This window comes from Paenibacillus sp. FSL H8-0079 (genome assembly GCF_037991315.1).
In the GTDB taxonomy this organism is placed as follows: Bacteria; Bacillota; Bacilli; order Paenibacillales; family Paenibacillaceae; genus Paenibacillus.
On sequence record NZ_CP150300.1, the window covers coordinates 3978086 to 4093428 of the forward strand.

100 protein-coding genes, 2 pseudogenes and 1 other annotated feature (1 of these 103 cut by a window edge) are annotated in these 115343 nt (G+C 46.2%); of the genes and pseudogenes, 30 read left to right on the forward strand and 72 right to left on the reverse strand.

Going from position 1 to position 115343, the window contains the following annotated elements; genetic code table 11:
- Positions 1-269: 269 nt before the first annotated feature.
- Positions 270-1250 carry a serine hydrolase gene (locus MHI06_RS17665; RefSeq protein WP_340398620.1) on the forward strand — a complete coding sequence of 327 codons (981 nt, stop codon included), beginning with the start codon at positions 270-272 and terminating at the stop codon, positions 1248-1250.
- A gap of 84 nt (positions 1251-1334) precedes the next feature.
- On the opposite strand, the pseudogene MHI06_RS17670 reads toward MHI06_RS17665, so the two are convergent.
- The 3 genes and pseudogenes from MHI06_RS17670 to MHI06_RS17680 form a co-directional block, all read right to left on the reverse strand.
- Positions 1335-2355: pseudogene (locus MHI06_RS17670) on the reverse strand (serine hydrolase).
- A 239-nt stretch (positions 2356-2594) separates the two neighbouring features.
- Entirely contained in the window at positions 2595-3323 is a 729-nt protein-coding gene (locus MHI06_RS17675) for a DUF1361 domain-containing protein (protein WP_340398621.1), read from the reverse strand.
- A 29-nt stretch (positions 3324-3352) separates the two neighbouring features.
- Positions 3353-3889, reverse strand: coding sequence for a hypothetical protein (locus tag MHI06_RS17680; protein ID WP_340398622.1), 537 nt, complete (start codon positions 3887-3889; stop codon positions 3353-3355).
- A gap of 176 nt (positions 3890-4065) precedes the next feature.
- Between MHI06_RS17680 and MHI06_RS17685 the strand changes: the two genes are divergently transcribed.
- Positions 4066-4677: a spore coat protein gene (locus tag MHI06_RS17685; RefSeq protein ID WP_340402143.1), complete on the forward strand. Its 612-nt coding sequence runs from the start codon at positions 4066-4068 to the stop codon at positions 4675-4677.
- A 241-nt stretch (positions 4678-4918) separates the two neighbouring features.
- Complete coding sequence (locus MHI06_RS17690; protein WP_340398623.1) at positions 4919-5872, forward strand: hypothetical protein; 954 nt, start codon at positions 4919-4921, stop codon at positions 5870-5872.
- A gap of 98 nt (positions 5873-5970) precedes the next feature.
- Here the strand turns inward: MHI06_RS17690 and MHI06_RS17695 are convergent, their stop codons facing one another.
- Positions 5971-6906, reverse strand: a complete 936-nt coding sequence (locus MHI06_RS17695; protein ID WP_340398624.1) for a sigma-70 family RNA polymerase sigma factor — start codon at positions 6904-6906, stop codon at positions 5971-5973.
- A 34-nt stretch (positions 6907-6940) separates the two neighbouring features.
- Positions 6941-7387, reverse strand: a complete 447-nt coding sequence (locus MHI06_RS17700) for a carboxymuconolactone decarboxylase family protein (RefSeq protein WP_340398625.1) — start codon at positions 7385-7387, stop codon at positions 6941-6943.
- A gap of 407 nt (positions 7388-7794) precedes the next feature.
- On the opposite strand from MHI06_RS17700, the gene MHI06_RS17705 reads away from it, so the two are divergent.
- A complete protein-coding gene (locus tag MHI06_RS17705; protein WP_169481129.1) occupies positions 7795-8841 on the forward strand; it encodes an aromatic ring-hydroxylating dioxygenase subunit alpha in 1047 nt (348 codons plus the stop codon).
- Between the two features lie 98 nt (positions 8842-8939).
- On the opposite strand, the gene MHI06_RS17710 is transcribed toward MHI06_RS17705, so the two are convergent.
- The 3 genes from MHI06_RS17710 to MHI06_RS17720 all read right to left on the reverse strand — a co-directional run bounded on the left by MHI06_RS17710 (position 8940) and on the right by MHI06_RS17720 (position 11188).
- Complete coding sequence (locus MHI06_RS17710; protein ID WP_340398626.1) at positions 8940-9737, reverse strand: cupin domain-containing protein; 798 nt, start codon at positions 9735-9737, stop codon at positions 8940-8942.
- Positions 9738-9888: 151 nt separating this feature from the next.
- A complete protein-coding gene (locus MHI06_RS17715; protein WP_340398627.1) occupies positions 9889-10938 on the reverse strand; it encodes a leucine-rich repeat domain-containing protein in 1050 nt (349 codons plus the stop codon).
- A gap of 55 nt (positions 10939-10993) precedes the next feature.
- A complete protein-coding gene (locus MHI06_RS17720; protein ID WP_340398628.1) occupies positions 10994-11188 on the reverse strand; it encodes a hypothetical protein in 195 nt (64 codons plus the stop codon).
- Positions 11189-11242: 54 nt separating this feature from the next.
- Between MHI06_RS17720 and MHI06_RS17725 the strand changes: the two genes are divergently transcribed.
- The gene (locus MHI06_RS17725) at positions 11243-11392 is read left to right on the forward strand and encodes a hypothetical protein (protein ID WP_340398629.1); all 150 of its coding nucleotides are present in this window, start codon (positions 11243-11245) and stop codon (positions 11390-11392) included.
- Between the two features lie 98 nt (positions 11393-11490).
- Here the strand turns inward: MHI06_RS17725 and MHI06_RS17730 are convergent, their stop codons facing one another.
- The 5 genes from MHI06_RS17730 to MHI06_RS17750 are packed head-to-tail and all read right to left on the reverse strand — an operon-like array spanning position 11491 to position 15025.
- The gene (locus MHI06_RS17730; protein WP_340402207.1) at positions 11491-11742 is read right to left on the reverse strand and encodes a hypothetical protein; all 252 of its coding nucleotides are present in this window, start codon (positions 11740-11742) and stop codon (positions 11491-11493) included.
- Positions 11712-13013, reverse strand: a complete 1302-nt coding sequence (locus MHI06_RS17735) for a hypothetical protein (protein WP_340398630.1) — start codon at positions 13011-13013, stop codon at positions 11712-11714. Before MHI06_RS17735 ends, MHI06_RS17730 begins: the two co-directional genes overlap by 31 nt.
- A gap of 21 nt (positions 13014-13034) precedes the next feature.
- Positions 13035-13769 carry an SMI1/KNR4 family protein gene (locus MHI06_RS17740; protein WP_340398631.1) on the reverse strand — a complete coding sequence of 245 codons (735 nt, stop codon included), beginning with the start codon at positions 13767-13769 and terminating at the stop codon, positions 13035-13037.
- Positions 13770-13814: 45 nt separating this feature from the next.
- A complete protein-coding gene (locus MHI06_RS17745; protein WP_340398632.1) occupies positions 13815-14375 on the reverse strand; it encodes a hypothetical protein in 561 nt (186 codons plus the stop codon).
- Positions 14372-15025, reverse strand: coding sequence for a hypothetical protein (locus MHI06_RS17750; protein WP_340398633.1), 654 nt, complete (start codon positions 15023-15025; stop codon positions 14372-14374). The genes MHI06_RS17745 and MHI06_RS17750 overlap by 4 nt, the downstream gene beginning before the upstream one ends.
- A gap of 514 nt (positions 15026-15539) precedes the next feature.
- On the opposite strand from MHI06_RS17750, the gene MHI06_RS17755 reads away from it, so the two are divergent.
- The 3 genes from MHI06_RS17755 (at position 15540) to MHI06_RS17765 (ending at position 17888) form a co-directional block, all read left to right on the forward strand.
- Positions 15540-16529, forward strand: a complete 990-nt coding sequence (locus MHI06_RS17755) for a multicopper oxidase domain-containing protein (RefSeq protein ID WP_340398634.1) — start codon at positions 15540-15542, stop codon at positions 16527-16529.
- 56 nt (positions 16530-16585) lie between these two features.
- Positions 16586-17272, forward strand: a complete 687-nt coding sequence (locus tag MHI06_RS17760) for a Crp/Fnr family transcriptional regulator (RefSeq protein WP_340398635.1) — start codon at positions 16586-16588, stop codon at positions 17270-17272.
- Positions 17273-17462: 190 nt separating this feature from the next.
- The gene (locus MHI06_RS17765; protein WP_340398636.1) at positions 17463-17888 is read left to right on the forward strand and encodes a YlbF family regulator; all 426 of its coding nucleotides are present in this window, start codon (positions 17463-17465) and stop codon (positions 17886-17888) included.
- 187 nt (positions 17889-18075) lie between these two features.
- Here the strand turns inward: MHI06_RS17765 and MHI06_RS17770 are convergent.
- Both MHI06_RS17770 and MHI06_RS17775 read right to left on the reverse strand, forming a co-directional pair.
- Positions 18076-18797 (reverse strand): annotated as a pseudogene (locus tag MHI06_RS17770) (ZIP family metal transporter).
- 138 nt (positions 18798-18935) lie between these two features.
- Entirely contained in the window at positions 18936-19664 is a 729-nt protein-coding gene (locus MHI06_RS17775; protein WP_340398637.1) for a YwiC-like family protein, read from the reverse strand.
- Between the two features lie 70 nt (positions 19665-19734).
- Between MHI06_RS17775 and MHI06_RS17780 the strand changes: the two genes are divergently transcribed.
- A complete protein-coding gene (locus MHI06_RS17780) occupies positions 19735-20436 on the forward strand; it encodes a Crp/Fnr family transcriptional regulator (protein ID WP_076331468.1) in 702 nt (233 codons plus the stop codon).
- 126 nt (positions 20437-20562) lie between these two features.
- Here the strand turns inward: MHI06_RS17780 and MHI06_RS17785 are convergent, their stop codons facing one another.
- From MHI06_RS17785 to moaA, 6 genes are read right to left on the reverse strand one after another with little or no spacing between them, the layout of a single operon-like run.
- Positions 20563-22074, reverse strand: a complete 1512-nt coding sequence (locus MHI06_RS17785) for an MFS transporter (RefSeq protein ID WP_340398638.1) — start codon at positions 22072-22074, stop codon at positions 20563-20565.
- Positions 22075-22800 (reverse strand): respiratory nitrate reductase subunit gamma, encoded by a 726-nt coding sequence (gene narI, locus MHI06_RS17790; RefSeq protein WP_340398639.1) that lies wholly within the window; start codon positions 22798-22800, stop codon positions 22075-22077.
- Entirely contained in the window at positions 22797-23489 is a 693-nt protein-coding gene (gene narJ, locus MHI06_RS17795; RefSeq protein WP_340398640.1) for a nitrate reductase molybdenum cofactor assembly chaperone, read from the reverse strand. Before narJ ends, narI begins: the two co-directional genes overlap by 4 nt.
- Positions 23474-24943, reverse strand: coding sequence for a nitrate reductase subunit beta (narH, locus tag MHI06_RS17800; RefSeq protein WP_124116288.1), 1470 nt, complete (start codon positions 24941-24943; stop codon positions 23474-23476). The genes narJ and narH overlap by 16 nt, the downstream gene beginning before the upstream one ends.
- On the reverse strand, positions 24933-28685 hold the full coding sequence (locus tag MHI06_RS17805; protein WP_340398641.1) for a nitrate reductase subunit alpha: 3753 nt from the start codon (positions 28683-28685) through the stop codon (positions 24933-24935). The genes narH and MHI06_RS17805 overlap by 11 nt, the downstream gene beginning before the upstream one ends.
- 57 nt (positions 28686-28742) lie before the next feature.
- Positions 28743-29744: a GTP 3',8-cyclase MoaA gene (gene moaA / locus MHI06_RS17810; protein ID WP_340398642.1), complete on the reverse strand. Its 1002-nt coding sequence runs from the start codon at positions 29742-29744 to the stop codon at positions 28743-28745.
- 319 nt (positions 29745-30063) lie between these two features.
- Here moaA and MHI06_RS17815 point away from each other — a divergent pair, with 319 nt between their 5' ends.
- Genes MHI06_RS17815 through MHI06_RS17835 form a run of 5 tightly spaced genes read left to right on the forward strand, consistent with a single transcriptional unit; the run spans position 30064 to position 32858 of the window.
- Complete coding sequence (locus MHI06_RS17815; protein ID WP_036613358.1) at positions 30064-30297, forward strand: DUF2249 domain-containing protein; 234 nt, start codon at positions 30064-30066, stop codon at positions 30295-30297.
- A gap of 17 nt (positions 30298-30314) precedes the next feature.
- Entirely contained in the window at positions 30315-30689 is a 375-nt protein-coding gene (locus MHI06_RS17820; protein WP_340398643.1) for a hypothetical protein, read from the forward strand.
- Positions 30676-31281, forward strand: coding sequence for a DUF2249 domain-containing protein (locus MHI06_RS17825; RefSeq protein WP_340398644.1), 606 nt, complete (start codon positions 30676-30678; stop codon positions 31279-31281). The genes MHI06_RS17820 and MHI06_RS17825 overlap by 14 nt, the downstream gene beginning before the upstream one ends.
- A gap of 13 nt (positions 31282-31294) precedes the next feature.
- Complete coding sequence (locus tag MHI06_RS17830) at positions 31295-32527, forward strand: hypothetical protein (protein WP_340398645.1); 1233 nt, start codon at positions 31295-31297, stop codon at positions 32525-32527.
- 28 nt (positions 32528-32555) lie between these two features.
- The gene (locus MHI06_RS17835) at positions 32556-32858 is read left to right on the forward strand and encodes a metal-sulfur cluster assembly factor (RefSeq protein WP_200904543.1); all 303 of its coding nucleotides are present in this window, start codon (positions 32556-32558) and stop codon (positions 32856-32858) included.
- A gap of 231 nt (positions 32859-33089) precedes the next feature.
- On the opposite strand, the gene MHI06_RS17840 is transcribed toward MHI06_RS17835, so the two are convergent.
- The 5 genes from MHI06_RS17840 to MHI06_RS17860 form a co-directional block, all read right to left on the reverse strand.
- A complete protein-coding gene (locus MHI06_RS17840) occupies positions 33090-33431 on the reverse strand; it encodes a cupin domain-containing protein (RefSeq protein ID WP_340398646.1) in 342 nt (113 codons plus the stop codon).
- Between the two features lie 185 nt (positions 33432-33616).
- Entirely contained in the window at positions 33617-34591 is a 975-nt protein-coding gene (locus MHI06_RS17845; protein WP_340402144.1) for a sugar kinase, read from the reverse strand.
- A 71-nt stretch (positions 34592-34662) separates the two neighbouring features.
- On the reverse strand, positions 34663-35706 hold the full coding sequence (locus MHI06_RS17850; RefSeq protein ID WP_062835104.1) for an SPFH domain-containing protein: 1044 nt from the start codon (positions 35704-35706) through the stop codon (positions 34663-34665).
- 199 nt (positions 35707-35905) lie between these two features.
- Positions 35906-40270: a glycosyl hydrolase 53 family protein gene (locus MHI06_RS17855; RefSeq protein ID WP_340398647.1), complete on the reverse strand. Its 4365-nt coding sequence runs from the start codon at positions 40268-40270 to the stop codon at positions 35906-35908.
- Positions 40271-40528: 258 nt separating this feature from the next.
- Positions 40529-41245 (reverse strand): YceI family protein, encoded by a 717-nt coding sequence (locus tag MHI06_RS17860; protein ID WP_340398648.1) that lies wholly within the window; start codon positions 41243-41245, stop codon positions 40529-40531.
- A 192-nt stretch (positions 41246-41437) separates the two neighbouring features.
- On the opposite strand from MHI06_RS17860, the gene MHI06_RS17865 reads away from it, so the two are divergent.
- Together MHI06_RS17865 and MHI06_RS17870 are read left to right on the forward strand one after the other, a co-directional pair.
- A complete protein-coding gene (locus MHI06_RS17865) occupies positions 41438-42124 on the forward strand; it encodes a response regulator transcription factor (RefSeq protein ID WP_062835107.1) in 687 nt (228 codons plus the stop codon).
- The gene (locus MHI06_RS17870) at positions 42109-43575 is read left to right on the forward strand and encodes a HAMP domain-containing sensor histidine kinase (RefSeq protein ID WP_340398649.1); all 1467 of its coding nucleotides are present in this window, start codon (positions 42109-42111) and stop codon (positions 43573-43575) included. The genes MHI06_RS17865 and MHI06_RS17870 overlap by 16 nt, the downstream gene beginning before the upstream one ends.
- A 96-nt stretch (positions 43576-43671) precedes the next feature.
- Here the strand turns inward: MHI06_RS17870 and MHI06_RS17875 are convergent, their stop codons facing one another.
- Entirely contained in the window at positions 43672-44484 is an 813-nt protein-coding gene (locus tag MHI06_RS17875; protein WP_340398650.1) for an ATP-binding protein, read from the reverse strand.
- A gap of 526 nt (positions 44485-45010) precedes the next feature.
- Between MHI06_RS17875 and MHI06_RS17880 the strand changes: the two genes are divergently transcribed.
- Together MHI06_RS17880 and MHI06_RS17885 are read left to right on the forward strand one after the other, a co-directional pair.
- Entirely contained in the window at positions 45011-45166 is a 156-nt protein-coding gene (locus MHI06_RS17880) for a DUF1540 domain-containing protein (protein ID WP_105408991.1), read from the forward strand.
- Between the two features lie 199 nt (positions 45167-45365).
- Complete coding sequence (locus MHI06_RS17885) at positions 45366-46823, forward strand: 4-hydroxyphenylacetate 3-hydroxylase N-terminal domain-containing protein (protein ID WP_340398651.1); 1458 nt, start codon at positions 45366-45368, stop codon at positions 46821-46823.
- Positions 46824-46842: 19 nt separating this feature from the next.
- On the opposite strand, the gene MHI06_RS17890 is transcribed toward MHI06_RS17885, so the two are convergent.
- From MHI06_RS17890 to MHI06_RS17900, 3 genes are read right to left on the reverse strand one after another with little or no spacing between them, the layout of a single operon-like run.
- Positions 46843-47409 (reverse strand): nitroreductase family protein, encoded by a 567-nt coding sequence (locus MHI06_RS17890; protein WP_169482559.1) that lies wholly within the window; start codon positions 47407-47409, stop codon positions 46843-46845.
- A gap of 46 nt (positions 47410-47455) precedes the next feature.
- Positions 47456-48262: a hypothetical protein gene (locus MHI06_RS17895; protein WP_169482557.1), complete on the reverse strand. Its 807-nt coding sequence runs from the start codon at positions 48260-48262 to the stop codon at positions 47456-47458.
- A gap of 5 nt (positions 48263-48267) precedes the next feature.
- Positions 48268-48720, reverse strand: coding sequence for a flavodoxin (locus MHI06_RS17900; RefSeq protein ID WP_169482555.1), 453 nt, complete (start codon positions 48718-48720; stop codon positions 48268-48270).
- Positions 48721-49011: 291 nt separating this feature from the next.
- Here MHI06_RS17900 and MHI06_RS17905 point away from each other — a divergent pair, with 291 nt between their 5' ends.
- The 3 genes from MHI06_RS17905 (at position 49012) to MHI06_RS17915 (ending at position 51145) form a co-directional block, all read left to right on the forward strand.
- Positions 49012-49875: a class I SAM-dependent methyltransferase gene (locus MHI06_RS17905; protein WP_340398652.1), complete on the forward strand. Its 864-nt coding sequence runs from the start codon at positions 49012-49014 to the stop codon at positions 49873-49875.
- A gap of 2 nt (positions 49876-49877) precedes the next feature.
- Positions 49878-50600 carry an RNA pseudouridine synthase gene (locus MHI06_RS17910; RefSeq protein WP_340398653.1) on the forward strand — a complete coding sequence of 241 codons (723 nt, stop codon included), beginning with the start codon at positions 49878-49880 and terminating at the stop codon, positions 50598-50600.
- A gap of 200 nt (positions 50601-50800) precedes the next feature.
- Positions 50801-51145, forward strand: a complete 345-nt coding sequence (locus tag MHI06_RS17915) for an MGMT family protein (protein WP_340402145.1) — start codon at positions 50801-50803, stop codon at positions 51143-51145.
- A gap of 103 nt (positions 51146-51248) precedes the next feature.
- On the opposite strand, the gene MHI06_RS17920 is transcribed toward MHI06_RS17915, so the two are convergent.
- The 23 genes from MHI06_RS17920 to MHI06_RS18030 form a co-directional block, all read right to left on the reverse strand.
- Complete coding sequence (locus MHI06_RS17920) at positions 51249-52760, reverse strand: DHA2 family efflux MFS transporter permease subunit (RefSeq protein ID WP_169482550.1); 1512 nt, start codon at positions 52758-52760, stop codon at positions 51249-51251.
- On the reverse strand, positions 52757-53203 hold the full coding sequence (locus MHI06_RS17925) for a MarR family transcriptional regulator (protein WP_062835118.1): 447 nt from the start codon (positions 53201-53203) through the stop codon (positions 52757-52759). Before MHI06_RS17925 ends, MHI06_RS17920 begins: the two co-directional genes overlap by 4 nt.
- Before the next feature lie 275 nt (positions 53204-53478).
- Positions 53479-53919, reverse strand: a complete 441-nt coding sequence (locus tag MHI06_RS17930; RefSeq protein ID WP_340398654.1) for a MarR family winged helix-turn-helix transcriptional regulator — start codon at positions 53917-53919, stop codon at positions 53479-53481.
- A 227-nt stretch (positions 53920-54146) separates the two neighbouring features.
- A complete protein-coding gene (gyrA, locus tag MHI06_RS17935; RefSeq protein WP_340398655.1) occupies positions 54147-56609 on the reverse strand; it encodes a DNA gyrase subunit A in 2463 nt (820 codons plus the stop codon).
- 12 nt (positions 56610-56621) lie between these two features.
- Positions 56622-58601: a DNA topoisomerase IV subunit B gene (gene parE / locus MHI06_RS17940; protein ID WP_169482543.1), complete on the reverse strand. Its 1980-nt coding sequence runs from the start codon at positions 58599-58601 to the stop codon at positions 56622-56624.
- A gap of 76 nt (positions 58602-58677) precedes the next feature.
- Complete coding sequence (locus MHI06_RS17945) at positions 58678-59667, reverse strand: ABC transporter permease (protein WP_062835122.1); 990 nt, start codon at positions 59665-59667, stop codon at positions 58678-58680.
- Positions 59660-60625, reverse strand: a complete 966-nt coding sequence (locus MHI06_RS17950) for an ABC transporter ATP-binding protein (RefSeq protein ID WP_100527270.1) — start codon at positions 60623-60625, stop codon at positions 59660-59662. Before MHI06_RS17950 ends, MHI06_RS17945 begins: the two co-directional genes overlap by 8 nt.
- Positions 60626-61492: a GDSL-type esterase/lipase family protein gene (locus MHI06_RS17955; RefSeq protein WP_340398656.1), complete on the reverse strand. Its 867-nt coding sequence runs from the start codon at positions 61490-61492 to the stop codon at positions 60626-60628. It lies immediately after the preceding gene.
- A gap of 474 nt (positions 61493-61966) precedes the next feature.
- On the reverse strand, positions 61967-62773 hold the full coding sequence (locus MHI06_RS17960) for a CAP domain-containing protein (RefSeq protein ID WP_340398657.1): 807 nt from the start codon (positions 62771-62773) through the stop codon (positions 61967-61969).
- Between the two features lie 314 nt (positions 62774-63087).
- A complete protein-coding gene (locus tag MHI06_RS17965) occupies positions 63088-63546 on the reverse strand; it encodes a GNAT family N-acetyltransferase (protein ID WP_062835126.1) in 459 nt (152 codons plus the stop codon).
- Positions 63536-64723, reverse strand: coding sequence for a formate-dependent phosphoribosylglycinamide formyltransferase (gene purT / locus MHI06_RS17970; protein ID WP_340398658.1), 1188 nt, complete (start codon positions 64721-64723; stop codon positions 63536-63538). The genes MHI06_RS17965 and purT overlap by 11 nt, the downstream gene beginning before the upstream one ends.
- Positions 64724-64975: 252 nt before the next feature.
- Positions 64976-65998: an NAD(P)/FAD-dependent oxidoreductase gene (locus MHI06_RS17975; protein ID WP_340398659.1), complete on the reverse strand. Its 1023-nt coding sequence runs from the start codon at positions 65996-65998 to the stop codon at positions 64976-64978.
- 61 nt (positions 65999-66059) lie between these two features.
- On the reverse strand, positions 66060-67049 hold the full coding sequence (locus MHI06_RS17980) for an ABC transporter substrate-binding protein (protein ID WP_340398660.1): 990 nt from the start codon (positions 67047-67049) through the stop codon (positions 66060-66062).
- 129 nt (positions 67050-67178) lie between these two features.
- The gene (locus MHI06_RS17985; protein WP_340398661.1) at positions 67179-68819 is read right to left on the reverse strand and encodes an AraC family transcriptional regulator; all 1641 of its coding nucleotides are present in this window, start codon (positions 68817-68819) and stop codon (positions 67179-67181) included.
- A 211-nt stretch (positions 68820-69030) separates the two neighbouring features.
- Positions 69031-70881 carry an ABC transporter ATP-binding protein gene (locus tag MHI06_RS17990; RefSeq protein ID WP_169482531.1) on the reverse strand — a complete coding sequence of 617 codons (1851 nt, stop codon included), beginning with the start codon at positions 70879-70881 and terminating at the stop codon, positions 69031-69033.
- Positions 70878-72650 carry an ABC transporter ATP-binding protein gene (locus MHI06_RS17995; RefSeq protein WP_169482529.1) on the reverse strand — a complete coding sequence of 591 codons (1773 nt, stop codon included), beginning with the start codon at positions 72648-72650 and terminating at the stop codon, positions 70878-70880. The genes MHI06_RS17990 and MHI06_RS17995 overlap by 4 nt, the downstream gene beginning before the upstream one ends.
- 324 nt (positions 72651-72974) lie before the next feature.
- Positions 72975-76661 (reverse strand): dynamin family protein, encoded by a 3687-nt coding sequence (locus MHI06_RS18000; RefSeq protein WP_340398663.1) that lies wholly within the window; start codon positions 76659-76661, stop codon positions 72975-72977.
- Between the two features lie 311 nt (positions 76662-76972).
- On the reverse strand, positions 76973-77245 hold the full coding sequence (locus MHI06_RS18005) for a hypothetical protein (protein WP_017687779.1): 273 nt from the start codon (positions 77243-77245) through the stop codon (positions 76973-76975).
- A 23-nt stretch (positions 77246-77268) separates the two neighbouring features.
- Positions 77269-77964, reverse strand: coding sequence for an endonuclease III (gene nth / locus MHI06_RS18010; protein ID WP_169482525.1), 696 nt, complete (start codon positions 77962-77964; stop codon positions 77269-77271).
- 163 nt (positions 77965-78127) lie between these two features.
- The gene (locus MHI06_RS18015) at positions 78128-80866 is read right to left on the reverse strand and encodes an S-layer homology domain-containing protein (RefSeq protein ID WP_340398664.1); all 2739 of its coding nucleotides are present in this window, start codon (positions 80864-80866) and stop codon (positions 78128-78130) included.
- Between the two features lie 72 nt (positions 80867-80938).
- On the reverse strand, positions 80939-81610 hold the full coding sequence (locus MHI06_RS18020; protein ID WP_169482521.1) for a GerMN domain-containing protein: 672 nt from the start codon (positions 81608-81610) through the stop codon (positions 80939-80941).
- A gap of 35 nt (positions 81611-81645) precedes the next feature.
- The gene (locus tag MHI06_RS18025) at positions 81646-83055 is read right to left on the reverse strand and encodes an N-acetylmuramoyl-L-alanine amidase family protein (RefSeq protein WP_169482519.1); all 1410 of its coding nucleotides are present in this window, start codon (positions 83053-83055) and stop codon (positions 81646-81648) included.
- A gap of 258 nt (positions 83056-83313) precedes the next feature.
- On the reverse strand, positions 83314-84720 hold the full coding sequence (locus MHI06_RS18030; protein ID WP_340398665.1) for an N-acetylmuramoyl-L-alanine amidase family protein: 1407 nt from the start codon (positions 84718-84720) through the stop codon (positions 83314-83316).
- A gap of 350 nt (positions 84721-85070) precedes the next feature.
- Between MHI06_RS18030 and MHI06_RS18035 the strand changes: the two genes are divergently transcribed.
- On the forward strand, positions 85071-85640 hold the full coding sequence (locus MHI06_RS18035; RefSeq protein ID WP_340398666.1) for a hypothetical protein: 570 nt from the start codon (positions 85071-85073) through the stop codon (positions 85638-85640).
- Between the two features lie 113 nt (positions 85641-85753).
- Here MHI06_RS18035 and leuD read toward each other — a convergent pair whose 3' ends face one another.
- Together leuD and leuC are read right to left on the reverse strand one after the other, a co-directional pair.
- Positions 85754-86356 (reverse strand): 3-isopropylmalate dehydratase small subunit, encoded by a 603-nt coding sequence (gene leuD / locus MHI06_RS18040; RefSeq protein ID WP_340398667.1) that lies wholly within the window; start codon positions 86354-86356, stop codon positions 85754-85756.
- A 31-nt stretch (positions 86357-86387) separates the two neighbouring features.
- Positions 86388-87809, reverse strand: coding sequence for a 3-isopropylmalate dehydratase large subunit (gene leuC, locus MHI06_RS18045; protein ID WP_169482513.1), 1422 nt, complete (start codon positions 87807-87809; stop codon positions 86388-86390).
- A 380-nt stretch (positions 87810-88189) separates the two neighbouring features.
- On the opposite strand from leuC, the gene MHI06_RS18050 reads away from it, so the two are divergent.
- Positions 88190-89110 carry a LysR family transcriptional regulator gene (locus MHI06_RS18050; RefSeq protein ID WP_036607891.1) on the forward strand — a complete coding sequence of 307 codons (921 nt, stop codon included), beginning with the start codon at positions 88190-88192 and terminating at the stop codon, positions 89108-89110.
- Between the two features lie 233 nt (positions 89111-89343).
- On the opposite strand, the gene MHI06_RS18055 is transcribed toward MHI06_RS18050, so the two are convergent.
- The 4 genes from MHI06_RS18055 to MHI06_RS18070 all read right to left on the reverse strand — a co-directional run bounded on the left by MHI06_RS18055 (position 89344) and on the right by MHI06_RS18070 (position 93335).
- Positions 89344-89529, reverse strand: coding sequence for a hypothetical protein (locus tag MHI06_RS18055; RefSeq protein WP_340398668.1), 186 nt, complete (start codon positions 89527-89529; stop codon positions 89344-89346).
- A gap of 90 nt (positions 89530-89619) precedes the next feature.
- The gene (locus tag MHI06_RS18060) at positions 89620-90441 is read right to left on the reverse strand and encodes a carbon-nitrogen family hydrolase (RefSeq protein ID WP_340013543.1); all 822 of its coding nucleotides are present in this window, start codon (positions 90439-90441) and stop codon (positions 89620-89622) included.
- Between the two features lie 73 nt (positions 90442-90514).
- Positions 90515-92137 (reverse strand): AraC family transcriptional regulator, encoded by a 1623-nt coding sequence (locus MHI06_RS18065; RefSeq protein WP_340398669.1) that lies wholly within the window; start codon positions 92135-92137, stop codon positions 90515-90517.
- 202 nt (positions 92138-92339) lie between these two features.
- Positions 92340-93335: an ABC transporter substrate-binding protein gene (locus MHI06_RS18070; RefSeq protein ID WP_169482505.1), complete on the reverse strand. Its 996-nt coding sequence runs from the start codon at positions 93333-93335 to the stop codon at positions 92340-92342.
- 260 nt (positions 93336-93595) lie between these two features.
- Here MHI06_RS18070 and MHI06_RS18075 point away from each other — a divergent pair, with 260 nt between their 5' ends.
- The 7 genes from MHI06_RS18075 (at position 93596) to MHI06_RS18105 (ending at position 101246) form a co-directional block, all read left to right on the forward strand.
- Positions 93596-94804: a pyridoxal phosphate-dependent aminotransferase gene (locus tag MHI06_RS18075; RefSeq protein WP_340398670.1), complete on the forward strand. Its 1209-nt coding sequence runs from the start codon at positions 93596-93598 to the stop codon at positions 94802-94804.
- Positions 94805-94868: 64 nt separating this feature from the next.
- Positions 94869-95083, forward strand: a binding site (T-box leader).
- An 82-nt stretch (positions 95084-95165) separates the two neighbouring features.
- Positions 95166-96269, forward strand: coding sequence for a glutamate 5-kinase (proB, locus tag MHI06_RS18080; protein WP_340398671.1), 1104 nt, complete (start codon positions 95166-95168; stop codon positions 96267-96269).
- Between the two features lie 281 nt (positions 96270-96550).
- The gene (locus MHI06_RS18085) at positions 96551-97798 is read left to right on the forward strand and encodes a glutamate-5-semialdehyde dehydrogenase (protein WP_340398672.1); all 1248 of its coding nucleotides are present in this window, start codon (positions 96551-96553) and stop codon (positions 97796-97798) included.
- A gap of 36 nt (positions 97799-97834) precedes the next feature.
- Positions 97835-98695 (forward strand): pyrroline-5-carboxylate reductase, encoded by an 861-nt coding sequence (gene proC / locus MHI06_RS18090; RefSeq protein WP_169482499.1) that lies wholly within the window; start codon positions 97835-97837, stop codon positions 98693-98695.
- A complete protein-coding gene (locus MHI06_RS18095) occupies positions 98692-99915 on the forward strand; it encodes a 2,3-diketo-5-methylthiopentyl-1-phosphate enolase (RefSeq protein WP_340398673.1) in 1224 nt (407 codons plus the stop codon). Before proC ends, MHI06_RS18095 begins: the two co-directional genes overlap by 4 nt.
- On the forward strand, positions 99912-100589 hold the full coding sequence (locus MHI06_RS18100; RefSeq protein WP_237174732.1) for a 2-hydroxy-3-keto-5-methylthiopentenyl-1-phosphate phosphatase: 678 nt from the start codon (positions 99912-99914) through the stop codon (positions 100587-100589). The genes MHI06_RS18095 and MHI06_RS18100 overlap by 4 nt, the downstream gene beginning before the upstream one ends.
- A gap of 3 nt (positions 100590-100592) precedes the next feature.
- Positions 100593-101246 (forward strand): methylthioribulose 1-phosphate dehydratase, encoded by a 654-nt coding sequence (locus tag MHI06_RS18105; RefSeq protein WP_133385324.1) that lies wholly within the window; start codon positions 100593-100595, stop codon positions 101244-101246.
- A gap of 151 nt (positions 101247-101397) precedes the next feature.
- On the opposite strand, the gene MHI06_RS18110 is transcribed toward MHI06_RS18105, so the two are convergent.
- From MHI06_RS18110 to dinG, 13 genes are all read right to left on the reverse strand, one after another.
- Positions 101398-102687, reverse strand: a complete 1290-nt coding sequence (locus tag MHI06_RS18110; protein ID WP_340398674.1) for a multi-tm2 domain protein — start codon at positions 102685-102687, stop codon at positions 101398-101400.
- Between the two features lie 36 nt (positions 102688-102723).
- Positions 102724-103176 carry a hypothetical protein gene (locus tag MHI06_RS18115; protein WP_340398675.1) on the reverse strand — a complete coding sequence of 151 codons (453 nt, stop codon included), beginning with the start codon at positions 103174-103176 and terminating at the stop codon, positions 102724-102726.
- Positions 103169-103669 carry an RNA polymerase sigma factor gene (locus tag MHI06_RS18120; protein ID WP_340398676.1) on the reverse strand — a complete coding sequence of 167 codons (501 nt, stop codon included), beginning with the start codon at positions 103667-103669 and terminating at the stop codon, positions 103169-103171. Before MHI06_RS18120 ends, MHI06_RS18115 begins: the two co-directional genes overlap by 8 nt.
- A 244-nt stretch (positions 103670-103913) precedes the next feature.
- Positions 103914-104618 carry a DnaD domain-containing protein gene (locus tag MHI06_RS18125; protein ID WP_340398677.1) on the reverse strand — a complete coding sequence of 235 codons (705 nt, stop codon included), beginning with the start codon at positions 104616-104618 and terminating at the stop codon, positions 103914-103916.
- 20 nt (positions 104619-104638) lie between these two features.
- Positions 104639-105934: an asparagine--tRNA ligase gene (gene asnS, locus MHI06_RS18130; RefSeq protein ID WP_017687752.1), complete on the reverse strand. Its 1296-nt coding sequence runs from the start codon at positions 105932-105934 to the stop codon at positions 104639-104641.
- Between the two features lie 101 nt (positions 105935-106035).
- Positions 106036-107241: an acetate kinase gene (locus MHI06_RS18135; protein WP_169482491.1), complete on the reverse strand. Its 1206-nt coding sequence runs from the start codon at positions 107239-107241 to the stop codon at positions 106036-106038.
- On the reverse strand, positions 107238-108110 hold the full coding sequence (locus tag MHI06_RS18140; RefSeq protein ID WP_145322417.1) for a 3-hydroxyacyl-CoA dehydrogenase NAD-binding domain-containing protein: 873 nt from the start codon (positions 108108-108110) through the stop codon (positions 107238-107240). The genes MHI06_RS18135 and MHI06_RS18140 overlap by 4 nt, the downstream gene beginning before the upstream one ends.
- 133 nt (positions 108111-108243) lie before the next feature.
- Positions 108244-109746, reverse strand: a complete 1503-nt coding sequence (locus MHI06_RS18145) for an AAA family ATPase (protein ID WP_076331410.1) — start codon at positions 109744-109746, stop codon at positions 108244-108246.
- On the reverse strand, positions 109739-110266 hold the full coding sequence (locus MHI06_RS18150) for a hypothetical protein (RefSeq protein ID WP_062835160.1): 528 nt from the start codon (positions 110264-110266) through the stop codon (positions 109739-109741). Before MHI06_RS18150 ends, MHI06_RS18145 begins: the two co-directional genes overlap by 8 nt.
- Before the next feature lie 395 nt (positions 110267-110661).
- Positions 110662-111192: a DUF5590 domain-containing protein gene (locus MHI06_RS18155; RefSeq protein WP_340398678.1), complete on the reverse strand. Its 531-nt coding sequence runs from the start codon at positions 111190-111192 to the stop codon at positions 110662-110664.
- Between the two features lie 39 nt (positions 111193-111231).
- Positions 111232-112536, reverse strand: a complete 1305-nt coding sequence (locus tag MHI06_RS18160; RefSeq protein ID WP_340398679.1) for an amidohydrolase — start codon at positions 112534-112536, stop codon at positions 111232-111234.
- Positions 112523-113176, reverse strand: coding sequence for a redox-sensing transcriptional repressor Rex (locus tag MHI06_RS18165; RefSeq protein WP_062835163.1), 654 nt, complete (start codon positions 113174-113176; stop codon positions 112523-112525). The genes MHI06_RS18160 and MHI06_RS18165 overlap by 14 nt, the downstream gene beginning before the upstream one ends.
- Before the next feature lie 218 nt (positions 113177-113394).
- Positions 113395-115343 carry the 3' portion of an ATP-dependent DNA helicase DinG gene (dinG, locus tag MHI06_RS18170; protein ID WP_340398680.1) on the reverse strand. Its footprint extends 913 nt past the window's final position, so 1949 of the gene's 2862 nt are visible here — the last part of the coding sequence; its start codon lies off the right edge, out of view; the stop codon is at positions 113395-113397.

Genomic DNA, 115343 nt, shown 5'->3' on the forward strand with positions numbered 1-115343 from the left:
GTGGTAAAAGAATAAACGAAAATTAACGTGAATAATCTAGGGAGTGTCTTGTGCTCTTCTGATGACAATTATATAAGATTGACAGAAAAAGATGGGGGTTTATGCACTATTCGCATTTGATTTTTATCGCTTTCATAGAGAATCGCATTTAACATGCTTACTTTGACATAATAATGTATGCTTGTTGAGCCCCACCTTGGGAGTATGCTAAGATAATGGACACCTATTTCCACAAAATCAATACAAATCAAACGCATAGAAAGGACACTATGAATCCTTCATCACTGTCATCCAAGTTACAACAGATCGTTCCACAACTGGATCTGCGAAGCTGCCTTGTCAGCGTACGCGGTGAGATTATGTACGAACACTACCGCAACCAAGAGGCTGCGACTGATATTGCAAAAATCAATTCTTGTACCAAGAGTGTGCTATCCGCACTCATTTGTATAGCGATGGATAAGGGGATTTTGCCTGAGGCATCTACCCCAATATCCACCTTTTTCCCGCAGTTGACATCTGATCCTGATCCGCGCAAACCAGCGATCACACTGGAACAACTGCTTACCATGACAGCCGGATTCAACTGGGACGAGTTCGGCGGGCAGAATTCATTCCCTCGCATGACCCGCACCGATCATTGGGTGGATTTTGCATTGGAACAACGCTTAAGTCATGAACCGGGTACATACATGGAATACAACTCCGGAGTATCACAGATCCTATCCGCCATCCTGATGCAAAATGCAGGTATGAACGTAGCCGAGTTCGCAGAACGTTATCTTTTTGGCCCGCTGGGAATTAAGGATTATGAATGGGAAAGTGACCCTCAAGGTGTACATACTGGCGGATTCGGTCTTAAAATGTTGCCCGCGGATCTACTGAAATTCGGTCAGCTGTTTCTACAGCAAGGTATGTGGGAGGGTGAATCTCTCATTTCAAGTGATCTGGTATCGCGTTCGACGCAGCCTTTCATTACAGTCACTCCACCGAATCACGTAAGTTATGCTTGGCATTGGTGGGTGGATGTCTATCCGAATGAAAGGTCTGTTGCCGAAGATATTACTGCTGAAGACGACAAACCCAATCTCCATTATTATTACGCGCGAGGGTTCGGTGGGCAGTATGTATACATTGTCCCAGAGCTGGAACTCGTTACGGTTTTAACTAATGACAAACGAAAGAAAGAGAAGCCTCCGCTGGATGTTTTCCCTCGATTAATCGCCCCTGAGCTATGGAAAATCTTATAACCGGAGGCAGTCCTATCTATCCTGTTCGACCAATGAACCCCCAATCTTGTGGCCATAACCTGACCATAGGTTGGGGGTTATTCGTCATGCCAAAGCTTCTTCGATAGCAATTGTTATTGGATACGGACCAGACTCTTGATTAGAGACCACAACCAGTTGTAGATCATAGTCCGGATACACGGAAGACATGAACGACACCCCTGGATCAAACCCCATGACATGAAATTTGAAAATGTCTTCCTCCTTGCGGTCAATCCAGATACCCTGCCCATAGTACTCTTCATCCTCTTGATGAGCATGTGGTGTTAATAACTGCTGTGTCGTCTCTTCATTCAACAATTGGGGACCCAGCAAAGCATCCCAAAATCGAATCATATCCGGTGCCGTAACATAGGCCCCACCGTCCGATCCACCTTTGACAGGAATGGAGAACATATTGGTATTCCAAGAGCCATCTTCATGATCGATATACCCTAAAGCTGTGTTACGCGGGAGCTGATCTGTTAAGAAATAACCGGAGTCTTTCATGCCACACCTTTTGAAAATGTGCTCTTCCACATAATCTGTAAACGCCAGTCCTGAATGTTGCTCCACGATAAGCCCCAGCACAATGAAACCCGCATTGTTGTAGTGAAAACGTTCACCCGGAGCAGACTTCATTGGCAAATGCTGAAACATGGGCAGAAAGTCACTTAATCGCCGCATCGTGTAGACGGGTCTGTCTTTCCATAATTCTGAAAAGTCATCCATCACTTCTTCATCGAAATAATCCGGAATGCCTGACGTGTGTGTTAACAACTGCTGGATGGTGATTCTTTTGTCCCATAGTGGAAACTCCACATCCAACACATCCGTAAGCTTGGAATCCGCAGACAACTTGCCTGCTTCAAATAGTTGCTACACTCACTGCCGTGAAGATCTTACATCCTGATGCAATACCGAACCGTGTATGCACCTGATTAGCCAGTTCTTCGCTGCGATTCGCATAGCCACGTTTCATATTCAAAAGGGTTTTCCCGCCTTGCTGGAGTAATACAACACCCGAAAAATTCACGCGTTCCATGACTTCTTCTACTTTTGTTGTTAGCTCTAATACATTCAACATTTTGTTTTCCACCTACTTGTCTATGTATTCTTTATACTCTCATTTTCAATTCTTCGTCATATCCTGCATACCTGCCAAACTCCCATAAAAAGAAGGATTACTCCCTTATAAAAGGAAATAACCCTTCTTCAAACAACGTAAGTTTAAGTTGGACAAAGCATGCTCAACTGCCGTTCAATCATTTGTTCCACTCGTTTTACGGAGATTTTATCTGGCTGCATGTCTCGAGTCAACATGAATTAGCGCAACGCTTGTATGTCTGCTTCAGGATTTACTGCACTCTTCTTCGTTTCACGGGGAGACCTCGTATTGATCAGATAGTACAATGTGGCATAGATTGTAGTGATAAACGTACCAAAAAACAAACAAAACGCAAGAGAAGGGCGGCTTACACTTTCGTGCATCAGCTCAATCAGCGTCTCGCGATTCGTCAGTGCATCCCAGCTATTCAGTCGATATACACGTCCAAGCAATACCCCATAACTTCCCAAAGCACACCCAGCCAATACAAAGATCCAAGATGCCCATCGTCCAACACGGCGATAGATCACTTCCTGAAGCTGATACATCGATAGGAATCCAAGTAGGAGTCCAGTCCAGACAAACATTAATACAACGCTCAAGTCGTACCAATAGGTGTAGTCCACTCCGTTCCCACCATAATAACGGGAACTTCTCGCTGTCAGATGAACCAAATCCGTAACAATGTAAGAAGAGTTCGGGAAAAATAACAACCACAGCAGACCACTTGCGACTGCAAGCCACGTGGCACCTTTCCATTTCACATCACTTAGAAGATAGGCTGCATAAGAGAACACAAAAGGAATCCAGCCCAAGAACAGATTCCAGATCAGGAAGCGGAAATAACGCTGATCCAGCCAATCTGCGGCTACGTAGTACAAGCCAAGCGTTACTATAGTAACCACACTAAGGAAAATAAATATGCGAATATAATTCAGTTTTCTCAATGATTCTGACCTCACTTGATAAAATTCAATTAATTGCGAAAATATCGGATGATTTCTTCCTTATTCTTTTCCACACGTAAATTCAATCCTCGCTTATCCTTTAATCCATATTGCTGCAATTCATGCCCCGGATCAAGCACCAACGGTTTAGTCGCCACATCGACCAGCAAATCCATCGTCAGTTGATAGGTTTCCCGTAACTTGTCCATCGGCAGAGAAGATTCATACCGTTTAATCAGCTCAATCAGACGTTCAGCATACACGAGACGAACCATACTGTCCGCACTCTTCAATTGTCTTGAAGCAAATGCTGTAATTGCCTTAATTATACTGGGTTCTGTCCGATGTTTGGCAATCAACGCAAGTTCATCCACCGCATCCCAATTCATGATAGACAGCTCAGAACTTAATTGTTGAATTCGCTCCTCTATCCATTGTTCCTCTAACTCTTGGGGTACGTCCCATCGCTTATAGTCCGCATATACGCCTTCTCGATGCATTTGTATTGCGCTTCCGTAATGTTTGACGAACAAATCCTTTGCTACACCCCAATCGGTCTCTTCCATCTTAACCACCACCATGCCTTTTCCTATTTGTGCTTACGCTTTTACCCCACTCACATGTCATATTACATAAATTTACTACTCTCCAAGCATACTAGGATCATACCATTTACCAAAGGAGAATCAAATTTACAATGAATCCGAATTCGATGCACCCTCAAAATCTAGTACAACCCACTATGAATGCAAATCCAAATGTCACTCCTAACATGAATCATGGCGGCCATGAGATGTTCGATGTGCATGAGATTCTGTCCTCCACTATTAACGTGCTGGATCAATATATGATCTTTCGTACATTTGTGCAGAGCCAGGAACTGATTGGCATTCTGGACCGGCAGTACAATTTCATTTTATCCCAGTACAATCTGACAGCAGAGTGTTTTGCATCCGGACAGAAGCCTCATCAAGAGACGGCAACCTATATGATTCCCAACATCGTTCCGCCGGTATATGGTCTTAAGCCCTCGGCACCGAAGAAACCGAACCAGAGCTTGGCTGATGTAAAGGATGCCGGAATTAGCGGTCATATGCTGGGACTGATCAAGTCACATGCAAGTCTGCTCGGCATGTCGTGCAGCGAGATCACGAATGGCACGGTTCGCCGAGTCATCGCTTCTCAGATCCAACATTTTATCGAGATGGCCTATGAAATTTTCATGTTCCAGAATCAAAACGCCTACTATCAAGTACCTCAACTCACTATAAGTGATACACAACAGATGCTTCAGGCATACATTCCAGCAACCGGAGCACCTCAGATGCCTACCAGCAATAAACCACTTCATTAATTAGAAAATAAAGTCCGATTCCCCAGAACAGTCTCTTCAACCCATTCGGGTTTTAGGGACTTTTTTTTGACTATTTGCAATCATTTTCCTACTGAAGACTCTTGATTCGGTTACCAGAAACTGGTTTAATCAAAGACAAACACGTACATAGTCAACTTATGGATCATACATATACAATTCGGTGAAATGCGGTTATACGAGAATTCAAATGGCTTTTTCTTCATTATGGGAGGTTATACGAATGAGATGGAAGCAACCTGCTAAACTTGGTTTACTGGCTATGGCTCTCGGCTGTACTGCCATTGGCTCAACACTTACGACCTCAACAACACTGGCTGCACCTATCCCTGCTTCCAAAACCGTGTATCATCAATTCCAAACCTATCGAACAGCAGCAGTGAAGTCCACAGAAAGTCTGGTTAAAGCGCGTAAATACCTGATGAATCATATCGATAAAGTCGGCCCTTGGCAGGCCACATTAATGACGCTGCAATTAGAGAACATGCAGAACGTGAAGCTGGCTGATGTGGATTACCAAATGTATACGGAACAGTTTCAACAAGCCATATCTCAAGCCCATGAACAACTTGGTTACGAACAGAAGCTTACATATAGTCGTCTCCTCAAAGAAATTAAAGATCCGACAGCGAAGAAGCTTCTGCAGGAAGCATCTGAACTCGGGTTCAAACTGGAAACCAGTGAAGGCTTGTATTACCCCATCATCAATTATGAGATATACCAAAAGTTCAAACCCTTTGTCCAGGCAGACATTGGCGCGTACATTGAAATTATGGCTACCGAGTCCAATCAAATGACGACTTCAGATGGTGGCATTATCATCTCCTGGGACGAATTAATTCAGCGTACATTGAAGAAAGAAGCCTTTTTGAATAACTTCCCGAATTCCAATCGTACAACCAAAATAAAACAGTGGTTATTTGTGGATTATCTGTTTTACGGAAGTGACAATACGCCTGCTTACGACTGGTACACTGACGAAGAAATCCGCACCATGGACCCTGAAGTGAAAAAAGCTTACGAGAAAGCGTTGGCTACGCGGGAGCCCGAAACGAAGAGTATTCTTCTCGATACCATGGAAAAGATTTTGCTGGTTCTCAATCAGAACAATGATGAGCTTACACCTGAAGTCCGAGCAATCATTGAACCTGTTCAACAACAATTTGCCCGTGAATAATCGGATAGTGAATAGCAGAATGTGAATGCAAAAAAGCGGCAATCCTCATGACAGAGGTTGTCGCTTTTAAGTTTATATATCATGTCCTTAAACTTTAATCAAAGAGTTGAAGTGTCTATCGATGTAAGTTTGTTCGGATTGACGACGAGATAAGCTCCCTCAATCCGCTCACCGGAAGGGTCCAACTCTATACAGAGTACCTCGGACAACTGCCCTTCTTTCATCAACGCGAGTTGAAGCTCGCCATTGATCCACATGGGCACCCATTCTCTATCACGCAATCGAGTAAGGACTCGTCGTGAGGTCAGGAGGGCAAGCACGCCTTTGTGAACGTTCATCGTTCTCATAACGGTATGCACAACGCCACCGCCATCTGCTGTAAATACAGGATGATCCGCCAGTAACTCGAGCATGGTAGAGACGTCATAACGAAGGAAAGCCGTTGTAAAACGGCTCAGCAATTCACCTTTGGCTATCAAATCCGCATCACTCTGCTCGATCGGCGGAAGTCTTTCGGGCAGATTTCGTCTGGCGCGGCTAAAGATTTGGCGGCAGTTACTCTCCGTTTTGCCCAGCCAATCCGCTATTTCGGAATAATCATATCGGAACGCTTCACGAAGGACAAACACTGCCCGTTCCATGGGCGATAGACGCTCCAACATGATCAGATAGGCGTAGGAGATCAGTTCTTTTTTCTCCATCGTTTCCTCTGGCATGTTCTCCTCTTCACTGTCACCCATCGGCTCTGGCAGCCACTCACCAACATAACTTTCCCGCTGGTTGCGGGCGGAATTTAGCAGATTCAAGCTTCGGTTCACAACCAGTCTGGCGATGTAGGACTTGGGATTACGAATATCCTGAGCAGACGTACTCTGAATCCCAGCAAAGCAATCCTGCACAATATCTTCAGCTTCTACCACACTGCCCAGCATGCGGTAAGCTATTGAAAATGCATATTTTTTATAACGAATATACAGCTCACCAACATCCAGAGAAGACAATTCTGGCTCATTAGCGTGGATATTAGAATTCATGAGAACGGCCTCCTCTGGCATGGTGCGTGTAGTTTTAGTTAAAGCAACCCGGATACATTCCAGTTGTAATCGCAATCCGGTTCCAGTTATTAATCGTGTTAATGGCCAAGATCAGATCCACCAGTTCGGATTCACTGAAGTGCTCACGAACCTTATCGTACAATGCAAGTGGTACGCCCTGCTCCAAGATTTTAGTCACCGCTTCAGCCAGTTCCAGCATAACACGTTCTTGATCCGTGAAGAAAGCCACCTCACGCCACACACTTAACAAGAGAATATGATCCGCATAATCTCCCAGTTTCATCAGATCTTTGGCATGCATATCGAGACAAAAGGCACAGCCATTGATCTGGGACACGCGGATTTTCAACAACTCGTATAACACTTTATTCTCAAATTGCCCGGATATATATTGCTCCATCGCCATCATCGCTTTAAAAGCACCTGGACTCACTGCTCTGTAGTTCGTTCTTAAATTCATTTCTCATTCGCCTCCGTCATTTGGTCTACATACTGAAGACAAACGACCGTAGGGATCTGTGACATTCTTTGCGAAAATCTTTTTATGTCCATAAGAATGGTTGCTCAACTAACGAATATTCACATTGCAATTCTAAACAGTAAACCTCCATAAAGCCATCAATGAGTAAAAGAAATAACATACTGAATGTCTGTCCTCTTTCTATAAAATTAACATATGACGTAAGAAAAATCCGGATTTTTCCGTATCCATGTACGGTTTTTACTGAGCTGTTTGTGATTTCAACCAAAAGTAGGTTGGGAATATTGATACATTGACCAAAAGAGTAGTAACATACGGCTAATCAAGTTAACTTTTCTAACATTAAAAAGAGAATCGTTTATTCATATCAGCAAGGAGTGTTTCATATGATAACTTCCAACGCAAACCGTAATGTGACATCCGAATTACCTAGGGGCTGTACATTCACCGCTGAAGACTGGCATGTATTATCCCAATATTGGTACCCGGTAGCCCAAGCAACCGAAGTAACAGACAAACCCCTGGCTGCTCAATTACTCGATGTGAAGCTGGTTCTTTATCGCAGTAATGATCAGGTTGTGGTAGCCAAAGATCTTTGTTTTCACCGCGGGGCTCCACTTAGCAAAGGTTGGGTAGAAAATGGTGAGATTGTCTGCCCGTATCACGGTTTCCGTTATAATTGTGAAGGAAAATGTACCGCCGTGCCTGCGCACCCAAGCTCCAAAATCTCACCTAAGCTCAAACTCATCGTGTATCCGGCAGTCGAACGTTATGGCTTAATATGGACCACACTGGCGGGAACGGAAGAACAAATTCCAACCTTTCCTGGATGGGATGATCCGGATTATATCAATATTTTAATACCCAACTTTGATATTGCTGGTTCGTCTGGACGACAAATGGAAGGATTCCTGGATGTATCCCATTTTGCCTATGTGCATACGGAAACATTTGGTGACCGAAACAACACAGAAGTCCCCCAGTACAAAGTGAAACGCGAGGGAAATGAGTTGCTGGCCGAGTATTGGAGTACAGTCAGCAATTATGGCAAAGGGCAAGATCTTGTTGCACCTGAAGGTTTCCAATGGTTGCGAGAGTTTCGGGTGTTCCCACCCTTTGCGGCTTCTCTGACGGTACATTTCCCAGGAGACGACAAGCTGAATATTCTGAATTGTGCTTCGCCAATGTCTGCTCGGTACACACGTCTATTCTGTCCAATTACACGCAACTTTGACAAAGATGCTCCCATTGAAGATACGATCAAGTTCAACTTGCAGGTATTCGAAGAAGATCGCGAGATGGTCGAGTCACAGAAACCGGAGGATCTGCCCCTTGATCTGCATGCCGAGGCCCATATTCCCGCGGACCGTACTTCAATTGCCTATCGTCAATTATTAACGGAAATTGGTTTGGGACGAAATTACACATCGTAAAAAATAAAAAAGAAGCGTTCCGTTGCGGACGCTTCTTTTTCTATACCTAATTTAATTGAAGTACCTATGTGTATTAGATAAACCTCGCCTCATAAACGTCATCTTTCCTCTTGATTAGTCGTATTCAAAGGAAGTTCTCTATAATATGGGCAACCTGGTTCGTGGATAATACGCGGGTCAACCCAAGTGCCCCAGTACGGAAGGCGGTTTACATAAGGTTGGATGTTAGGCTGTGTATTTGGCTGCATGTTTGGTTGTACATTGGGTTGTGTGTTTGGTTGCATGTTTGGCTGTACATTAGGCATTACGTAAGGCTGATGATTGACATTCGGAGCACTGTTAGAGGCAGGAGCAGTTGAAGGCTGGCAATCTATCGGCGGGCCAATAATCACTGTTTTTTGGATGGGAGCCAGTGCTTCTTGAACTTTTTTCTCGTCCAGACAGTACGTATAAGCCAGAAGTTTTGCAGGTGTAAGACGCAAAATATCTGAGCCAAATATCGCTTCAGGCACAGGAGCATCAAAGATTGCAAGTAAGTGCGTATGATCGACAGTAGCCACTTCATAGTGCCACCAGCCTTGAGGTACATTAGCTACTTGCCCTGGTGTAATCGGGAAATGAAGCAACTCGTTCGTGAACGGATTAATGAGTGACACGACTGCCGCACCGCTGATGCAGTATACCAGTTCGGTTGCATTCTGATGAATATGAGGTTCAACCACATTGCCTGTGCTGAGGAAAATATCCAGTAAAGAAGTATTGCCGAGTGTGTTTAACTGGTTGATGGAAAGAGAATTAATGTAGTTGTCCTCATCCTTCTTGAATAACGGGTTATTGCTTAAATCATAAGTAAATTGGGTGGTTGGTAAAGTGTAATCCATGGTTGAGGTTGCCAAAATAAAACGCCTGCCCTTCGCTCTCGGTTTAGGTCATAACCTATATGCCAGCTTATGCCCAGTGCCCAGATGCGTGAGCCCATTTCCGCTATGTTTGCGGAGCATGACAAATATCCCTGACTCGGACATCCCGAGCAGGGCTCATTTGATATTAAGATTCTTCCTCGCCCAAGATGTGCTCCCAACTAATTCCTAATGGAGTACTGTTCAGATTCACATCCAGAAGCCAGGTCATTCGATTCACCATGTCCGGCATTTCCTCAATTAAACCATTAGTTACACTCAAATAACGTAGCTTCTTCAGTTGCTCCAGTTCAGGCGGAAGCTCACGAATGCCCGAGTATCCTATATCCAGAGTCACCAGTTCGCTCAATTCACCAATCTCGGCTGGAATATGTTTCAGACCAAGATCCGACTTTTCCTTTGGCTTCCATCCGGTAGGAACATGATAAGAACTACCGCAATAAATTCTAAGCTCTCGAAGTTGTTTCAATTTTCCAATGTCTTGGTGAATACCTTCTAAATCCGCCGTCATAATCTCCAATTCTTCCAACGTTGTCAGTTCAAAAAGAGCTGGAGGAAGCGTATAAACATCCTGCTCAAAAATCGTCAAGCGGCTCAAGTGCTGTAGTTCCCGAATCCGTTCGGGAATCTCTTTCAAGTAATGTGAACTAATATTCAGCACATCCGTCTGATGCCTGATTGCATCGTCCAGTAAGCGATGAATGTCCTGATGTCGATCTAATCTAAAGAACAACCCAGTGATTCGCTCCATTAGCTCAATTGCTTCTTCTTGTGTAATGTGCATGCCATACATATTCTCATGAGCAACAGTATAGAAGTGATCACTCCCGTCCTCTTTTAGAAAACAAAGATCATCCGGCATTGACGGATATAACCAGTCACGAAAGCGAGAAGCTTCCTCCTTAAGAACCTGCCCTGATTCCGGCGTGCAACGGTATATGTAATAGATTCCCTCTGAGTACATGGCGCCACTTTTCATCATCATTTCTTCCATCGTACTGTTTTCAATCAGATACGGCTCAAGTCTCTGTAACACTTTGGCAACTTTTTCAGGTGTAGCTTCTTCAGCATACTTTCTGTCAACTAGCATAAAACGATCCGTCTTTTCGATCAATTCGTCAATCAACAGTTCATAGGCAGTTCCTCTTGGATCGGTGTGAAAAGCTACGGCTACCATAGGTTCCCCCTCATTACTCTATATTCTTTAATCTTCAATCTGCTGTATCATCTGATTAAACTGTGGCATAGGCTGATATCATCAATCCAGTTATTGGAGGCTTGTTACATGGCATACGGCCCTGGTTCAGTGTCATCCCCGCAACCTGCGGGTTATCCTTACCCTTATTACCCACCACCTCCGCCACCCCCACCGTATCCTTACCCTTATCCTTATCCATACCCGCCCATTGTTCCTTTCCCACTGCCATTTCCGATCGGCGGTCCTTGGTGGCATGGTGGTTATCCCGGAGGTGGTTACCCAGGTGGGCACCATGGTCCTTTCCCAGGAGGTGGCTATCCCGGCGGACCTCACGGAGGTGGACACGGAGGACCTCCAGGCGGAGGATTTCACGGACATCGTTTCTTTCAGTGGTAATCGAGACTTATTCAAAGTACTGGTTCAGATCAGATAAAGGAGCTGCTTCGGCAGCTTCTTTGTTATTGAAGGAATTGTATTATTGTTTGGTCTCTCGGAGCTCTTGATCCTGTATTCTCTCATCTAACAAGTGATTCAGCCATGTGAGTAATTCCCCATAGACATGCTATGACTTCCCGATCCAGTGAAGGCCGTGCAAGTTCTGGTACGTCCACGAAAAGGCCACAGACTGCCAATAAAATCATTCTCCATCTTGGGATGACTCAGATCATCATAGAAGAAGGAGTGACATTTTAATAAAATTACAGCCTCTTCACGTTCCATTCCTTCACCCCTTTGCAGGTTGTAATACGAACTCACCATCGCAGAGGTTCTTCTCCACGCCACAACACATACCGCTCCAACTCACGAAGAGTGCCTGTCCCGATCCCGTACTCGTCCATTTCTTTGGAACGAAGATCGAGCCCATGCAGCATGCCACCATAGGTACCGACTGCCAGCTTGGACTGCTCTGGCGATACGGCGAGAGAATAGATCGTACTGCCCACAAAATGACGCCATACTTCTTTACCCTCGCCATTCACGCAGTACAAATAACCATATGCATCCCCAAGCACCATGCCCGCTTCTAATTCCACTGCTGCATACACTCGTGCATTCTCATCCATGACCGGCCAATCTTCCTTCGTTTCGTTGCCTGCGATTGATTCCAGCGGAACCTGTATCGTTACCCCGTTATAGAAATGACATGCGTTAAACCAGACGTTCTGGTTATCACTTGTGAATGCCGCATAATGAGGATAGCTCGATTCCGGATATAGGGAGTATGTCTTGCTCAGCTGACGGTCCATCACCATATGATTGCTCCCTTGGCTGCCATAGGCAATCCATCGACCATCACGTGATACAGCTGCATGTCCCATATCTATCTGTGTATCCTCTAGCTCATACTCTTCGATCTCTGCCAGATCGGGATGAAGCAAGGTCACTTGATCTTGCGTTACCAGATATATCCCGTATCGTGAATGTATAAGTAGTGCACTGCCTTCATCCATAGGTATAAGTCCCTCAAGTGTCCGTTCGGGATGCTCACAGTCCGCAAGTGATTCAATCCGAGGTAATGCCGACTGTATCCGGGCTTGAATATCTTCCCATCGATATGTCGCTATCTCCTGTCCTTCCAACTTGCGATCTGGCTGACGAATGACACGAATCCCATCCGGTCCTGCAAGCGCAAAGTCAAGTCCATCCGATGAGCAACCTGCAAAAGTATATGGAGAGATCAACTGCCATCCGTGCTGATCCATCGTATATATATGACTATTCTCCGTGAAAATCCCCGTATTACATACAATCGTTTCCTCGTTCAGATAACCTACAACTTTGACCGCTTGCATGGAACCCTGAAACGCCTCGTTCAATGGCCACGTCGCTGCGGGCAGCTCACGTCGAAGCACCTCCACGTCACCATGGAGATTGGCCTGTCTCACCATCTGGAATACTTCAGTACTCAAGCCGCTTCTGGAGTCTCCCTCCAGCTCGGATTCATCCGGTTGCTCTCCCTCCATACTTCTCCGTACAAATGCATTGACATCCCTTGCATAACGCTTGCCTTCATTGCGCCATTGTTCCGCGATGTCTTCTTTTAACCAACTCATAAGTTTCCCTCCACTCCAGCCCTATTCATATGCCGTACAATGATGTGCTTGCAAAAACAGACTGATTTCGTTATCCGTCGCCTCCTCCGCACCATTCTTTTCTTCATAGAACAGGGCAACTTCTCTTCCAGTCGCATAGTTAAACCGTAAGTATCCGCCCATCGATACCATAAACAGCTTGCACATGTACTCATTCTCCAACACAGAATCCCACTTAAATTCTGTTTTGCACTTGTTGGCCAGTTCCTTCATGGAGATTCCCTGTTCCGTCCCTGTAAAATGGTAAAACGTATGCTTCCGCAGCTCATTCCACGGTTCATAGTATAGTGGCGATATCGGTTTATCCTGACGGTAGTACCCGCAATAGATCCGGTCCAGTGTTTCGCCAAATTCAGCCTCCAGGCAAGTCCACAAGGTAATATGCTCATCATGACGCGGTAGCCACAACAGCCCCTCTACTTCTGGATGAACAGCAAGGAAATCTCCATCCACAGAACTGCCGATCGTAATGCATTGTTCAAGTTGATGCTGACTTATTGGCGAATCGTCCGTATGTATCCAAAAATCATATTCAACAAAAGGCTTCAGCACTTCCGGGTCCGGTCTCTGCACATTCATCCAACCCGTGTATGTTCCTTCTCCGTAATGTTCAATCCAGGTAAGGTATGACGAAGGTAGCGAGATGGCATATTGCTGTTCAAATTGATTCAGTTCCTCTGCTGGAACCGGTTTAAGTGCACGGGATACCATATACATTTGTCGACATCTCCCATCTCAGTTTGGTTCATTCGTTTTCAGAATCTAAGCAAGTTCTTCCTGTACAATTTCAGTCCATACCCCTTTACGATTCAGAATGCGAATGGCAAAGGCATCATATCCATCACGTTTGACCTGATCAAAATGCATGCGTTCTCCCGTAATCAGTTCATATGCACCATTTCCATCTACATCTTCGCCAAACTCTTCATCCCAAGGCACATTGTAGTAAGCCGTCAACTCTACTTCAAATATGTCCTCTCCTTCAACATCCAGGTAAGGACGAAGGGGTCTGTCATGTAACGCTTCTTCCAAATAGGTCTCACATAACATGGCATCATATCCGTGCTTTGCGGTATCAATGAGCAGATAGCGCTCACCCGTGACCGTATGCTCCGCATATACAAGAAGCGGTGTCGAATCATGCCAGGTAATCAGATCATCTTCCATCAAGTCACCATAATAATAAATATGGAATTTATCATGACCATCACTCATTTGAAGTTTGCCTTTCCACTCTACTCCATCTGACTCTATGTCCTCTATCTTACTTGTTAATCCTTCCAGATAAACGGGTCCGTGTTGCACACCATGCTCATTCATCATCTCGCCTCCGATTTGTTCATTCGAATAGTAACTACTTTGTGTTCCTCATCCACCGTCAGCTTCACATCGATGTTTAGCTTGTCGCGAAATAACGCCGTTATATTGATATAAGGATCGCGAACAGCCTCACCGCCACCACCATTAGTAGAACGGCTCATTCCCTGATGAATAATGGATTCTACCAGCTGTTTATCTCCCTTGCCGGTGTTATTGTAGGTGTAGATCACCTGCCCATTCTGATCATACAGATTCAAAACCATTGTGAAATCAGTGGCGTTCTCATACTGTCTCTCGGTCTGCACATAGTTGTGATCTGTGCGTTGATAGTTTACCGTACCAGCCAGATACGGATTGTCTCCGCCAGGCTTCACATCATACTCCTGGTAGGCCAGATTAAACAGGTATTGGATATGATTCATATCAATCCGGTAATAGAGCTGACGGTTATCTTCCTCTTTGTCCATCGCTGCAAAACTGTTAATAAGCGGCCAGGCTTCATAGGACTTCCCATTAACATCAACAGCGAGAGCATAGTCAGATAATACTGTCTCTTTTTGAAATACACCGAATGCCTGTAAAATAAAATAAGACGGAATCATCAACACACCAAGAATGACTGCAAAAATAGTCAGTTTTACACGTAGTTTCATATCTTCTCTCCTTGCGGCTTTAACTCTTCATCTTCACAGGGTCTTTTCCAGCACGAATTTTGGAAAAACACATTCGGTAGTCGGCTTGGCATGTAATTCAACCTGATTAATGGAACTACAATGCGGACATTCCACATGCGTAGACGGTGAGACGTCTTCTTCTCGTCTGTGACCTCCACGTTAAACCAACGTTCACCTATTGCACAATAACATTCGAAACACTTCCATCCCAGTTGACCAATCCGTTGTTCAATCGAAGCGTGCCCACACACAGCATGAAAATACTCAACATTTACCAATCGATCTCTCTAAAATTATATGAAACTCCGTTCCTCAACACAAGAATTGAAGGCAGTTTGTTGGAAATGCTTCTAATACGACATACCCAAGTGTGTGCCTCATCACACCCGTACTTGCCTCAATAACGTAATCTATAACTAAATAACTACTGGAATGAAAGAATACCTGCTTTTTAGATTGTGAAAAACATCACTTGAGTAAAGGTTGTGTACCTATGTTTTCCTTAATGAATGTATATAAATGGTCACTCGTATTCGCCATATTTACAGCAACTCTCTCTCACTGTAGTACAACCGATACGGTTAAACCTGTTCACCACGATGAAGTCTCCTCCACTGCGGTAAGTCAACCCCCGGTGGACCCTATCATTCGCAGAGAAGGTACTACGGTATATATTGAAATGACGGCCCAAGTTACAGATGTCGAAATCTCCGAAGGTGTGATGTATAACGCTTGGACGTTTAATGGCACCGTTCCCGGACCCGTCCTACGAGTGACAGAGGGAGATACCCTGGTGTTCACATTAAAAAATAAAGATTCCAGCTTGCCTCACTCTATGGATTTTCACGCTGTACATGCTGCTCCAAGCAGCAAATTTATTGATGTTATGCCAGGTGAGGAAGGTACGTTCACCTATCCAACCTCCTCACCCGGCGTATTCATGTATCACTGTGGAACCAAACCAGTCCTTGCCCATATCGCGAACGGTATGTACGGCATGATTATTGTTGAACCCAAGGCAGGATACCCTTCCGATCACTTGGTTGATCGTGAGTATACCCTTGTTCAGAGTGAATGGTATAAAGAGCATGATTACGAAGCTTTTTTGAACGGTGAACCGGATTATGTCGTATTTAACGGTAATGATTATGGATTAGTAAAACATCCCCTGTTAGCCAAAGTAGGAGATACGGTACGGATCTATGTCAGTAATGCCGGACCCAATGAAGTCTCATCCTTCCACGTTGTGGGTACCATTATGGACCGTGTGTATACCGATGGGAATCCACGCAACATCCAGTATGGAATACAGACGGTTATGCTTCCCGCAAGTGGTGGAGCTGTCGTAGAGTTCACGGTGACCGAAGAAGGCGATTATGCGATTGTAACCCATCAGTTCAACCATGTAGCCAAAGGCGCTGCCGCTGTTCTGCGTGTGACCAAGGATGGTACTGATCATGGCGGACCCGCGATGTCTCACTGAGACATGACAATAGATAATGGCTATACCTATCCTGAACAATTCGAGGTGATTGAACGATGATCTGTACACACGAAGCGAAGGATGCCTGTTTCTCCAAAGTATCTCTGTTCCAGCATCTTGATCCATCCGAGGCTGCCTTGCTGACCTCCCTTTTGCATACCCGCAAATATAACAAAGGCGAAGTTGTCGTCCAGGAGGGAGAACGCTCAGATACGCTTTATGTGGTTCATCAGGGATGTTTGAAGTTATCCAAATACAATGAAAATGGCAAGGAACATATTATCCGGTTTCTGTTTCCCGGAGATTTCTTCGGACAAGATTCCCTGTTACACCAAAAACCACATGCTGCGAACGCCGAAGTTCTGGAGCCTTCGGCCATCTGCTCTATCAGCAAGCATGACTTTGACCAGTTACTGGAACATGATCCGAAGCTTGCTTATCATTTCCTGCTTGCCATTTCTAATCTGCTCCGTGAAACAGATGAATGGAATAGCTCGCTCAGTGCGATGACAACGGAACAGAAGATTGCCAAGTTGCTATTGTATTTTCATACCCGAAATCATGCAAAGCATGAGATTCGCTTGCCTGTTTTCAAAAAAGATATGGCTCTGCTGCTCGGGATCACACCCGAAACACTTAGTCGCAAACTTGCCATGATGCAAACCCAGGGACTGCTTCAGGTTACAGGGAACTGTATCCTTATTCTGCAATTGGAGCAGCTTAGGGAAATGGTTCCGTTCTGAACTAAAGATTATTTGCACTAACACCGCGAGGGCAGAATAACCTTCCCATCACTGTTAACGTGTGAATGATCAGTTCAGCTTATATAGCTTTGGGACAAGTATTATATTTCACATTGGATGTGAGTATCATCACAGTGCCGCCTAGCGTTACAGTATACAGTTAAGAAAAGATCTTCAGGAGGTTTATGCGATGAATACGGTTGTTAAATTGGACAAACAGATCATTATGCACAAAATGCAGGAGCTCTGTTCACTGCTGCTACAGGATGAAGGCTACAAAGAGATGCGGGACATGATTAATCAGTTTGCTGCAGATGAGCAGGCTACGACTCAGTATGAGAAATTTATGGAGAAACATCAGGCACTGGAAGAAAAGGAACGGCAGAATATTGAGTTGCTTGCTTCTGAAATTCAGGTATATGAAGAGGAAGAACGCGCACTCTATGATCATCCCCTCATTCGCCGGTTCATCTATGCACAACGGGAATTCAGCCAGCTACATCAGCAGATCAGTCACTATTTCACGAAATCCGTGGAATTGAATCGCCTGCCCGAGGCGAATGAACTAGGTAAGGAAGCTTGCGGGTGCGGAGGAAGCTGTTCCGGCAACCATTAATATCATCCTTTTGGTTAAATAATCAAAAAGAGTATCCGATCAGAAATCACACTGTTCGGATACTCTTTTTATATAAATTCAACTAATATTTACACAAAAACGGAGAGGACAAAAATAAGCTGAAGAAGCGAAGTGTGCGCCTTAAAGCTTTCTGAAAGAAAGCTGCATCGGAAGCTTATTCTGTCATCTACAGATCCAACAACAGCGATACGAGCAATCCCATGGATGCAATCAAACCCACAATTGGACCACCCTCTTCAAAGGCTTCCGGCATCATCGTCGAGCAGATCATGGCAATGATTCCACCACCTGCAAATGCACCAATCGCCGCACCCATCTCCTCTGGAAGTTGTTCCAGAAACAGATATCCACCCAACGCGGCAAGCGCGGAGATCAACAGTACACTCAGCCACATTAATATGATTTTGCCACGACTGTACTTGCCCTGTAGTCCAACCGTACTGGACAGACCTTCAGGAATGTTGCTGACAAAGATCGATACCACCAGCACCACACTCACGCCGTTGCCGGCCAGCAAGCTGGCTCCAAGCATGATGGATTCCGGAATAGCATCCATTACCGTACCTGCAAAGATCCCGAGCCCGCTTTGATTCGAGTCTCCTGACTTTGCCGAACGTTTACGCCCTGCCCCTCCCTTTGCAGAAACAAGCAGGTCAAACAGCGTATACACGACGGCACCCGCCGTAAATCCAATGGCTGTAGGTATTATCCCTCCATCATTCAGCGCATCTCCGAGAAGTTCAAAGGTCGCTGCACCGATTAATGTTCCTGTCCCAAAAGCCATAATCCAGCCAATGACTCGTTTGGGAATCTTCAGAAACAAGGCTGCAAGTGCGCCTATGACAACCGCTGAGGAGAGATGCCGCCCCACATGAATGCAGTCCACATCTGGGCCGACCCCTCTCTTGTTCGATCATGTTCTATCATTCCATTAACCTTGGCAGAGCAATCAAAAACAATCCTGTGACGTTGTGATCTATATCACCTGTTGTGTTCAAAAATCACGCTATGATGAAATGATGCGGATTACAACAGAATAGACCAGAGCAGGAACTGCACGGCTCCAATAATTTCAATAATCCCGACCTTCATAGGGCGCAGTGTTCTGCCTGCATATATGAAGCTACGCACAGCGGAGTAGACATACGCCAAAGACATCCAAGGATATCCGATCACGATCGGTATGAGAATTAGAAGGATATGTACCAGACGAGTTAGCATCAGCCAACGCTTATTCGTCCGCTCTCGAAAGACCGATTTCACAAAGAACGTACTTCCTGTAAAATGTAAGAAAGAAAACAAAACTACGATTGCCATTCTATAGTCCCAGTGGCCACTTCCAATGAGATAAGCAGCCGCTCCCCCTAGAGAGAACATCAGCATGGCACACAGATCATTGGTAAGCGAGCGTTCTACTTTGTGTCTTACATGCCAGATGTTCACGAGCAACAGTCCGCCCAGAACCGGACCAAAGAATAGTAGTGAGGTCTGACCCAGAACGGGTGGGATTAGACAGATTAGAGCCACTGTACCGTAGATTGCAGCCCACTTGTATAAGCGATGTCGATTAGCATTTCTTTTCAAAGACTGCAGTAACGGATACGCGGTTAGATATAGTCCAAGCCAGGCTACAAATAATGGCACATGCAGCCAGTGCGGCCCACTTGCAATCATACCTACCAGAAAAGGTACACTAACCATGGCCCAGCCGCCATGTTCATGAGGGATAACGATTGTATGCGTATTGGTTTTCACTTCACAGTTAACCTCCTAGGATTGAATAATATCGTTTTTAGAAATATGAACACAGAGAGGAAAGATTCTCATGAGCAGGGTCAACAAAGATACAGCAGCGGAGTTTCTACAACAGTTCCCCATCTTCCAGGACCTTAGCCCCGAGGAATTAAAGCAGGTCGAAGATATCGCCATTTCCAGAAGTATTCACAAGAAAACGGTCATTTTTAGCGAAGGTAGCGAAAAAGAAGCTGTTTTTTTCATTCGTACCGGCATTGTAAAAGCTTATAAAACGGATGAAAATGGACATGAACAGATTGTCTCTTTCCTCAAAACAGGAGATATGTTCCCACACACCGGCTTTTTTAACGCACACCCCTACCCGGCTACCGCTGAAGCGATTACGCCTACCGAACTACTGGCCATACCTGTCAGATTGTTCGAACGATTAATGCTGAGTACTCCATCGATTGCAATCAAAATTATGCGTGTACTCGGAGACAAAATACGTGAACTACAGGACAAATTGCAGGTGCTCTCTGGTCAGGATGTACGCAACCGTGTGCTCTCCTTCCTTCTCATGCTCGCAGAGCAGCACGGGCAGACGCATGGAGATCAAATTGTCATCAACCTGCCCATGACACATCAGGAGTTCGCCAATTCCATCGGAACTACAAGGGAAACAGCGAACCGGCTTCTAAACCAGCTTACGAAAGAGCATTTGCTCGAAGTGGATCGTAGCCGGATTATCATTCTTGATTTACAAGCATTGAAGCAACAAAGGGATGCTTAACCACCCAGCTCCACTGCTGGTTTCCCCCCACGCCCCTTAAACCAATCTCTGTGTGCAAAAAGAGACCTTAACGCCTGCAATCGATGTTAAGGTCTCTTGCTGTATGCACAATTACCGACACATGTATCAGGCTATTGTGAGCTCCGGCCTGCCCATGTCACTGAACATGCCCGCATAATATTTGACTTCGCCGGCTTCATTACGGATCGCTGTAATACTCAGCCATTCCTGATAGACTTCTCCGTTTTTCTTCCGATTCCAGATCTCGCCCTGCCAATATCCTTTCTCACGTAATTCCAACCATAATTGGTCATAGAAACGTTTATCTTGCTTGCCGGATTTCAGCAGACTTGGCTTCTGTCCAACCGCCTCTTCAGCGCTATAACCAGTGACTGCAGTGAAGGCCGGGTTCACGGAAGTAATAACACTGTTCGTATCCGTGATCAGAATCGCTTCAATAGTATTCTCCAGAATGCTGGCAGATAACTGAAGCTTCTCTTGGTAGAACATCCAGATCACAAGTACCAGGCTGACCAGCGCGATCTGTGACAAAGCCATGAAACCAATGGCGTAATGTCCCGTCATGCTGTACAACAAAGTCAACATCAACGGAGGGAAGAATCCGCCCAGACCACCCATAGCCGAGATCATCCCATTCGCTACACCTGGTTGTTTGACGAAATACATTGGCACTAATTTGAAAATAGTTCCGTTACCTGTTCCTGCGCATAAGGCCACAGTCAGGCACCCAATGGTGTAGATATAGAATGACGGCGCGAATGATAATACAATTGCAGCAATCGTTAATCCGCCGAAGACAAACATTAATATTTTGAAGGGATTAAATCGATCTCCAAGCCAGCCTCCAATAGGTCGCATGATGGTAGCAACGAGAATGAATCCCGCTGTACGAATACCTGCATCGACTTTGTCCATCTGGAAGTGACTGACTAAGAAATTTGGCAAATATACCGTAAATGCCACGAAAGAACCAAATGTCAGAAAATAGAACAAGCAGAGCAACCATAGTTTATTGTTGCTTGATATGGCCTTCAGTTGCTGCATAAGCGGAACATTAACACGTGTTTCCTTTTTGTCCCCCAGAACAAAATTCAGCGCTGCCATTCCTAGTAGCAGAATACTGTAGAGCAGAACCGTCGTAGACCATCCCATACGATCAGCAATCAGCGGGGCTCCGAATGCAGACAGTGCTGTCCCCAGGTTACCAATTCCGTAGATCCCGTTAACAAACCCATGTCGCTCTTTCGGATAATATTTGGGCAATGAAGTTACACCGACGGAGAAGACAGCCCCCCCAATACCGAGGAACAGTCCACCAATCACCAGATCACTGAACGATGTCGCACGGCTAATCCACCATACAGGAGCCAGCAACAGGACAAAGCTAATCATAAAAATATTACGTGCTCCATATCGATTCGTCCAATAACCAATTGGAATACGGGCAATCGATCCAATCAATACGGGAATTGCTGTCGCCCATGCGAGCTGGGAAGATGTAAGCGCAATATCCTCTTTAATAAATGGCATCAGAGATGACAGAATAACCCATACCATGAAACCAAGAACCAGACTTGCGGTTTGCAAGGGCAGTTGAACCTTTCCTTTATGTTGCATTTACATCGCCCTTTCCTTTTTTTGTTCCTGATTCGGATACACAGCTCCATCTCTTCTGCGATACAACACATAACTGCGTTTCAGATAACCCAGTGGCATACTTAGCATGTGAACCAGACGAGTAAATGGAAATACGCAGTACAGTACAAAGGTAAGCAGAATGTGTACTTTGAAGTTCAGCGGTACCGTCTGCATCAGAACCGGATCAGGCTGGAATACGATCAGACCGCGCAACCAAGGATTAATTGTTGTTCGATAGTCGAAACCTGTGTGATTCACCGCATTGGCCGAGGTCGCCAGTATGCCGGTGACAATGACAATGGTCAACATGGCAAGGGCCAACCAATCCCCGATGCTGCTCGTTGCCCGGACCCTGCGAGAAACATAACGGCGAACCAGCAGAATGACTGCACCTGCAAATGCAATGATCCCCGCAGGCAATCCTCCTGCGATAGCCATCAAGTGATATCCTTCATCACTCAGGCCGATCCAGCGATAGAACTCCACCGGAACAAGCAAACCGGCAATATGTCCGCAGATTACGGCGAATATTCCAATATGAAAGAGTAAACTGCCCCATTTCAACATGCGTTTCTCCAACATCTCACTGGACTTGGACGTCCAACTGAAGGGATTCGTCACATATCTCCAGATCGTTGCTGTAATACAGAAAACAATGACCATATAGGGAAGAGCGCCCCATAACAACAGTTCCAGTGTACTCACCGATTCCCCCTCCTCATCTGAGCCGCGATCTGCATGAGATCTTCAGGTTGTTGGTTAGCTGCTTCTTCTTGTTTGGGTACATCAGGAGCTGGGGGCTCAGGAATTACTTGTAACATCAGAACGAGCAATGGTCCATATGGGCTGTTCTGTCCGGTAATGCTTTCGGTCATTGTGACCAGAGCCTTATGGCAACTGGAGAGCACCCCCAGGGCATCTTCCTCGGGAGCCTCAGCTACAAATTCAAGCACCATAGGCAGATAATCCGGCAACTCACTTACTTCCATATAAAATCCCGCAGCTTCATATCTGCGTTTCAATTCAATCAGAGCCGGGCCCCGATCCCGTTCATCTCCATGAAGAGCATACGTGAGATAGAGGTTACACTTTTTATCAAAATCGAATGTTCGAACATAGGAATCCTGCCACTCAATCGAGCTAACAGCCTGTGCCTCATCTACAAATGTCAGCAAGATCTGGTTCACCGTCTCATCGGAAATGGACTGTATAGCTTCTTTCACTCCCTGCAGCCCTTCTCTCCACGCTGTATCGGGATATTGCAACAGATAGGAGATCAGTTTACAGACCATTCTTCTCGTATTCGTATCGTAAACCAGAGCCTGACCTGTTCCTTCATTGGGTTCGATCGTCATCGTTGTCGTTGTCTCCTCTCCCATCAGAATACTCCGCAAGAACCTGGACCACCTGCAAAATCAAGTCCGCAGCTGCCCTGTTCACTGAAGAGATCTTCCACTTCCTCACGGTGAGCTGGCGGGATGACAAAACGGTCATTGTATTTTGCAATAGCGAGCAGTCGGTACATGTCCTCCACTTCCTGAGCATCCATGCCTACTCTTTCCAGTAATTCCGATTCACTGGTCTTACCCGTCTGCTGGTTACGCATGTGAATGCGCATAACTGCCATTTTCCGTAGTACTTCACGGATTCGATCTGTATCTCCTGCCGTAAGCAGATTGGCCAAATATTCCACTGGAATACGCATGTTATCAATCGCCGGGAAAATATCATTGGCCTCCAGCGAACTTCCCTGTCCCTCTACCCGATTGGTAATCGGGCTAAGCGGTGGAATATACCATACCATTGGCATGGTGCGGTATTCTGGGTGAAGCGGGAGCGCAATTTTCCAGTCGATAACCATTTTATAAATAGGGGACTGCTGCGCTGCAATAATCCAATCCTCTGGAATTCCGGCCTCGCGCGCTTCGCGAATCACCTCAGGGTCATTCGGATCAAGGAAAATATCCATCTGGGATTCATAGAGATCCTGATCATTTTCAACGGAAGCAGCGGCTTCAACACGGTCTGCATCATACAGCATCAGGCCGATATAACGGATACGTCCCACACAAGTTTCGGAACAGATCGTTGGCAGACCTGCTTCAATCCGAGGGAAACAAAGGGTACATTTCTCCGCCTTGTTCGTCTGCCAGTTGAAATAGACTTTTTTGTAAGGGCAGCTCGATACACAGAATCTCCATGCGCGGCATGCATTTTGGTCAACCAGGACAATCCCGTCTTCTTCCCGTTTGTACATTGCTCCGGAAGGGCAGGAGGACACACAGGCCGGATTGAGACAGTGTTCACAGATTCGTGGCAAGTACATCATAAATACCTGTTCAAAATCCATTTTGATCGAGTCCTCGACACCCTTCATATTGGGATCTTCCATCCCGGTTACATGGGCACCTGCCAGATCATCTTCCCAGTTCGGCCCCCACTCCAGATTCATATACTCACCGGTAATCTGGGATTTCGGTCTTGCTACAGGCTGATGTTTTTTCTCTGGACTGTTCGTCAGTTTCTCATACTCGTATGTCCATGGCTCGTAATAATCGTCAATGGTAGGCTGATCCGGGTTATGGAAAATGTTAAGCAAGCGTCTTGCCCGTGTGCCGGACTTCAATTCCAGTTTGCCATTCTTCATCTCCCAGCCACCGCGATAACGCTCCTGGTCCTCCCATTGTTTTGGATAACCGACCCCTGGCTTGGTCTCCACATTGTTCCAGTACATATATTCTGCACCTGGACGATTAGTCCAGGTGTTTTTGCACGTTACACTACATGTATGGCACCCTATGCATTTGTCCAGATTCATGACCATACTGACTTGTGCTTTAATCTTCAAGCCAATCCACCTCCTGCAGTTTTCTTATGATGACGTTGAGGTCACGCTGGTTGCCTGTCGGGCCGTAGTAGTTGAAGCCATAACTTAACTGGGCATAACCACCGATCATATGTGTTGGCTTCACATGAATACGTGTCGGACTGTTATGCGTACCCCCACGTGTCTGTGATATTTTGGTACCCGGGACGTTAATGTGACGGTCCTGAGCATGATACATGAATGCCATGCCGCGAGGAATACGGTGTGTTACTACGGCTCTGGCAACGACTACCCCGTTACGGTTGAAACATTCGATCCAGTCGTTGTCGACCAGTCCGGCTTCTTCTGCATCTTCGTAGTTCATCCAGATTGTCGGGCCACCTCGGAACAACGTCAGCATCGGCAGCGCATCATAGTACATACTGTGGATCGACCACTTGTTATGCGGTGTCAGGTAATTCAGGACAATTTCTTTGCCACCTTCGATCGGACGTTTGCTGTTCGGATGGAACGGCGTATGCTTCAGCACAGGTTTAAATGTCGCTAATGTCTCTCCGAATTCGCGGAGCATCGCATGATCAATATAGAACTGCTGTCTGCCCGTCAATGTACGCCATGGAATCAGGCGCTCCACATTGGTGGTGAATGGCGAGTATCGACGTCCGCCTTTTTCCGATCCGCTGAATGCAGGTGAAGTTATAACCGTTTTCGGTTTGGAAGTGATCTCGTCAAATGTAAAACATTCCTCAGACCGTTCCTCAGCCAAATCTTTCAGATGCAGTGCCGTTTTCTGTTCCAGCGCTTCCCACGCACGTACAGCCATCTTGCCGTTCGTTGTACTAGACAAGGTCAGAATTGCCTCCGCAACATTGCGGTCGGTGCTCAGATCCGGACATCCTTGTCCAACGCCATCTTTACGATTCACGCCCAGAATACCCTTGAGTTTTTCATACTCTTCACTGGCAGACCAGGATATGCCTTTGGTACCGATTGGTTTATCCTTCACCACAGGTCCTAGACTGATCATTTTGTTATATACGGCACCATAATCACGTTCCACGACCTGAATATGCGGCATCGTTTTCCCCGGGATCGCTTCACATTCTCCCGCGCTCCAGTCTTTGATCTCTCCGTACGGTTGAGCAAGCTCATCCGGTGAATCATGCAAGAGCGGTGTAGCAATAATCTCCTTCTGCGGCCCATCGAATTGCTGCGCAGCCATCTCGGAGAATACACGTGCAATTTCCTTGAAGGTATCCCAGTCGGAACGGGATTCCCACTGCGCGGCTACCGCCGGATTGAATGGATGAACGAACGGATGCATATCCGTACTGCTCAGATCGCTTTTCTCATACCAGGTCGCTGCTGGCAGCACAATATCGGAATACATCGCTGTTCCTGCCATGCGGAAATCCATGTTGATCATCAGGTCAAGCTTGCCTTCCGGTGCTTCATCCACCCACTCCACATGCTCTGGGCGCAGTCCATGATCGTCATCGTTCAGCAATCCGTTCGTTGCACCGAGCAAATGTTTCAGGAAATACTCATGCCCTTTGCCGGAACTTGAGATCAGATTCGCTCTCCAGACAAATAGTACACGCGGGAAGTTCGCCGGATCATCCGGTTGCTCGATCGAGAACTTCAGATTTTTGTTCTGTAGCTCGGAAGCAACATAAGCGCCAATCTCTTCCTTCGTCGTTGCTCCGGCCTGTAATGCATCCTGATGCAGATCAATCGAGTTACGATTGAATTGTGGATAGGATGGAAGCCAGCCCATACGCGCAGCCATCACATTATAATCAGCCACATGCTGGAACCGCGGTTCACCTTCAAGCGCCGAAGTCAACTCTCCGACTTGGGTCTCCTCGTATCTCCATTGATCTGTTGCAAAGTAGAAGAAGGAGGTTCCGTTCTGCAGACGTGCAGGTCCGGTCCAGTCACGAGCAAAGGCAATCGTCTGCCAGCCTTCAGCCGGACGCAATTTTTCTTGACCGACATAATGGGCCCAGCCTCCACCATTCACACCCTGACAACCTGTCATCAGAATTAAGTTAATAATGGCGCGATAGATGACGTCGGAGTTGTACCAGTGATTAATACCGGCTCCCATGATGATCATGGAACGACCTTTGGTATCGATCGCATTCTGTGCGAACTCACGTGCAATCTGTAGGACAGTCTCTTGGTCCACACCAGTGATTTTCTCTTGCCACTCTGGAGTGAATGGTTTTACCTGTGGTGCATGCAAGATGTCATCTCCATGGTTAACACGTACACTCAACTGTTCCACACCAGTGACTACTTCTGCTGAATCCGCTGAACGCGTCATTTCACGTTCAATTCCGTATTTGGCAAGTACCAGATCGTATACGGCTGTTACTGTAATCCATTTGTCTCCTAACCATATCTGTCGTACAGGAATCTGCCGCTCCATGACATGTTTTCCCTCATCATCAAAGTACGGAAGTTGAATCGTTACAAGATCATGATGGACGCCGAGCATGGATAGTCTTGGATCAATCGGCTCACCGTTCTCCACCTGTTCCATTTTGAGATTCCATGTGCCTTCTTCACCCCAACGGAAGCCCAAACTTCCTTTTGGCATCGCATAGGTTCCACTGTTTTCATCGTAAACGAGCGTTTTCCAAGCCATGTTATTGCCTGTGATGCCCAGATCTTCCCCAACGAGAAATCTGCCTGCTGTGTGTACGCCATCCTTTTCTTCCACGATCAGCAGATTTGGAAAGTCCGTATACTGTTTGGCATATTGCATGAAATAGTCCGTAGGTTTTTCAATATAAAACTCTTTTAGAATGACATGGCCCATAGCCATCGCCAGAGCGCCGTCCGTTCCTTGTTTTACTGACATCCACGTATCTGCGAATTTCACATACTCCGCATAATCCGGGCTGATCGACACCACTTTCGTTCCCCGATAACGTGCCTCAGCCAAGAAGTGGGCATCCGGTGTCCGCGTCATTGGCAGATTGGAGCCCCATACCAGAATATATCCCGAATTGTACCAGTCGCTGCTCTCCGGCACATCCGTTTGATCGCCCCAGATCTGAGGTGAAGCCGGTGGGAGATCGGCATACCAGTCGTAAAAACTAAGCAATGGTGATCCCATCAGAGATAAGAAGCGTGATCCTGCTGCATAACTGACCATCGACATGGCAGGAATCGGAGAGAAACCAATAATCCGGTCCGGCCCGTATTCTTTGATCGTATGAATCAGCGAAGCGGCGATAATCTGTGTCACTTCACCCCATGACGCGCGAATTAATCCCCCTTTACCACGGACCGATTTGTATCTTTTCACTTTGGCCGGATCATCCGCAATGCTGGACCATGCTTGAATTGGGTCACCATGCGTCTGAAGCGCATCACGCCACATGTCCAGCAATGCACCACGTACGTAAGGATGTTTGACACGCAGCGGGCTGTACAGATACCATGAAAAACTCGCTCCGCGTGGACATCCACGGGGTTCAAATTCCGGCATATCCGGTCCGGTTGAAGGATAGTCGGTAGCCTGCGTTTCCCAAGTGACAATGCCGTCTTTCACATAGATCTGCCAGCTGCATGATCCTGTACAATTGACGCCGTGTGTGGAACGCACCACTTTGTCATGCTGCCAGCGGCGGCGGTAGACATCTTCCCAATCCCGGTTGACCGGGGACATTTCACTCCAGCCCTCCGCACTTTTTTCACGTTTAGCAAAATACTTGAGTTTGCCCATCCAGGGCATGCTTTTGTTACTCATTGTTGTCCTCCCACATATACGACCTGTTGATGCAAATTGAATCCTGAACTACTGTTGCTAACCTCCGATTTGCGACATATGTCGCAGCGTTGGCGTGCCGTTGATCTGTTGCCCGTTTAAGGCTTTTAACATGTCATGTGTTTCGGGTTTGGCTCCGAGCGCCTTGTAAAATAAATCCTGCACCGCCTTGTCATCACCTACGAGTGGACGAACATTGAACTCATCCGACCAGTAGAGACAAGGTTTGATATTACCGTCTGCCGTCAGCCTAAGCCGATTGCAATTCCCGCAGAAATGGCTGCTCACCGGGTGAATCAGACCAAAGGTTCCGGCAGCTCCCACAATGCGATAACTGTCTGCAGGACCATTCCCGTAAATCTCTCCACAGCTTTCGTAATCCCATCGGGCTCCACATGTTTCCAGCACATGTTCGAGAGGCATATACCCTGATCTCCAGCCATTTCCACTTTCTCCAATAGGCATGTACTCAATAAAACGAATATGAATGGGTTCATCCCGGGTCATCCGCAGAAAATCTTCCACCTCATCGTCGTTCACACCTTTCATAAGCACCACGTTCAGCTTGATCGGATGAAATCCGGCCTTTTGGCTGGCTTTAATACCTTCCAGCACACGCTGTACCTTGCCGCCTCGAGTAATGCTTGCGAATCGTTCGGGCTTCAAAGAATCCAGGCTTATGTTCACCCTGGTTAGTCCCGCAGCCTTCAGCAAATCCGCATAAGCTGCCAAATAGATGCCATTGGTTGTCAATGCGATGTCCTCAATTCCCGGAATAGCGGATAACATCGCGATCAGTTGATCCAGCCCCTTGCGAACAAGAGGCTCCCCTCCGGTCAAACGCAATTTCCGAATGCCCAGTGGAGCAAGCGCCTTAACGATGGACGTGATTTCTTCATAGGACAGGATGCGTTCTGTCGGTTCAAACTGCATTCCTTCCTCCGGCATGCAATACACACAGCGGAGATTACAACGATCCGTAACCGAGATTCTCAAATAATCATGTACTCTTCCAAACGGGTCCATTAATTTTGATTCCATACACGTACCTCCCTTCTCTAGGGTGCTGTCTTAACATCGGCTGAAGGAGGGAACTTTCTTCCTCTCATCGCTTGTCATCTTGACGCTAAATATAAGGATCTCTCGCTCTGCGAACTGTGCAAAATATCACAAGAAGTGAAACATAGCGCACAGTTGCACATTTATATATGCTCCACAACGCCTTTCCAAACAGGATTCTAGTCTAAATAAGGCAAAATTATGGCAAAAGAAAATGTGTGAGCAGGCTCACACAGCCCCCTCTTCACGTTTTCTATAATCAAATTGCAACACACACTATCCCTATTTGGAGGAATGACACATGAACACATACGCAGCAACCATTAATGCCACGGAGTACCCACCGCATTTGAAACATAAAGTTATTTTCGAAACGTTTGATCAGTTGCAACCACAGGAATCCATGCTGCTCATTAACGATCACGATCCAAAGCCACTTCGATTCCAGTTCCAGTCCACACATCCTGATGGCTTCAACTGGGAGTATATTGAGCAGGGCCCTACAACCTTCCAAGTCAAAATCAGTAAATTATAGATTGGAGCTGAACCGCTATGGCGCACGTTGAAATCATTGACGATACTACACTTCGCATCACGCTGCGGCTGGAAGACGCCACAACCATGGTTCAATTGGCACAGCGTGAGCAAGCGGAATATGCGCAAGAGATTACCACCATTTACGAAAAAATGCCTGTGTTCGAATATACTCATTTCTGTTTTTACGCCTTTGACAGTGCAAGACTTTTTGAGCGTGTGCTCGGCATGGACCCCAAAGCCTATCTGTCCTTCTCCCTCGATGCGCCGGAGTCATTCTTCTATGCGCTGTACGGTGGGATGGCCGCCCTGTATGAATCATCTCTACAGTTGGTACAGCAGGCGGATGCAGCTAGTGCAGGATCGGATGTGAACGCACATGTCTCCATCTGATATCCATATTGTTGAATTGGATGTGCGTCCTCATCTGAGTAAAAAGTTGGAGCCGTTTCAACTAATCATGGACACGGTCAAAGGCCTTCAACATGAAGATGTCTTTGTACTCCATGCTCCATTCAAACCAACGCCTCTGCTCGGTATTCTCAAGATGAAAGGGTACTCCAGCACTTCGGAACGAAAGGGTTCAGATCACTGGGTTACCACGTTTGTGCACAAAAAAAATAAAACCGGTGCAAAAGTATTATCTGCAATGGTTTTATCTGAATCGGAAGCTGATTCTGAGCCCGGTTCAGACGAAGAATCAGCTTCATGCAAAGGCCATCCGGAGGAGCAAGCTGTTGCGATTGAAAACTTTGAATCTCTACAGGCGCCCAACGTTATACTGGACAATCGCGGATTGGAACCGCCACAACCCATGATGCGAACACTTGCCGCACTTGAGCGTTGCAAACCTGGGGAAGTCGTACTGATTCACAATGACCGTGTACCAGTCTTCTTGATTGAAGAGTTAAATAATCTCGGTTGCCCCTTCACGGTTGAGGATCAAGCTGATGGTACGGCGAAAGTGAGAATTGAAAAAGGGTAAGGAGGCGAAAGCCATGTCCAGGTTGCCGTTTCTTTTTATCATCACGGGCATCTTTGGATTTGTAATGTATCACGCATTCTCCCTGCTCTCGCTGACAGGCTGGCTTGGTGATGAACTAAGAGGACCCGAAGGCTGGTTTCATGCCCATCTGTTTGTACTCGGGTGGGCAACCATGCTGGCTATGGGTGCCGTTTATCAGTTGATACATGTTATTCTGCAATCCAATATCTACAGTCTGTTTCTCGGTTATTGTCATTATTTCTTGTTCAGTATCGGAATCGTGGGCATGTTATACGGCTTCATTCGTGCAGATGTCATCTGGATTGCCGGTTCTGCTACACTCGCTCTCTCGGGCATTCTGTTGTTCGGGTGGAATATGGGCGTTACCCTCTTCCGTGCCTCACAGTGGAATCCGGTAACGATCAGTGCAGCTTGTTCCTGTCTTTATCTGGTTCTTACCGGGATTTCCGGTATGCTGATGGGTCTGAATTTTGCCTTTGGTGATTGGAATGGTCTGCATGAACGATTATTCGGCGCACATATCTGGATGGGAACACTCGGCTGGTTTGGCATGTTAATTACCGGCTTCAGTTACAAAATGCTGCCCATGTTCTACCTGTCCCATAATTATTCCATCCGATTGCAGAAAGTGGTCTTGGTTCTGTGGAATACAGCTGTAGTTACAGGTGTTGTCGCATTTCTGACAGGTATTAAGGGAGGCCTGCTCTGGCTCGCACTCCTACTTCTAACCTCAGCCCTGCTCTTCTATGTGTATCACTTGGAGCAAATTCAGGAGAAACGGCACAAAAGTAACCCAGGTCCGGGTATCCGCTGGTCTGTATATGTAAGCCGTGCGTTTGCTGTATATGCTCTTGCCCTACTGATCTATTCCTCCCAAGGGACTGAGCTGCTGCTCCATCCACGTGTTGTTCTACTGTCTGGATGGGTATATCTCGGGGGTTGGGTGTCTCTCACCATACTTGGCTATGCCTCCAAAATCGTGCCTTTTCTGTGGTGGACCCACAAATATGGCAAGCAGGCAGGCAGACCCGGAACACCGCTAATGGCAGGTATGCTGAGTGAACGGTATGTCAATTGGGGTATGCTCGCCATGGTCGCTGGAAGTGTTCTACTTGTCAGTGGAATTCTAATTAATCTGGCAGAGGTCATGATGGTTGGAGGGACGATTTTGTCTCTTGTATCCATCGTTTATATAACAAATATTGCTTTAGTATTCAGACGTTAACATAACTAAGGTGGACTGGAGAGTGAACATGATGGAACAAACCACGCATTTGCTGGAATGTCTCAAGGAAGTATATGACCCTGAATTAGGTGTCAATATCGTTGACCTGGGTCTGGTGTATGAAGTAAGGGAAGAGTCTGAACGGGTTCATGTACGAATGACGCTGACTACACCAGGTTGCCCGCTGCACGATACAATTGTCGGAGCGGTGAAATGGGTTTTGCAGGAAAATACAAATAAGACCGATATTGATGTTCAAGTCGTGTGGGAGCCACAATGGTCTCCACAGCTGATGTCGAATGAAGCCAAGGAAATGCTGGGATACTTCTAGGCAGAATGACTATAGACCGGATGATTGGACAAGTTGCGGGCGAAATACGAAAAAGCATACTTAAGATCTGATGTTCTCAGACCCAGGTATGCTTTTTGTTTTGCGATGGGAACACACACTTGATCAAGGCATTCTTGAATAAAAAATAAATAAGGAAACTCCAGAAAAGAGTTTCCCTTACGTTTAAGTGCCGTTAAGTGAATCATTCTATCGATTCCTTGATATTAGATGTTAGATGTCCTTTGCATACGATGCTGCTGGCACTTTGTTTAACACCACGAACAAACGAACTTCCTGAGCTCCTGTATTATGGAATGCGAACTCTACTTCACCGCCGCAATGGATCACATCCTCTTGTTTCACCACTTGTTCTTTTCCATCCAGAATAAGTGTACCTGTGCCTTCGACTACCAGTAAAATAACGTCTGTGCCCGGATGTTTATGAACGGGAAGCTGCTGACCTGGCAAAAAATGAAGTACAAAGGTCACTCCACCACCCTGTTGGAATAAAACCCGTTTCGTGAAACGGTCCTCACTGAATACTTTGACTTCTTGCAATGACGTAATACTCATGATAATCGTCCTCCTCGATAATATAATCTGTGAATGCATTCATCTTAACGCAAGAAAGCCCGCGTTTCCTTGATCTGAATCAAGAAAATGCGAGCTTTCTCAGTATCAAAATAGATCCTATCTTCACAAATTCATCCAATACATGACAGAAACGTCTGTGATTTGTACCTGAAATTTATTTCGGGTCAGACCACGAGACGTCCCCTCTTCTCTGCCAAACCAATGATAGCTTCCACCCCTGAATTAAACTCAAGGAAATCCTGCTCGACCCCATCGCTGAAAATGACACCATCCTCTGGCATCTGGGATACAATGTGCAATGGCTGCTTCGAATGGATCTGTCCAAACACGAGATTGGCCGCAGTCGTCCGGCTCGGGAATGGTTCACGTACTGAAAAATATAAATAAGGCGCATCCCAGTTAAAATGATTCTGCTCCTGTCTGCTTCCATGAATGGATGCCGATGCTGTAGCAACCTCACCTTCAGAGTTCAGGTTCTGCCAAGCCGCCGATCCTACAATTCCGGTGGCTCCGGCCAGCACACTTTTGAACCAGCCTGTCGACCCCATGCCTGTGGATACAATGATGCCACTAGAAGATTGTTGTTCTGCGGATGAACCCAAACGCACTTCATAACGTGCCGATACATGCGTCTTCCGACCAATGAACAGATCGTTCACGCCATATAGATACTGTCCATCATTTAGTTCCACTTTGGCGAGAGTGACTTCTTTCAATGTTCGTTGCTTTCGAATGACATCAGGGACAATGAAGCTGAGATCCTCCACGGTAAAAGGTAATAATACCCCGTCCCAACGCATCGGGTCCGGATTCACACCGATGAGCGGCTGCTCGGTTACGTATTTGAGGGTGTTGGCTACAAGCCCATCCTGCCCAACCACGACCACGATATCTTGCTCACCAAAGATAAAATTGGGCACATGTTCGCGATCAATCGTCTGAACGCGGCCCAATTGACCCAGTTGCTGCTGTGCCTGCTGCACAGATAGCCGATAACGACGGTCTTCCTCCATATAATCACTGAAGTCTGCACCCAGACGTTCAATATAGAACTGCGCTTGTTGCACCGTGTTATATCGAACTACCAGCTCTTCCAGTCTGGTCCGGCGCTTCACCAGAATCAGTTTATGTTCGCTCATTCGATCATCCGCCACAGGCTGCTGACGTACAGATTTCCCTGCCTGCTCTGCTTGCTCTCTTCTTCCTAATCTCATCTCGCTCGACCTCCCTGATCTCGGCCTGGCGCAGGAGACATTAATCCCTGTAACAGATCCGGCGAGATATTAAGCTGCCCAATCTTGCCTGCATTTTCAGCTAGTTCCTGGAACGCGAGTGCGATCAGCTTATCAGAATTCATGCCCATGTTCGCCATCGCTTGCAGCACATTAGGCTGTACATTTTGTAACGAATTCATCACGGCAGCAATCTCATACGCTTTAGCATCCGCTTCGGCATTGTGATTGGCAATAGTTAACTCAATCAGTTGCTGCTTACGTTCTTCCATCGCTGTATTGAACTGAAGCTGCTCCTGCTCCATCTCGTTTTGTTTCTGTTTCACCGAGCGTTCTGCCTGTAATTGGGTCTCACGAATTTGCTGTTTCTTCGTCTCTACGGCAATTTCGGTGTTCAGTTCGTTCTCTTTCACTCGTCTTTCCTGTTCAATCGATGCATTCCGACGCACATAGAGTGCTTCATCTGCCTGACGTAAAATCTCTTCCCGCGCTTGTGCTTCCAATGCACGCATCGTCTCTTTATTAGGCAGAATGGCCAGGATGGATAGACTCATTAGCTCAACGCCCAGTTTCTCCAACTCTTCACTTTGCACAACTTCGCGTTTCATGCTGCTTGCCAGCCGTTCACTGGATTGAATAGCTTCTTTCAGCGGCATTTGTTCCAGATGTTTCTTGGTCAGTACTTTGGCTGTGGTGATCACCCGTTGATCCAGCTTGCCGGGGTCGTCGGAGATATACCGATTTTTGCGCAAATTGTACGTGTAATTCAGACTCTGCGTTATTTTCAAATAATCTACAATGCGATAGCTTAGCTGCCCTTGCACAGTAACGGTCTGATAGTCCGCCGTAATCTCTTCGAACATGAACGGTACATCTACCGAGGACACGGGTAGAACGACTACCGATGTGGTTGGCTCATAATAATAGAAGGACAATCCCACACCTTGACGCTGTACCTCACCATTTTTCACTTTCATGACATACTCACTGGGTTGAAATTTCGCAAATCGGAATCCAAACATAGCTCATTCCCCATTTCTTAATATTGTCGTTTTGATATTATCGAAATGATAACAAACAAATTCGATATTGTCAATACGACATTAACAAAATAATCAGATGCCTATTTAGAGAAAGGGATTCCGTCATAACCTCTTTTCTTCCGCAAAAAATAAAGAGATCGAATCATATGACCCGACCTCTTTACCTGCTTCGTTATTTCTAATACAGTTTTTCCATCAGTCTCGCGATTGCAACAGCTCCCTGTGCACGGTTCGCTGTTTCTTTCGGAGCAAACGTGCCATCAGGCATGCCATTTAGCAGTCCAAGTTGTTGCATCGAGGCTACAGCTTCTTTGGCGTATGCTGCGATCTCGGCGTTGTCTACAAACACCATATTTCCTTGTACAGAATTGGTTGCATCCTCACCCTGCACAACCTTCAGTGCTCTGTTCAGCATAACGGCCATGTCTTCTCGTGAAATGCGTTCATTGGCTCCAAAGCTTCCATCTGCCCGGCCTTGAACAATGTTCATTTCAATGCCAAGTCGTACTGAATCGGCATACCACTGCCCTTCCTTAACATCCGTTGGGATCGAAATAGATGGATCAGGCTGGCGTACATCACCAATACCTTTAATAATCATTTGCAAAAATTGCGCTCTAGTCAGCTCACCTTGCGGGGCAAAACGAGTTGCACTCATGCCCGAAATAATCCCTTTACCATAGAGGTTCTGTACCTCTTCGATTGCCCAATTGTGATTTTGCAGATCATTTAATGGCACTTCAACTTCTGCAATGACATAACTACCGGATTCCAGCGGTTTAAACGCCATCGCCTTCGTCTTGTCATCGTACTTGGAATACGTAACAGGTCTCATCTCCCCACTTGGAGATACCGAATGCACGACCATAACTACATCATTCTTCTTAGGCTGCTCTACATTGGATAGAGCAACTTCAACAGCTCTGTTTGTCCATTGCAATGGCTTATTGTTCATTAACAAATTCACTTCAACAATTGCATGATTACCGATCGCTGCTTTTTGAGATGTGGAGAGTATATCTGTCGATCCTGTTGCCACTACGATGTCGAACGTTCCAGCAGTCTCCGCAATGGTTAGCGGGAGTGATCTCAGAGGAACACGGACGGTAGTCGATCCTACCACTACATCCAGGGATTGCACTTCCTCAGAACGAACCCATGCTGCCAGTTGACTTGCAGCCAATTGGAATGTGACTGTCTTCGCTGTGTCAGGCACATCTGCAATCAGCTTCAACGTACGATTTCCTGCATCCATGGATTGCAGTGCCTTAGTTAATTGAGATGCATCTGGACGAATCGAATACTTGTCATCCCCAGTTGCTGTTCCTTTTACCCTTATTGAACCCTTCGCTGGTGCAGCACCCGAATCAACCGGCGGCGTTACAGCCGGATTCCCTGGCGTTGGAACTATTCCCGGGTTGGAAGGTTGTGATGGTACACTTGGTTGTGATGGTTGGCTAGGGCCAGGTGTAACATCTTGACGTACAAGCTTACTCACAGCATCTTGTAACGCACGATCCGCATTGCTTACATCTTGCGATGAAGATTCAACATCCAGAATGAATGCCTTCGCTTCAGAAAGTGCCTTACTGAATACATTCCAGCTTGAAGTCGTGTACTCGGTTTGCTTTAATTTCTCAGCGGTATCTACCGTAGCTTGCAGTGCAGACTTGTCCGCCGGGAACGTACCGTAGGCTTCAAAATCCATAAACCCTACCCATTCTGGACCTTCTGTAATCGTTACAAGAATATAACGCGCTTCTGTATTGTTCGAGAACACGTGTCTTGGCGCTGTTGAAACGACAACGTCGCTCGTGGTATCGATCACTTTCACAAAATTTTTGTTATCATTAGACACTTCGATCTTATATTTGATTCCGCCACTCCACATCGACATTTCGATCTTACGGAGGTTAGCAACCTGTCCCAAATCCACTTGCCACCAGCTACCTTTACTCTGGTCTGTTCCCCATGAACTATTGGGATTGCTGTCAATTGCACCTTCTGGGGAGTTGGGTTGATTGTCCCCCGTACCTGCACTTGTTGAAGCCGTCGCCGTCTTATCTGTAGTTAATGCTTGCAACTGAACGAGACTCTGATTCGCTTGTTGCAGTACTTCATGCGCTTGATTCACCTCAGCTTGCACTGCATTTTGATGGTCTCTCACTGTGATAGCATTCTCTAATGCATCCATTAGTGTTTGCCAGCTACGATGAGTATATGAAGATTCATTTTGCTGTTGCGTCTCACCGATAAGCAGAGCCAATTTTGTTTTATCTACATCGGATAATCCGTTTATAGCATCTTGCAACCGTTTCTCTGCAGCATTCACTTCAGTCTGGGTTGCTCTAGGATCTGTCATAACCTTATCTGCATTAGCAAGAGCCTTGGCAAAAATATCCCAAGTTAAGGCTGACCAATCCGACTCCTTGTATGTCTGAGCATCAGTCAGCTTAGATTGGAGGGAATCCCTCTTCGCAGGGATCACGTTCATTTGCAACATAACTTGTTCAAGCGCAGCTGTTGCAGAATTGGTGTCCGATTGCGTCACTCCAGTTGATGTATACGCTTGGTTGTACACATCCTCTGCTGCCTTAATCGCAGGAGCAAGTGAGTTCCAGCTCGTTTCTTCAAAATCCGGAGCTACCAAACCTTTGGCACGTGTAATTGCAGCCGCTAAATGCTGACGATCCGCAGGTACATTTTCTAGCCCCCGCTTGTAAACATCCAGTGATGGCAAGGCACGTCCTTCGTAGGAGTATCCACCATTCCCAGGAAATTCATCATAATCGAACATCGCATGATTCTCCCAAGCATCGCCTTCGGAAGCAATCCAGCCTACATTCGCCGCTATCCATGCAGGCTCCCAATAGAAGAACCCGGCTCCACGGTTCTCAGGTACGTCAGCAATCATATCCATTATGCCAGCGATTGCATCATATTGACCTTGAACTGTTGCAGGGAATGTTGCTCCTCCAACATGTAGCGCTTCATCCGATCCAATGATATTGCCATGAGCATCCCCATTTTTATAGGAAAATGGATAGGAAGTCTCGGCAATAATCACGTCTTTTTCGAACTTATCCGATACTTCATTCATCGTCTTTTGCACATCGGCAAATGTCCCATGCCAGAACGGATAATAGGAAAGTCCGATGATATCGTAATCAAGCCCACGACTCTCTAGTTCACTAAAGTAATCCTTAAACATTTGTGCTTTACCACCCTCAGCCAGATGGATCATAATCTGAACATGCTGGTCCTCTTCTTGGAGGGCACGCACAGCATCAACACCTCGTTTTAACAATTCATAATTTTCCTGAGGGTTTATCCTGCTGTTGAATCCATTCAACACACCACTATTAATTTCGTTACCGATCTGTACCATATCAGGCATAGCGTTCGCAGCTTTCATCTCACTTACAACTTCATACGTATAATCATATACAGCTTGTTTCAACTGATCGAAAGTATAACTCTCCCAAGCTTTAGGACGAAGTTGCTGGCCCGGATGAGCCCACTCGTCAGAATAATGGAAATCAAGCAATATCTTCATGCCTTTTTCCTTCACCCGCTTGGCTAAACGAATGACATCCTCTTTGTCGTTATAACCACCGGATTTCTGGGGGTCATTCCATAGACGAAGGCGCACGTAATTGACACCACGATCCTTGAGGATATCAAGCAAGTCCCTTTCTGTACCATTACTATCCAGATACTTTCCTCCATTATCCTCAATGGCGGTTAACGTGGAAATATCTACTCCTCTAACATAATCCGTCCGGTATCCTCCAACGGTTACAGTGGCCTTCGGTTGAACAGGGGCTCCATATACTGCACCTGTCACGGTAAAAGTATCAGAAGATGCATACTTCAAAGGGTCAATACTGTCCCATTCTACTGGAACCGAACCCGACTTTCCGTTCAGATACTGTGCTGTCACTTTTGTCGGCAGAACAGGAGCAACCCCAGCCATTGTTTTGACCTGAACCGCATTGTATCTGGTAATGTTTGCCGGATCAGTAGCTTCCTCTTCCCCCCAAACCTTAAGCTCGGATATTCCGGGCCACCAATTTGCTCCCGCATAGTATGGAATCGTGACCTTCACATACTGGACAGGTGTACTGATCTGGAATTCTTCACTGGCAACACTCTGTTTGATTTCGTTAGTCGTTTTGTCCACTGAAGTTGACCAGTTACTTCCATCAACAGATACTTCAATCAAATATTTTACAACTTGGTCTTTGTCCTTCCAGGTTAATTCCGCTCCGGAAAGATCATATGGCGCACCTAGGTCTATGGTCAACCAATGAGGATTGCTCTCAGAAGAAGGTGAGCTCGCACTCCAATGAGTATTTACATCACCATCCACCGCCTTTTCTTTTTGCCCCCCATACAATAGATCTTCCTCACTTACCGTAACCGCCTTATTAAGTGCCACGTTCACTTTCGCATCTTCTGCAGCCGCTGGACGAACCATCAACCCCAGATCACAGAATAGCATCAGCAATACCAGACACCCGCTTATGTACCTTTTGTTCACTCTTGATCTCCCCCTTTTTGTGTTTGATTGTGCATGGATCAATGAATGTTATGAATCTTTCTCATTGTAAGCGCTTAATAGTGATAGGCGACACGGCATAATCGAAAGGAAACAGCAGTTATTTTAACAATATGATCCTGTGACAGTTACATTTGAGCTATACCGATCACACTATTTTGCAAAAGAAAGCAAAAAATCTGTCCGTCCACCCTAAGGCAGAACAGAACAGATTTTTTAGATATATGATCATTGTTACACTTATTTAGAAAGCTTCAATTCAAGTTGTACCTGGATATCATTTTCTGTCGAGAGCACCACGGAGTGTGGATTTTCCATTCCGAAATCTTCGAACGTTACCATGGATGTTGCCGACAACAATACTTCATTATTCTCATAAGCGGCTTTTGCATCAAAAGTCACTTCTTTTTCAACACCTCTAACCGTAATCGTACCATTCATTTTGATATCAACCGTTTGACCGACTGGCCATTCCGCAGGTACACCTTCAAATGAAGTCGCTGTAAATGTTGCTTGTGGATACGTAGCAATGTCGAAGAAATCCGCTTGCTTCACGTGACCATCCCGTTGTCCATTTCCAGAATCAATCCCGTCCATCTCGATCTGTCCTTCTGCTTTCATCTGAGTAGCATCGTCTACATTAATTGTCCAATTGCCTGTTACCTGCTCGTCCACAAAGTTAACAGTCTCCTGCGATGTGGTTACAGAGAAGTATACTTTGGAACCTTCGCTGATGCTCCAGTCTCCATTCAGTTGCTCTGCTGCCGCAGTTTCATTAGCTACAACCGCTCCTGTGCTATCTACTGCTGTTGTGGAAGTTGCTGTGCTTGCAGGAAGAACCTGTTCAATCTCAACGTTGTTCCCCAAGTAACTATTGGTGAGATAGTAACCACCGCCACCGATTACAGCAACCGCCGCCACACCTGTAATAAGCCATGCTTTTGCTTTCTTGTTCATCTGTATGTTTCCTCCAGTATATTATTGTTTAGGTTGCTTGTTGATATGGATATTACCAGTCGAATGTGTCAGGAAGAAGTCAAGAAACGACAAGTTCCTTATTTTTTTCTAATCCCTAATACAGGATTGGCTTTATGCTCTTGCTCATGTAAAATCAGTACAAGCTTATGAAATGAAAGGAGACCGCTTTTCTTGAAATCCATACTCATCGTCGAGGATGAGCAAGCTATTGCACGAGTACTGGCTGCTTATCTGAGAAAAGCAGAATTTGAAGTTCATCATGCAGCAGATGGGCCGACTGCACTTACCCTTTTCGATTCCGTAACACCTTCCCTTGTATTACTTGATGTGATGCTACCAGGAATGGACGGATGGGATCTGCTGCGAATTATTCGTGAAAAAAGTGCTTGTCCCGTGATCATGCTAACCGCACTGGATGACATTTCAGATCGTCTCAACGGCTTGAACGCCGGTGCTGACGATTATATGAGCAAACCTTTTGTACCGGAAGAAGTGGTCGCCAGAGTTAATGCTGTGTTGCGCCGTAATCCACATTGGACCTCAGGTGGTGAGGAGAAGCGTTCCTTTGGTAATCTCGTCATTGATCTTGCTGCCAAGCAGGTGCTGCTTAACGGTGCAGAGGTTGCACTCACACCTCGTGACCTGTCGTTACTGTTATTCCTGTCCGATTATCCCAATCGTACATTTACCAGGGATCATCTTATTGAACAGGTATGGGGAATGGATTATGACGGCAGTGATCGTGCTGTGGATTTATCGATTAAACGACTACGTCAAGCCCTCTCCCACTGGTTACCAGAAACAGGAGAGATTCGGACGTTGCGAGGAATGGGGTATCAATTTTGGATCGCCAACTGAAACAAAAGAAACCCAAACGATCGATATCCATTCTGTCACACTGGACACTGCGATATTTTCTAATTTTATGTATTGGTTTCACCATCATTGTGGCAGGGGCGCTCTACTGGATTCGAACAACCTCTATTGAAAAAAGCCTTAAGACCGCAGAACTGCTTGGTCTGGAGATCGCAGATCGAGTGACCAGTGAAAACAACGTGCTTCGGGTTCCACCCGATCTGGACAGAATGGTAACCAAGCGAGAGAAACTATTCAATACAGATCATTATTTTTGTGTCATGATCTTGGATAACAATAATCAATTGATCTTTTCCCAGCCTAAAATGGAGCAAAAAGATGTGCATTATCGACTGTCAGACGACTATCGTGAACCGCGCAATAACAAATATGCAGGTGTAACGGTCAACATATCCGAAGGCGATCAAACCTTGGGTAAAGTGTGGGTCATGCAGTCGAAACAATCCATTACGTTTGGTCCAGAGACCATATGGCTCGTTGCTCTAATCCTGGGAGGACTAATCCTCTGTGGATGGTTTACGATCTATCTCCTATCCAGTAAGTTATCCAGACCTATTCGTCAGGTTGCCTATGCCGCTGAGCAGATTCGAGGTGGTAATTATGATGTGAGTCTTGATTTGAATACACGAGAGCGTGAGATCAACGAACTTGTAAATTCATTCCGCGATATGGCCACTCGTCTCCAACAACTCGAAGAATGGCGCACAATTTCGCTGGCAGGGGTGAGCCATGAACTCAAGACACCGGTAACTTCCATCAAGGGGCTCGTTATGGCGGTGCGTGACGATGTCGTGAGTCCACAGGAAGGAAAAGAATTTTTGGATATCGCTTTGAAGGAATCCGAACGTATGGAGCGCATGGTCGCGGATTTGCTTGACTATAATGCAATGGCTGCAGGAAGTGTTGCCGTTCGCAAGGAACGAACAGATCTGAAGCTATTGGTCGGTGAGATCATCTATCAGTGGAAGATTGCGTATGAGGATAAAATGCCAGAGGTTCAGCTGCACTCCCCTCCAGTTACATTCTTTACGATGGGGGATGCACTTCGCATTCAGCAGATCATTGTTAATTTGCTTAATAATGCACTTCATGCCACAGCTCCTGAACAAAAGGCTGTCTTCGATATTTATCTACGCGCAGAAGAACAGATGCTGTATGTTGAGGTCAAGGACAACGGTACAGGAATCCCGGCAGAGGATCAACCCAAAATCTTCGAACGGTTCTACCGTGGAGAACTCAAGAAACGCCGTAACCGTGGTCTGGGTCTAGGATTAACTTATAGTCGCTTACTCGCTCAGGAACAGGGCGGTGAACTGACACTTGTCTCCAGCAGCCCGGAAGGGAGCATGTTCAGATTAAGCCTGCCACGCTGGACTGCCACGCAAGAAGCCATCACTACAGAAAAGGCATACGGAGCAGCCGTTAAAGTGTAACGCACCACGCTAACATGACAAATAGCCCAGAACTCCACTCAGGAGACTGGGCTATTTCATCTTTGTTCCCTTTTGCTTTATCCAAAACGGAAGCACTCAACACTCTAATACACGTGGCCTGTATTCATCGTAAGCATCCGAGACCAATTGCTTATGAAGTGCACTGCTGGCAATAATCGCTTTCCGCTTTGCTTTCAGAACAATCTGCTCTACATCTGCATAACTGCACCCTGCCAAGCGTTCAGATATGTAATCTTCCAGCAGGCTCTCCTGTTCAAATGCCCCCACCAACTTGCTGATATACAATCTGCGACTTGCATCATCAGGCATACCATAGGTCATCTTGGTATCAAAACGCCGCCAGATAGCGTGATCCAATTGGGTTTCAAGATTCGTCGCAGCCACCAGAATACTGTCCCCATCGAATTCGTCCAGACACTGCAACAACGTATTGACGACACGCGCCATCTCTTTCACTTCATCATTGCTCTCACGTGTACGGCCTATGGCATCAAATTCATCCAAAAATAACACACAGGGATTAATTCTTGCATATTCGAATAACTTGCGTACATTACTCCCCGTCTCCCCAAGATGGCTATGAATGATCGCATCTAATCGCACGAGAACCAATGGTAGATCAAGGCGCTCAGCCAGATGCGATGCCGTTAATGTTTTTCCCGTGCCCGGCGGCCCGAACATGACCATTTTGTTGGGAATTGATACATCATGCTCTCTGAATTTCTCTTTCATGCCCAGAATGGTGATGAATTCATTAATGATGCGTTCATTTTCAGCGGAAAATACAATATGTTGGGCTTTGCGCCTACACTCTTTCGGGGTGTAAAAAGCAGCCATATCGATGCCTTTCGCTCGGGGAATCCGATTCATATGATTTATTTTGCTCATGTATACACGTGCTCCTTCATTTATAGTTTCAGTCCATGATTCAAGTTATATAAGTTGAACTAATGAATATTTACACTGACCACTTCGTTGACAGAACAACCTTCCGATCGCTGTTATCCCCAGATTTTTTGATTATTTCCCTAGAGGGGAAATCCGGGGATAAAGGCGAACGCTCCGCTTCTTCAGGTTCTTTCTGTCCTCTCCGTTTTCGTGTAAATGTTTAGTTCAATTTATATAGAATCAATTAGACTTTTAATCGTAATTATTACTATTAAATAATAACACACTACTGCCTTTTTGCAAAGATAACCACAGTGCGTCCACTATTTTGCCACAGAAGGGGGGCATTTGGTTGCAAGCATCATGAAAATTTGCTATTCTAAGTATGCATCGTTGTGTATAATGCAAAAAAGCCCTCTGAATTTCATGAGAGCAACAAAATTTTCCAGATTCGCAAGCGGCAACTTGCTATATCCGGATTCTTTATACCAACGAATGTAATCCAATTAAAGTGAGGTTAACAATCATGGCAAAAGACGTATTGTGTGAAGTTAATTCCTGTCGTCATTGGGCTCAAGAAAACAAATGTAGCGCTTCTTCAATCTACATCGTGAGCCACACTTCCAAAGATGAAGTTCGTCAGTCTGCTGAAACAGACTGCAAAACTTTCGAAGTGAAATAAGAAATTGCATATGATCCACATAAAGGAGCCCTTACCGGTTCCTTTTTTCTTTGTCTATTGTAACAAGAATGATAATTATTATCAAGCCCTAATCTGCAAAAATGCTCACCTCTTAAATGCACATTGGACAGATTGCCTACGTACACTACGTAAGAAGTCAGTCTGCCTATGAACGATTAGAACCAAGAGGTGAATAACAATGCCTGTTAAAAGCGGCGCACAGTATCTTGAACGAATTAATGCCCAGTCCGTCCCCTGCTGGTACAAAGGTAAGCTTATTACTGGAAAACGCTCTGAACATGTTGCATTTTCTGGCTTGATGGAGACTCAGAAGTACATGTATAATCTGCAATCTGATCCTCAATTTGCGGAAACGATGACGTATGCCTCGCCGGCAGACGGCAAACCTGTGGGCATATCTTTCCTCCCTCCAACCAGTGTCGACGACCTCCGTAAACGCCGGGAAGGGATGAATATCTGGGCGAATGTGCATCATGGTTTTCTTGGTCGCTCACCCGATTACATGAATACAGCCATTATGGCCTTTTACACAGGTGCGGATCTCCTGAACGAATTATCTCCCCAATATGCAGAAAATCTCAAGAATTATTATGCATACTGCCGTGACCATGATATCACACTATCCCATGCTTTCATTCAGCCACACGCCAGCAAAATATCAGGGCAAATGGATGCTACTGAGGATGCTATTGCCGCGAAGGTCGTAGATCGCACTGAGGAAGGTCTCATTATTAGCGGTGCATTCATGATGGCTACCCAAGCTGCAACTTCGGATGAGATTTTTGTCTATCCTTCACCTTCTCCTGCCCCATTTGATGATGAGAACCCATTTGCATTTTCCTTTGCTGTCCCGAATGATCTGCCAGGAATCAGTCTAGTATGCAGGGATACTTATGCAGCCGAGTCTCACGCCAACTATCCGCTGAGTTCCAGATATGAAGAAATGGACAACATCGTCATCTTTGACCAGGTACTCGTTCCACATGAACGAATATTTTTTGCAGGAAGTGAGGAGATGTCCTCCCGTCTCTTCAGTGGCAGTCATTTTCATATTCACGCTGGTCATCAGGTATTGTGCCGTTATATTGCCAAGACGGAATTTGTTCTTGGTACACTCCAACTTCTCACGGATACCCTTGATCTGAATACGGAAGCACATGTCGTAGAAAAAACAGCACGTGTATTCGCAGGTCTTGAATCGTTAAAAGCGTTGGCCTTGGCCGCAGAAGCAGGTGCCATCCCCGATGGACGGGGATTTATATTACCTGCACCCAAACCATTAATGGCAGCCAATCTCCTTTTTCCGAAACTTTATCCTGAGATGATTGAAATCCTGCAACTCTTGGGTTCAAGCGGGGTGATTATGGTGCCTCAAGAAGAAGAGTTTCAATCCAATATCGCTCCTTCACTAAATATGTATCTTAAAGGAAACGATATGGCTTCTCACGAACGCAACGCGCTGTTCCGCCTGATCTGGGAACTTGGGGCGGGATCATTCGGGGGCAGACAGACCCAATTCGAACGATTCTTTTTTGGCAATACTATAACGGTATCGAATCGATTATTCTCCGCCTGCAGCAAAGATCAGACGAATCGTCAGCTCGTTCGTGATTTTCTGGCTAACACCAGCAAATAAGAGAACTAACGGATCATTTTTATACCAGATGGTCATAGACCGTCATCAGTTCAGAGGCTGGTCTGCTTGCATCCATATCCCGCATTGCAGGCTGGTCTCCGTAACCGATATGAAATACCCCGAGCACCTTCTCTTCACTAGTCAAGCCCATCAGATTCATAAACACAGGATGTTGTTGATAATCATTGATCTTCCATACGGCGTTCAAACCCTGCTCCGCAGCCAGAATACTAAAGCGTTTGCTCCAGGCTTTGGCGGGTAGAAGATCATCCTCACGGGCATTGGTAGGCGCCACGACAACCAGATGGGCAGGAATCGCTTCCGTGTATTGATATGTAGCCCAGTCGCCGTAACGATCGGCCAGATGGGGTGGATAGCTCTGTCTGACCGCTTCCAGGTAAAGCTGACGTCCTTCGCCTGCAAACAACATAAACCGCCAGGGTTCTGAACTCATTACATATAATGAAGGATCTGCTTCATCAAGCAGCTTTCGTATAACCGATTGTGGTACGGGCAACGGACTGAATTCGCAAGCTCCTAAACGCCTCTTGCCGCTGCTTATATCCTGACTTAGACCGGTAGACATGGAAACTTCCCCTCCTCTATCTGCTTGATATATTCTTGGACTGTCTTCACATCAACCATGTTTTCTTCGGCTCGGCAGCTTCTGTTCTCCAGCGATCTACCTCTTCGTGTATCCGTGCTTTATCACGCGTTGTAAATCGCTCTGACTCCACCACTTCTGCTTGCGGCATACTGTCACGTATCAAGTGAATATAATCCATGGAACGTACCAGCGATTTGCGACCAGGGATGTACCTGATTTTGCGTCCTTCCAACAGGCAATAAACCTCGATCATACCCGGTAATTTACCGAAGGCTTCCCAACAGAAAGCACTGACCATATGCTGAAATGCCTCAACTACGTTCGGATCATGGACAACCATATATTTCTGAACAAGCAGCGAATCCCAGCCTTCTGGTTGCCAGGCTGCCTGAAATATCATCGACAAATGCATGGATAATGAAGGTAACTCCGTTCTCCACTGTTCAAACAGAATAGCTGGATGCTTCAGATCATCGTTCATTGCAATAGCGAGCGACAATTCATCCGTGATCTTGTTCTTCACATCCCAGTAATGGAGGACAGATTCAAAACCATTTGTCTTCTTGGGCCACCACTTCTCAAGTAAATACTGTATCGGTACCTCTTTGCGAACATCGGGGTCAAGACTGTAAAAGGCATTGACCGCATGGCTGACCGCATATTGTACACGGTGCCTCCATTGCAGAGGAGAACGTTGCTCAGACACCGGCTCAGGGCGGATGAATCGGTGTGGACTGCGCAACATCTCTTCCAATCTGTAATCTTCAAGCAGACGTCCAGGAAGATCATTCCTTCCGACGGGCATCGCTGCCTGAACATTATGTCTTAACATGACCTTTAGGACACCTGTAATCCGGCAGCAGCGAAGCGTTTGCCAAAGTCACGGCATGTATCCTTCTCCTGCTCAAGCGGACTGTATTCAATCTTTAACATCTCTGGAGATACCTCCGCCCCACGCTCTTGCAGCTTGGCAGCCGCGAGATCAACAGCACCACAGAACTGCTCATACGAAGTGTCACCACTACCGAACACCGCAGCTCTCTTTCCACTCAGGTCAAGCTCATCCAGCTCCTCATAGAAATCCAGGAATTCATCTGGCAACTCCCCGTCTCCCCAGGTGTAGACGCCAATCATAACTCCGTCATAATCCAATACATCCGCTGCATTACAATCCGTTACGGATTTCAGGTCTGCCTCGTGGCCTCCCTGTGTAATTCCTTCCACAATCAGTTCTGCAATTTCTTCTGTATTTCCCGTCATACTCGCATAAGCCACTAACAATTTAGCCATCTATTTTTCCCTCACTTTAGTTTGATCATATTAATATTCTCTCGGAAGAAAGAATGGATTTGAATTATCAAAATCATATGTGATAATGATTATCATTGTCAAATTATTTTTTTGGATATCTTTGTTTTTCAGTATATGGTGAACGTCCGATTTCAACACAGCAAAAAATCTTCGTCTTTTCAGGTCAGCTGGGCTCTGTTCCTTCAATACTCCCGTCCCCCAACTGGCGTACAAGCCCTTTTTTGTTGTACAATAGTATCCAAATGACTTTTGAAGGATGGATAAATTATTATGTACGTAGCTAAGAATTGGAAGGACTATGAAGTAATCGATACAGGAGGCGGCGAGAAACTGGAGCGTTGGGGAGATGTCATTTTACGCAGACCCGACCCTCAGATCATCTGGCCTCTTGAGCAAGAAACGAATGAATGGCGTCAGGCGCATGGTCACTACCATCGTAGCTCCTCCGGTGGCGGTAACTGGGATATGAAAAAGCCCATTCCCGAGCGCTGGACAATCGGATACGAAAACTTGAAATTCCATATTAAACCGACCAGCTTCAAACATACCGGCCTGTTCCCTGAACAAGCGGCTAACTGGAGCTGGATGATGGATAAAATCTCCAATGCAGGACGCCCTATTTCTGTCTTGAACCTGTTTGCATATACAGGCGGAGCAACGGTAGCCGCTGCTTATGCAGGCGCTTCTGTAGTGCATGTGGATGCAGCTAAAGGCATGGTTCAATGGGCCAAGGAAAATGTTCAATTATCCGGACTGGCTGATCGCCCTGTTCGTTTTATTACAGATGATGTATTCAAATTCGTACAACGGGAACAACGGCGCGGGAATCGTTATGACGCCATTATAATGGACCCTCCTTCTTATGGCCGCGGTCCTAATGGAGAGACATGGAAGCTGGAAGAGAACCTCTATCCTTTCCTGAAGTCATGTATGACGATTTTGTCGGATAATCCATTATTCATGTTGGTAAACTCATACACTACGGGCATCTCCTCCACGGTTCTGCGCAACATGCTGACCATGACGATGTCTGCCCAGTACGGTGGCCAAATCACTGCTGGTGAAATCGGTCTGCCGATTACACGCAGTGGTCTTGATCTGCCTTGTGGTATTCTGGGCCGTTGGGAGTCTTAATCATGTCAGAACATCGGCATGATCACGATGCGATTCCGATTTTGTTTGAAGACAACCATTTGTTAGGTATTACGAAGCCGGTCAATGTACCTACTCAGGAAGATGCATCAGGCGATCCGGATTTGCTTACATTGCTGAAGCAGGATCTGAAAGAGCGATATAACAAACCTGGTAATGTCTATCTCGGATTAGTACACCGACTTGACCGTCCTGTTGGAGGGGCAATGATCTTCGCCAAAACATCCAAAGCAGCTTCGAGATTGTCCGAGACTGTGCGGGGACGTCATTTCCGTAAAATATATGCGGCTGTTGTACACGGCAAGTTGCCTGCACAGCAGGGAACGTTAAAGCACACGTTGCTGAAAGATGCACGCACGAATACCGTTACCGTTGTGCCTAAGGGCACGGCTGGGGGTAAGGATGCCGTTCTGGATTACCGGGTCATTGGCGAGACAGACGGATATAGCCTCGTTCATATCGAACTGCATACCGGCAGATCTCATCAGATTCGGGTGCAAATGAAAGAAATCGGCTGCCCTCTGTATGGAGATCAGAAATACGGCGCAAGCGTGAATAAACCCGGGCAACAGATTGCTCTTTGGTCTGTCATTGCAGCTTTTCCACATCCGGTTACCAAGGAAGAAGTTATTTTGCAATCCTTGCCTGCAAGAGAATTCCCTTGGGCAGAATGGCCAGCTGCCGTGTACCAAAAAGCTTTTGAATAACCTCTATTAAGTACGTGTTCAAAAAGACTGGTTTTCAGTTGTAATCAAAAGCGTTTTTTTGAACAACCTCTATAAGTGCACAGGATCAGGTTAAATCTGTCCATACAACGTGTCGTTCAGATCCTGTATCTGAATGACACGTTTTTTAATATTTTCAGCTAAATACCTAAATACCTAAGCTACAGAGAGGAGACATCATGATGACCCCATTTACCAAACAAGTCATTGCGATCATCGCGGCGATTCCTGAAGGTAAAGTGATGACTTACGGTCAGATTGCAGCCCACGCTGGAAGTCCAAGAGCCGCGAGACAAGTCGTACGAATCCTGCACTCGATGAGCCGCAAAGAACGCCTTCCTTGGCACCGTGTCGTCAATGCAAAAGGCGAAATCTCCATACCGGACGAACACTCGCGCATGATGCAGGAAACAGAACTGATTAGCGAAGGTGTCGAGTTTCAACTGAACGGAACCATTAATCTCAAACAGTTCGGACATGAGCCCGATCCTGTATTTCTTCTCGATCCATCGGCCCAGCCCGAATAAGACGTCTCCCCTCATATCGCGCACAAAAAAAGAGAACTCAGGCAGTTATGGGCTCCCCCATTTCAACTGCTAGAGTTCTCTTTTGTTATTTATCCGATATTCGTTATGCTGTTGCTGTCACTTTTTCCTGTTCTACAGTAACAGGTTCAATAGCTGGTTTCGTTTTACGGATAAAGAATGCCATGATCAAAGCCACCACGGTCATTCCGGTAGCAACGATAAACGCATAGTTTACACCATAAATCGTTGCATCTGCCGTAGCACGCACCATTGCTGCCTGATCATCCGGATTAACTTGACCTGCAGCCAATGTCTCTGCCAGATGCGTTTTGAGCTTGCTGCTCATAATGGTAACGAGAATCGCTGTACCGATCGCACCAGCAACTGTACGCAATGTGTTGGACATCGCTGTACCATGCGCGTTCAGACGTTGAGGCAGTTGATTCAAACCTGCTGTCTGGATCGGCATCATCAGCATCGACATACCGAACATACGGGCCGTGTAGATAAACATCATGTAGCCATAAGTAGTATCGATTGCCAAGCGACTCAGTCCAAAAGTTGTAATTGCCGTAATCGCAAGACCTGCAACCGAAAGCCAGCGTGCGCCCACTTTATCAAATATGCGACCTGTAATTGGAGACATGATCCCCATCAATATCGCACCCGGCATCATCAGAAGCCCTGATTCAATTGGTGAGAACCCACGAATATTTTGCAGGAAAATAGGAAGCAGGATCATACCTGCAAACATCGCCATCGTCACGAGCATATTGATGATCGTTGTTAATGTATACATGTTGTACTTGAAAATCCGGAACTCAAGCAGTGGATGATCTGTTGTCAACTGACGAATAACGAACAGAATCAAGGATATCGCACCTACAACAAGGCATCCAATGACAATTGCACTGCCCCATCCATCGGTACCCGCATCACTGAATCCGTAGAGCAAACTACCAAAACCAAGTGTAGATAAAATAACGCCTGGATAATCCAATTTAGGTTTGGACTGACGTGTTACATTTTTGACAAAAGCAATACCGATTGCCGTAGCAATAATAGAGAATGGCAAGATGATGTAGAACAACAATCTCCAGGAATAATGCTCAACCACATAACCTGAAAGTGTAGGCCCAATCGCAGGAGCCAGAATCATCGCGATCCCCATAGTTCCCATGGCCTGACCGCGTTTCTCAATCGGGAAGATGGTCAGGAATACAACGGTCATCAGAGGCATCAGGATACCTGCACCTGCCGCTTGAATAACACGACCTACCATCAGAATGGTGAAGGTTGGACTAAGACCACAGACTAACGTCCCTATGGTAAAGAGAGTCATGGCTGTAATAAAAATTTGACGTGTTGAGAATTTCGCAATCAGATATGCCGTAACTGGAATCAGTACACCGTTGACGAGCATATAACCCGTAGTTAACCATTGGGCTTTGTTAGCATTGATAGCGAGGTCTTCCATGATTTTAGGAAGCGCTACGTTCATCAGGGTTTGGTTCAGGAATGCCACAAAGGCACCAATTAACAATGCAGCTACAATCGGGCCTTTCTTGATGTTGTCCATCGCGGAGGATGGAGCTGCAGCAGTAGTCGTACTCATATGTTGTTCATCTCTCTTCCTTGTAACTTTTCAATCATTTGACTATGAATTCTAAGTAGGTGTTCGAGGTCTTCCTTCGATATATCCAGAATGGGTGACACTCTCTCCATCCACAAATGGTGTGTTTCCTGTTGGGCCTGCTCCCCTTTATCCGTGATCTGAAGTTTAACGGATCGGCGGTCAGCATCTGAACGTGTCCGAACGATATACTCGCCCTTGACCAACCGCTCCACAACAGCACTCATGGAACTGCTGCCCATATGGCATAGCTCAGCCACTTCGTTGATGCCGATCGAAGGACGCTCCCTCAGGATGGATAACACCATAAACTGAATCGAAGTCAGCTCGATCTCCTTGTTTTCATTCCAAAATGCTCGAAAAAGCATTTGATTCACCTGGCGGAACGAATTGATAATATAGAATACTTCATACGTATCAGTCATTGTTTCACCCTTTTACTTTTGGAATATAATATTTCGTACACGAAATATCAGGGGAACAATTACTTATTATAACAAAAATATTTACATAGTCAACTCTTTACATATGATTTTGTCTGAATAATATTAGGACATACTAAATGTGATATATCCATGCCTTTAATCAACTAACTTGGACACAGTGTGTATCATATGTAATTTTCAAATAAAATAACCACAGGACTCCTGCATGAAACGCGCAGGCACACCTGTGGTTGTTCAAAAAAATCAACATCGGTTCATACCGAAGTCGATAATGCAGGCTCTTTGGTCTTGGGCGTTGTCATTTTGCCTAACAGATATACCAGCAGTTGTTGATTGTGCATTGAAATGTTACTAAGTACGGAATTCATGAATGCATTACGGATGGTGATGCCCCGCTCTGTCTCCATTCTTCCTTTGTCGGACAGAGATACCCATACAATGCGTCGATCCTGATTATCCCGATTCCTGCGAATCAGATCGTTCTTCTCCATACGATCGAGCAGCATGGTTACGGCAGCTGGCGTCGTCGCCAGAAAAGGAATCAGATCGGAAGGTTTCATCTTCTGATGATCCTCAAGTACCTCCAGAACAGCCAGCTGAGCCTCCGTCAATGAGGGTGCCAGCTCTTGATCCATATGCAGTTTATAATCTTTGGTTAATCTGGACCAACACTTGGCAAAATCGGAATTATACATCTTACATCGCTCCTCTCTGCAACCGGTTATCACTTCACCTGCTTAAGTTTTCGCGCTTCAAAGCCGCATTCCTGCTGCCTTTTTTCAATTTCCTAGCGATCGACCGTAATCGACGAAGGTTGTTAAACTTCGCATGAATGCCCTCTTCTAATCCGCCTTCGAACAACAAAAAAAGACTCCTCGCATGACAGGATTAGCTGTTCTGCGAAAAGTCTCGTTTGTTGTTTTTATGAAGATGATGCTGGTTGATTCTCATTGAAGTCCCTTAGAAGTTCAACAATCTCGTCCTGTTTGTCCACATGAACGATCAGCTTGCCAATATGTTTGCGCTCTGTAATCGGAACACCTTCCGATGATATCGGATACACCTGGCCTTCTTTGGTCATTACCGTGATATTACGTTGCTCTTTGCAATAAAACGCGCCAACAATGCTGCTGCCATTCGGTTTCACTCGTTTGCCTTCCTTGAACTCGAATGTGGCAAGCCCCTTGCCTCCACGGCTCTGTATAGCGTAATCCAGAAGTAATGAACGTTTACCATATCCCAGATCGGACAACACGGCAACTTCACCTTCATCTCCTTCTACCCATAGAGCCGATACAACTTCATCTGTATCTCTTAACTGAATACCACGAACACCACCAGACACACGACCCATCGGATTGACTTCGTCCTCTCGGAAACGAATCGCCATGGCTTCTTTCGTAATCAACAAAATATCTTGTCCACCTGTACTTAGATGTACAGATAACACTTCATCGTCCTTGCCCACTTTACAAGCCGCAACTGCACCGGAACGCTTGGTAACGTAATCCTTCAGCTCCGTTCGTTTCACCTGTCCTCTTCGCGTAACGAAGACCAGACTGTGATTCGGCTCTTCAAAGGATTTCACAGCAAGCACACTTGCAATACGGTCATCTTTCGCAAGTGGAATCACATTCACAATCGCTGTGCCCGGGTCTTTCCACTTGAATTCAGGTACCTGGTGAACAGGTAACAGGAAGTACTGACCTTTCCTCGTAAAGACAAGCAGATTCTCAAGCGTATTTACTTCCATAACCTGAGCGATATAATCGCCGTCTTTCACACCACTTCCGCTCCGTTCACCACCAGAACGTGTAAAGGACTGCATGCCTGTACGTTTCACATATCCCTCTTTGGATAACGTAACAAATACATCTTCCGCATTCACAAGCACTTCGAGATTAACCTTAAGTTCTTCCACTTCACCCTGGATCGCAGAACGACGGTCTATGCCGTATTTCTCACGAATCTCCATTAATTCTTTGCGGATGACTCCGATGAGCTTGCGGTCACTATCCAGAATGGATTGTAATTGCGCAATTTTTTTCATCAGTTCACCGAGTTCCTTTTCCAGAGAATTGATCTCCAGATTCGTCAAACGGTACAATTGCAAAGTAAGTATGGAATCCGCTTGGCGTTCTGTGAATCCAAACATCCACATCAGGTTATTTTGGGCATCCTGACGGTTTTTCGATGCTTTGATCGCTGCAATGACCTCGTCGAGGATGTTAAGTGCTTTTACCAGGCCCTCGAGCACATGCGCACGGTCTTGCGCCTTCTCCAGCTCAAACCGGGTACGGAAGGTTACAACCTCCCGCTGATGGGCAATGTAAGCCTCGAGGATCGATTTCAATCCTAATTGGTGAGGTGCTTTATTCACAATCGCAACCATATTGAAGTTATAGGTGACTTGCAGGTCGGTTTTCTTCAGCAAATAAGCCAAAATACCTTGTGCATCCGCTTCTTTTTTCAACTCAACCACGATTCGCAGACCTTCACGTCCACTCTCATCACGCACTTCGGCAATACCTTCAACCTTCTTCTCAAGTCGAATGTTCTCCATCGCTGTAACCAGACGAGACTTCACGACCTGATAAGGGATCTCGGTAATGACGATTTGCTGTTTGCCACCACGCATGTTTTCAATCTCGGTTTTGGACCGGATATAGATCCGTCCTTTACCTGTGCGATAGGCATCCAGAATGCCGTCGCCGCCCATAATCAATCCGCCTGTCGGAAAGTCAGGACCTTTCATGAACATCATGATCTCGTCAAGCTCAATGGACGGTTTTTCCATTACAGCGATGGAAGCATCAATGACTTCACGCAAATTGTGCGGAGGAATCTCCGTTGCAAACCCAGAGGAAATTCCGCTGACGCCATTCACCAGCAAGTTCGGATAACGGGATGGTAATACAACCGGTTCTTTGGCCGTATTATCAAAATTATCCTTAAACAGAACGGTCCGTTTCTCGATATCGCGAAGCATCTCCATCGCGATGGGCGACAAACGGGCCTCCGTATACCGCATCGCCGCTGCCGGGTCATCATCCTGTGATCCCCAGTTACCATGACCGTCCACGAGCATATGGCCCATTTTCCATGGCTGTGCCATCCGCACCATACCCTCATAGATCGAAGAGTCACCATGAGGATGATAATTACCCATTACGTCCCCAACGGTTTTGGCAGACTTGCGATAAGTCTTGTCAGGCGTATTACCTGAATCGTACATGGCGTACAGAATACGCCGCTGTACAGGCTTCAACCCATCCCGTACGTCGGGAATGGCTCGATCCTGAATAATATATTTGGAGTAGCGACCGAAACGGTCCCCTACGACCTCTTCGAGAAAGGCCGGCATAAATTGTTCTGATGGACTCATTCCAAGCACCTTCTATTCTTCGTACTCTGTAAAGTCGACGTTCTCTACAATCCAGCGTTTACGCGGATCAACCTTATCACCCATGAGCGTAGATACACGACGTTCTGCTTTTGCCGCATCAACAATCTGTACCTTCAGCATCGCACGAGTTTCCGGATTCATCGTTGTCTCCCACAGTTGATCCGGATTCATCTCACCAAGCCCTTTATAACGTTGAAGCTCAACATTATTACCGAATTCCTTCATATAATTCGCCAGTTCTTCATCCGTCCATGCATATCGAACGCTCGCGAGCTTACCAGACTTACGAGTAAGTTTGTACAATGGCGGCTGTGCTATATATACTTTGCCTGCATCAATTAATGGCTTCATATAACGATAAAAGAAGGTTAACAACAGCACCTGAATATGTGCGCCATCCGTATCGGCATCAGTCATAATGATAATTTTGGAATAATTGCTGTCTTCAACTGCAAATTCGGTTCCAATACCCGCCCCGATCGCCGCTGTAATCGCACGGTATTCTTCATTTTTGAGAATATCGGCCAGCTTCGATTTTTCCGGATTGAGCGGTTTACCCTTGAGCGGCAGAATAGCCTGAATCTTTGAGTCGCGTCCCTGTTTGGCAGAACCACCTGCGGAATCACCTTCGACAATAAATAACTCATTGCGGGTAAAATCCTTCGATTGCGCCGGCGTAAGCTTGCCGTTCAAGTTGGAACTTTCACTGCGTTTTTTGCCTGTACGCATATCATCCCGTGCTTTGCGAGCCGCTTCTCTGGCTCTGGAGGCTTGAACCGCTTTGCGAATTAACGTTTGCGCTACCTGCGGGTTTTCTTCCAGGAACCTTTGAATATTCTCGGACACGACCGAATCCACTGCACTTCGAGCGGAAGCGCTACCGAGTTGATCCTTCGTTTGGCCTACGAATTCAACCTCTGACATTTTGACACTGATGACGGCCATCATACCTTCACGTAAATCATTGCCTTCGAGGTTTTTATCTTTTTCCTTGATCATGCTGGTACGCCGCGCGTAGTCATTCATTACACGGGTATACGCAGCCCTGAATCCGGTCTCATGAGTACCGCCACCCCGAGTAGGGATCGAGTTCACGAATGAAGCGAGCGTTTCCGTATAACCCGCGTTATACTGGATTGCGACTTCGACTTCAATGTCATCCTTCTCCGCATAGAAGTGAATGACATCATGCAGTACGTCTTTATTTTCGTTAAGAAAAGCAACAAACTGGCTTGCTCCACCTTCATACATGTATTCATCCTGATTGCCTGAACGTTCGTCCTTGAGCACAATTCTCAGACCCGAATTCAGAAAAGCAATCTCCTGAAGACGTTCTGCCAGTGTATCATAATTGAATTGAATGCCGCTCTGGAACACGCGAATATCCGGTTTAAATGTAACTTTCGTACCTGTCCGATTGGTATTACCCAACACTTCGAGACCGGACACCGATTCTCCGACATGTTCAATCCCTTTTTTGTCCTGCCAATATTCGAATCGCTGACGATGAATCTTGCCATCACGGAAAATCTCGACTTCAAGCCATTCGGACAATGCGTTTGTAACTGACGCACCTACACCGTGCAAACCGCCGGATTTTTTGTATCCTGATCCACCGAACTTACCGCCTGCGTGCAAAATCGTAAACACGACCTGGGGAGTAGGAATCCCTGTTTTATGTATACCTGTCGGAATTCCCCTTCCGTTATCCTGAACCGTAATAGAACCGTCCTTATGCAGTGTGATATCGATTTTGGAGCAGAATTTGGCGAGATGTTCGTCGACAGCGTTGTCCACAATTTCCCATACCAAATGATGTAGACCTGAAGTGCTGGTGCTGCCGATGTACATCCCCGGCCGTTTCCGTACCGCTACCAACCCTTCAAGTACTTGAATGTCGTCCGCGTCGTAGCCTGAAGACCCCTGTCCTCCGCCTGTCGAACCTGCCGACATATCGATTTGCTCGACCATTCATGCTCCCCCTTCTTAACTTGCAACTAAAAAAATGCCTAAAATGCAAACAGATGTTTTCTTATCCTTGTCCATTTTAATTCAAGATATCCCGTTTCGTAAAGACAAGGAATGACACAATGAGTGAAGCAACGCCCCAAACACTAAGCACAATAAGGGAAAAACCTAAATTCATACCCTCGATTGGCGGTAATCCACCCGACAAATAATTCGGAAGTTCGAGGTTAACCATGAACAGATACTTCGCTGTCTGCCAGGATGCTGCCATGCTGGTCAAGATTGTTCCTGCAATCAGAGCGGCCATCATGATAACAATACTTGCAGCAGTACTGCGCACAAGCACAGATACCATAAACGCAAGCATAGCCACAATTACACTTACAAACCAGATCAGTCCTGCCTGCATAAGCATATACAGCCACTGGTCTACAGCATGTACTGCCGACATATCGACATCCGTTCCCACAACCTTGAATCCTGTGAAGATCGGCATGTTGAAGCCTTTGTAGCCAAAGACGGCACCCGATATGACATAACATATAATGTAGGCTGATACCACTATGATTGAAACAAACATAATCAGCGTAATTAATTTGCTCAGAAGCACTTTCCAGCGTCTAACCGGACGCGTTAAAAGCATTTTAATCGTACCTGTCGTACGTTCACCCGAAACAAGATCTGAAGCAATAGCCATGATTAACAGTGGAATAAACAATCCAACTGCATTGTTCATGAACTCCCGCGTAAAGGTAACACCACCCGGTTCTTTGGGATTGATGTCATTTTCGAGATAGTACTGCATCTGCTGGATATACACTGTTCTATATTTTTTATATTCTTCAGGTACCCGATCGCTACCGAGCGAGTTTTGATTGTCTGTGATGGCCTGTTGCAGTTCAAGCCGCCAATCGCCGCCGAACTTGTCCCGGTTATTCTCCGCAGATTTCATCTGGGCATACGTAAACATCGGTACGAGGATCGCAAGTACAATAAATATAATATAAAGCCGTTTTTTCTTCACCATCTTAATCGTTTCATTGCGAATCAGCGGCATGATATTATTCAATGGATTCACCTTCTGTCATTTTTAAGAATAGTTGTTCGAGCGTAGGCTGAATTCGCTGTACCCCTTCAACCTGTACACCAGCTTGAACCATCTGTTGCACCATATCAGGAATTCGATCTTCATGCATCTCGGCAACCACAGCGTTGGGACCAAGGCCCGCAACAATGGTATCATCCATCACATCCGCTGGTCGACCTACCAGAGCAATGCCTGCATCCTGCAACATCTTTTTGCCTTGCTCCAGTGGTGAAACGTGCCAGATAGCCAACTTGGAATGATCTTCAATCAGCTCACTAACACCTCCAACGGCAAGCACACGTCCAGCACTGATAATGGCTACTCTGTCACAGAGAAGCTGGATCTCACTTAACAGGTGACTGCTGACAAATACAGCCATACCTTCACTGGCAAGTTGTTTAATAAAGACCCGTAGTTCCTTAATGCCTTTCGGATCAAGGCCGTTCGTCGGTTCATCGAGAATAAGCAGACGTGGACGCCCAAGCAACGCTTGCGCAATACCTAGCCGTTGACGCATCCCCAGTGAGTATGTTCTGACTTTATCATGAATGCGCTGATCCAATCGTACAATATCCACGACTTCCTGAATCCGCTCGTTGTCCACACCTGGTTGCATGCGTGCAAAATGCTCCAGGTTCTCCCACCCGGTCAGATATGTATATACCTCCGGATTCTCAACAATGGAGCCTACATACTTCAAAGCACGTTCAGGGTCCCGATTCACATCATAACCACAGACTTTGATTTTTCCTTCTGTCGGTTTGATCAGATCGACCAGCATCCGTATGGTCGTTGTTTTTCCGGCACCGTTGGGACCGAGAAATCCGAAGATTTCACCAGGTTTTACGTCAAATGTAACGTCCTTAATGATCCATTTGCGTCCGATCCGCTTCTTCAGATTTTGTACGGACAGGACGGAATCATACTGCTGCTCTGCCATTTAATTTCCGCTCCCTTCTGCCGGTGTATCCGCCTGGAATTCCTGTGCAATCCGAACTGCAATTTGCTCATAACCTTGTCCGTTGGGATGGAAATGATCTGACGAGAGATACTCCCCCAGATGGTTTTCAAATAAATCGAATGTAGGGACCAGTGTCATCTTGTCCTCATTGTTCAAAATAGCCAGTGCAGCATCGTTCCATGCAGCAACAACCGCATTACCTGGCTCCTCCAGTTCCTTCACATCACCAAACGGATTGTACAACCCTATGTACGCAATCTGTGCATCGGGATTGATTTCTTTTACTTTCTTCAATATCTCCTGAAGGCGTTTCGATGTTTCAGGCAAAGCCGCTGCCAATTGCTCTGCAGTTGGCGGATCTTCCCCCTGCAAAACCTGTCCGCCTTGGAACAGATCATTCGCGCCGATCGAGAGCAAAATAAAATTGGACTGTTGCAGGACGTAACGCACACCTTGCTCATCCAGTTTTGTCAACAAAGCATCAGTTCTCAAACCATTAACACCCAGATTATTAAGAACCTGAACGTCATATCCTTTATCTTTGAGCAGGTTCCCTGCACGTCTCACAAAGCCAAGTCCTTCATCATCCCCTGTACCTCTTGCCAGAGAATCGCCGATGACGGCCATCCGTATCTTGCCATCTTCCACGACCGCTGGTTCTCCCAAATCCTTAGGTGGTGCAGTTGTCTCTTGGCCTGTAGTTAACGCAGAATCTCCCTCGGGGAAAATCACGTCTTTGATGGCATATCCAAATCCAAATAACAACAACAAGGTTGCCAAGATGGATACTGTACTGACAGTTCTCCAGATCCATGGTGCTGAATCAAGGCTTTTTTTCTTTTTCATCATCACATCTCCGCTCATGTACACCAGTCCGGGTGCTTTATAATTTATAATGACTTTACATTAAGGCGTGTCTGAAAATCCGCTTCCTTCGGAGTTTTCAGACACGCCCTGATGATGCTATTCCTAAATAACATAAATGTTCTGTCGTTAATTTGCAAATTTTGGCGCTACATTCGCAGAATTCATTTTCCATATGTAATTTTAAGGAAAAAAGGTTATGCCACACACAGATTTCAACTGTGCTGGCATAACCTTGTGATAAACAAATTTTTAATTACTTCATTAAATTCAGTGTTCAAAAAGTTCGGTTTTCAGTACCGAGAAGATGGGATAAAGCTAGAAATGGAGTAGCGGAGCGTAGGGAAATCTACGTGAGCAACGGACATTTCGGCTGAATCCCATATTCGATGCTGATGATGCCATCAGGCATCATTCGTAATCAAAAGCGGACTTTTTAAACAACCTCTAAAATTCTTATTTACCGATAAACTCTTGAGCCCAATACCCGTTGTAGAAACCTACACCGATATGCGTAAAGTTTTTGCTCAAGATATTGGCACGGTGCCCTTCACTATTCATCCAGGCTGTTACAACTTCCTGAGGTGTTTTTTGTCCTTTGGCAATGTTCTCGCCTGCATAGCTATACGTTACTCCGAATTGCTTCATCATATCAAACGGAGAACCATACGTTGGTGACTGGTGATCAAAATAGTTATTGTTGCTCATATCTTTTACTTTGGCTACAGCTACTTTGTCCAGAAGGGCATCAGAAGACAAAGCGCTCAGACCTGCTTTGGCACGCTCAGCGTTCACAAGTTTTACAACTTGAGTAGCAAAGTCTGATTGTGTGCTTTCGCTACCATTATTACTTGTATTGTTACCTGTGCTACCCGTGTTCGAAGGATCTTTAGCCGGTGTAGTTGCCGGTTTTTCTTCTTGAGTTGGTTGAGCAGGTTTTGTCGGTTGCTCCGGCTTAGTTGTTGGCTCAGCTGGTTTGGTTGTTGGCTGAGTTGGTTTTGTTGTCGGTTCAGCAGGTTTAGTGGTTTGATCAGGCTGTGTAGCTGGCTTCTCTACAATTTGCCCTTCGGATACTGTGTATCCGTTTTGTTTGAGCCATTGCTCAATGTATGCTTTCAGGCTGTCTGTACTTGTAATCTTGTACGTTGCGGTAGTTTTATATGTTGAATCTGCAGCAGACGCGGAGGCAGGGAGCATAACCCCTACGGCCAATACGGCTGTCAGACTGCTCGTCACGACGGTTTTCATCCATTTCTTTTTCAAATTCATTCATCTCCTTAAGATTAGTTATTACAACTTTGTAATTAATACTCTAGCAGTATATCAATTCATAAAGAGAATGTGAACCCATAAATTATGGAAAAGTAACTTTTTTGTCATTTTTAGAGCGTTTCAAACACGCCCTGATGGCTTATCCTTCATGCCTCTATCCCTGTCTGCAAAAGCATAAAAAAAAGACATTCGGACTAAAAATGCTAGTCGAATGCCACTTCACCATCTATTTATCATTCACGACACCAGAAGGTGCAGATCAGGATATAATGAGAATTTTCATGCTATAAAAGAACCTTTTTATACTACAGAAGAACTTTACTGAACCGATAACCTCTCTTCTGAAAACCAATGTGCTCATAAAAAGAGTACGTTGTTGAAGTCACTTCACGGTTCGCACCCGTGACAAACAGTTGTTTACCACCTTGCTGTCTGCCCCAATCTTCAGCACGAGCCATCAGACGACGGCCAATTCCACCACCACGATGTTCCTGACCTACGATTAGAGAAGTGATTTGTGCGGCAGGTTCTGGATAGGCATGATTTTGCACACATTGCAAGCCAATCACACCAATAATTTGTTCATCCACTTCGGCAACAAGCATGCACGCATTTGGATTGGTTTCCAAACATTCAATGCGTTCTTTCATGACATTGGCTGTTGTCGGATAGCTGACCTCTCGCATCAGTCCCGTTACCGCTTCAGCATCTCGCAGCTCACACTCTCGGATCATCAGTACAGGGGCCTCAACATTATTGGACATGATTTACCTCCACTTTCAGCATATTAGCGGCTTGCACCGCTGTTTTACGAGCTTCTTCCACATCTTGGCCAGCACTTAGGGCTACAGCCATTCGGCGTCCTACTTTGGTCTCAGGTTTGCCAAATACACGAATCTGAGTACGAGGAAGAGCCAGTGCTTCTTCAATCCCGCCTACAGTAAAGTCAGATGTTTCATCATTAGCCTTCAGCGTTGCTGAAGCTCCCGGTGTCAACAGATGTACACCTGTGACCGGAAAACCAAGAATTGCACGTACATGCAGCGCAAACTCGGAACTGTCTTGCGTCACCATTGTAACCATGCCTGTGTCATGTGGACGAGGAGATACCTCGCTAAACACAACACCATCCAGAGTCAGGAATAATTCCACTCCAAACAGTCCATAACCGCCAAGTTCATCCGTAACGGATTTGGCAATATGACAAGCCTGCTCCCATTGTTCAGGAGTCATTGCATGAGGTTGCCAGGATTCGACATAATCCCCATCCTTCTGAATATGGCCGATCGGAGGACAGAATACGGTGCCTGATACAGACCTAACAGTAAGTAATGTAATCTCACTGTCAAATTGCACAAAGCTCTCCACGATAACACGGACGGATTTGCCACGAGCTCCCGAAAGAGCAATGTTCCAGCAATCCTCAACGTCGCCCGGTGTACGGCATACACTCTGCCCTTTGCCGGAAGAACTCATCAATGGTTTAATGACACAAGGTGTGCCAAGCTCACGTACGGATTCCTGAAGTTGTTCCAGGTTGTCCGCAAAAAGGTAGTCAGCTGTCGGAAGTTTCAATTGTTCGGCTGCAAGCCGACGGATGCCTTCGCGATCCATCGTTAAACGTGCAGCTCGGGCAGTAGGTACTACACAAAATCCCTCTTCCTCAAGCTCCAGTAAAGCTTCTGTTGCAATAGCTTCAATCTCAGGTACGATGTAATGAGGTTTTTCTTTACGGATCAATTGTTTCAAAGCTTCGGCATCCAGCATGTCGATGCAGTAAGACCGGTGCGCGACCTGCATCGCAGGTGCGTTCTCATAACGATCAACAGCGATCGTCTCTACTCCCAGTCGTTGGGCCTCAATAACGACCTCTTTTCCCAATTCTCCACTGCCTAGTAGCAGCATTTTTTTGGCTTGAGCCGTAAAAGGAGCACCCCACATGTTCTTTCCAATCCTCCCAAAGAGAAATCTTCTATATCTGTCTCTCTATTTTCGGGGTTTTGGTTAAAGATTGCAAGAGTGCACCCTATTTTTCTTGTGAATTTTACAAGATTTTTTGTGTTTTTTCGATCAAATTTTACAATTACCGCTCACAGATTCGATACTCCTTCCATTCCTCCCATAATTAAGGAAATGTTAAAACAGCAGACGCTAATACTCCAGTGAATCGGAATACGCTAACAAATCCCAAGTTTAATGACTTGGGATTTGTCGATTTTTTTCTCTGAAGATTTCATTATGGGAAGAAACATAAGCCATCTTGGGTGCGTCGGGCGTCATATATTGTTTGGCACTATTGACTGCCACGATCGCATCATTGAAGGCTCCTGCAATGAGTCTAACTTTGCTTTCGTGCGTCGCACAGTCCCCTGCTGCAAAAACACCAGGGAGACTCGTCTGTGCATGGTGGCTCATTAGAACCATTCCATCGTTCATTTCTAAGCCACAACTGGCAAGATCACTTAGATTGCTTTTATATCCGTGACTAATGACGACTTCATCCACTTCTAACACTACATTGTCCTGACTTTCCATATGCGTAATCACAACCTTCTCGATTCGCTTACCATTGTTATGAAGTTGCGTGATGCTATATGGCGTTCTCACATCCGTTATGTTGTTCATCTCGCTGACATTCCGTTCCATTGCACGAAACTCAGTATTCCGGTGGATTACGACTACGCTGCGAGCAAGTTTAGCAAGTTCAATTGCCCAGTCTACAGCACTGTTGCCTCCACCCGAAATGAGTACACGCTTCCCAGCGAAATGTTCTGGATTTTGCACGGTGTAATGAAGATTCTCTTGCTCATATTCAATCGGCTCCTGAAGCTCCAGCTTCTGAATCTCTGCGATACCGCGGCCTACTGCGACAATGATCGTACGCGTATAGTGTATCTCCCCTCCAGCGGTATACATACTCCATATTCCGTTATCCAGTCGGGAGAACCTTTCTACCTGGCAATTCAATACAACCGTTGGATTAAACGTATTCGCTTGCTGAACAAGCCATTCGATCAACTTCGAACATTTCATAGGTGGCAGTCCACCTACATCCCAAATTGTTTTTTCCGAATAGGTATGCAGAAAACCACCAAGCTGGTCTTTCCCTTCTATGATTTTGACTTTCATATCACGCATCCCTGCATAAAAAGCTGCATACATGCCAGCAGGGCCGCCTCCAATGATGGTTACATCATAGACATCTTCTTCATTCATTTTAAACACCCCCTGTTAATTGAGTTATGAACTAGAGATTCATGTAACAGATGCAGATGCTTTATTTATTTTTTTCTTCAAAAGCAGTCACAATATCATCAATGACATATTCGTCGGCAAGCGGAGACATTCCCAGATTGAACCATTCCTTGCCACCCACCATGTAAACATGGTCCTGCTTGACAGCTTTCAGATTTTTCCATAACGATGTCGATAACATATCTTCAAATTTCTTTTTAATTTCCGGATTTGTCTCATCATCCAGCTGAACGATCAGATGATCTGCGTCGTATTCAGGCAGTACTTCCAAGGATACGGACATGGCTGTTTGATCTTTCGGGAAATTAGGAAGTGGATTCATTCCCAATCGTTTATGGACAAAGTTTCCTCGGTCGAGATTCTCGCCATGAAGTACGATTTCTTTTTCCATCACTCTAATGTAGAGAACCGTCTCCTCACCAATCAGATTGTGCAATTTGTCGGCAGCTACCTTCTCCTTTGCTACCAAATCCTGAATTACCTTTTCTGCCTGTTCTTCTTTGTCCAGAATTTTGGCCATATCCCGCAGTTCATCGCGCCAATCATCACGCTGTGGCAAAAGTACGGTAGGTGCAATCAGAGTAAGTTGATCATAGTCCTTTTTAGACCACCAGTCAGGGGCGATAATCAAATCCGGAGCTGCCTCCATCAGGGCTTCAAAGTTAGGCGTTCTTCCTATTCCCATTTTCATCGTGTTTGCGAATGGCTCTTGCAAGTAAGAAGGAAAATCCTCATGGTAGTTCTGTACAGCAATGGGTACGATGCCAAGTGAATATAAAAATTCTGGATATACAACGGACAAACCCACTACTTTTTGCGGATTTACCGGAATTTCAACTTCTCCCATTTCCGTGTTCACTTTCTTCACCTGACTTGCTTCTGTTGTTGAAGAATTAGCGGTACCCGCTTCTTGTCCCTCGCTCGTGGATGCTTCTTTGCCTGCTGCCCCGCAAGCCGAAATAACGAGCATCAACATCATTGTGCATATTACGGTTAACCATCTGAATCTCATTCTGTATGTACCCCCTATAGGTCATTAATATGACAATGTTTAATCAATAATAATTATCATTATCACTAAGATATAGGAGTAGTATAATAAAATATCTTCTGGCATGATATTGACTATTCAGACTTTTTGCTATGGACGATCTTGCCATAGTTTTAATATTTCATCCAACATAAGCTCATGGGTAAACGCAGTGTAGTCCAGCAGGACGCTCGACAAAAGGATGTCCACTCTGCCATTCTGCACCGCCAACAACGCAAGCCATTCTTCAGACTTCCGTACATCAGTCCATGTCTGCCTGGATGTCTCATCATCACCCACAATCAGTAATATTCTTTCAACGTTGAGAACAGACAGCTCCTTAATGCTCACTGTGCCCCGTTCCCAATAAGTCTCAATTCCTTCGGGACCCTCCATTTGCATATCAACGTAAAAAACGGAAGCAATGCTCCTTTGGCCTAACATCTGCAATTTTTCGCCATATACTTTGAGCACAACCAGCCTGTCTTTACGTATGAAATCTGCAAGCTGATTCTTAATAATTGTTGCCTTCTCTTCATATCTTTGAAGCCATACCTCTGCAATATCCGACCTGTCCAAAAAGCTTGCAACATATCTCAAATGTTCTCTCCAATCGCCTTTTTCCCACGGGAGATCACACACAGGAGCAATGGAACGAAGCTGACTTTGCAGAATCGCAGACTCCGTGCCAGCGGTAATAATATAATCAGGTTTAACTAATCGAAGCTGTTCCAGCCAGATGGTCTCCCCCTCTGCGAGTGGCATAACTTTGTCCGTTTCATATTTACGTCTGTAATAGTATGTCCACGGATGACTTGCACGCGCAGCACAGGGAATGATCTGCAATGCAAGCAGTATGCCAATGCTCACAGAATGAACCGCAGCAATTTTTTGTTTGCTATTACGTATAAATGCTGCCGGTGGAATACCGGAGATTTGTTTAAATTTACGACGGAAATACGTCTCATCCTGATAACCCACGTACGATGCCACATCCTTGAGTCGATAACTGTGATCATTTCTCATTAAGATCTGGGCTTGTTTGATTCGATAAAAGGTCAAATAATCCACTGGACTGTAGCCATATCTTTTTTTGAATAAACGCATGAAGTGTCGCGGGCTCATTCGTGCAACATTTGCTAATTCCTCGATGGTTAATCTCTTCGCGTAATTCTGCTCCATATAGGCTTTAACATGTTCAATCGGTGAAGTCAGATCCGTCTTTTCTGCATAGGCTCCATCGTAAAACATGGTATACAGCAGTTCCTGGAAACGAATTTGACCATAGTACCGTTGCAAGCCATCCTTCTTCAATGTATGGTGGTAAATCATCTGGCAGATCACGCCAACAGCAACGGGTGAAGATGAGGTGACCTCACCATTCACTTCATTACGCAAAAGTTGTTTCATCATATCCAGGGCTGTTTCACCCTCCTGCTCCAGTGCGTACATGACATCAAAGTTCATGTGATACACGCCTCGTTCATCCAACGAACGCACATTTGCCTCAACCAGCTGCCCCGGGAAGCCTACGTACAGTCCGCCAGCCTTTAATTCGATGAAACTCCCATCGATCTTTAACCACCCTTGTCCACTGGCTACAAATAATAACATGTATGTTTCAATGAAGTGTTTCCTCAGAAGCCACTCCGTGGCAGGACCACTCGTATAATTGACATTAATGAGCCTAAAGTTCATATGATCCAGGCGATCAAAATGCTCTGATTTTATTTCGTTGTTGTGCATCTGCATTGATCTCCCTCCAGCCATGAACGCTTGTATTCATTCCATTCTTCAAAAATATAACATACCACACTAACGATTAAAAAAAACACTCCGGCTATCCTCTATGCCTGTCTTCAATGAATAAGATGTACTTATTATTGAAGGATCAGGCTAAAGAACGCCAGAGTGTTATAAGTTCATAGGTGATCAGACGCTTAATGGGCGTCCAAGAAGTTCATTACAAAAATCTGTATTGAGCTTCTATTAATCCATTATAGATGCCTTGTTTTTGAATAAGCTGCTCATGGTTTCCTTCTTCTTTAATTTCACCATGATCCAAGACGATAATGTTATCTGCATTCCGGATAGTGGAGAGACGGTGAGCGACCATAAAGGACGTTCTTCCCTGTAACAGTACCTTCAACGCTTCCTGAATTTTCAGCTCTGTTTCGGTGTCGATGCTGGCTGTAGCTTCATCCAGAATCAATATGCGCGGATTAGCGAGGAGCGCACGGGCAAAGGATAACAATTGCCGTTGTCCCATGGACAATACGTTACCGCGTTCCTCTACTTCGGTATCATATCCGCCAGGCAGCTTCATGATGAACTCATGTGCATTGACTGCTTTTGCCGCGTCCTCCACTTCTTCATTGGTTGCATCCAATCGTCCAAATCGAATATTGTCACGAATGGTGCCCGAGAAGATGAACGTATCCTGCAATACAATACTGATCTGGCTGCGTAAACTCTCTACCGTTACATCCCGCACATCCTGTCCGTCAATGGTGAGACGTCCGCCAGATATATCATAGAAACGACTGATCAGATTGATGATCGTACTTTTACCTGAGCCCGTATGACCGACAAGTGCAATCGATTGGCCAGCAGCCGCAGAGAAACTGATTCCTTTCAGCGCCTGTCTGCCCTTCTCGTATTCGAACACCACATTTTCGAATGCGATATCTCCTTTAATAGAAGGAAGTGGCTTGGCACCTGGTTTATCTGCGATACTTGGCTTTTCATCCATGAATTCGAAGATACGCTCCGATGATGCCATCGCAACCAACAGCTGATTATACATCTGTCCCAGACGGTTGATTGGGTCCCAGAAGTTGCCGACATAGTTGGCAAAAGCAACAAGTAATCCCACAGTCAATTGACCTTCCTGAATCAGGTAAGCACCAAACCAGAAGAGGATTAATGTACCGAATCCACCAGTAATCTCAATCAGTGGTCCGAAGCCCTGGTTCATCGCTGATGCTCTATCCCATGACTTTTTGCTGGACAGATTCATGTTGTCAAAATACTTCATGTTCTCTTTTTCCTGTGTGTAAGCCTGAGTCACTCGAATCCCCTGAATGGATTCATTCAAGTGGGAGTTAATCCGAGAGTTTTTCATGCGCACATCCTGCCAGGCACGACGGATCAGCACCCGCAGTTTGGTCGAGATGATAAACATGATCGGTACCGTAATAATTACGGCAAGACCCAGTTTCCAGTTAATCAACAGCAGGATCACAATGATCCCTAGGAGCTGTACGCAGTCGATCATGACGTTAACTGCACCGTTGGTAAACAGATCCTGAAGGGAGTTAATATCATTCGTAACACGTACCAGTACCGAACCTGCCGGTCTTTTGTCAAAAAAGTTAAAGGACAGCTTCTGGATATGCTTGAACAGATCCGAGCGAAGATCATAAATAACGCGCTGTCCAATAATATTGGTCAGTTTGATCCGGTACGTATTGGCAGCCCATTGAACGAGATACAAGAATAATATAGAGCCTGCTATCCAATAAAGCATAGTCATACTTGGCAACCCTGTTGCCGGTGCGATGGCCCGGTCAATCGCCAGACTGATCAGAAATGGTACGGACAATTTCGTAATGGTACCCAAGATCATCATTAGAATAACGAGTGGTAGCAGTTGTTTCGCATATGGTTTCATGTATGCAAACAAACGTCCGAATTCTTTCCAGTTAAACGGCTTTTCAATAATTTCATCGTCCTGATACACAAATCGTTCATTCAGTTTCTTCTCAGAGGCGCCTTTGGCCTCGCGCCTGTCTGCTATCGTTTCGGCACTCATGAATTCACCTGCTCCCCAGCCTCCCGCTTACCGCGGGCAATATAATCTGCATATTGAATTTTATAAACATCCTGGTATGGTCCAGGCACTTCAATGAGTTCGGTATGTTTACCACGTTGTACCACGCGACCTTCATCAAGCACCAGAATCTCATCTGCATGTCGTAGTGAAGATATCCGGTGTGCAATAATAAATGTCGTTCTGCCGCGCATAACTTCCTGGAAACCGGATTGAATCTCATGTTCCGTCTCCATATCCACGGCGCTGGTTGCATCATCAAGTACCAGAATTTTCGGATTTTTCAGCAAAGCCCTTGCGATCGCAATCCGCTGTTTCTGTCCACCCGATAATCCCATGCCGCGTTCACCAACCACCGTGTCATATCCATCCGGGAACTCCATAATGAAGTCATGAGCCTTGGCCAGCTTGGCTGCACGGATAATCTCATCCGTGGTGACGTTCTTAAGTCCGTAGGAAATATTATTACGAATACTGGATGAGAACAGGAATGTTTCCTGGAAAACAGAAGCGATCTGACTCCGCAAACTGCGGATGCCTATGTCTTTGATATTTTTGCCATCCAGCTTGATCGAACCCGAGTTGACGTTATATGCACGCATCAGAAGCTGAATGATGGTCGATTTACCTGAACCTGTTCCCCCGAGGAAACCGATTACAGAACCGGGTGCAGCATCAAAATTAATATCAGTTACCGCTGGCATTTTGTTGCCGTAGGCAAAGGTAACGGATTCAAATGTCACATGGCCGTTCACCTGGTCTGCCTCCACAATGACCGGATCTTGCGTTTCTTCAACATCCACTGGCGTATTCAGCAGTTCGAGCACCCGTTCACCTGAAGCTTTGGATTGCGTATAGTTGTTGATATGGAACCCAAGGTTCCACATTGGACCGATTATGTACCAGATCAAACTGAAAAAGGCAACGAGTTCACCGAGTGTCAGCGTCTTCTGTATAACCATTCTTCCACCGATCACCAGCAACAGCACGATGCTTACCGAAGCAAGAATCTCCATGATCGGAAAATAGCGACTCCACAATGTTGCGGCATGAATCTGATTCGTCTTGTAACGTTCATTACGTGTGGAGAATTTCTCCACTTCATATGGCTCACGTGCAAAGGATTTTACCGTACGTACGCCAGTGATATTCTCCTGTACCGCTGTCGTCAGTGAACTGAGCGCCAGCCGCATCTCCTGAAACGCAGGGTGAATTTTGGATTCGAATCTCAGCGCAACGAAGGCAAGTAATGGGATGCATATGAGCGTGAACAGCGTAAGCTGCCAACTCATGGTCATCATCATGATTGCGCCGAATACGACCATGAAAATCATGTTAAGAATCTGGGCGAAACCAAATCCGATAAAGTTACGGATGGCTTCCAAATCTCCCGTGAGGCGGGACATCAGATCACCTGTCTTGGCCGTATCATAATAACGGAAGGATAAAAATTGAAGCTTTTCGTAACATGCGTTACGAAGTCTGTACGCCAGGAAGTTACCCAAGCGCCCTCCAAAAAACCCATGTAAAAACTGCATTCCCGCTTTCAAAATAACTACACCTAACACAGTCAAGGCAATTATGGGAACGTCTTCAAAAGTTCGCGGAACAATAATGTCATCAATCAGTATCCTCAGCATGTACGGATACACTAACCCAAGTGCGGTCGCTAAGGCGAGGAACAAGATTGATACAAATAAATACGTTCGCTTTTCCCAAAAAAAGGTTTGCAGTTGCCTAAGAACATCCATGTTTCTCCTCCTCTTATGTCGTTCAAAAATACTATGAACATTTATGAAGTTTATCACCGTACCCCATTCGCGGCAAAGCGAATAACAGACCATATTCTGCCTGCTTTCAGCTTATTGACGCATTAACGAAGGTAAATACCCACCTTTCAATCAAATGTTTGAATATTCTCTTTATTTCAGGTTGTTCGTACCAAAAAAAGGCTCCCTGTATGCCTTTTCGGCAGGAGCCTTTTTGGGTTGATTTACGCAACATTTTCAATCTGTTGCTGTATCATTCATTTTGTTTTACAAAGACTTCCATAGATTACGCGTTATACCGCGAATTTAACTGCGTTCCATCTGTTCCAGTTGTACAGACAAGCTCGACCATTGCTCGGCAGGAATTCCGCTTTCCAGGGTATCTTGAATTCCGCTCACCGCCTCGTCCAGACGTTCTTCCAACTGTCGGGATTGGTGTTGCAAGGATTGAAGAAGCTGGTTGTCATAAAACTGAATCAGCTTGTCTTGCGCAGCAGGAAGAACTTCAATGATCATCTGTTTGAGGACAGGATCAAGTGCCTCTTGTAACCGCTGACGCCCATCCCCTTCGAAGAACTGCTTCGGATTACGGAAGTAATTCAAATAGCTTTTCCATCCGGACGGTTCTTCCAGCCGAACCTCTTCAAGCACAGGTGTACTCCAACGTTCGTTCAGTGGCAGTGATACATCTACACCCCCAGATAACTGTCTCACCTCGTCTATACATTCCGTAACTTGCTTCATCAGCCAGGTCTGACCTGCCTGTTCGAGTCTGAGGGTTGTGGCGAGCAGTTCCTGCTCCAGTTCGATGGCAATCATGCGTAACAGTTCACGTCCACAGGCTGCAAAAGCCGTCTTCAAATTGCCACGATCCTCCCGAAGTACGGATGGATGGAATGCTTCTGCCATGAATAGACCAAGACGATAGGCAAGTCGCTGCCGCACATGGAACAGCAATTCTGCTGTTTCCTGAGACAATTCTTCCTTCATGGATCGCTCTGCAAGTCGCTGTATGCGTTGACGTGACTGTCCCTGAATGGTCTCCAGTTCATCCCGCCGCTGCTGCAATGCTTCCTCACCCTGAGCTGCATCCTCCGCACGCTTCTTCAGCCGCTGAATGACACGTGCCATCTCTTCGGAAGCACCACCGACGGCAAGATCGGCTAATTCTCTGCCAGCAAATTGGTTGAACTCTTCCTCAAACCGGATAAATCCGGATTGCTCCAGCAGATTCGAATCCCCGGCCATCTTGCCTTCCATCGCCTGTATGCTTGATACCGGGAAAAGTCTTGGTGCCCGAATTCCATTACTGCGCAGTTGGGTACTCACATGATCGAGAACCTGATCCAGTTCTTCCTCAGAGGAAGACAGATCACTGGCATTCACAACAAAGAACATCTGATCCATGGCAGAACTGTCTTTGACACGTCCCAACTGGTTCAGGAACTGACGATCTCCTTGAGAGAACGCATGGTTGTAATACGTTACGAAAATGAGTGCATCCGCATTCTTCATATAATTGAAGGTTACACCCGTATGACGAGCATTCACGGAGTCTGCTCCTGGCGTGTCCACCAACACAATGCCTTGTTCCGTTACATCGCAACTGTAATACAGATCGATACTGTCTACAAAACAGGACTTCTTCTCGTTTGCGACAAAGTTACGGTAACCCTCCAGATCCACCAGCACATCCTGACCCAGCTGGTCCGCTGTCTCTTCCCAACCGGATGCTGCCGCCTGCAAAAAGCTGTAGTGCGGGCGCCCCGCCGGATGCACATCCTGTGGCGAGAGCGATTTAACTCGCTTCTGCCACTCCGCTCCAGGCTCGCCGAGTCCGAGCAATCGGAAGGAATAGCCGAGATCTTCCTGGAAGGCGTCCCGGGTCTTCATGCGGACCCGGGCTGTTCCATGCTCCGCGCCCCCGGCAGGAGCCATGATCCGGTTAATCGCCGCTGTCGTTGGATGCGGTGAGACGGGTAGTACAGCTTCGCCCAGCAACGCGTTGGCGAAGGAGGATTTGCCGGCGCTGAATGCTCCGAACAGCGCCAAAGTAAACGTGCCGCCCGCAAGCGAAGCCGCGCGTGCACGCAGATCCCGTACCGCCGACCCCATGGCGGGGTACGGCTCCACCAGCGCAGCAGCGGCTTCGAGCCGTGCCGCTGCTGCGTCCAGGCGTCGGCGGCGTTCAGCACCAGCCGCCGCCGATGGCCCAGGCACCGCCGCCGCGGCTGCGCGCTGAGCTGGCGGTGCCTCTGGCGTCTGTGGCTGCGCAGCCACAGACGTTGACGTGCCCGCATGCGAACCGGGAGCTTCGCCCGGTTCAGGCACGGCGGGCACGTGCGGGCCCTTCACCTCCGGCAATAGCCCGGAGGGGAGGGGGCCCGCATGGGGCAGCAGGCTGCGCAGCCCTGCTGCCTCTGCGGCGGCGCTGCGCTGGAGCGCCGTGTAGCGCGCCGCCGCCGCGGATTGCGCCAGCAGCGCTGCGCGGCTGGCGTCCAGCGCCTGAAGCGCGGCCTCGCCTCGCGCGCCCAGCGCCTCTAGCATGCGGTCGGCCAGCATCATGGCCGACCTGCGATAGCGGGCCTCAATCTCGCCCCGCAGATCTTTGCTGAATTGAATCACATACTCTGGAGACACTTCCGCACTGGCACTGCGCTTCATCTCCAATAGCGCTTCATCTACAGCAGGCAGTTCCGCATTGAGCGCCTGCTCCCACTCCGCTCCCCATAGCTGATGGGATTCACCCAACTGCCTGAGCATTGTGCGAATATGTACCTCCACTTGTCCGGAAACCTGATCCTGTAACAGTCTGACCAGTTCAGAAGCACGGCGTTGTTTCTCCTGCTCGGTTTTGCCACCTGAGAACAATAAACCCACGCGGAATCCCGGTTTGCGACTCTCCAAATAGGTAGCAGCAGACGCACGAATATCCGCAGGTGTAAGATTCGCATTCGCCAGAAGGGGTTCAAGCTCTGCCCTGAACTTCTCACGCACTCGCGAAGGCCCAGTACGAATGTCTGTTGCTTGCTGATCGAGAAGCTCCAGCTCTCGTTCCAAGCGTTCAATTCCTTCCTTGCCACCAATCTCATCCAGCAGGGAACTTTCTTCGTCTTCACGTTTCTCCGCTTGCCTTGTCAGATGTTGCTCCGTTACATGACTGGCCGAACTTGCCAAACTATGCGTGATTAATGCTTCCTTCTCTTGCATCATGTGTCCAATGAGTCCCGGAAGCACATCCCACTGGTTGTAACGATGCTGCTTGTCACGAAGGGAAGTAAACAACAGTCCGTCATATCTAACTTCCCAGGCCGCAAATATAGCTTCCACACCTTCGGTATATTGGTCAAACGAAAGCTCACGCTCCCGATGCTTGTCGATCTGGTTCACGATCAGAAACAACGGTTTGCCCCAATCCGACAGACTTTTGGCAAATGAAAGGTTTGTCTCGGACTGAACATGATTATAGTCCATGACATAGAACACCACATCCGCAAGATGAAGCGCTGAATGGGTCGCGAGACTATGTCCGCGATCTGTTGAATCCACACCTGGTGTATCCAGCAGGACAGCATCATCTTTCAGCAGCGGAATATCATCCCATACCTCAATCGAGCTGTACGCTCCGCCATTTTTGCAATACGCCTCCAATTCCTCTGGAGAAACTTCAAGTGTTCCTGCACTATTGTCAGCGCTTACGTTTGGGGATGTATAAATAAGCGCTCTCGGCTTACCATTACGTATGGACACCACATTCGCACTTGTTGGCACCGGACTTGAAGGCAACACCCGCTTACCGCACAAACTGTTGATGAGACTCGATTTGCCTGCAGAGAAATGACCACAGAACGCAATCGTCAGATGTCTCATTTCCGCCTTGCTGATTAAATCCGTTAAAGCCTGTACAGCCGTATGGTCCCCTGTCTGCTCCATCGCTTCACGCAGCGGAAGCAGAGGTTTAGCCATTTCTTTTGGGTATTCTGTTCTGGACATGACTGGCCTTCCCCCTGGCTCCTCTAATTTGACATCCGTTTCGACGTCTATCTCTTTTACAACATTTATTTTAACATTATCAAGTTTGAATTTGAACGGTTGGAATTGAATATACATAAATGAACGTATAAATTCTATAATCTAAAAAAGATAAAACCGACCAAGTCGGTTTTATCTCGTAATACGTTCTATATTCGGCATGTAGCAAAATGCTTACGCCAAGTATCTGTTGCATGAATATCGATAAGATCACCTTAAGCACAATGACTCTCATGACATTAATGCAACAGAACCAATAGTTTAATCATTTCTTATGAAACTGCGTTCTCCATGGAAGGCAGCAGAATTTCAAATACTTGTCCATGTTGCAGAATCGTGATGTCTCTGCCTTTGTCTCTCATAACAACAACTTCTGGTTTAACGGACATACGCTCCAGATAATGTTCAGGCACGTCGCCGGAATGACTCACTGTGATACCTTCTACTTCTTTTTCTTCATTTTCAGCCATTTCCTGTTCAACGATTTGTTCAAAAATATCGGAGAAGGCCTCAAAATTGTCAGTGTACACGGAAATGCATTTCATGATTATTCATCCTTTTCTGCTCATTAATTTATTTTGCGTTTTCGGGTGGTGACACGTTCCTTATCTTTCCTGATTTGGGACGTTTTCATACGTTTTTTTCCTTCCCTGCATATGTCCAGCAATGGACAGATATGACACGCAGGGTTCTGTGCCTTGCAATGGTAGCGTCCAAAAAATATAAACCGGTGGTGAGTTAAAGTCCACTCATCCCGGGGTACGCGCTTCATTAGTTTCTTTTCGACTTCAAGTACGGAGTCATCCCAACCTGCAAGCGCCAGTCGCTTGGATACTCGTTCAACATGAGTATCTACCGCAATTGCCGGTACTCCAAACGCATTGGAAACAACTACATTCGCGGTTTTCCGACCGACACCTGGTAGCGTCACAAGCTGATCATGTTCCTGCGGTACATCACCGCCATACTGCTCTATTAAAATTCGGCACATGTTCTGAATATGCTTGGCCTTGTTCCGATACAAACCGATTCGCCGAATATCCTGTTCCAGCTCTTCGAGAGGAACCACCAGATAATCTGCTGGGCTTCTGTATTTCTGAAACAAATCTGCGGTTACCTTGTTCACCGTTTCATCGGTGCACTGGGCAGACAAAAGGACAGCTACCGTCAATTCAAATGCATTGCTGTGATTTAATTCGCAATGTGCATCAGGAAACATTGCTTCCATAGTTTCGAGTATATGTCTAACCGTCGCTGCATTCATGAAGAGCTACCTCCCACAAAATGACTCCATGCTGAGGAGCCTTACTTCGAAGCTTCATCCAAGTACTTTGCGGGGACCTCAAAAAGCTTGCAAAAAAAACGTCTTGATGCGGGAAAGATCCCGTATCAAGACGGTCATTCTTTTGATCCTCGAAAAGAAACGATTACTGTTTTTGAATCTCCAGAATTACATTGTTCAGGAGATACAATACAATATTATCATTATCTCTGAGAGATTGCACGCTTAAAGTATTGTCACCCTGGTGAACAAATACACTTGATCCGAGTGCAAAACGATAGTTCGTGTCTGCTGTCGATTCCCGTTTAACCAGAATCTGGTTACCAACGCCATCATAAGACCAGAACTGTTTGCTCATGACAGTCAGCACTCTGAAGCGTGTGGAATTATCCGTATCTTTTGTCATTTCGACACGATCTCCAACCGTAAGACTCGTCAGTGAAGTTAATGTAGAGCCAGATTTCACGACTTTAACCGAACCGCTAACAGGCACGGTTTCAGTCTGGCCATTAAACTGCTTGAGCGTTACGGATGAAGCATCCACCGCTGTAACTTCAGCCAGCGTACGCTTCACGACTTGAACCGCTTTTGGCGTAGCTCCTTCAAACGTTACATTAATCAGGTTGCCTGCTGTCAGTTGTGAAGGCGTGATCGTCTGACCACTTTCTCCTGTCAGTACCGCTTGATCCACGTAGAACTGACTTGTCAACAGATCCGATTTCACTCGAATACGACCATTCGCTTCCAAGGCAACCACTTCAAATTGAGCCACAGTGTTCAGTGCAACCTTCTGCACCACATCCTGATTTGCTCCAAGCGTTACGGTAACGTTGTCACCGATTTTCAAATCTCCCAGACTTGCGCCCGATTTGTTATAGATTTCAACTGTAGGAGCGGTAGTATAAGGCACTGTGATCGTCTGATTACCAGACAATAAACTGATTTTTTTGCCAGAAGTGTCAATGCTGCTGATCGTACCTTCGTACTTATAAATCACCTTAACGGACAACGCACGTGTTCCCACATAGGTCAGATCCAATTTGCGACCATCATTTAAGAGCGACTCCAGACCAGCGAGTGTAGGTTTGGTCGTATTGTAATCCAGTTTAGTTTTCTCATCCAATGTAAATACAAACGGCTTCTTGTTGTTGTCCAATACAGTAAGTACCTTCGTTTTACTGTTGTACGATACAACCGTTACCCCGTTCATTGGCTCCATCTGACGTCCAATAACCTGAATACGCGTTACCTGATCGTCAGAGTTCAATGTCAGCTCCACCTGATCCCCGTTCGTTGCATCCGTGATCAGATCATTCAACGTTGCATCCTGAATGCCATTGATGATGACTTCCGGCTTTTCATTGAGCAATTTCGCCTCAAGGGAACCCCCTTCACGTTTGAACGTTAACGTGGATTGGTTGCCACCGATCTCAACCAATGTTCCGCGCACAGACTGTTCCACACCTTGAGACAACTCGATCGTTTGCACGATGCTGTCTTTCACGGTATATTTCACGGCACTGCCGGCTTTCAGATCAGCTACTGACAGGATACGGTTTTGATATGTGATAAGTAGATTGTCATTGTATGCAAACTGTTCTGTAGCACCCGCTGCATTGACAAGTTTGATCGTTTTGCCAGAGGTAGACACTTCAGCAATGACGCCATTGTCACTCTTGTTCACAATGCCGGATTTCACACGAATAACGACTGTTTTTTTGTCAGCCGAGAACGTCTCCCGCTGTACTTCGATGATGCTATCTGCTGTAATATCGGACAGTTTGATTGCATTACCATTCTGATCGATGAATGCAGTTGCTTCATCATAACTGTACGTTTCGTAATTTTCGCCTACAAAGATACCAATTTTATTTCCTGATAATGAACGTGCAAAAGTCCCCTCAACGCTTTCCACCTGAGGTGTAGCATCAACGACTTCCACATAGGAAGCCGCACCTGTAGAACCTACAATCATAACTTTCGTATATAGTTTCACATCGGTGGATGAAGCACGAGTTTCACTGTCTTTCGTAAAGTAAGGCGTACTGCTGTTCACTGCGAAGTTAACGGCTTTGCCGTCCACAACCAGCGTGATCTGCCCATCTTTCAATCCAGTCACATAACCCGTGGATGTGTTCGGATATTTAGTATCCGTTAACGATTCGCCACGACTGAAGAAGGTAGCGAGCTGAGCACGGGTTACGGAACCAGTTGGATTGAATTTGTTGCCTTCTACACCTTTGGCCAGATCCAGGCTAACAGCCAGATTGACATAACCTTTACCACTTTCGGAGATATCTGCATTATCAGCAAATCCGGTGGATTGATTGTTTTGAGCCTTGGCTTCAGCATCCTTGTCCAATGAACGGATTAACAGTTTCGTAATCCATTCCCGTGAAGCCGGTTTTTGACCCCAAGATGTCTTGGATACATCCACCGTTGATTCTTCCGTCTTGTCAACCAGTCCCAGTTGAAGTGCCAGCGCGACATATGGCTTGAAATAATTTCCCACTTCCATGTTTGTCGGTAATGCCGCAGCCGTGTCGGTATTCAACTGGCCCTCTTGATTCATAAAACGGATTGCCATCGTTACAGCTTCTTGCTGTGTAACCGCGTCTCCTGGACGGAACAGGCCATTATTACCGAGAAGAATCCCTTGATATGCCAGTTTGTACACATGTTTCTCAGCCCAGTATCCGACCTTGATGTCACTGAACAAACCAGTTGGTGCAGCCGTATTCGTTATTGCCGCAGTCTGACCCTGCCCCGTTTCTGTTGATTCTGCTGCCATGGCAGCTCCGCCGGCGCTAAGGGCCATCATGCCTGCAAGCACGGCTGATACTACTTTTTTAGAGTGTGATGGATGGTTATATTTAAAAGTCACCTATGATTCCCCTCTCTCATGTAAAACGACCTATATTCCGTGGCTTCACGGTACGACAGCATGCTGTACAGCCTATTCGGATCTTGTCATTGGATGTTCAAGATCCACATGGCCCATCAGACTCTCGGACTGCTGACCGTCCACCAGTAAGTCAAGTGATTTAACTTCATCAAACTGGAAGAATGTTTGTTTCAGAGCATCCAGCGCATAAGATTCTCCACCTGCACCAAGACGTGCCGTATCTGGCATATGAATATCCAACGTAAGGGCTCCATCCTTGAACTGAACAGATTTCAATTCAATTTCTTTCGCCCACAGTGGCACAAGTTTAGCGTCTTTGCTCTGTTGCAATGATTCAAAGGCTGCCTTGTATTTGGCATCATCCGATGCATATGAAATCTCTGCCGAAGCTTTGTGCAACTCCAGTTCTTCTTCATCCGTATAGAATACAGTGATCGTTTTCTTTTCATTACCTTCGGAAGTTGCTGGCGTCTCCGTGGACGTTCCGCTAGGCGGAGTAGTCGTCTCTTCTGAGCTGCCTTCCGTGGATTCTGAAGGTGTTGTGTTCTCTTCAGGTTCAGCGGTTACCGGTTCGGTAATGGTTTCGCCTTCAACCTCGGTCACATTGGTCTCGGTTCCTGCGCCTTGCGTCTGATTCGGAGCAGCTGTTGGCTTGCTTCCACATCCAGCAGCAACTGCCATAACCGTTACCAGCAAAGCTGCAATCCATATTTTCTTGTTCATTCTAACTCCGCCTCCTCAACATAAGGGCTTGTCCCTTATTTAATTCCCAGATACTCCTTGATTCCTGCAACAATGCCTTTGGCAACGCTGTTCTGGAAACTTTCAGTGAACATTACCGCCTCGTCACTCTTGTTGCTAAGGAATCCTCCTTCCAGCAGAACTGCTGGCATTGTCGTTTCACGGGTTACATGGAGACTTGCCGTTTTCACTCCACGATCTTTCAGTCCGGAAGACTGCAAAAGATACTTGTGCATCACTGTAGCAAGTGCTTTGCTGTTGGAGCGTGTATAGAATGTCTCTACACCATTCGCAGCAGCAGGACCACTGTTAGAATGAATAGAGATGAAGATATCTGCTTTTAAGTCCTGTGCAATCTTCACACGTTCTTTTAATGCCAAAAATGTATCATCGCTGCGCGTTAACACAACGTCAATTTTGGATTCTTTTTTCAACAAGGCTTCCACTTTCAGAGTCACTGCCAGATTGAAGTCCTTTTCACGTTTGCCTGATATACCGATTGCCCCAGGATCCTGATCTCCGTGACCTGCATCGATAACGACAATTTTTTTGCCATTATCACCAACTGGAGGGGCAGGCGTACCACTTTGATTGTTGAGGTCAACCATGATCAGTCCGGAATCATTTTGCACACTGTACCCTTTTGAACTGGACAGATCGATCACAAAACGAAGTGTAGATGGACTGTTGCTGTATAACGAGTAACGAATCTTAGACACATCCGGATAACCGCTAACGACGAGTTGTCCATTCTGGTTGCTGTCTAGAGCCTGTCCTTCACTGAATGAATCAGCAAATGCGGTATTCGGCAAGTCTATTACGATTCGATCCGGTCCTGTCATCGTGAAGACGTTCGGCTTCGTACTTCCGCTTGTTGCAATCATGAAGCGGTTGTCGCTGAAGCTGATGCCGTTCACCAGTACAAGACCTTCCTGATCCGATCCTCCGCCTTCATTGCCAGAGTTCGGAGGTGTGGTTGTCCCGTTTCCGGAACCTGAATTCTGGGTAACTAATGTTACCGTCTTCGTGGTATTGTTCCAACCCACCTTTAGACCCATTTCCTCACCAATAAATCGGAGAGGCACGAGTGTAGTACCATTTTTCACGAGTGGCGGGGCATCCAGGTTTACGTTACTGCCGTTCACCGTTGCCGTCTTCTGTCCAACAATCATCTGCATGGCAGTGTTGTCTTTGCTAATAGTCACCGTTTGTGTTTGCTGCTTCCACTCCACGCTATACCCAAGATTTTCAGACACAACCCGGATCGGAACCATCACCTTGCTGTTGATAATTTCCGCCTTCGTATCCGATGGCTGTACGATTTCTTTTCCGTCTAGGATAATTTTCGTGTCTGTTGCTGCATGACTATAGCCCGGGAAAACGAGCCCAAAGACAAATAACAGTACCAAAAAACCGAACTTCTTCATCCTTCACCCCTACCATTCTCATATTTTTTTGCCGCATGTTGTCATTTTCCAACTCCGACTGACCGCTTGGGCATTACCAGACACCTATTAGACGCCCCTCGCTCTCAAAAGTTGCGAATATATTCCAACATAACAGAAAAAAAACGTTGTCAGATCAAGCTTTTTTTACATTTTAATGTCTGTTTTTTTCCTTATTTATCAAATATACATCTCTAAACAACGTACTACCCTAACCTTCATATTTACGCACAATTCACTTTATAGTCCCAAAAATTCAATGATTCCGTCCACAATTGCCTGTGCACATTTGTCCTGGTATTCTTCGGTGAGCATAACTGCTTCATCTGTTGGGTTACTTAAAAAACCAAGTTCAAGTAACACAGCAGGCATGGATGTTTCCCGGGTCACATGCAGACTCGCTGTTTTAACGCCACGATCCTTGAGTCCTGTTACCGGCAAGACATATTTGTGAAGAGTGTCAGCCAAAGTCTTGCTTTCTTTGCGACTATAGAGCGTTTCAATGCCGTTTGGTACGGGTGTAGTGAATTTGTTTCCATGAATGGAAACAAAAACATCTGCCTTATTCAATTCAGCAATATCTACGCGCTGTTTAAGCGAAAGCTCTGTATCATCCTGGCGTGTAATGACCGTCTGAATATCTTGGTATTGTTGAAGGAGTTCCTGCACCTTCAGCCCTACAGCCAGATTGAAATCCTTCTCATAAGCTCCTGACAAACTCACTGCACCAGATTGACGACCACCATGTCCCGGATCAATGACCACAATCGTTTTGCCATCATTCGTAGGCACTGCCGGTTGGCTTGTGGGTTCTCCACTCGTGGCTGTCAGGTCAACGAGCAAGACATTGTTATCTCCAACAGACCATTTGGCTGTGGCCGTCTGAGTCAGATCCAGAACGACACGCACAGTGGAAGGCGTCTTGCTGAACATAGCATACCGAACTTTGGAAACCAGAGATGAATCTGTAACGAGAATCTGTCCGCTGCCATCCGCGTTAGAGGCTTGTCCCTGAATGAATTCCTGAGAAAATGTCGCTGCAGGCAGATCAACAATAATGCGGTCTGGCCCACCAAGACTGGACACTTTCGGGCTAATATTGCCGTTTGTCGCTACAATCAAGCGATCTCCGCTGAAGCTAATGCCTTGAAGTTCTGTCAGACCGTCCGGGACAGGCGTCTCGACGGGGTCACTGTCGCCTTCCGTTCCAACTACGGGTGGAATGCTAAATAGGCTTACTGTCTTGGTTCCATTGTCCCAGCCCACACGCAGACCCATGCCTTCCCCGACAAAACGTAACGGAACAAGCGTTGTTCCTTGTTTGATCAGTGGAGGCGAATCCAGGTTCACCACGTTTCCATTCACTGTAGCTGCATCTTTGCCAGCCGTCATTCGAATCGTGCTGTTTCCTTTTTGAACCTGGACTGACTGGGTTGCCTTCTCCCACTTCACCTCATAACCCAGGTTCTCAGACACAATTCGGATCGGAACCATAACCGTCTTTCCGATATTTTCTGCAGGTGCTCCCGTCTGCTGATTAATGGTTACACCGTCGAGCACAATTGAGGGAGTGGTGTCTGCATGGGCCATGATTGGAAATAAGCATAGAAACAGAAGAAAAACGACTGCTGCCGACCATTTTTTCATACCTCATCCACCATTCTTTTTGTCATTTGAACATCCGACCTGATTCTCTGTAGCGTAACATCAATGACGCTATGTAACCTTCCATAATCTACTAATCAGTTTATCAGATATTCCCCCTTCATCCGGTTACAACGTTGTCATATTCAGTCGGAAATAAGGTGATAAAAGGAGATGGCTTTTCAAGCACAGTTTACTTTTCACATGAATGTATATCGATTTCGTTTCAAGGCTGTCATATATTGACGTTATTACATCGATTAATGTAACTTTAAAGTATACATATACTGGCACAGGAAGTATTGCAAAAAAAATTGATTATTAGATAAAAAATACGATTAGGAGGGAAATGAATGCTCACTCTATATAAGAAAGAATCAGATGGCAAGATACTTTATGCGGAATACTGGCTAGAAGAAGGACAAGTTGTGGAACATATCGGTACAGTCGGGACTTATGGTACAACGACCAGAACAGATTTTCCGGTTGCATATCGTGATGAGACTGAATATAAAAATGATTTTCTAACGCGCTTCACAGACCAGGGCTATGACCAAGCTTCCAATCAGTACAGTTATATATTACTCGTCCAATACCCCATGAAGAGTATGGCAGGAAGTAAACGTGATCTGTGGCTCAAGGATAAGGCTAGTGAAGCACTGATCAGTGAGTTGGGCTGGAAAGGGCTAGGCGTTGTCGATGGGCATGATATGGGTAAGACAGCAAATCCAGTCACGGCGTTCGCATTGAATATATACTGCTATGTTGTGGATGAAAAACTGGGGATTCAAGCCATTAAGCGTGTGCTTAAAGAGACGCGACTGGACTACACCCAAATCAAAATTGCATCCAGAGAATTGGAGAATGACGGGGAGTATGTGTTGAAGTATTCAGCTAAGAAGGATCAGGAGTTCTACGTATAGATGACTCATTAATATAAATTAGCTTCTGAAATTACAAAAAGCTTCTGTCTCACCGATAGGACATGGTTCCTTTGGGGAGACAGAAGCTTTTTACTTGTCTGATACTTTACCGATTAACCGAACAGTTTTGCCGCGTGGCGTTGTTCATACGCAGCGATTTCATCATCATGTTGAAGGGTGAGACCGATATCGTCCAGTCCTTGCAGCAGGAATTGTCGACGGTGCTCATCCAGATCAAAATCGATATGCAGTCCGTATGCATCGGTAATCGTTTTGCTTTCCAGATTCACATTCATCTCATAGCCTTCATGTGTTGCTGTACGTTGGAACAAGTCTTCAACTTGCTCTTCTGACAGCTTGATTGGCAAGATTCCGTTCTTAAAGCAGTTATTATAGAAGATGTCCGCATAAGATGGAGCGATGACACAACGGAATCCGTAATCCATAATCGCCCATGGCGCATGCTCACGGGAAGATCCACAGCCAAAGTTGGCACGTGAGATCAGGATGGATGCCCCTTCGTAACGAGGTTTGTTCATTTCAAAAGAAGGAATGTTGTTACCCTCTTCATCGAAACGCCATTCATAGAACAAAAATTGTCCAAATCCGGTACGCTCAATCCGTTTCAGGAACTGTTTTGGAATGATTGCATCTGTATCTACATTGACCCGGTCTACCGGTGCAACGATGCCTTGTAATGTTTTGAATTCTTCCATATTAAACGTTCTCCCTTCTGTCTGTTATTGATTAGATCGCTGCTTCCGTTTTGAAATTCCAGTCCCGTACATCCACAAAGTGACCTTTAACCGCCGCTGCTGCTGCCATTGCCGGAGATACCAGATGCGTACGTCCTCCGCGTCCTTGGCGTCCTTCAAAGTTACGGTTGGACGTCGAAGCACAACGTTGTCCTGGCTTCAATACATCCGGGTTCATCGCCAGACACATGCTGCATCCCGCATCACGCCATTCGAATCCGGCTTCCGTAAAGATTTTATCCAAACCTTCTTGTTCTGCTTGGATTTTAACTCGTCCTGAACCTGGTACAACAATTGCTGTAACCTGACTGGATACCGTGTGACCTTTAGCCACTTGTGCTGCTGCACGCAGATCTTCGATCCGTCCATTGGTGCAAGAACCGATAAATACATAATCAATTGGAATCTCGGCGATTGGTGTTCCGGGTTCAAGACCCATATATTCAAGCGCTTTTTCAGCCGCTTTACGTTCATTTTCAGTAGGCAGTTCAGCCGGAACAGGAACTTTCGAAGAAATGTCGGTTCCCATACCTGGGCTTGTTCCCCAAGTTACTTGCGGAATCAATGTTTCCACATCGATTTCAACTATATGGTCGAACTCCGCACCTTCATCTGTTACAAGTTGTTTCCAACCTGCTACAGCTTCATCGAACTTGGCATCTGCTGGTACATACTCACGTCCACGCAGATATTCGAATGTTGTTTCATCCGGCGCGATCAATCCTGCTCTTGCTCCACCTTCGATGGACATGTTGCAGACCGTCATACGCTCTTCCATGCTCAACTCACGGATGGATTCGCCTGTGTACTCAATAACATAACCTGTTGCAAAGTCTGTACCGTATTTGGCGATGACTGCGAGGATCATATCCTTCGCGGTTACACCCGGGTTACGTTTACCGACAAAACGAACTTCCATTGTTTTGGCTTTTGCTTGTTGCAAACATTGAGTTGCCATAACGTGCTCAACTTCACTGGTTCCGATTCCGAATGCCAGTGCGCCAAACGCACCGTGTGTGGACGTATGACTGTCACCACATACAATCGTTTTGCCCGGGTGAGTCAGACCCAGTTCAGGTCCCATAACGTGCACAACGCCTTGATCAATCGTGTCCAGATCATACAATTTCACGCCGAAATCACGGCAGTTTTGCGAAAGTGTATCAATTTGTTGTTTGGAGATTGGATCTGTAATGTTGAAACGGTCTTTCGTTGGAACGTTGTGGTCCATTGTTGCAAATGTCAGCTCAGGGCGACGAACTTTACGTCCACTCAGACGAAGTCCTTCAAATGCCTGTGGAGAAGTAACTTCGTGCACCAGATGCAGATCGATATACAGAATGCTTGGTTTGCCTTCTTCTTGATGAATTACGTGATTTTCCCAAATTTTCTCAAACATCGTTTTTTTACTCATCATTTTCACCTCATCATAAGTTCGGTCCTTGGAAGAGCCTCGTGTTTTCCTCTAAAAAGTGAAGCTCTTGAATGACATAAATATATCACCCTGTCCTTCATTGTTCCAAGATATAATATCTATAGATGTAATAGGTTTAACCTATAATGAGGAAAAGACAAATAAACCACTGCTCATAGCAGAGGTTTTAATTGATAACAATTATCATTATCAGATAAGTCTTATACTACGTTCCCGCTTCTTCGCTGTCAATGCTTTTATACAAAATAAAGAAGCACCTTCTTGGAACTTGACTTTACCAGTATTGTTCCTGCATAGAGAATGATTTCTTCATCTGTAGTGATATAATGGTGGCATAACGAAAGGAATGACCAATAACGATGGAATTCAGACAACTTCAATATACGTTGCAAATTGCGGCTGAACGCAATTTCTCACGAGCAGCAGAGAAGCTGCATATTGCTCAACCTTCATTAAGCCAGCAATTATCCAAATTGGAAAAAGAATTGGGAGTCCTGCTATTTCAGCGTAATACGAGTACCGTGGAGTTAACCCATGCCGGTGTTACGTTTGTCGAGCAAGCCCAAAAGATCGTAGATGCCGTGGAGCTATTGCGTCAGGAGATGTCAGACATCTCCCAGCTACGCAAAGGTAAAGTCGTTGTGGGCAGCATGCCCATCACAGGCTCACACCTGCTCCCACACGTGCTTCCTGCGTTCCAACAAGCGTATCCCGAGATTGAAGTCACCTTATTGGAAGACTCCGGGCTTACGCTTGAGAAATTGACAGCAAGCGGCAAAGCAGATCTCAGTCTGCTATCGCTTCCTTTACAAGAGCCAAGTCTCGCCTACGTTGCCATTGGAGAGGAAAAGATTGATCTGGCAGTTCCCCCGAATCACCCTTTGGCACGCAGGGCAGATCCGGAACATCCGCTTCCTGTGCGAATTGAAGAACTTCGGGATGAACCCTTTGTTGTATTGAAAAAAGGACAGGGCTTCCGCAAACTTACATTTGATCTCTGTGAGCAGGCTGGTTTTGATCCCCAAGTTGTGTTTGAAAGCACAAATATTGAAACCGTTCAGTCGCTGGTCGCCACTGGTATGGGCATTACACTGGTTCCACGCTTTATCGCCCGTGCCCCGCGCAGTGAATTCGTGCCTGTATACGTCCCACTCGCTGAGCCGACACCCAGCAGAACACTTGTTGTGGCTTATCGTCAAGGCAGAGTGCTGTCGAAGGCAGCCGAAGCATTCATTCATACGTTTCAACAAACCGTGGCCGAACTGTCAAAAGGAGACTAAGGAATTTCTCCTATGGTATAGGTACATTTCATACTGAACCAAAACAAAGGCTTGACCCAAATGGGCCAAGCCTTTGTCATATACTCGTTTCCCGCATCCGCAGGATAGAGTTCTTACATTGCAATCATAGTATCTGGTTACAGTACAATGTTGCTTGTTAAGTCGTTTAGCTTCAATGCTAATTTATAATGTTAACGTAGAAACGTACATAAGAATACTTCATGTTTGGCGGTTTATTTTCGCAAATTACGATCGCTTGTCAGCCTGTTTTGCTGATTCATGAAACGGCCTTCGTCCTGAACAGTTGAATCAGGGGGTGATAGCCCTCCTGCTCCATTCTCTAAGAATGCCCTTAAGTGATCTTCCCTTGTGTTATCCTGTTCCAGTCTCCTGAGCGTATCTTTCACATGGTTGTCCATTGATTGATCATCCTCCTTGGTGACGGGATAGTTATCATTACCCGCCTCCTGGAAGAATAAACGCTCCGATGAAAATTTTATTCCGCTTTTTTATTTTTCGCCAAAATAAACGCCAGGTCGACGGTCTTCAAATACGGGAATCCGTCCGCGAACCTCATCTACCAGAGATGGACGAATAATTCCGGTCACGATCTCTTCCCCTTCGCCACCTTCAGCTACAATCTCACCCCAAGGATCAATGATGAGAGAGTGTCCGAAAAATTCGGTCTCCCCCCCTTTACCTACGCGGTTACAGGCGATCACATACATCTGGTTCTCAATCGCTCGTGCCGTAAGCAACGTACGCCAGTGGTGTAGACGAGGGTTCGGCCATTCGGCCGGTACAATCAATGCCTTGGCACCGTTCAAAGCAAGTGTGCGGGCAAGTTCCGGAAACCGGATATCATAACAGATCGAAGCACCAGCTGTAAGACCGTTCTCCAACTCAAAAATTTCAGGTTCCGCACCAGGCTGTAGATATTTCTCCTCATCCATCAGACGGAACAAATGTAATTTATCGTATCGTGTTACCTGTTTTCCTTCACGATTATAAGCGTACATTGTATTGTATATTTGACCATCCCGTTTCTCGGCGATTGAACCGCCAACGATGGAAATTTGATGTTTTTGAGCAAAAGCAGACAGCCACTCCCGTGATTTCTGGCCTTCCGGGTCAGCGAGTTCATGAATTTGCGTCAAAGCGTATCCGGTATTCCACATCTCAGGTAGCACAGCCAGCCCTAGATCCGGATATTGTTCTACCGCACGTTCAAGCAACGTCTGCATATGTTTATGATTGGCCTCAGGGTCTCCGAGCTGAATATCGCCCTGAATCAGGGCTACACGCATTTCTCCCTGTTGTTTTTCTGTCATGACAAGCACTCCTCTGAACCGTAATACCTGCTATCATAGCTTGATCTTCCTGAGGACTGCAAGCCTGTTTTCGTTATGAACTTCCACATAACAAATCAGGCAGCAGGGTCAGCAATCGATCACTCGTGAGCGCGTCACCCACATTCCAGATCGACTCCTCCACAGGGTATACCCGTCCATTCTGCACAGCCGGAAGAGCCTTCCAACTGGGACTTTTCATCAGCATCTCTGTAGCCTGCCGGGCTACGATTTCCTCAGGCAGCATGACAAATACATGATCTCCCGCATACTGACGTACTGCTTCAGCCGAAATTTCCTTATAGGCTCTGCCAGCCGTAAGTGCTTCCTTCACTTTGGTAACTGGCCTGAATCCCATCGGATGATATAACATAGGCGCCAGACCGATATTGCCCATAACAAATAATCGTGCACCCCGATGGTATGTAAATACGGATGCCGTTTCCCCTGCTTCAATCGCCGTATGGATCTTCGCCCACATCTGCTCAGTACGCTTCCCATAGGAGGTTAGCCATTGTTCAGCCTGAAGTTGTCTCCCAAACCAATTGCCCAAACAGCGCATTCGCTCGTCCAACATGGCATGTGAATTGTAAGCAATTGTAGGTGCGATGCGAGAAAGTTGTTCATACTGCTGTTCATTGCTGCTATCAAAAATAATCAAGTCCGGCTTCATGATAACAGCGGCTTCCACATTAACCGGAGCAACCGCGTCATATGTCTGATCTCCCAGCAACTGAATGCCCAGCATCAGCAGATCTCCGGCGGAATCTCCATAATACATAATTCGCTCCGGATTTACTGGAATATTCACATCATGACCTAACCAATCTTGTACCAACGTCTGCTGCTGAATAGATCTGTCATATTGACGAGGAGACAATCCGGTCATTTGGCGAAAACGCCTGCTGAAATAATACTCGTCCTTAAAGCCCACGCGGCTTGCTATATCCCGAAGCGGTTCATCCGATTTGCGAAGCCATTCCTTGGCATGTTTAATACGCACATGATTCACATAATCGAGCGGCTTGTGACCCGTGAGTTGTCTGAACAGGGTCGTATACTGTACAGGTCTGATTTCCGCAAGACGTGCCAGTTTCTGTACAGTGATTTCTTCAGCATAATGATCGTCCACATACTGAATCGTACTGTGTAGCCTTGCTTCCATGCTCTGCTCCGTCTTTGGAGACGTGTACCGGGTAATGATCATCTCCATCCATTTTTGGAACTGTGCATTCAGATGACTGTATTCTGCATCTGTTTTATAATTCCGAATGACATACATCTGCTCCAGCAGCCCACTTAACGGAGCATAGGGATAACCATTCAATTGGTTTCTGTGCTCAAATACAGGGCGTGTAAAGAGCTCCGGATCACCCGTCAACACATGAATAACATCAAAATCCATCATGATATATTTCAATTCCGAGTGATTACGATGTTCAATCTGGTACCCCTCTCCCGGAGAAAGCGGATAAACACATCCCGTAGTAAACGGAAACTGTTCATGTCCAATATATAAACGCCCATCCCCTTCTTCGCAGATCAGGAACGAATGTTTCTCGCAAGCAACTTCCAGCATCACCTGTTCAGGTGGTTCAATTCGTCGTACCAGATGATCCAGCCGAAACATGAATGCTGAAAAGAACAACGTTCCCCCATCGGCATCCAAAGCCTGCATGTCGGTTCACCTCGTTTTTCTAAAATGAGAATAATTATCAATCATTCTGTATGATCTGATTATAAGCGAGCAATTGTTAATAATCCAGATATGAGTTTAATCAGCAAAAAAGAGCGTTCAACGAAATGTTGAAGGCTCCTTTTACTTTTATAAAACTGCATTCCTCAAAGGTGTTACTGTTGCCTTACTAGCTCATCACCAATTATTGGATCATCTGTTTCGGCAGCTCTTGCAGCAGCCACTCCCTGGAAAGAGCATCACTAGAAGCTTTTACGATATTAAAACGATATACTTTTCCTTCTTTCACCGCAGGCAGGTTCTTCCAAATTGAACTATCCAGCAATTCCTTCGTGGATTGCTTGGCATCGTCAGTCACAGGATCCAGAATAAATATACGATCACCGGCAAATTCAGATAATTTTTCAGTTGAAATTTCTACGAATCCCATGTCTGCATCCAATACTTTCTGAATTTCCGCGGTTGGCTTCAGCCCGTCTTTTCCATATAACAGCTGTGGCAATCCTGCACCCGCCATGACAAACAGACGATTCCCGGGATACATGGTGAATACCGAAGCCGTCTCCCCTTCTTTTAATCCGTTCTCATGAAGTTGCGTCCACATCTCTTCCGTCGCTTTTTGATGAGCCGTGATCCAGTCCTCTGCCTCTTGCTTCTTGTTCAACAAGTCGCCAAGGATACGCATGCGATCTTCTATTAAACCGAACGAATCAAATGTAACCGTGGGTGCAACCTTCGCGATCTGATCATATTGAGCCTCGTCACTGTTGGAGAAAATGATCAGATCGGGATTCAGGCCTAGCGCCTTTTCCACACTGATCGGAAATCCTACATCTTCTGACTGAGCAACCTGATCATCGAATACGGTTCCCTCTTGACGAAGTATGCCGACAGGAACAACACCAAGCGCAAGCAGATCCCCTGTAACTTCTCCATGATAGATAACTCGCTTCGGATTTACAGGAACCTCAACCTCATGGCCTGTCCAATCTTTGAATACGCGGGTCTCGCCCTCGTTCGTCTCTTCCGTTGCAGTTTGGGTCTCTGTGGTTTTTGTGGCTGCTTTGGAATCATCTGCGCCAGCAGCAGGTGTTGTAGCCTGATTTCCACAAGCCAGCAGCAAAATGGATAACCACGTAACCGTAAATAATACTGCCGTATTTCGAATGCCCTTTTTCATTTCTATTTCTCCCCCTATATCATGTGCGTTGTGCAATGAATTAATGATATTGATTATCATTATCGGATATTATCATAAATCAGGGTCTCTCCCATCTCAATGGACAAAACTAAATGAGCACTTTCAGTTTTGTACAATACACCGCCCTTGACTGCCATTTACTGCATAACCAAGTGGATTTCCCTCTATACAGCTCGGGATTGACGTGATAAATTAATGAGAACTATTTGCCATTATTAATAACCGGAGTGATGAATATAATGACCCATTCAGACCATACATCTGCTCGTTCAGCTTTTACGATACCGACTTCTGATGTGATGACACAGCTGCCAACGCAATTTTTTGCTACCCTTGTTCAAAATGTAAATCGCGAAATCGCAAGTGGACATGACGTGATTAACCTGGGTCAGGGGAACCCGGATACACCTACACCACCTCATATTGTGAAAACACTGCAAGAGTCGGCTGAAAATCCCCTCTACCACAAATATTCACCCTTTAGAGGATACTCTTTCCTGAAGGAAGCTGTCGCCAAACGTTATAAGGAAGATTACAACGTTGATCTGGATCCCGAGACTGAAGTTGCCATTTTGTTCGGGGGCAAAACAGGCCTGGTTCAGTTACCACAGGTACTGCTTAACCCCGGCGACACCGTTCTTGTACCAGATCCGGGCTACCCGGATTACTGGTCTGGTGTTGCACTCGCCAAAGCAAACATGTCATTTATGCCTTTGCTCGAGTCCAATGCATTCCTGCCGGATTACGAAGCTGTTACAGCCGAAGATCGGGAGAAAGCCAAGCTGATGTTCCTGAACTATCCTAACAACCCAACGTCAGCAACAGCTCCACTTTCGTTCTACGAAGATACGGTTGAATTTGCCATTCAAAATCAAATCGTCGTTGCCAGTGACTTTGCTTACGGTGCGATTGGATTTGACGGACATCGTCCCGTAAGTTTCCTGCAAGCCCCTCGTGCCAAAGAAGTGGGCATTGAGTTCTATACGTTATCCAAAACATACAATATGGCTGGATGGCGTGTTGGATTCGCGCTTGGTAATGCAGAGATTGTCTCTAAAATCAATCTGCTTCAGGATCATATTTATGTCAGTCTTTTCGGTGGAATTCAAGCTGCGGCAACAGAAGCACTTACTGGCTCTCAGGAATGTGTTACTTCGTTGGTTTCACGTTACGAATCCCGTCGCAATGCGTTTTATGATGCTCTTTCCTCCATTGGATGGCAAGCTTCGAAACCCGCAGGTTCATTCTTCAGCTGGTTGCCTGTACCTGCAGGTTATACCTCCGCTTCATTTGCAGACTTGTTACTGCGAGAAGCCAAGGTGGCCGTAGCCCCAGGTATTGGTTTTGGCTCACATGGTGAAGGCTATGTGCGCGCAGGACTGCTAAGTGATGAAAACCGATTACGCGAAGCTGTGGAGCGGATTGGCAAGCTGAATTTATTCAAGTAATTTACAGGACCATAACCCCTTTGCATATGCCAAGTTTCCATGGTATGTTATAAGAAATATTGAACGAAACGTGATGACGGGACCAGTAAGAGAATATCAGTCGCGCCCAGAGAGTAAATTCCACCCTGCTGAAAGAATTTACCGCGACTCTTCTCTGAAACCTACCCCTGAGCGGCCTGTTACGTACAGGACAGTGCCTTCTGTTACAGGGCATGAAGCCGGATGATCTAATCATCAATAAAGGTGGTACCGCGGAAGTAACAAACTTTCGTCCTTTTTAACTAAAGGGCGGGAGTTTTTTTTTTACCCGCTAAAGCCTGCTCCAGAAGCACTTATTAATCATGTTTAAGGAAGTGAAACCATGACTTCACGTATTGTAGTTAAGATTGGAAGCAGCTCGCTTACAACGGAAGAAGGCGGTCTGGATCGCAGTTCGATCACTTTTTTTGCCGGAGAAATCGCAGCATTGGCTGATCAGGGTCATGAAGTACTCTTGGTCACCTCTGGAGCAGTAGCGGCCGGATTCCGGGAGATCGGTTATCCTCAGCGCCCCAAACTGCTACATGAGAAACAAGCCGCAGCGGCCGTTGGGCAGGCATTACTGATGCAGGCATATCAACAGGCTTTTGCAGCGCACCGCGTTACTACGGCGCAAATTCTGTTAACCCGAACAGACTTTCACAGTCGTAAACGTATGGGGAATGCAGGTATGACCGTAGAAGAGCTGCTTAAACAGCGAGTGATTCCGATTTTTAATGAGAATGATACGGTATCGGTGGATGAATTGAAGTTTGGTGATAACGATCTGTTGTCCGCATTGGTTGCGAACCTGGTGAAGGCACAGCATTTGATCATTCTTACCGATACCAACGGGCTGTACACCGCAGATCCGCGTAAAGATCCGTCTGCCGTACGTTACGACCGTATCCCCGAAATCACGGCTGAGATCTACGCTTTTGCCGGTGGTTCAGGATCATCGGTTGGCACAGGTGGCATGCGATCCAAAGTCGATGCAGCCAAGGTTGCTACGCGTGGAGGCGTACCCGTATTTGTGGGGAGTGTGAAAGAACCCGGAGATATGCGGAAAGCGGTTGATGGCATGGGCAAAGGAACTTACTTTGAGACACGACTCGCTTCGTTATCCCGTAAAAAGCAGTGGCTCGGCTTCATGTCTACTCCGCTAGGTACAGTCGTTGTGGATGATGGTGCTGAAGAGGCACTTGTCCATGGGGGCCATAGTCTTCTACCTGTAGGCGTCAAGCGGGTACTGGGAACCTTCCACGCCGGAGACGTCGTTGAGGTCATTGGCATGGATGAAACCTTGCTCGGTCGCGGTATTGTCAATTATGATGATGACCAGCTTCGACTCATTGCCGGACTCCCCAGCGGCGAAGTGATGAAACAACTCGCTAGCATCCACAGACTTGAGGTTATTCATAGAGACGAATGGATTACGTTAAAATAAACATGAAGTTATATTAAATTTAAACTAATCATTTACACGTAACGGAGAGGACAGAAAAAACCTGAAAAAGCGGAGCGTTCGCCTAAAAGCTTTCTGAAAGAAAGCTACATCGGAAGCATACGCTTATCTCCGGATTTTTCCCTTTAGAAAAGGGAATCGAAAAAATCTGGGGATAACAGCGATTGGAAGGTTATTCTGTCATCGTAGTGTCTGTGTGAATAATCTTTAGTTCAACATGTGGTCAAAATACTCAACTTTTATATATATGAGGAGGAATTAAGATGAGTGAAGTCAGAGAAAAAGCCAGCAAAGCTCAAGCCACGGTTCCACAGCTGAACCGATTGAATACAGAACAGAAAAATACGGCCCTGCGTGTCATGGCAGATGCATTGATTACGGAGACGGATTCCATCATTACAGCAAACGCCGAAGATCTGGCACGAGGCAGAGAACAAGGCACGCCGGAATCCATGCTGGATCGACTCGCCCTTAATAAGGAGCGCATTGCTGGCATCGCTGAAGGATTACGTCAGATTGCGGATCTGCCTGATCCAGTCGGTGAAGTACTGGAGACATTCACCCGCCCAAACGGATTGCATGTTGAAAAATTAAGAGTACCGATTGGCCTGATTGGCATCATCTACGAAGCGCGTCCTAATGTAACTGTAGACGCAGCCGGACTATGTCTCAAAACAGGTAATGCAGTGCTTCTGCGCGGCGGCTCCTCTGCCCTGTCCTCCAACCGTAAAATTGTGGAGGTGCTGCATCAGGCACTGGCAACAACAGACATGCCTGCTGATGCGCTGCAACTGGTTGAGGATGCGGATCGTGCGTCCGTGGATGAAATGCTCAAGTTGAACGGACTGCTGGACGTCATCATTCCACGCGGCGGGGCTTCGCTCATTCGTAATGTGGTTGCCAATGCAACCGTACCTGTCATCGAAACTGGGGCCGGCATCTGTCATACCTATGTAGATGAATCAGCTGATCCGGTCATGGCAGCCGAAATCGCCATCAATGCGAAGGCACAACGTCCATCGGTGTGTAACTCCATGGAAACGTTACTGCTGCATGCCGCATACGCGGAAGAGCACCTGCCTGCTCTTGCTGAGCAGTTCCGTGAGGCCAGTGTGGTCTTGAAAGGTTGCGACACGGTGCGCCGTCTTGTTCCTTCTGCCCTTGAGGCAACCGAGGAAGACTATGCGACCGAGTACAACGACTACATTTTAAATATCCGGGTAGTCGAGAACCTGGACGAAGCGATGCAGCACATCGCACATTACGGAACCAAACATTCCGAGTGTATCGTAACCCGGGATACAGCCCATGCAGAACGCTTCATGCATGATGTAGATGCAGCAGCCGTTTATCACAATGCGTCCACGCGTTTCACCGACGGATTTGAATTTGGCTATGGAGCCGAAATCGGAATCAGTACCCAGAAACTGCATGCACGTGGACCGATGGGACTTCCAGCACTCACGTCGACCAAATATCGTATTACAGGCAATGGACAGATTCGTCAATAATATCCCAGCACCAGTTATATAGGAGGAACGATAAATATGAGTCAAGAGCAACAGACGTTACTACAACAGAAGATTACTTTCCACGGAGCAGGCGCGATGGCTGAAGCCATCGTGCGCGGACTGATCTCCCGCCTAGTCGTTCGTCCTCAGGATATTACGATGCTGAACCGCAGCAACCAGAAACGTCAGGAGGAGCTCAGCACCCGTTATGCTGTACATACCGGAACTGCCTCGCAATCCTTGGATCACCTTGCCTCCACTCCGGTCATTGTACTCTGTATGAAACCCAAAGATGCTGCCGCAGCGCTGCGCGAACTTGGGCCACTGTTATCACCGGATCAACTGATCGTATCTGTCATTGCCGGATTATCAATCCGCACGATGCAGTCCTTGCTTGGTCGTAAACAACCGATCGCGAGAACCATGCCAAACACATCCAGTACCATTGGACTTGGTGCAACCGGGCTTGCCTTCTCTGCGGAGATTACGGATGAGCAGCGTAGTACGGTGATGACCATGTTTGAAGCGGTTGGTATCGTGACCATCGTGCCTGAAGATAAACTCGAAGTGCTCACTGGGATTTCCGGAAGCGGCCCTGCTTATGTATACTATTTAATGGAGGCCATGATTGCCGCAGGTATTCGTGGTGGCTTATCCAGCCAGCAATCTCGTGATCTCACTGTTCAGACGGTGCTTGGCGCATCACGAATGGTACAACAAACCGGTTTGGAACCGATGAAACTTCGTAGTGATGTGACTTCCCCGGGAGGGGCAACCCAGGCAGCACTGAAAACACTGGACGAAGGAGATTTCTTTGAAACTGTAATCGCAGCCGTCAACCGCTGTGCAGAGCGCTCACGGGAGATGGGAGCTGCTTTGGAAGGGGATTTAAAATGAATAACATGTGCACAGCCACATATCGTCTGCATGATGATCATGCAGACTTTCGCAAGAAGGCTCAGTCTATCGCGATTGGCATGACCGTGGGTAGCTGGACGGAGTTGCCGCAAGCCCAGCGTGAAGCGATGCAGAAACATCTGGGTGAAGTCATCAGCGTAGAAGTAAATGAAGCTGAAGGCATGGCTGCGGGTGAGCGTTACGCCGATATTACCATCGGATATCCTGATGTTAACTTCAGCCGTGATATCCCTGCCCTGCTCGTGACGGTCTTTGGCAAAATCTCAATGGATGGCCGAATTAAACTTACGAAGCTTGGTTTCTCGGATGGCTTCCTGAGTGCATTCCCAGGACCCAAGTTTGGACTGAATGGTGTTCGTGATCTGCTTGGTGTGCATGATCGTCCACTTTTAATGAGTATCTTCAAGTCAGTTATCGGACTGGATGCAGATGAACTGCGTAAACAATTTATTCGTCAGGCCCTTGGGGGCGTTGATCTGATCAAGGACGATGAGATTCTGTTTGAGAATAAATTGACACCTATCGAAAAAAGAGTCGAGGTCTGCATGAAAGCTGCCGAACAGGCACGCCAGGAGACCGGCAAGAAACTTCTGTATGCAACCAATCTTACAGGACCTACATCTCGTCTGAAGCAACAAGCTGAACGCGCTATTGGTGCAGGAGCCAATGCCCTGCTGTTCAACGTATTGTCCTACGGATATGATGTCCTGCATGAACTTAGCAGTGATCCAGATATCAATGTGCCGATTATGGCTCACCCTGCTCTTGCAGGAGCACTGTATCCTTCACCACATTATGGCATGTCGGCTTCGGTTGTACTTGGCCAGTTGATGCGTCTTGCTGGTGCCGATCTGGTACTCTTCCCTTCCCCTTACGGATCAGTAACGATGCCTAAGGAAGAAAATATGGCGATCACGGAGCAATTGCTGACAGCTGATTTGCCTGTACGAACCAGTATGCCAGTGCCTTCAGCTGGAATTCATCCAGGCCTTGTACCGCTTATTTTGCGCGACTTTGGCACAGATGTCATCGTTAATGCTGGTGGCGGTATTCACGGACATCCTATGGGTACTGAGGCAGGTGGACGTGCATTCCTGCAAGCCATTGAGGCAGCTCAGCGTTCCATTCCACTCGCGCAATATGCAACCGAGCATCCGGAGCTGAAAAGCGCATTGGATCTGTGGGGTGGCGAACGATGAGAAGTGATAAGAAAACAGTCATTTTCTGTGACTTTGACGGAACGATTACGCTCTCGGACAACATCGTAGCGATCATGAAACATTTCAAACCTGAGGGCATTGAAGCGATTATGAAAGATACGATTGAGCAAAAAATCTCGCTGCGTGAAGGCGTTGGAGCCATGTTTGCTCTGTTGCCTGCATCGCAGAAAGATGAAATTGTGGAATTTGTGCTTGGACAAGCGGGGATCCGTGAAGGATTCAGCGAGTTTCTTGACTACGTTCGCAGCGAAGGGATCGAATTCAATGTGACCAGCGGTGGTATGGACTTCTTTATCGAGCCGTTACTCGCACCATTCCATATCCCGCAGGATCATGTCTATTGCAACGGAGCTGACTTCTCGGGTGAAACCATTCGGATTGAATGGCCCAACCCTTGCCAACCTCCTTGTGAGAACGGCTGCGGCATGTGCAAAACAACCGTGATTCGTACCTTCCCGGAAGAACAATACAACCGAATCCTCATTGGAGACAGTTTGACAGATTTTGAGGGTGCAAAGATTGCCGATCTCGTCTACTCCCGCTCCATTTTAACGGATAAATGTATTGAACTTGGTGTGGACCATGTGCCATTCGCTACCTTTTACGATATCATCGAAGATATGAAACAGAAGCAAACACAAGGAGTGCTGTAAACGATGGGCTTTGAAAAGATTACATTGGAACACAAACGTCAGGTCCTTGAAGAACTGGCTGATATTAAAGCGTTGTTCGCCAGTCGTAACTGGTTCCCTGGAACAAGTGGCAATCTGTCGATGCGTGTAGGAGACTTTGACCCGGAGCAATTTTATTTTGCGGTTACCGCCTCAGGCAAAGACAAATCTCTTCGCACACCGGAAGACTTTCTTTTTGTGGACAAACACGGTAAAGCGATTGAGACAACAACGTTGAAACCAAGTGCCGAAACGTTGATTCACTGTGAAATCTATCGTTTGACTGGTTGTGGTGCTGTATTCCACGTGCATACCGTGTTTAACAACCTGATCAGTGAATTCTTTGGAGCAGATGGGCACGTACCGATTCAAGGAATCGAATTGATCAAGGCTTTCAACATTTGGGAAGAAAATGCTGAGATTCGTGTACCCGTCCTGCCTAACTTTGCGGACATTCCATCCATTGCTGAATTGGTGCCGGATGTTCTGGATGCCAAAGTGCCAGGGATCTTGCTTCGTAATCACGGCATATATGCATGGGGCAAGGATGCTTTTGAGGCGAAACGTCATCTGGAAGCGTTCGAGTTCCTGTTCGAAGTGATGTACCGTCAACTTCTGCTGAAGGGTGCTACGAAATAGCAATCATTTATTCGAAATCAAAGCTGCATAACAAAAAACACGCCATAGGCTGATATACATAGCCCTTGGCGTGTTTTTATGTTGAGGGATAACAGCGATTAGAAGGTTGCTCTGTCATCGTAGTGTCAGTGTAAATAATCTTTAGGTCACTCTACAGTCGATCATCCCGATCCTTGAATAAAAAGAGGCTATCTGCTTCTTCGTCACTCCGATGAACCGCATGATTGGTGCCGGCTCCCCGCTGCTTACCAAACAGCAGCTTCAATCCGCCAAAAATGAGCAGAAAGGATACAATGACAGTGTTCAAATAGGAACGGATCTCGTATGTCATAAATGCATCAGGGAACAGCTCATTCAGCTGTGGAATGACAAGCCTGATCGTCAGATAATATAGACCCAGCGCCGCAATCCCGAATCCAATCAGGCGCTGATGGCGGGCCCAATCCTTGAAGATCGGCTGATCAACCAATGGTTCGCGTCCATATCGACTGGAGCACTGGAGCCCGTCAAAGAAGCTGTAGAACCAGACCAGTGGAATCATGAACAGAAACACCGATAAGTGCAGCAGATCCAGAACATAGATGCTGCCCAGGAACAGGAACATCAATTGCATGCCTCTTTTTTGCAATCCCAGATATAAATGACCTGCACCTGGAAAAGCAGATAGCAGCGTTGCAAGCACTTTGCTACGTCGTCCGGCTACTCTGCCCATCTCCAATTCCTCGAATAATGTCCGATCCTGTAACACCTCACCAGCCTGCTTACGGTGGACGTGCTGCACCGCATCAAACATGCAGTATACCCATATTACAGGCAGAATGAGTAAGAACATCAGAAATACCGATTCATTGGTGATCGAAGCCACAAAAACCATCATGGCAAATGAACCAAAGAACGCCATTAGGAACGACAACCCGCGATGTAACAATCCCAGATGAAGATGTCCCAATCCCGGAACAAATGAGAGCAAAATAGTGAAGAATCGTTCACCCTCACTGCCTTTTCGATACATCGGTTGACCATAGGGACCCTCAGGTTCACCATATTCATTACCGGGATGCTGATGCAGTTCATCTTCATGCATATGCTCCATGGGCCCTTGCTGACCCATGTGTGCTCCCTGATAGGCTGCTCCTGGATGTTGTGGTCCGTAATGTGCTCCGTATCCCCTGTAATGAGCATCTCGTGCAGAAGGCGCACGGAGTAGAACAATAATCATGTCCAGCATACTGATCCCCCAGAAGAAAGCCGCACAAAGTGCACCGAAAATCATTAAATCTTGTTCATTTATGACCATTGCCAGCATTAACGAGCCAACCGCTGTTCCAAAGAAAAGCAATGGATAGATCACGGCTCTTGCGGCTCGACCCCAATACATAAAACCAAGACCGGGTATCAGGTTTAATAGAAATGCGAGTAATTTGTTACGATCTGAGTGCACAGTCGTCATCCTTTCTTTTCAGGCAATGCGAACTATTTATGGTTTAGGCTTGAAGTTATCCAGCCATGAAGTGGCTGCCTCCGTCCATTTCTCCGTAAAAGACCCTCTGTGGTCGCCATCCTGGAACTTGTGATAAGGAGCTACCTTGTCAAAAAGTCCTGATGAGAGGAAGATCAATGTCAAACAGGCCGCTACCGCATAGTGAAACACTTTATGTTCAAGCCAGCGTCGGTTTCGTCCAGCGTGGGATTTTCGTTGTGATTGGGTTGGTTGAATACCCTCAATCCGATGCATGACTGAATCTGCAAATCCTGTCGGGTCATGTAACGGAGGTAGCTCCCCATGGATACCGAGCGCTCCCAGATAGCTGTCCATCGCATCCGGGTCTTCCATCAGAAGCTGTTCCATTCGGTTCGCTTGAGTTTCACTCATATGGCCTTCAATATAATCAGCCCATTGTGCAGTGGTATACTTCTCCTGTTTACTCACGCCATTCATCCTCCTTCCAATGATTTCGAATCCACTGCCGGGCACGATACAAGCGGGATTCCACGGTCTTCACAGCCACCTGTGCCTCATTGGCAATCTGCTCATAATTTTTTTCACCTAAATAATACGCAGTAATAATGTCACGATGCTGAGCAGGCAACTGATTAATTCGTTCGCGAAGTTTATCCTGGCTTTCTTCACGAACGAGACGGGCAAGAACGTCTTCATCCCGTCCGGGCATATTGATTATTTTTTCTTCTCCACCCAGATCCTCAGCAGTTCGTCTGCCCAGCTTGCGTTTGGCATCAATCGCTTTGTGAAAAGCGATTCGAGTTAACCACGTTTTGAAACCTTCGGAACGATAGTCGGGGAGAGACTTATACATCTGAATGAACGCCTCCTGAGCTGCATCCTGTGCTTCCTGATCGTTCCTGAGTACGGAATAGGCCACATGATATACATGCTGGCTATACTTATCAATCAGAGTACGCATCTGGGATGTATCTCCTTGACGGATTTGTTCGATTACGCGCGCTTCATCAATAACTCTCCCCTCCTCTCCAATACAATAGACGACAGCTTGTGTGTTAACCCCTGCGTGATCCATCAAATTATTTTAAAAAGTGAATTCATTGCCTGAAAGGTTGGTTCCGCTGATAACTCATCCAATCTATAATCCAAAAAAAACAGGCACAGAATGAATTCTGGCCTGTTTCTTATTCCTGCCTACACTTAAATTAACGTCCACCATTACGAAACCGCTGCGTGTACGCCTTCGCGTCTTGAACGGTCTTGACACGATTGCGACTCCACTCAAGCAGAATTCGATCGATATACCGGAAATGTACTTTGCCTGCAAAAACCGCTTCCTTCAGAGCCATGAGAATCAATTCCTCTTGATAACGGTCCTGATCCAACCAGCCGGATATCGTCTCGCACTCCATTGGAGAGAGCGGACGTCCAAATTCTTTTTCAAAGATGGAGAACATGTTCCGTTCTTCCTCTTCTTTTTGAACACTGTTCGAATCTTGACGTGCTGTATTGCTGCTCAGCTGCTCCGCACGGAATGCGGCTACTTCTTCAGCAGTGCACTTTGCAAGTTTGGCATATAATCCATGTAAATCATATCGCTCGTACTGGATGTCCCGTTCTTCGTCACGGTGCTCGTCAATAGCAATATACCCATCCCTCATCAGACGTTGCAACATTCTGGCAATGCCTTCAGGTGCAAGTCCCATGCGCGCCGCAAGCTCTTCAAGCGTGGGAAACTCATTGAATTCTGCCTGACGGAACCCTAGCAGTTGAATCAGAAGAAGCACTTCTGCATCTGATAGGCCAAGCTGGTGATAAAAACGTAACAAGGCATACGGCAGATGGGCTGTACCCGAAGTCATGCCATAAGCTGCTCCATCCAACCAAGCTTTGGATGTGGTGTCTTCCATAGACGCTCCTCGGTTAAACATTAAGGGTACAGACGATAGAGCATACGTGGGAATGCGATTGTTTCACGTACATGATCCAATCCACAGATCCATGCTACCGTCCGCTCCAATCCCAGACCGAAACCGGAGTGAGGAACCGATCCGTATTTACGTAAATCCAGATACCATTGGTAAGCTTCATCCGAGAGATTGTGCTCCTCAAAACGTTGTTGCATCAATTCCGGATCATCGATACGCTGCGAACCGCCAATAATCTCTCCGTAGCCTTCTGGTGCAATCATATCAGCACAGAGAACAACTTCTGGACGATTCGGATCTGGTTTCATGTAGAAAGCTTTGATTCCAGCAGGGTAATGCGTAATAAAGACCGGTGTATTGTACTTCTCAGCAATTGCTGTTTCGTGCGGTGCACCAAAGTCTTCTCCCCAAGGAATATCAAAGCCTTGTCCATGCAGGAATTCAATCGCTTCATCATACGTAATACGCGGGAATGGAGCTACGATGCCTTCAAGTTTGGATACGTCACGACCGATAGATTCCAGTTCTGCACGGCAGTTTTTCACCACGGACTGAACGACATGAGCGATAAATTTCTCTTGCACGCGCAGACTTTCCTCGTGATCTACAAATGCCATTTCCGGCTCAATCATCCAGAACTCAATCAAGTGACGACGTGTTTTGGACTTCTCTGCGCGGAATGTTGGACCAAATGAATATACTTTGCCCAGAGCCATGGCTGCGGCTTCCATATACAATTGACCACTTTGTGTCAGATAAGCATCTTCATCAAAGTATTTGATGTGGAACAGGTTCGTTGTACCTTCCGCAGACGATGGTGTCAAAATCGGAGGATCAACTTGTGTGAATCCGTTACCATCAAAGAACTGCTGAACAGCACGAATAATCTCTGCCCGAATCACCATAACAGCACGCTGCTTCGTAGAACGAAGCCACAGATGACGATGGTCCATCAAGAAATCGACACCATGCTCTTTAGGCGTAATTGGATAGTTTTCAGTCAGGTGAATGATCTCAACCCCTGTAACAGTCATCTCGTAACCGGACGCACTGCGAGGTTCTTCACGAATAATACCTGTAACATACAAAGAGCTTTCTTGAGTCAGGCTCTTGGCATTGTTCCAGATTTCTTCACTAACTTCACTTTTTACAACAACCCCTTGGATATATCCGGTTCCATCACGTAGCTGCAAAAACTGAATTTTACCGCTGGAACGTTTGTTGTTAATCCAGGCACCGATTGTTACGGTTTCGCCCACATGCTCGTTCACATTACGAATTACACAATTCGTATTCATGCCCATATCTCCCCTTGGTTCCTGAATTTGAAAATGCAGCGGGCAGGCTTATGCCTGTCCTCTGCACTTCCTTGTCATTCTATATTTACTTTACAGTTAGATTACTGAGAATTCAATACGATTCGGTGTGTATCGCGTGCAATGACCAATTCTTCGTTTGTTGGCACAACGAGAACTTCCACTTTGGAATTCGCTGTTGTGATCCGGCGTGGTTCGCCAGAACGAATGGCATTCAGCGCTTCATCCAGTTCAACACCCAGATAAGTAAGCTGCTCACATACTTTTTGGCGAAGAACAACGGAGTTCTCACCTACACCAGCCGTGAATACGATCACGTCTACACCGTTCATTGCAGCTGCATATGAACCGATGTATTTACGCAGACGATATTCGTACATTTCAAAAGCAAGCGTGGAGTTGGCATCGCCATTCTCCATACCTTCCGTAATCTCACGCATGTCACTGCTGATTCCGGAGATTGCAAGCAATCCACTGTGTTTGTTCAACATGGAGTTCACTTCGCTTACGCTCAGTTCTTCCTTGTTCATTACATAAGGTACGATGGCTGGGTCAAGGTCACCAGAACGCGTTCCCATCATCAGACCTTCAAGCGGAGTCATACCCATCGAAGTATCAACGGATACGCCACCTTTAACTGCTGTTACACTACCACCGTTACCCACGTGACAAGTGATGATTTTCAGATCTTCTACTGGACGATCCAAATACTCAGCAGCTGCTTTGCTTACGAAATCATGGGAAGTACCGTGTGCGCCGTAGCGACGTACTTTATATTTTTTGTAAAGTACACGCGGAATAGCGTACAGATATGCTTTTTCCGGCATCGTTTGATGGAAAGCCGTATCGAAGACCATAACCTGAGGCACACCTGGCATATTTGACTCTGCCGCGCGGATACCCATCATGGCTGCCGGGTTATGAAGTGGAGCCAGATCGAACAGACGGCGAATTTCAGCTTTGGCAGCATCATCTACCAATGCAGATTCCTTAAATGCTTCACCACCGTGAACAACACGGTGTCCAACAGCTTGAATTTCACTTACGGAACCTAACACACCGTTTTCTTTGTCAGTCAAAATATCGATGACTTTACGGATCGCTGTTGTATGTTCCAGAATTTCGCTAACTTCTGTAACATCCTCACGGCCTGTCGGTTTGTGCGTCAGAATGGAAGAATCCATTCCGATCCGCTCTACCAGACCTTTAGCCAGTACAGATTCGTCAGTCATATTATACAGTTGATATTTGAGCGAGGAACTCCCCGCATTAATTACGAGTACTTTCACAGTCGGTCACCATCCTTGTCGTACTTGAAGAATCCTTCGCCTGATTTAACACCCAGGTGTCCTGCACGCACCATTTTCTTCAGGACTGTGGAAGGACGATATTTCAATTCTCCGAATTCACGGAACATTCTTTCGAGTGCAGCTTCAACAGAATCCAATCCGAAACGGTCAGCCATTTCGAGTGGTCCATGTTGGAAGTTGTATCCGATACGCATTGCATCATCGATATCTTCAGCAGATGCAACACCTTCTTGTAATACATGCAATGCTTCGTTAATCAGCAGGCAGATCAGACGGGAAGTTACGAATCCAGGGGATTCATAGATCATAACCCCTTTTTTGTCCGCTACTTCTTCTACAAAACGTCTGGTCTCTTCGAATGTCGTATCCGAAGTTTTCAGTCCACGAATAATCTCTACAAGATCAACCCGGGATACCGGGTGAATAAAGTGCATACCAATAACACGCTCTGGGTATTTGGTCGAGCTTGCAAGCTCGGTCAAACTCAGCGTGGATGTATTACTTGCCAGAATGACATTGCTTGGGCAAACTTGGTCCAGTTGGCTGAATACTGCTTTTTTCGCATCCAGATCCTCTGAGATCGTCTCAATGACCATATCACAAGTTCCAAGTTCAGCTAAATGAGCTACCTTGGTAATACGGGAAAGAATCAATTTCTTCTCCGCTTTTGTGATCGCCCATTTCTCTAATTGTTTATCCAAGTTTGTTTCGATCATGTCATATGCATGATCCAGCTTTTGTGTTGTATGCTCCACGAGAAGCACATCAAGTCCTTTGGCTGCGAGCATCTGGGAAATACCTTGTCCCATCGTACCGCCACCGACAACTCCTATTTTTTTGAAAAACATGGTTCTGCTCCATCCTTTCGGTTCTCTATTTCTCTATTGTACCCTGTTCGCCGAAAATTACAAATTTCGACCCAACATATAATAATATCTTAGCACGAGTGAAATGTAAAAAAAAATAACCAGCATAAATAAATTATGCTGGTAAAAGGGCACTGTCACGAAATTGACAACGAAATTGCTCCCCAGACAATACTTCCTCCCGAATCAGGATGTCGAGGGAATTGTCGAATATTGTCCGTTGTTCTTCAAGCAACCGTTTCGTCTGCTCCATAAGTTCTTGCAAAATCAATTTATTCTCCCGCATGAGCTCCTCGGTTGTAACCATATCCATGTTCACAATACCAAGTGAAGTCAACCCGGAAGCCATCATCGTCTGCACCACATTGGTCGCCTGATCAAAGTCATTACGTGACCCAGTGGAACGTCCACCGTAATACATTTCCTCCGCAGCTGCCCCTCCGAGTGCAATCATGATCTGCTCCTCCAGAAAGCGCTTCGTATAAAGGAACTGTTCCTGTTGAGGGTTATGACGAACGTATCCCAGTGCCTGCCCACGCGGACTGAGAGCCACCTGGCTTACACTTCCTGGACGAACGAGTTCAGCCATAATGGCATGTCCCAACTCATGGATGGCGACCCTTTTCTTCTCTTCTACACTGGATTCACGGTCTGTCTTCTCACCCATCATGACTTTATCAATAGCCAGGGACAAGTGCCGCTGTTCAATGTTTAACAACCCGTCCCGCATGGCGTATATTGCCGCTTCGTTCATAACACTCTCAAGCTGTGCACCGGAGAAACCATACGATTCTTCCGCAGTCTTCTCCAGATTCACTTCCTCCATCAGAGGTTTATTCACCGCATGCAGTTCCAGGATATGCTTTCTACCCTTCTTGTCCGGCAAATCCACTTGAATATGACGGTCAAAACGTCCCGGACGCGTCAGAGCGCTATCCAGCATTTCTTTGCGGTTCGTTGCAGCGATAACCAGAATTCTCGGTGTGTCAGAAGAATAGATTCCATCCATTTCCGTCAAGAGTTGATTCAGCGTCTGATCATACTCACGCTGTTGACCGCCTTCACGTTTCCCCCCGATAACATCGATCTCATCGATAAATATAATGGCGTTTTCCTTATTTTCCTTGGTCGCACGGGTTCTCGCGTCCTTGAACAAATCCCGAATTCTGCTGGCACCTACACCAACATACATTTCCACAAACTCACTACCCGATGCTGCTACGAAAACAGAATCCGTGTAATGGGCAGCAGCCTTGGCCATCAACGTTTTCCCTGTCCCTGGAGGGCCCGTCAGCAAGATGCCTTTTAACGGACGAATCCCGAACTTCCGAATTTCTTCGTGTTTGATGAGAAAGTCGAGTGCTTCACGCAATTCCTGCTTGGCACTGTCCTGACCTCCAATTTCTTCAAAAGTAAGTTTGGAAGGTCCTTTTTTCTTCCGTTTACGTTCCTGTGCTGCGCCTACGGTTATCCCGCCGCGCATTTGCATCATGAACAGCAAAGCTCCGACAAGCACCGCTGCAATCAGAATCGGAACAATATTAACACCAGTAAAAGCAAGGAAAATAATCAACACAGGAAAAAATCCAATGGCAACTTCTTTTGTCCACTTAGGCATTAGGCCACACTCCTATCTGACCGGGCACACGCGGCAGAATAATAAACTTGCTGGCATCTCCGTCTCTGAGACTAACATATACATTGTTGTCATCCATCGCTGTATTTACCTTAATTCCATTTGTCGCCATCTTGGACAACGTTGGTGTAATCTCGGTGTACTGTTTGTTCTCCATCGCCTGAGCTACGGTAAACATCGCATCACCCCACCAACTTTCCAGTGCTTCACTGGAATGATCCACAACATCCAACTTTAGTGAACGTGTTCCAATCAGGGTCTGTCCTTCTTTGTGAATGTATTGTACCAGTCTGCCCAAATCAACATCGGGTTGCAGATCCAGTTTCAATTGTACGTCATTGCGGTTAATAGTTAATTGAACGTCATTGACTCCATCGTACTGGGTAACCATCTTTTCAATCGGATTCTGCATAGCCACCTGACGATACACAAACCAACCTCCAAACAACACAACGGCTGAAATGACGGCAGTTAAAGCAATAGGCAATACTTTTAGCTTCAAGTGAATTACCCCTCCCAGATATTGGCCTAACCTACTGGCTTATTGGTATAATACGAATATGTGCACATAGACTCCTGCGAAAATTTCGACAGGATTATTTGTTTGCAATGTAACTTTGAGTACATATCTGAGTATATCACATCGTATATACAATTTCGAAGGCGAAAATATGAATAAATTATTAATTTTAACTATTTAAATCATTTTCATAACTCACTAAAAATAGATTTTTGTAACTAGATATAGACAAATTGAATCGTTTTGATCTATATCTACCCTTGATTGAAGCAGCTAAAGGTATTATGAAATTGATTTATTTAAATCAAATATGTTTACAGACAACACAAAGAACCGGTTCAGTCGGATATCCGTCTGCCGGTTCTTTCTAATTGTTTCTAGCTGTTCGGGAGAGTGTAGACCAGGTCCACCTGTTCTCCGTTGCTAAAACGATAAAAGCGATAGTGGTTATGCGTGCCGTCCTTATAATACACTTGCCACACATATATCCCATTCACAACTCCGGGCATGATTCGCTTAATCTCACCCGCAGGAACTTCAGAACTGAAACGATTGCGGATCTGCGCTTCGGTCATACCATTCTGCAGCAGTTCGCTGTGTATAGCATTTGCTCCTGTGGCAGGTTGATTGTTTTCATCGAATTTAACCCAGACCATGACATCCTGGTTATCCTTATTTTTACCGATCAGGGTCCAGTAGATGTTGTCAGAGCCTTCTTTATCTCCCCAGATATACTTTCGCAATTCATCATAGGATGTAATGCCCAGTTGCTCCTGTGCTGCCTGTATGGCGAGCGCTTCTTCCTTGCGCTGATCCTGCGTGACATAGACGTAATAACGCTGAAGTCCAAACAGAATCAGAACCAGTGCAAGCAGCGAAATCCATATCCACTTCTTTTTTTTCTTCAAAAGCCGAACTTCCTTTCCCTATGATGCGCTGTCCTGTAATTAACGAGCAAGCAGACCATCAAATGCCAATTGAGACTCACGCAAAATGCGCTCTTCATCCATAGTCAGACATTCGCCATGCTTCACCACTTGTTTTCCATCCACCCATACATGCTCCACATCTTTGGCAGAAGCCGAGTAGATCGTATGTGAGATCAGGTCTGTATGTGGATAGAAATGTGCCTGTTCAATGTCCAGGGCGATAAAGTCAGCCTTCATGCCAACCTGAAGCGCTCCCGTATTGTTCAAGAAGATGGATTTGGCGCCATATGACGTTCCAAGTAATAACGCTTCGCCTGCTGGTACTGCCGTCGGGTCACCAGACACGCCTTTGTGGATCAATGCAGCGAGTCTCATTTCCTCGAACATATCCAGATTGTTGTTGCTTGCCGGTCCGTCTGTTCCGAGTGACACGGTAACTCCTGCTTTCAGCAAAGCGGGTACACGAGCAACACCGGAAGCCAGTTTCAGGTTACTTCCCGGGTTATGGGACACAGCCACATCATGACGGGCCAGAATCTCGATCTCTTCGTCATTCAGATGCACCGCATGTGCAACCAGAGATGGACGGGAGAAAAAGCCCAGTTTCTCCAGATGTGCCACAGGACGCAGTCCATAATCAGCCACGTTCTGCTCGACTTCACGAAGCGTTTCCGACATATGAGTATGAAGGGGAAGGTTTAGGTCGTTCGCCACCTGTACAAGCTTCTCTATGTAGTCTGGAGGGCATGTATATGGTGCGTGTGGGGAGATTACGGTTGTAATGCGACCATCTGCCTGTCCATTCCACTCACGCGCAAACGCAGCCGACTCCTCCAGCTTCCGCAATTGTTCTTCTTCCGAGCACAGCCCGATTACACCACGTGCCAGTGCTGCTCTAACGCCGGATTGCTCCACCACTTTGGCAACCTGATCCATGTGATCATACATGTCCAGGAAAGCGGTAGTTCCGCCTTTCAACATTTCAAGCACCGATAGCGAAGTTCCCCAATATACATCTTGTGAAGTCATTTTCGCTTCCATCGGCCACATTTTTTCCTGCAACCATACTTGCAGCGCAAGATCGTCTCCATGACCTCTGAGCAGCGACATCGCTGCATGACCATGCGTATTGATCAGACCCGGCAGGAAGAACAGTCCTTTTCCATCCACTTTGGTACAATTTTCGTCTCCATCCGGCAATGTCTCACCAATATGCACAATCTTGTCATTCTCAACAACCATATAGCCTTGAACCACATTCCATGTTGCGCCTTCATTTACGGCAAATTTGCCGTTGTGAATTACCCATCTATTTGTTGTCATCTTCCTCGTCGTCCTTTCCAGTCTCCAAGTAATAGGCCAAACTAAGCAGATCCGTCGTAAAGTCAGCATGATGAATGCGGATATGCGGCGGTGTTTTTAGAATTGTTGGTGCAAAATTGAGGATCGCTTCAATTCCCGATTCAATAAGTTGATCGGCTACATTTTGGGCTTCCGTATCCGGAACCGTGATAATGCCGATGCGGATGTTATCCGTTTTCACTGCTTCCGTCAATTCATTCATTGGTTTTACCGTCAAACTGTTGATTTGACTACCAATCTTCGGTCCATATGCATCAAATACAGCAACAATCTTCATGTTGTCTTTCAGATACGCGTTGTAGTTGGACAAGGCCTGTCCGAGGTTACCCGCGCCCACCAGAGCTACATTAATTTGCTGATCAATTTTGAGAATGTGACGAATTTTCTCGATCAAATAGGATACATCATACCCGATCCCTTTACGACCAAAATCACCGAAGTAAGCCAGGTCTTTACGAATTTGGGCCGGATTCAGATCCAGCCTCTGTCCAAGCTCTTGAGAAGAAACAGTAGCCACCTCACGCTGATGCAACTCGCTCAAATAACGCAAGTAAACAGGCAGACGTCGTACCACCGCTTCCGAAATTTTATCCGATTTCATTCTTGCTCCCCCTTACCAAGGCCACGATAAAATAATAGATGAAAAGATGAGCATTCTGTATAAACTCAAAGATAGAAGTGACTTTTTATACAGAATGCTCCTTGTAATTTAGGTTATAAGTTCTTACGTGCAACTGCTTTATTCGCAAACGGAAAGATCTCATAAAGTTTAACGCCAAACTGTAGCGTCATGCAATGATATAACGAACAAAAAAACCATTATTCTTGTTCTTTATCAGGTTTTTCCAACCATTCGGTAATTCGTGGAACCATTTGCTCTGTGAGCATGTGCTCCATTTTGGGACCAGGTAATGAATATAAAAAGAATTTGCCATAGTACGCTTCAATTACGCGTGTATCATAGACAATCACAATTCCTCTGTCCTTCGCGGTACGCACCAATCGGCCAAATCCTTGCTTGAAACGGATGACCGCTTGCGGTACAGACAGCTTCAGGAATGGATTCTTCTTCTGCTCCTGGAGCAACTCACTCTTGGCTTCCACCAACGGATGATTCGGCGGCTGGAAAGGCAATCGCACAATAGCTAGACACGTCAGCGCATCACCAGGGATATCTACACCCTCCCAGAAGCTGCTTGTGCCCAAAAGTACCGTAGCTTTGGCGTCCTGGAACCTGCGAGTCAACTTCGAGCGGCTTCCACTGTCCACACCTTGCCCTAGCAACGAGATGTCGTTACCAGACAGAGCTTCTTTTAGCGGATCATAGACCTGTCGCAACATCTTGTATGAAGTAAACAGAACCATCATGCGCCCACGCGTGGCAATTGCGGTCTCTGCGAGTGATTGCACCAGCATATTGACAAAGTGCGCATCACCCACACTGCCCTTCACACTCGGGAAATCACGTGGAATCACCAGAAGTGCCTGATCGCGATAGTTGAAAGGTGATGGCAGCATCGACGTTAATAGCCGATTATTCTCGGCGGCTTCCTGCAAACCAAGCTGCTCGATCATGAACTGGAATGACTTATCCACAGAGAGCGTAGCCGATGTAAGCACAACACTTTTCTTTTTATCAAAAAACAAATCCTTAAGTTGTGCACTGACATCTACAGGTACAGCATACAGCTGGAGAGATTTGCTGCGGAACTGGCCGCTGGCTTCCATCCAGTACACCGTTTTGGCATCATCCATACGCATGAAGAAACGTAGATTCTCCTTCAACGTGGTCAGATCTTTCAGCAATCCTGTAATATCCGTGATCAGGCTATCCGATTGATAATCATCCTGATCTTCTTTTACCTCAAGCAGCAATTTGTCCCCTTTGCGAACCAAATCGCCCAATGTCACATGGATTTGGTTCTCCAAATCCTGCAACTCCTGCCATTTGGCCGGTTTTTGAGATGCCTTCAGACGCAGGGAAAATTGTCCTGTTTCTCCCGGTGAAGCATCACTTCGTTCAGGCAACAGACCGAACAAAGCTTCACTCATGCGATCCCATAGCTCCTTAACCTCAAGAGCGAGCGGGAACATCTGATCCACCATGGAGCCCCATTGCACCGAATTTTCATGTCCGGATAACTGCGAACGAAGCATAGGCAGCTGACCATTACGACTGTCTTTAAACAGACGGGTCAGTGTATGAACCAACGTGAAATATTTCATATGCATTCCTAGATGCTTACCAGCCACGTCCTCCAGATGATGTGCCTCATCGATCACAAGACTCTCATACGCTGGCAGTAGCTGATGCGCTGCTTTGACGTCCGTAAATAATTTGGAGTGATTCGTAATTACGATGTCAGACAACCCTGCCTCATGTTTGGCGCGATGGTAGAAACATTTGCGGAACCATGGACAGGATCTTCCCAGACAGGACTCAGATTCGCTCTGTACCGTCTCCCAGAAGTCCCCACCGCGTCCGCTAAGGTTAAGTTCCTCATCATCTCCGGTTTCAGTCTGCGTAAGCCAGACGATCATCTGAGCGGCTGTGAAATAATCCTCTTTCGGTGTGGCGAATTCACGTTTATTGATTTTGTGTTCAAATTTGCGCAGGCACAAGTAATGTCCACGTCCTTTGAATACAGCAGCCTTAAACGGAAACGGAACCACTTGGGTCAGCATCGGAATGTCCCGCTCTCTCAATTGTTCCTGCAGGTTGATCGTATGCGTGCTGACCATGACTTTCTGTTCTTGCTTCACACTTT

Coding starts and splice junctions, on each gene's coding strand:
- MHI06_RS18050 (WP_036607891.1), top strand. CDS start 88,190: ATGGAATTCAGACAACTTCAATATACGTTGCAAATTGCGGCTGAACGC.
- MHI06_RS17895 (WP_169482557.1), bottom strand. CDS start 48,262: ATGTTAAGACATAATGTTCAGGCAGCGATGCCCGTCGGAAGGAATGAT.
- MHI06_RS18060 (WP_340013543.1), bottom strand. CDS start 90,441: ATGACAGAAAAACAACAGGGAGAAATGCGTGTAGCCCTGATTCAGGGC.
- MHI06_RS17815 (WP_036613358.1), top strand. CDS start 30,064: ATGAACACATACGCAGCAACCATTAATGCCACGGAGTACCCACCGCAT.
- MHI06_RS17685 (WP_340402143.1), top strand. CDS start 4,066: ATGAATGCAAATCCAAATGTCACTCCTAACATGAATCATGGCGGCCAT.
- MHI06_RS17880 (WP_105408991.1), top strand. CDS start 45,011: ATGGCAAAAGACGTATTGTGTGAAGTTAATTCCTGTCGTCATTGGGCT.
- MHI06_RS17950 (WP_100527270.1), bottom strand. CDS start 60,625: ATGGCAGAGCAGCAGTATGATTCCGTCCTGTCCGTACAAAATCTGAAG.
- asnS (WP_017687752.1), bottom strand. CDS start 105,934: ATGAATACGAATTGTGTAATTCGTAATGTGAACGAGCATGTGGGCGAA.
- MHI06_RS18125 (WP_340398677.1), bottom strand. CDS start 104,618: ATGGAAGACACCACATCCAAAGCTTGGTTGGATGGAGCAGCTTATGGC.
- MHI06_RS17805 (WP_340398641.1), bottom strand. CDS start 28,685: ATGAGTAACAAAAGCATGCCCTGGATGGGCAAACTCAAGTATTTTGCT.
- MHI06_RS17900 (WP_169482555.1), bottom strand. CDS start 48,720: ATGGCTAAATTGTTAGTGGCTTATGCGAGTATGACGGGAAATACAGAA.
- MHI06_RS18145 (WP_076331410.1), bottom strand. CDS start 109,746: ATGCCTAAGTGGACAAAAGAAGTTGCCATTGGATTTTTTCCTGTGTTG.
- proB (WP_340398671.1), top strand. CDS start 95,166: ATGACTTCACGTATTGTAGTTAAGATTGGAAGCAGCTCGCTTACAACG.
- MHI06_RS17965 (WP_062835126.1), bottom strand. CDS start 63,546: ATGTCCAATAATGTTGAGGCCCCTGTACTGATGATCCGAGAGTGTGAG.
- MHI06_RS17915 (WP_340402145.1), top strand. CDS start 50,801: ATGACCCCATTTACCAAACAAGTCATTGCGATCATCGCGGCGATTCCT.
- MHI06_RS17690 (WP_340398623.1), top strand. CDS start 4,919: ATGAGATGGAAGCAACCTGCTAAACTTGGTTTACTGGCTATGGCTCTC.
- MHI06_RS18140 (WP_145322417.1), bottom strand. CDS start 108,110: ATGTTTTTCAAAAAAATAGGAGTTGTCGGTGGCGGTACGATGGGACAA.
- MHI06_RS17920 (WP_169482550.1), bottom strand. CDS start 52,760: ATGAGTACGACTACTGCTGCAGCTCCATCCTCCGCGATGGACAACATC.
- MHI06_RS17905 (WP_340398652.1), top strand. CDS start 49,012: ATGTACGTAGCTAAGAATTGGAAGGACTATGAAGTAATCGATACAGGA.
- MHI06_RS17680 (WP_340398622.1), bottom strand. CDS start 3,889: ATGGAAGAGACCGATTGGGGTGTAGCAAAGGATTTGTTCGTCAAACAT.
- MHI06_RS17925 (WP_062835118.1), bottom strand. CDS start 53,203: ATGACTGATACGTATGAAGTATTCTATATTATCAATTCGTTCCGCCAG.
- MHI06_RS17845 (WP_340402144.1), bottom strand. CDS start 34,591: ATGAGCGAACATAAACTGATTCTGGTGAAGCGCCGGACCAGACTGGAA.
- MHI06_RS17695 (WP_340398624.1), bottom strand. CDS start 6,906: ATGAATTCTAATATCCACGCTAATGAGCCAGAATTGTCTTCTCTGGAT.
- MHI06_RS17875 (WP_340398650.1), bottom strand. CDS start 44,484: ATGAGCAAAATAAATCATATGAATCGGATTCCCCGAGCGAAAGGCATC.
- MHI06_RS17890 (WP_169482559.1), bottom strand. CDS start 47,409: ATGTCTACCGGTCTAAGTCAGGATATAAGCAGCGGCAAGAGGCGTTTA.
- MHI06_RS18160 (WP_340398679.1), bottom strand. CDS start 112,536: ATGACAACAAATAGATGGGTAATTCACAACGGCAAATTTGCCGTAAAT.
- MHI06_RS17860 (WP_340398648.1), bottom strand. CDS start 41,245: ATGAACAAGAAAGCAAAAGCATGGCTTATTACAGGTGTGGCGGCGGTT.
- MHI06_RS17760 (WP_340398635.1), top strand. CDS start 16,586: ATGATCTGTACACACGAAGCGAAGGATGCCTGTTTCTCCAAAGTATCT.
- MHI06_RS17885 (WP_340398651.1), top strand. CDS start 45,366: ATGCCTGTTAAAAGCGGCGCACAGTATCTTGAACGAATTAATGCCCAG.
- MHI06_RS17715 (WP_340398627.1), bottom strand. CDS start 10,938: ATGGTAGCCGTAGCTTTTCACACCGATCCAAGAGGAACTGCCTATGAA.
- MHI06_RS17990 (WP_169482531.1), bottom strand. CDS start 70,881: ATGAGTGCCGAAACGATAGCAGACAGGCGCGAGGCCAAAGGCGCCTCT.
- MHI06_RS17975 (WP_340398659.1), bottom strand. CDS start 65,998: ATGAATGAAGAAGATGTCTATGATGTAACCATCATTGGAGGCGGCCCT.
- MHI06_RS17995 (WP_169482529.1), bottom strand. CDS start 72,650: ATGGATGTTCTTAGGCAACTGCAAACCTTTTTTTGGGAAAAGCGAACG.
- MHI06_RS17985 (WP_340398661.1), bottom strand. CDS start 68,819: ATGCAGATGCACAACAACGAAATAAAATCAGAGCATTTTGATCGCCTG.
- leuC (WP_169482513.1), bottom strand. CDS start 87,809: ATGAGTAAAAAAACGATGTTTGAGAAAATTTGGGAAAATCACGTAATT.
- MHI06_RS18065 (WP_340398669.1), bottom strand. CDS start 92,137: ATGCAGGCTTTGGATGCCGATGGGGGAACGTTGTTCTTTTCAGCATTC.
- MHI06_RS18105 (WP_133385324.1), top strand. CDS start 100,593: ATGGGCTTTGAAAAGATTACATTGGAACACAAACGTCAGGTCCTTGAA.
- MHI06_RS18020 (WP_169482521.1), bottom strand. CDS start 81,610: ATGAACAAGAAAATATGGATTGCAGCTTTGCTGGTAACGGTTATGGCA.
- MHI06_RS17755 (WP_340398634.1), top strand. CDS start 15,540: ATGTTTTCCTTAATGAATGTATATAAATGGTCACTCGTATTCGCCATA.
- MHI06_RS18070 (WP_169482505.1), bottom strand. CDS start 93,335: ATGAAAAAGGGCATTCGAAATACGGCAGTATTATTTACGGTTACGTGG.
- MHI06_RS18120 (WP_340398676.1), bottom strand. CDS start 103,669: ATGCGTACTCTGATTGATAAGTATAGCCAGCATGTATATCATGTGGCC.
- MHI06_RS17930 (WP_340398654.1), bottom strand. CDS start 53,919: ATGTATAATTCCGATTTTGCCAAGTGTTGGTCCAGATTAACCAAAGAT.
- MHI06_RS18035 (WP_340398666.1), top strand. CDS start 85,071: ATGCTCACTCTATATAAGAAAGAATCAGATGGCAAGATACTTTATGCG.
- MHI06_RS17820 (WP_340398643.1), top strand. CDS start 30,315: ATGGCGCACGTTGAAATCATTGACGATACTACACTTCGCATCACGCTG.
- MHI06_RS17910 (WP_340398653.1), top strand. CDS start 49,878: ATGTCAGAACATCGGCATGATCACGATGCGATTCCGATTTTGTTTGAA.
- MHI06_RS17735 (WP_340398630.1), bottom strand. CDS start 13,013: ATGAGTTGGTTAAAAGAAGACATCGCGGAACAATGGCGCAATGAAGGC.
- nth (WP_169482525.1), bottom strand. CDS start 77,964: ATGAATGCAGCGACGGTTAGACATATACTCGAAACTATGGAAGCAATG.
- MHI06_RS17825 (WP_340398644.1), top strand. CDS start 30,676: ATGTCTCCATCTGATATCCATATTGTTGAATTGGATGTGCGTCCTCAT.
- MHI06_RS18095 (WP_340398673.1), top strand. CDS start 98,692: ATGAATAACATGTGCACAGCCACATATCGTCTGCATGATGATCATGCA.
- MHI06_RS17745 (WP_340398632.1), bottom strand. CDS start 14,375: ATGATGAATGAGCATGGTGTGCAACACGGACCCGTTTATCTGGAAGGA.
- MHI06_RS17830 (WP_340398645.1), top strand. CDS start 31,295: ATGTCCAGGTTGCCGTTTCTTTTTATCATCACGGGCATCTTTGGATTT.
- gyrA (WP_340398655.1), bottom strand. CDS start 56,609: ATGAGTCCATCAGAACAATTTATGCCGGCCTTTCTCGAAGAGGTCGTA.
- MHI06_RS17720 (WP_340398628.1), bottom strand. CDS start 11,188: ATGGCAGTGGGAAAGGAACAATGGGCGGGTATGGATAAGGATAAGGGT.
- proC (WP_169482499.1), top strand. CDS start 97,835: ATGAGTCAAGAGCAACAGACGTTACTACAACAGAAGATTACTTTCCAC.
- MHI06_RS18005 (WP_017687779.1), bottom strand. CDS start 77,245: ATGAAATGCATTTCCGTGTACACTGACAATTTTGAGGCCTTCTCCGAT.
- MHI06_RS17765 (WP_340398636.1), top strand. CDS start 17,463: ATGAATACGGTTGTTAAATTGGACAAACAGATCATTATGCACAAAATG.
- MHI06_RS17705 (WP_169481129.1), top strand. CDS start 7,795: ATGATAACTTCCAACGCAAACCGTAATGTGACATCCGAATTACCTAGG.
- MHI06_RS17750 (WP_340398633.1), bottom strand. CDS start 15,025: ATGAAACTACGTGTAAAACTGACTATTTTTGCAGTCATTCTTGGTGTG.
- MHI06_RS18055 (WP_340398668.1), bottom strand. CDS start 89,529: ATGGACAACCATGTGAAAGATACGCTCAGGAGACTGGAACAGGATAAC.
- MHI06_RS17850 (WP_062835104.1), bottom strand. CDS start 35,706: ATGTTTGGATTCCGATTTGCGAAATTTCAACCCAGTGAGTATGTCATG.
- MHI06_RS17740 (WP_340398631.1), bottom strand. CDS start 13,769: ATGTATATGGTATCCCGTGCACTTAAACCGGTTCCAGCAGAGGAACTG.
- parE (WP_169482543.1), bottom strand. CDS start 58,601: ATGGTCGAGCAAATCGATATGTCGGCAGGTTCGACAGGCGGAGGACAG.
- MHI06_RS17980 (WP_340398660.1), bottom strand. CDS start 67,049: ATGAGATTCAGATGGTTAACCGTAATATGCACAATGATGTTGATGCTC.
- leuD (WP_340398667.1), bottom strand. CDS start 86,356: ATGGAAGAATTCAAAACATTACAAGGCATCGTTGCACCGGTAGACCGG.
- MHI06_RS18165 (WP_062835163.1), bottom strand. CDS start 113,176: ATGAAATCGGATAAAATTTCGGAAGCGGTGGTACGACGTCTGCCTGTT.
- MHI06_RS17780 (WP_076331468.1), top strand. CDS start 19,735: ATGAGCAGGGTCAACAAAGATACAGCAGCGGAGTTTCTACAACAGTTC.
- MHI06_RS17835 (WP_200904543.1), top strand. CDS start 32,556: ATGATGGAACAAACCACGCATTTGCTGGAATGTCTCAAGGAAGTATAT.
- MHI06_RS18030 (WP_340398665.1), bottom strand. CDS start 84,720: ATGAAAAAATGGTCGGCAGCAGTCGTTTTTCTTCTGTTTCTATGCTTA.
- MHI06_RS17665 (WP_340398620.1), top strand. CDS start 270: ATGAATCCTTCATCACTGTCATCCAAGTTACAACAGATCGTTCCACAA.
- MHI06_RS18000 (WP_340398663.1), bottom strand. CDS start 76,661: ATGTCCAGAACAGAATACCCAAAAGAAATGGCTAAACCTCTGCTTCCG.
- MHI06_RS17785 (WP_340398638.1), bottom strand. CDS start 22,074: ATGCAACATAAAGGAAAGGTTCAACTGCCCTTGCAAACCGCAAGTCTG.
- MHI06_RS17840 (WP_340398646.1), bottom strand. CDS start 33,431: ATGAGTATTACGTCATTGCAAGAAGTCAAAGTATTCAGTGAGGACCGT.
- MHI06_RS18075 (WP_340398670.1), top strand. CDS start 93,596: ATGACCCATTCAGACCATACATCTGCTCGTTCAGCTTTTACGATACCG.
- MHI06_RS18100 (WP_237174732.1), top strand. CDS start 99,912: ATGAGAAGTGATAAGAAAACAGTCATTTTCTGTGACTTTGACGGAACG.
- MHI06_RS17700 (WP_340398625.1), bottom strand. CDS start 7,387: ATGAATTTAAGAACGAACTACAGAGCAGTGAGTCCAGGTGCTTTTAAA.
- moaA (WP_340398642.1), bottom strand. CDS start 29,744: ATGGAATCAAAATTAATGGACCCGTTTGGAAGAGTACATGATTATTTG.
- MHI06_RS18085 (WP_340398672.1), top strand. CDS start 96,551: ATGAGTGAAGTCAGAGAAAAAGCCAGCAAAGCTCAAGCCACGGTTCCA.
- MHI06_RS17955 (WP_340398656.1), bottom strand. CDS start 61,492: ATGAAAAAGAAAAAAAGCCTTGATTCAGCACCATGGATCTGGAGAACT.
- MHI06_RS18025 (WP_169482519.1), bottom strand. CDS start 83,055: ATGAAGAAGTTCGGTTTTTTGGTACTGTTATTTGTCTTTGGGCTCGTT.
- purT (WP_340398658.1), bottom strand. CDS start 64,723: ATGTGGGGTGCTCCTTTTACGGCTCAAGCCAAAAAAATGCTGCTACTA.